The sequence below is a fragment of the Arthrobacter sp. NPDC093125 genome, from assembly GCF_044754225.1.
Classification (GTDB): domain Bacteria; phylum Actinomycetota; class Actinomycetes; order Actinomycetales; family Micrococcaceae; genus Arthrobacter.
The window spans coordinates 1-113,028 of the sequence record NZ_JBIVOQ010000010.1; the positions used below are offsets into that span (position 1 = coordinate 1).

At 65.1% G+C, this 113,028-nt stretch carries 107 protein-coding genes and 2 pseudogenes (1 of these 109 only partly in view); 40 read left to right on the forward strand and 69 right to left on the reverse strand.

Annotation, left to right across the window (positions count from 1 at the left end):
• Positions 1 to 829 (reverse strand): alcohol dehydrogenase catalytic domain-containing protein (locus ACIP9X_RS16285; protein ID WP_400480796.1); only part of this gene is annotated, 829 nt, incomplete at its 3' end.
• A gap of 372 nt (positions 830 to 1,201) precedes the next feature.
• Between ACIP9X_RS16285 and ACIP9X_RS16290 the strand changes: the two genes are divergently transcribed.
• Positions 1,202 to 1,513, forward strand: coding sequence for a DUF6457 domain-containing protein (locus ACIP9X_RS16290; protein ID WP_400480797.1), 312 nt, complete (start codon positions 1,202 to 1,204; stop codon positions 1,511 to 1,513).
• Positions 1,514 to 1,592: 79 nt separating this feature from the next.
• Here ACIP9X_RS16290 and ACIP9X_RS16295 read toward each other — a convergent pair whose 3' ends face one another.
• The 4 genes from ACIP9X_RS16295 to ACIP9X_RS16310 form a co-directional block, all read right to left on the reverse strand.
• A complete protein-coding gene (locus ACIP9X_RS16295) occupies positions 1,593 to 1,859 on the reverse strand; it encodes a MoaD/ThiS family protein (RefSeq protein ID WP_400480798.1) in 267 nt (88 codons plus the stop codon).
• 5 nt (positions 1,860 to 1,864) lie between these two features.
• On the reverse strand, positions 1,865 to 2,986 hold the full coding sequence (moaA, locus tag ACIP9X_RS16300; RefSeq protein WP_400480799.1) for a GTP 3',8-cyclase MoaA: 1,122 nt from the start codon (positions 2,984 to 2,986) through the stop codon (positions 1,865 to 1,867).
• Between the two features lie 120 nt (positions 2,987 to 3,106).
• A complete protein-coding gene (locus tag ACIP9X_RS16305; protein WP_400480800.1) occupies positions 3,107 to 5,065 on the reverse strand; it encodes a BCCT family transporter in 1,959 nt (652 codons plus the stop codon).
• 37 nt (positions 5,066 to 5,102) lie between these two features.
• Positions 5,103 to 5,453 carry a bifunctional 3-phenylpropionate/cinnamic acid dioxygenase ferredoxin subunit gene (locus ACIP9X_RS16310; protein ID WP_400480801.1) on the reverse strand — a complete coding sequence of 117 codons (351 nt, stop codon included), beginning with the start codon at positions 5,451 to 5,453 and terminating at the stop codon, positions 5,103 to 5,105.
• A gap of 275 nt (positions 5,454 to 5,728) precedes the next feature.
• On the opposite strand from ACIP9X_RS16310, the gene ACIP9X_RS16315 reads away from it, so the two are divergent.
• Positions 5,729 to 6,931, forward strand: coding sequence for an NAD(P)/FAD-dependent oxidoreductase (locus ACIP9X_RS16315; RefSeq protein ID WP_400480802.1), 1,203 nt, complete (start codon positions 5,729 to 5,731; stop codon positions 6,929 to 6,931).
• Between the two features lie 80 nt (positions 6,932 to 7,011).
• Entirely contained in the window at positions 7,012 to 8,238 is a 1,227-nt protein-coding gene (locus ACIP9X_RS16320) for an aromatic ring-hydroxylating dioxygenase subunit alpha (protein WP_400480803.1), read from the forward strand.
• 62 nt (positions 8,239 to 8,300) lie between these two features.
• On the opposite strand, the gene ACIP9X_RS16325 is transcribed toward ACIP9X_RS16320, so the two are convergent.
• The 3 genes from ACIP9X_RS16325 to ACIP9X_RS16335 form a co-directional block, all read right to left on the reverse strand.
• On the reverse strand, positions 8,301 to 9,110 hold the full coding sequence (locus ACIP9X_RS16325) for an IclR family transcriptional regulator (RefSeq protein ID WP_400480804.1): 810 nt from the start codon (positions 9,108 to 9,110) through the stop codon (positions 8,301 to 8,303).
• A gap of 151 nt (positions 9,111 to 9,261) precedes the next feature.
• Positions 9,262 to 9,834 (reverse strand): GNAT family N-acetyltransferase, encoded by a 573-nt coding sequence (locus ACIP9X_RS16330; RefSeq protein WP_400480805.1) that lies wholly within the window; start codon positions 9,832 to 9,834, stop codon positions 9,262 to 9,264.
• A gap of 42 nt (positions 9,835 to 9,876) precedes the next feature.
• Entirely contained in the window at positions 9,877 to 11,214 is a 1,338-nt protein-coding gene (locus ACIP9X_RS16335; RefSeq protein WP_400480915.1) for a LuxR C-terminal-related transcriptional regulator, read from the reverse strand.
• 201 nt (positions 11,215 to 11,415) lie between these two features.
• Here ACIP9X_RS16335 and hxlB point away from each other — a divergent pair, with 201 nt between their 5' ends.
• Positions 11,416 to 12,018: a 6-phospho-3-hexuloisomerase gene (gene hxlB, locus ACIP9X_RS16340; RefSeq protein ID WP_400480806.1), complete on the forward strand. Its 603-nt coding sequence runs from the start codon at positions 11,416 to 11,418 to the stop codon at positions 12,016 to 12,018.
• A 73-nt stretch (positions 12,019 to 12,091) separates the two neighbouring features.
• Entirely contained in the window at positions 12,092 to 12,715 is a 624-nt protein-coding gene (hxlA, locus tag ACIP9X_RS16345) for a 3-hexulose-6-phosphate synthase (RefSeq protein WP_400480807.1), read from the forward strand.
• A gap of 98 nt (positions 12,716 to 12,813) precedes the next feature.
• Here hxlA and ACIP9X_RS16350 read toward each other — a convergent pair whose 3' ends face one another.
• Positions 12,814 to 14,070: a D-arabinono-1,4-lactone oxidase gene (locus ACIP9X_RS16350; protein ID WP_400480808.1), complete on the reverse strand. Its 1,257-nt coding sequence runs from the start codon at positions 14,068 to 14,070 to the stop codon at positions 12,814 to 12,816.
• Between the two features lie 180 nt (positions 14,071 to 14,250).
• Here ACIP9X_RS16350 and ACIP9X_RS16355 point away from each other — a divergent pair, with 180 nt between their 5' ends.
• From ACIP9X_RS16355 to ACIP9X_RS16395, 9 genes and pseudogenes are all read left to right on the forward strand, one after another.
• Positions 14,251 to 15,252 (forward strand): LacI family DNA-binding transcriptional regulator, encoded by a 1,002-nt coding sequence (locus ACIP9X_RS16355; protein ID WP_400480809.1) that lies wholly within the window; start codon positions 14,251 to 14,253, stop codon positions 15,250 to 15,252.
• 181 nt (positions 15,253 to 15,433) lie between these two features.
• Entirely contained in the window at positions 15,434 to 16,765 is a 1,332-nt protein-coding gene (locus ACIP9X_RS16360; RefSeq protein WP_400480810.1) for an extracellular solute-binding protein, read from the forward strand.
• A gap of 28 nt (positions 16,766 to 16,793) precedes the next feature.
• Positions 16,794 to 17,771: a carbohydrate ABC transporter permease gene (locus ACIP9X_RS16365; protein ID WP_400480811.1), complete on the forward strand. Its 978-nt coding sequence runs from the start codon at positions 16,794 to 16,796 to the stop codon at positions 17,769 to 17,771.
• Positions 17,772 to 17,773: 2 nt separating this feature from the next.
• Entirely contained in the window at positions 17,774 to 18,670 is an 897-nt protein-coding gene (locus ACIP9X_RS16370; protein ID WP_400480812.1) for a carbohydrate ABC transporter permease, read from the forward strand.
• 55 nt (positions 18,671 to 18,725) lie between these two features.
• Complete coding sequence (locus ACIP9X_RS16375) at positions 18,726 to 20,264, forward strand: alpha-N-arabinofuranosidase (RefSeq protein ID WP_400480813.1); 1,539 nt, start codon at positions 18,726 to 18,728, stop codon at positions 20,262 to 20,264.
• 124 nt (positions 20,265 to 20,388) lie between these two features.
• Positions 20,389 to 21,048 carry a cyclodeaminase/cyclohydrolase family protein gene (locus ACIP9X_RS16380; protein ID WP_400480814.1) on the forward strand — a complete coding sequence of 220 codons (660 nt, stop codon included), beginning with the start codon at positions 20,389 to 20,391 and terminating at the stop codon, positions 21,046 to 21,048.
• A gap of 129 nt (positions 21,049 to 21,177) precedes the next feature.
• Positions 21,178 to 21,357, forward strand: a pseudogene (locus ACIP9X_RS16385) (hypothetical protein); the annotation flags it as partial.
• A gap of 250 nt (positions 21,358 to 21,607) precedes the next feature.
• Positions 21,608 to 22,687 (forward strand): MBL fold metallo-hydrolase, encoded by a 1,080-nt coding sequence (locus tag ACIP9X_RS16390; RefSeq protein ID WP_400480815.1) that lies wholly within the window; start codon positions 21,608 to 21,610, stop codon positions 22,685 to 22,687.
• Entirely contained in the window at positions 22,684 to 24,039 is a 1,356-nt protein-coding gene (locus ACIP9X_RS16395) for an MFS transporter (protein ID WP_400480816.1), read from the forward strand. The genes ACIP9X_RS16390 and ACIP9X_RS16395 overlap by 4 nt, the downstream gene beginning before the upstream one ends.
• Here ACIP9X_RS16395 and ACIP9X_RS16400 read toward each other — a convergent pair.
• Entirely contained in the window at positions 24,036 to 24,998 is a 963-nt protein-coding gene (locus tag ACIP9X_RS16400) for a LysR substrate-binding domain-containing protein (protein WP_400480817.1), read from the reverse strand. The two genes, ACIP9X_RS16395 and ACIP9X_RS16400, sit on opposite strands and share 4 nt — an antisense overlap.
• Before the next feature lie 173 nt (positions 24,999 to 25,171).
• Positions 25,172 to 25,843, reverse strand: a complete 672-nt coding sequence (locus tag ACIP9X_RS16405) for a GntR family transcriptional regulator (RefSeq protein WP_400480818.1) — start codon at positions 25,841 to 25,843, stop codon at positions 25,172 to 25,174.
• Positions 25,844 to 25,985: 142 nt separating this feature from the next.
• On the opposite strand from ACIP9X_RS16405, the gene glyA reads away from it, so the two are divergent.
• The 7 genes from glyA to purU are packed head-to-tail and all read left to right on the forward strand — an operon-like array spanning position 25,986 to position 34,848.
• Positions 25,986 to 27,341: a serine hydroxymethyltransferase gene (gene glyA / locus ACIP9X_RS16410; protein ID WP_400480819.1), complete on the forward strand. Its 1,356-nt coding sequence runs from the start codon at positions 25,986 to 25,988 to the stop codon at positions 27,339 to 27,341.
• A complete protein-coding gene (locus ACIP9X_RS16415) occupies positions 27,338 to 28,558 on the forward strand; it encodes a sarcosine oxidase subunit beta family protein (protein ID WP_400480820.1) in 1,221 nt (406 codons plus the stop codon). Before glyA ends, ACIP9X_RS16415 begins: the two co-directional genes overlap by 4 nt.
• A 27-nt stretch (positions 28,559 to 28,585) precedes the next feature.
• Complete coding sequence (locus tag ACIP9X_RS16420; RefSeq protein WP_400480821.1) at positions 28,586 to 29,008, forward strand: sarcosine oxidase subunit delta; 423 nt, start codon at positions 28,586 to 28,588, stop codon at positions 29,006 to 29,008.
• Complete coding sequence (locus ACIP9X_RS16425) at positions 29,005 to 31,947, forward strand: sarcosine oxidase subunit alpha family protein (RefSeq protein WP_400480822.1); 2,943 nt, start codon at positions 29,005 to 29,007, stop codon at positions 31,945 to 31,947. The genes ACIP9X_RS16420 and ACIP9X_RS16425 overlap by 4 nt, the downstream gene beginning before the upstream one ends.
• Entirely contained in the window at positions 31,940 to 32,575 is a 636-nt protein-coding gene (locus ACIP9X_RS16430) for a sarcosine oxidase subunit gamma (RefSeq protein WP_400480823.1), read from the forward strand. The genes ACIP9X_RS16425 and ACIP9X_RS16430 overlap by 8 nt, the downstream gene beginning before the upstream one ends.
• Complete coding sequence (locus ACIP9X_RS16435; RefSeq protein ID WP_400480824.1) at positions 32,575 to 33,948, forward strand: L-serine ammonia-lyase; 1,374 nt, start codon at positions 32,575 to 32,577, stop codon at positions 33,946 to 33,948. Before ACIP9X_RS16430 ends, ACIP9X_RS16435 begins: the two co-directional genes overlap by 1 nt.
• Before the next feature lie 3 nt (positions 33,949 to 33,951).
• On the forward strand, positions 33,952 to 34,848 hold the full coding sequence (gene purU, locus ACIP9X_RS16440) for a formyltetrahydrofolate deformylase (protein ID WP_400480825.1): 897 nt from the start codon (positions 33,952 to 33,954) through the stop codon (positions 34,846 to 34,848).
• Between the two features lie 199 nt (positions 34,849 to 35,047).
• Here the strand turns inward: purU and ACIP9X_RS16445 are convergent, their stop codons facing one another.
• Complete coding sequence (locus ACIP9X_RS16445) at positions 35,048 to 36,625, reverse strand: PucR family transcriptional regulator (RefSeq protein WP_400480826.1); 1,578 nt, start codon at positions 36,623 to 36,625, stop codon at positions 35,048 to 35,050.
• Between the two features lie 107 nt (positions 36,626 to 36,732).
• Here ACIP9X_RS16445 and ACIP9X_RS16450 point away from each other — a divergent pair, with 107 nt between their 5' ends.
• Positions 36,733 to 38,316 carry a purine-cytosine permease family protein gene (locus tag ACIP9X_RS16450; protein WP_400480827.1) on the forward strand — a complete coding sequence of 528 codons (1,584 nt, stop codon included), beginning with the start codon at positions 36,733 to 36,735 and terminating at the stop codon, positions 38,314 to 38,316.
• A gap of 40 nt (positions 38,317 to 38,356) precedes the next feature.
• Complete coding sequence (locus ACIP9X_RS16455; protein ID WP_400480828.1) at positions 38,357 to 39,322, forward strand: polysaccharide deacetylase; 966 nt, start codon at positions 38,357 to 38,359, stop codon at positions 39,320 to 39,322.
• Positions 39,323 to 39,424: 102 nt separating this feature from the next.
• On the opposite strand, the gene bcp is transcribed toward ACIP9X_RS16455, so the two are convergent.
• The 11 genes from bcp to ACIP9X_RS16510 form a co-directional block, all read right to left on the reverse strand.
• Positions 39,425 to 39,904 carry a thioredoxin-dependent thiol peroxidase gene (gene bcp, locus ACIP9X_RS16460; protein WP_400480829.1) on the reverse strand — a complete coding sequence of 160 codons (480 nt, stop codon included), beginning with the start codon at positions 39,902 to 39,904 and terminating at the stop codon, positions 39,425 to 39,427.
• Positions 39,905 to 40,030: 126 nt separating this feature from the next.
• Positions 40,031 to 40,717 (reverse strand): winged helix-turn-helix domain-containing protein, encoded by a 687-nt coding sequence (locus ACIP9X_RS16465; protein WP_400480830.1) that lies wholly within the window; start codon positions 40,715 to 40,717, stop codon positions 40,031 to 40,033.
• A 9-nt stretch (positions 40,718 to 40,726) separates the two neighbouring features.
• On the reverse strand, positions 40,727 to 42,070 hold the full coding sequence (allB, locus tag ACIP9X_RS16470; protein WP_400480831.1) for an allantoinase AllB: 1,344 nt from the start codon (positions 42,068 to 42,070) through the stop codon (positions 40,727 to 40,729).
• Positions 42,063 to 43,274, reverse strand: a complete 1,212-nt coding sequence (locus ACIP9X_RS16475; protein ID WP_400480832.1) for a glycerate kinase — start codon at positions 43,272 to 43,274, stop codon at positions 42,063 to 42,065. Before ACIP9X_RS16475 ends, allB begins: the two co-directional genes overlap by 8 nt.
• Before the next feature lie 28 nt (positions 43,275 to 43,302).
• Positions 43,303 to 45,081, reverse strand: a complete 1,779-nt coding sequence (gcl, locus tag ACIP9X_RS16480) for a glyoxylate carboligase (protein WP_400480833.1) — start codon at positions 45,079 to 45,081, stop codon at positions 43,303 to 43,305.
• A 188-nt stretch (positions 45,082 to 45,269) separates the two neighbouring features.
• Positions 45,270 to 46,148: a 2-hydroxy-3-oxopropionate reductase gene (locus tag ACIP9X_RS16485; protein ID WP_400480834.1), complete on the reverse strand. Its 879-nt coding sequence runs from the start codon at positions 46,146 to 46,148 to the stop codon at positions 45,270 to 45,272.
• A gap of 96 nt (positions 46,149 to 46,244) precedes the next feature.
• On the reverse strand, positions 46,245 to 47,045 hold the full coding sequence (locus ACIP9X_RS16490) for a hydroxypyruvate isomerase family protein (RefSeq protein WP_400480835.1): 801 nt from the start codon (positions 47,043 to 47,045) through the stop codon (positions 46,245 to 46,247).
• Between the two features lie 901 nt (positions 47,046 to 47,946).
• Positions 47,947 to 49,218 (reverse strand): aminoglycoside phosphotransferase family protein, encoded by a 1,272-nt coding sequence (locus ACIP9X_RS16495; RefSeq protein ID WP_400480836.1) that lies wholly within the window; start codon positions 49,216 to 49,218, stop codon positions 47,947 to 47,949.
• A gap of 145 nt (positions 49,219 to 49,363) precedes the next feature.
• The gene (locus ACIP9X_RS16500; RefSeq protein ID WP_400480837.1) at positions 49,364 to 50,338 is read right to left on the reverse strand and encodes an SRPBCC family protein; all 975 of its coding nucleotides are present in this window, start codon (positions 50,336 to 50,338) and stop codon (positions 49,364 to 49,366) included.
• Positions 50,339 to 50,614: 276 nt separating this feature from the next.
• Positions 50,615 to 51,217, reverse strand: coding sequence for a thymidylate kinase (locus ACIP9X_RS16505; RefSeq protein WP_400480838.1), 603 nt, complete (start codon positions 51,215 to 51,217; stop codon positions 50,615 to 50,617).
• 179 nt (positions 51,218 to 51,396) lie between these two features.
• Complete coding sequence (locus tag ACIP9X_RS16510) at positions 51,397 to 51,642, reverse strand: hypothetical protein (protein WP_400480839.1); 246 nt, start codon at positions 51,640 to 51,642, stop codon at positions 51,397 to 51,399.
• Positions 51,643 to 52,045: 403 nt separating this feature from the next.
• On the opposite strand from ACIP9X_RS16510, the gene ACIP9X_RS16515 reads away from it, so the two are divergent.
• Positions 52,046 to 52,966, forward strand: coding sequence for a 2-hydroxyacid dehydrogenase (locus ACIP9X_RS16515; protein ID WP_400480840.1), 921 nt, complete (start codon positions 52,046 to 52,048; stop codon positions 52,964 to 52,966).
• 36 nt (positions 52,967 to 53,002) lie between these two features.
• On the opposite strand, the gene ACIP9X_RS16520 is transcribed toward ACIP9X_RS16515, so the two are convergent.
• From ACIP9X_RS16520 to ACIP9X_RS16540, 5 genes are all read right to left on the reverse strand, one after another.
• On the reverse strand, positions 53,003 to 53,851 hold the full coding sequence (locus ACIP9X_RS16520; protein WP_400480841.1) for a PhzF family phenazine biosynthesis protein: 849 nt from the start codon (positions 53,849 to 53,851) through the stop codon (positions 53,003 to 53,005).
• 30 nt (positions 53,852 to 53,881) lie between these two features.
• Positions 53,882 to 54,400: a YbaK/EbsC family protein gene (locus ACIP9X_RS16525; protein ID WP_400480842.1), complete on the reverse strand. Its 519-nt coding sequence runs from the start codon at positions 54,398 to 54,400 to the stop codon at positions 53,882 to 53,884.
• A gap of 82 nt (positions 54,401 to 54,482) precedes the next feature.
• Positions 54,483 to 54,857 (reverse strand): alpha/beta hydrolase, encoded by a 375-nt coding sequence (locus tag ACIP9X_RS16530; RefSeq protein WP_400480843.1) that lies wholly within the window; start codon positions 54,855 to 54,857, stop codon positions 54,483 to 54,485.
• Positions 54,858 to 55,212: 355 nt separating this feature from the next.
• Complete coding sequence (locus ACIP9X_RS16535; RefSeq protein ID WP_400480844.1) at positions 55,213 to 56,562, reverse strand: permease prefix domain 1-containing protein; 1,350 nt, start codon at positions 56,560 to 56,562, stop codon at positions 55,213 to 55,215.
• Positions 56,562 to 56,924 carry a PadR family transcriptional regulator gene (locus ACIP9X_RS16540; RefSeq protein ID WP_400480845.1) on the reverse strand — a complete coding sequence of 121 codons (363 nt, stop codon included), beginning with the start codon at positions 56,922 to 56,924 and terminating at the stop codon, positions 56,562 to 56,564. The genes ACIP9X_RS16535 and ACIP9X_RS16540 overlap by 1 nt, the downstream gene beginning before the upstream one ends.
• Positions 56,925 to 57,057: 133 nt before the next feature.
• Between ACIP9X_RS16540 and ACIP9X_RS16545 the strand changes: the two genes are divergently transcribed.
• A complete protein-coding gene (locus tag ACIP9X_RS16545) occupies positions 57,058 to 57,282 on the forward strand; it encodes a hypothetical protein (RefSeq protein WP_400480846.1) in 225 nt (74 codons plus the stop codon).
• Positions 57,283 to 57,291: 9 nt separating this feature from the next.
• On the opposite strand, the gene ACIP9X_RS16550 is transcribed toward ACIP9X_RS16545, so the two are convergent.
• The 6 genes from ACIP9X_RS16550 to ACIP9X_RS16575 all read right to left on the reverse strand — a co-directional run bounded on the left by ACIP9X_RS16550 (position 57,292) and on the right by ACIP9X_RS16575 (position 61,160).
• Positions 57,292 to 58,131: an alpha/beta fold hydrolase gene (locus ACIP9X_RS16550; protein ID WP_400480847.1), complete on the reverse strand. Its 840-nt coding sequence runs from the start codon at positions 58,129 to 58,131 to the stop codon at positions 57,292 to 57,294.
• 58 nt (positions 58,132 to 58,189) lie between these two features.
• Entirely contained in the window at positions 58,190 to 58,420 is a 231-nt protein-coding gene (locus ACIP9X_RS16555; RefSeq protein ID WP_400480848.1) for a zinc-ribbon domain-containing protein, read from the reverse strand.
• A 172-nt stretch (positions 58,421 to 58,592) separates the two neighbouring features.
• A complete protein-coding gene (locus ACIP9X_RS16560) occupies positions 58,593 to 59,057 on the reverse strand; it encodes a DUF4383 domain-containing protein (protein WP_400480849.1) in 465 nt (154 codons plus the stop codon).
• Positions 59,058 to 59,199: 142 nt separating this feature from the next.
• Positions 59,200 to 59,901, reverse strand: coding sequence for a DUF3618 domain-containing protein (locus tag ACIP9X_RS16565; RefSeq protein ID WP_400478324.1), 702 nt, complete (start codon positions 59,899 to 59,901; stop codon positions 59,200 to 59,202).
• Positions 59,902 to 60,330 (reverse strand): phage holin family protein, encoded by a 429-nt coding sequence (locus ACIP9X_RS16570; protein ID WP_400480850.1) that lies wholly within the window; start codon positions 60,328 to 60,330, stop codon positions 59,902 to 59,904. It abuts the gene before it with no gap.
• Positions 60,327 to 61,160, reverse strand: coding sequence for a hypothetical protein (locus ACIP9X_RS16575; protein WP_400480851.1), 834 nt, complete (start codon positions 61,158 to 61,160; stop codon positions 60,327 to 60,329). Before ACIP9X_RS16575 ends, ACIP9X_RS16570 begins: the two co-directional genes overlap by 4 nt.
• Positions 61,161 to 61,464: 304 nt before the next feature.
• Here ACIP9X_RS16575 and ACIP9X_RS16580 point away from each other — a divergent pair, with 304 nt between their 5' ends.
• The gene (locus ACIP9X_RS16580; protein ID WP_400480852.1) at positions 61,465 to 61,719 is read left to right on the forward strand and encodes a hypothetical protein; all 255 of its coding nucleotides are present in this window, start codon (positions 61,465 to 61,467) and stop codon (positions 61,717 to 61,719) included.
• A 109-nt stretch (positions 61,720 to 61,828) separates the two neighbouring features.
• Positions 61,829 to 62,209: a VOC family protein gene (locus ACIP9X_RS16585; protein WP_400480853.1), complete on the forward strand. Its 381-nt coding sequence runs from the start codon at positions 61,829 to 61,831 to the stop codon at positions 62,207 to 62,209.
• Positions 62,210 to 62,218: 9 nt separating this feature from the next.
• Here the strand turns inward: ACIP9X_RS16585 and ACIP9X_RS16590 are convergent, their stop codons facing one another.
• A complete protein-coding gene (locus tag ACIP9X_RS16590) occupies positions 62,219 to 62,632 on the reverse strand; it encodes a hypothetical protein (RefSeq protein WP_400480854.1) in 414 nt (137 codons plus the stop codon).
• A gap of 147 nt (positions 62,633 to 62,779) precedes the next feature.
• Between ACIP9X_RS16590 and ACIP9X_RS16595 the strand changes: the two genes are divergently transcribed.
• Together ACIP9X_RS16595 and ACIP9X_RS16600 are read left to right on the forward strand one after the other, a co-directional pair.
• Positions 62,780 to 64,531 (forward strand): ABC transporter ATP-binding protein, encoded by a 1,752-nt coding sequence (locus ACIP9X_RS16595; protein WP_400480855.1) that lies wholly within the window; start codon positions 62,780 to 62,782, stop codon positions 64,529 to 64,531.
• A complete protein-coding gene (locus ACIP9X_RS16600; protein ID WP_400480856.1) occupies positions 64,528 to 66,576 on the forward strand; it encodes an ABC transporter ATP-binding protein in 2,049 nt (682 codons plus the stop codon). The genes ACIP9X_RS16595 and ACIP9X_RS16600 overlap by 4 nt, the downstream gene beginning before the upstream one ends.
• 42 nt (positions 66,577 to 66,618) lie before the next feature.
• On the opposite strand, the gene ACIP9X_RS16605 is transcribed toward ACIP9X_RS16600, so the two are convergent.
• The 3 genes from ACIP9X_RS16605 to ACIP9X_RS16615 all read right to left on the reverse strand — a co-directional run bounded on the left by ACIP9X_RS16605 (position 66,619) and on the right by ACIP9X_RS16615 (position 69,612).
• Positions 66,619 to 67,014 carry a VOC family protein gene (locus tag ACIP9X_RS16605; protein WP_400480857.1) on the reverse strand — a complete coding sequence of 132 codons (396 nt, stop codon included), beginning with the start codon at positions 67,012 to 67,014 and terminating at the stop codon, positions 66,619 to 66,621.
• Positions 67,015 to 67,096: 82 nt separating this feature from the next.
• The gene (locus ACIP9X_RS16610) at positions 67,097 to 68,332 is read right to left on the reverse strand and encodes an NYN domain-containing protein (RefSeq protein ID WP_400480858.1); all 1,236 of its coding nucleotides are present in this window, start codon (positions 68,330 to 68,332) and stop codon (positions 67,097 to 67,099) included.
• Between the two features lie 113 nt (positions 68,333 to 68,445).
• On the reverse strand, positions 68,446 to 69,612 hold the full coding sequence (locus ACIP9X_RS16615; protein WP_400480859.1) for a cytochrome P450: 1,167 nt from the start codon (positions 69,610 to 69,612) through the stop codon (positions 68,446 to 68,448).
• A gap of 187 nt (positions 69,613 to 69,799) precedes the next feature.
• Between ACIP9X_RS16615 and ACIP9X_RS16620 the strand changes: the two genes are divergently transcribed.
• Positions 69,800 to 70,654, forward strand: a complete 855-nt coding sequence (locus ACIP9X_RS16620) for an HAD-IIB family hydrolase (protein ID WP_400480860.1) — start codon at positions 69,800 to 69,802, stop codon at positions 70,652 to 70,654.
• A 109-nt stretch (positions 70,655 to 70,763) separates the two neighbouring features.
• Here ACIP9X_RS16620 and ACIP9X_RS16625 read toward each other — a convergent pair whose 3' ends face one another.
• Positions 70,764 to 71,714 (reverse strand): manganese catalase family protein, encoded by a 951-nt coding sequence (locus tag ACIP9X_RS16625; protein WP_400480861.1) that lies wholly within the window; start codon positions 71,712 to 71,714, stop codon positions 70,764 to 70,766.
• A gap of 386 nt (positions 71,715 to 72,100) precedes the next feature.
• Between ACIP9X_RS16625 and ACIP9X_RS16630 the strand changes: the two genes are divergently transcribed.
• Positions 72,101 to 74,725: an ABC transporter gene (locus tag ACIP9X_RS16630; protein ID WP_400480862.1), complete on the forward strand. Its 2,625-nt coding sequence runs from the start codon at positions 72,101 to 72,103 to the stop codon at positions 74,723 to 74,725.
• A 361-nt stretch (positions 74,726 to 75,086) separates the two neighbouring features.
• Here the strand turns inward: ACIP9X_RS16630 and ACIP9X_RS16635 are convergent.
• Together ACIP9X_RS16635 and ACIP9X_RS16640 are read right to left on the reverse strand one after the other, a co-directional pair.
• A pseudogene (locus tag ACIP9X_RS16635) lies at positions 75,087 to 75,289 on the reverse strand (recombinase family protein); the annotation flags it as partial.
• A 232-nt stretch (positions 75,290 to 75,521) separates the two neighbouring features.
• The gene (locus ACIP9X_RS16640) at positions 75,522 to 75,725 is read right to left on the reverse strand and encodes a cold-shock protein (protein WP_400480863.1); all 204 of its coding nucleotides are present in this window, start codon (positions 75,723 to 75,725) and stop codon (positions 75,522 to 75,524) included.
• Between the two features lie 762 nt (positions 75,726 to 76,487).
• Here ACIP9X_RS16640 and ACIP9X_RS16645 point away from each other — a divergent pair.
• A complete protein-coding gene (locus ACIP9X_RS16645; RefSeq protein ID WP_400480864.1) occupies positions 76,488 to 76,934 on the forward strand; it encodes a hypothetical protein in 447 nt (148 codons plus the stop codon).
• A gap of 460 nt (positions 76,935 to 77,394) precedes the next feature.
• Here ACIP9X_RS16645 and ACIP9X_RS16650 read toward each other — a convergent pair whose 3' ends face one another.
• Together ACIP9X_RS16650 and ACIP9X_RS16655 are read right to left on the reverse strand one after the other, a co-directional pair.
• Positions 77,395 to 77,874: a carboxymuconolactone decarboxylase family protein gene (locus tag ACIP9X_RS16650; protein ID WP_400480865.1), complete on the reverse strand. Its 480-nt coding sequence runs from the start codon at positions 77,872 to 77,874 to the stop codon at positions 77,395 to 77,397.
• Between the two features lie 127 nt (positions 77,875 to 78,001).
• Positions 78,002 to 78,694 (reverse strand): TetR/AcrR family transcriptional regulator, encoded by a 693-nt coding sequence (locus ACIP9X_RS16655; protein ID WP_400480866.1) that lies wholly within the window; start codon positions 78,692 to 78,694, stop codon positions 78,002 to 78,004.
• Positions 78,695 to 78,974: 280 nt separating this feature from the next.
• Between ACIP9X_RS16655 and ACIP9X_RS16660 the strand changes: the two genes are divergently transcribed.
• Positions 78,975 to 79,484: a DUF664 domain-containing protein gene (locus tag ACIP9X_RS16660; RefSeq protein ID WP_400480867.1), complete on the forward strand. Its 510-nt coding sequence runs from the start codon at positions 78,975 to 78,977 to the stop codon at positions 79,482 to 79,484.
• 10 nt (positions 79,485 to 79,494) lie between these two features.
• Here the strand turns inward: ACIP9X_RS16660 and ACIP9X_RS16665 are convergent, their stop codons facing one another.
• Together ACIP9X_RS16665 and ACIP9X_RS16670 are read right to left on the reverse strand one after the other, a co-directional pair.
• Positions 79,495 to 80,172, reverse strand: coding sequence for a DUF6766 family protein (locus ACIP9X_RS16665; protein ID WP_400480868.1), 678 nt, complete (start codon positions 80,170 to 80,172; stop codon positions 79,495 to 79,497).
• An 81-nt stretch (positions 80,173 to 80,253) separates the two neighbouring features.
• Positions 80,254 to 80,709 carry a hypothetical protein gene (locus ACIP9X_RS16670; RefSeq protein ID WP_400480869.1) on the reverse strand — a complete coding sequence of 152 codons (456 nt, stop codon included), beginning with the start codon at positions 80,707 to 80,709 and terminating at the stop codon, positions 80,254 to 80,256.
• Positions 80,710 to 80,762: 53 nt separating this feature from the next.
• Here ACIP9X_RS16670 and ACIP9X_RS16675 point away from each other — a divergent pair, with 53 nt between their 5' ends.
• On the forward strand, positions 80,763 to 81,494 hold the full coding sequence (locus ACIP9X_RS16675; protein ID WP_400480870.1) for a GAF and ANTAR domain-containing protein: 732 nt from the start codon (positions 80,763 to 80,765) through the stop codon (positions 81,492 to 81,494).
• Positions 81,495 to 81,582: 88 nt separating this feature from the next.
• On the opposite strand, the gene ACIP9X_RS16680 is transcribed toward ACIP9X_RS16675, so the two are convergent.
• The 7 genes from ACIP9X_RS16680 to ACIP9X_RS16710 form a co-directional block, all read right to left on the reverse strand.
• Positions 81,583 to 81,789 (reverse strand): hypothetical protein, encoded by a 207-nt coding sequence (locus tag ACIP9X_RS16680; protein WP_400480871.1) that lies wholly within the window; start codon positions 81,787 to 81,789, stop codon positions 81,583 to 81,585.
• A 105-nt stretch (positions 81,790 to 81,894) separates the two neighbouring features.
• Positions 81,895 to 82,275, reverse strand: a complete 381-nt coding sequence (locus tag ACIP9X_RS16685; RefSeq protein WP_400480872.1) for a VOC family protein — start codon at positions 82,273 to 82,275, stop codon at positions 81,895 to 81,897.
• Between the two features lie 22 nt (positions 82,276 to 82,297).
• Complete coding sequence (locus tag ACIP9X_RS16690) at positions 82,298 to 83,671, reverse strand: DUF3100 domain-containing protein (protein WP_400480873.1); 1,374 nt, start codon at positions 83,669 to 83,671, stop codon at positions 82,298 to 82,300.
• Entirely contained in the window at positions 83,668 to 84,894 is a 1,227-nt protein-coding gene (locus ACIP9X_RS16695) for an amidohydrolase (protein ID WP_400480874.1), read from the reverse strand. Before ACIP9X_RS16695 ends, ACIP9X_RS16690 begins: the two co-directional genes overlap by 4 nt.
• Before the next feature lie 17 nt (positions 84,895 to 84,911).
• Positions 84,912 to 86,459 (reverse strand): aldehyde dehydrogenase family protein, encoded by a 1,548-nt coding sequence (locus ACIP9X_RS16700; protein ID WP_400480875.1) that lies wholly within the window; start codon positions 86,457 to 86,459, stop codon positions 84,912 to 84,914.
• A gap of 64 nt (positions 86,460 to 86,523) precedes the next feature.
• Positions 86,524 to 87,450, reverse strand: a complete 927-nt coding sequence (locus tag ACIP9X_RS16705) for an NAD(P)-dependent oxidoreductase (RefSeq protein ID WP_400480876.1) — start codon at positions 87,448 to 87,450, stop codon at positions 86,524 to 86,526.
• 66 nt (positions 87,451 to 87,516) lie between these two features.
• On the reverse strand, positions 87,517 to 88,404 hold the full coding sequence (locus tag ACIP9X_RS16710) for a MurR/RpiR family transcriptional regulator (RefSeq protein ID WP_400480916.1): 888 nt from the start codon (positions 88,402 to 88,404) through the stop codon (positions 87,517 to 87,519).
• Between the two features lie 231 nt (positions 88,405 to 88,635).
• Here ACIP9X_RS16710 and ACIP9X_RS16715 point away from each other — a divergent pair, with 231 nt between their 5' ends.
• The 4 genes from ACIP9X_RS16715 to ACIP9X_RS16730 all read left to right on the forward strand — a co-directional run bounded on the left by ACIP9X_RS16715 (position 88,636) and on the right by ACIP9X_RS16730 (position 94,268).
• Complete coding sequence (locus ACIP9X_RS16715) at positions 88,636 to 89,274, forward strand: GPP34 family phosphoprotein (RefSeq protein ID WP_400480877.1); 639 nt, start codon at positions 88,636 to 88,638, stop codon at positions 89,272 to 89,274.
• Between the two features lie 127 nt (positions 89,275 to 89,401).
• Positions 89,402 to 91,900, forward strand: coding sequence for an EAL domain-containing protein (locus tag ACIP9X_RS16720; protein WP_400480878.1), 2,499 nt, complete (start codon positions 89,402 to 89,404; stop codon positions 91,898 to 91,900).
• A 248-nt stretch (positions 91,901 to 92,148) separates the two neighbouring features.
• Positions 92,149 to 93,606, forward strand: a complete 1,458-nt coding sequence (locus tag ACIP9X_RS16725) for a DUF222 domain-containing protein (protein ID WP_400480879.1) — start codon at positions 92,149 to 92,151, stop codon at positions 93,604 to 93,606.
• A gap of 74 nt (positions 93,607 to 93,680) precedes the next feature.
• Positions 93,681 to 94,268, forward strand: a complete 588-nt coding sequence (locus ACIP9X_RS16730) for a DM13 domain-containing protein (RefSeq protein WP_400480880.1) — start codon at positions 93,681 to 93,683, stop codon at positions 94,266 to 94,268.
• A 3-nt stretch (positions 94,269 to 94,271) separates the two neighbouring features.
• Here ACIP9X_RS16730 and ACIP9X_RS16735 read toward each other — a convergent pair whose 3' ends face one another.
• Genes ACIP9X_RS16735 through ACIP9X_RS16780 form a run of 10 tightly spaced genes read right to left on the reverse strand, consistent with a single transcriptional unit; the run spans position 94,272 to position 103,445 of the window.
• A complete protein-coding gene (locus ACIP9X_RS16735) occupies positions 94,272 to 94,523 on the reverse strand; it encodes a hypothetical protein (RefSeq protein ID WP_400480881.1) in 252 nt (83 codons plus the stop codon).
• Between the two features lie 48 nt (positions 94,524 to 94,571).
• Complete coding sequence (locus ACIP9X_RS16740) at positions 94,572 to 95,342, reverse strand: SDR family NAD(P)-dependent oxidoreductase (RefSeq protein ID WP_400480882.1); 771 nt, start codon at positions 95,340 to 95,342, stop codon at positions 94,572 to 94,574.
• Positions 95,339 to 96,127 (reverse strand): SDR family NAD(P)-dependent oxidoreductase, encoded by a 789-nt coding sequence (locus ACIP9X_RS16745; RefSeq protein ID WP_400480883.1) that lies wholly within the window; start codon positions 96,125 to 96,127, stop codon positions 95,339 to 95,341. The genes ACIP9X_RS16740 and ACIP9X_RS16745 overlap by 4 nt, the downstream gene beginning before the upstream one ends.
• A gap of 3 nt (positions 96,128 to 96,130) precedes the next feature.
• Positions 96,131 to 97,606 (reverse strand): gamma-aminobutyraldehyde dehydrogenase, encoded by a 1,476-nt coding sequence (locus tag ACIP9X_RS16750; RefSeq protein WP_400480884.1) that lies wholly within the window; start codon positions 97,604 to 97,606, stop codon positions 96,131 to 96,133.
• Positions 97,607 to 97,643: 37 nt separating this feature from the next.
• A complete protein-coding gene (locus tag ACIP9X_RS16755; protein ID WP_400480885.1) occupies positions 97,644 to 98,708 on the reverse strand; it encodes a proline racemase family protein in 1,065 nt (354 codons plus the stop codon).
• Positions 98,705 to 99,619, reverse strand: coding sequence for a dihydrodipicolinate synthase family protein (locus tag ACIP9X_RS16760; protein WP_400480886.1), 915 nt, complete (start codon positions 99,617 to 99,619; stop codon positions 98,705 to 98,707). Before ACIP9X_RS16760 ends, ACIP9X_RS16755 begins: the two co-directional genes overlap by 4 nt.
• 37 nt (positions 99,620 to 99,656) lie before the next feature.
• On the reverse strand, positions 99,657 to 100,922 hold the full coding sequence (locus ACIP9X_RS16765) for an NAD(P)/FAD-dependent oxidoreductase (protein ID WP_400480887.1): 1,266 nt from the start codon (positions 100,920 to 100,922) through the stop codon (positions 99,657 to 99,659).
• A 42-nt stretch (positions 100,923 to 100,964) separates the two neighbouring features.
• Positions 100,965 to 101,813 (reverse strand): amino acid ABC transporter ATP-binding protein, encoded by an 849-nt coding sequence (locus ACIP9X_RS16770; RefSeq protein ID WP_400480888.1) that lies wholly within the window; start codon positions 101,811 to 101,813, stop codon positions 100,965 to 100,967.
• Entirely contained in the window at positions 101,810 to 102,577 is a 768-nt protein-coding gene (locus ACIP9X_RS16775) for an amino acid ABC transporter permease (protein WP_400480889.1), read from the reverse strand. Before ACIP9X_RS16775 ends, ACIP9X_RS16770 begins: the two co-directional genes overlap by 4 nt.
• A gap of 19 nt (positions 102,578 to 102,596) precedes the next feature.
• Positions 102,597 to 103,445 carry a substrate-binding periplasmic protein gene (locus ACIP9X_RS16780; RefSeq protein WP_400480890.1) on the reverse strand — a complete coding sequence of 283 codons (849 nt, stop codon included), beginning with the start codon at positions 103,443 to 103,445 and terminating at the stop codon, positions 102,597 to 102,599.
• 665 nt (positions 103,446 to 104,110) lie between these two features.
• On the opposite strand from ACIP9X_RS16780, the gene ACIP9X_RS16785 reads away from it, so the two are divergent.
• Positions 104,111 to 105,655 carry a CoA-acylating methylmalonate-semialdehyde dehydrogenase gene (locus ACIP9X_RS16785; RefSeq protein WP_400480891.1) on the forward strand — a complete coding sequence of 515 codons (1,545 nt, stop codon included), beginning with the start codon at positions 104,111 to 104,113 and terminating at the stop codon, positions 105,653 to 105,655.
• 83 nt (positions 105,656 to 105,738) lie between these two features.
• Here ACIP9X_RS16785 and ACIP9X_RS16790 read toward each other — a convergent pair whose 3' ends face one another.
• Complete coding sequence (locus ACIP9X_RS16790) at positions 105,739 to 107,295, reverse strand: PucR family transcriptional regulator (RefSeq protein ID WP_400480892.1); 1,557 nt, start codon at positions 107,293 to 107,295, stop codon at positions 105,739 to 105,741.
• Positions 107,296 to 107,421: 126 nt separating this feature from the next.
• Between ACIP9X_RS16790 and ACIP9X_RS16795 the strand changes: the two genes are divergently transcribed.
• On the forward strand, positions 107,422 to 108,750 hold the full coding sequence (locus ACIP9X_RS16795; protein WP_400480893.1) for an aspartate aminotransferase family protein: 1,329 nt from the start codon (positions 107,422 to 107,424) through the stop codon (positions 108,748 to 108,750).
• A 117-nt stretch (positions 108,751 to 108,867) separates the two neighbouring features.
• Here ACIP9X_RS16795 and ACIP9X_RS16800 read toward each other — a convergent pair whose 3' ends face one another.
• The 6 genes from ACIP9X_RS16800 to ACIP9X_RS16825 all read right to left on the reverse strand — a co-directional run.
• Entirely contained in the window at positions 108,868 to 109,461 is a 594-nt protein-coding gene (locus tag ACIP9X_RS16800; RefSeq protein ID WP_400480894.1) for a short chain dehydrogenase, read from the reverse strand.
• Positions 109,458 to 110,189: a GntR family transcriptional regulator gene (locus tag ACIP9X_RS16805; protein ID WP_400480895.1), complete on the reverse strand. Its 732-nt coding sequence runs from the start codon at positions 110,187 to 110,189 to the stop codon at positions 109,458 to 109,460. Before ACIP9X_RS16805 ends, ACIP9X_RS16800 begins: the two co-directional genes overlap by 4 nt.
• 242 nt (positions 110,190 to 110,431) lie before the next feature.
• A complete protein-coding gene (locus ACIP9X_RS16810) occupies positions 110,432 to 110,917 on the reverse strand; it encodes an NUDIX domain-containing protein (RefSeq protein WP_400480896.1) in 486 nt (161 codons plus the stop codon).
• Between the two features lie 12 nt (positions 110,918 to 110,929).
• Positions 110,930 to 111,472, reverse strand: coding sequence for a TspO/MBR family protein (locus ACIP9X_RS16815; RefSeq protein ID WP_400480897.1), 543 nt, complete (start codon positions 111,470 to 111,472; stop codon positions 110,930 to 110,932).
• A 90-nt stretch (positions 111,473 to 111,562) separates the two neighbouring features.
• Positions 111,563 to 112,132, reverse strand: coding sequence for a hypothetical protein (locus tag ACIP9X_RS16820; RefSeq protein WP_400480898.1), 570 nt, complete (start codon positions 112,130 to 112,132; stop codon positions 111,563 to 111,565).
• Positions 112,133 to 112,162: 30 nt separating this feature from the next.
• Positions 112,163 to 113,028, reverse strand: the 3' portion of a protein-coding gene (locus tag ACIP9X_RS16825) for a zinc-dependent alcohol dehydrogenase (RefSeq protein WP_400480899.1). Its footprint extends 283 nt past the window's final position; the window shows 866 of its 1,149 coding nt (coding positions 284-1,149); its start codon lies beyond the right edge, outside the window; it ends in the stop codon at positions 112,163 to 112,165.

Genomic DNA, 113,028 nt, shown 5'->3' on the forward strand with positions numbered 1-113,028 from the left:
GGACCACCCGTCCGGCGAGGTCGCGGGCGTAGAAGGCCTGCTTGTACGTCTCCGGGCGCCCGACGGCCTCGATCACGACGTCGGCGCCGTTGCCGTTCGTCAGTGCCCGGATCGCCTCCACCGGGTCAGCTTCGCGGGAGTTCACGCCGTGGGTGGCGCCCAGGTTTTTGGCCATCTGGATCTTGTTCTCGTCGATGTCCACGGCAATGATCGTGGTCGCCCCGGCCAGCTTCGCGCCGGCGACCGCGGCGATGCCGACACCGCCGCAGCCGATCACGGCCACGGACTCCCCGCGCTTGACCTCACCGGTGTTGATCGCCGCGCCGATGCCGGCCATCACACCGCATCCCAGCAAACCCACCGCGGCGGGGTCAGCGTCCTCATCGACCTTCGTGCACTGCCCCGCCGCGACCAGGGTCTTCTCCGCGAACGCCCCGATCCCCAAAGCCGGGGACAGCACGGTGCCGTCCTCCAAAGTCATCTTCTGCGTGGCGTTGGCGGTATTGAAGCAGTACTGCGGCTGGCCCTTCGCACACGCCCGGCACTGCCCGCACACCGCACGCCAGTTCAGGATCACCCGGTCACCGACAGCGACCTCCGTGACACCGTCACCGACAGCGGAGACCACACCGGTGGCCTCATGGCCCAGCAGGTACGGGAAATCATCACCGATACCGCCCTGCTTGTAATGCAGATCCGTGTGGCACACCCCGCACGTCAGGATATCCACCAAAGCCTCACCCGGACCCGGATCCGGCACCAAAATCGTCTCCAACGACACCGGAGCGTCCTTCTCCAGCGCAACCACTGCCTTGACTTTATGAACCATAACTTTCGCGTTCCTTTCACGCTGTATGCCAGAGTGGCCGTGCCCTCCGGCATTTCCCTACAAGGGCTGTTTTTTTGCGGCTGACAAGCATTGCACGGTCATCCTTGGGTGCAACTGTCGGTCGGGGCTTAGTGGTGTGGAGTAGGCCACAGCCGGAGCACCTCCGCAAGGAGGATAGCCTGACATGACACTGGTATAAGACTGATATATGAACGATGGTAATTCGGGGGTTACAAGGGTGTCAACGAGCAGCCGCCACCCCCTGCCCCAAGGCGACCCAGGAGTCTCAAGTAGCCGGTGACTTGTCAGGGGAAGCCTTGTAGTGTCGAGCCACCAGTCACTCATGACAAGACACCGTAGCTAGGAGACATCATGGCAGCCAACAATGAAGAGGAAGTTCTGGCCCAGTGGAGCGAGCAGCTGGCGCAAGCACTTCAGATCCCGGATCTGGAGGTGGATCAGGAGCTACTTCTTGAACTGGCGAGGAGGTCTGCAGACTCAGTGATACACGCTTCTGCGCCAGTGACGGCCTTCATGGTGGGTTATGCGGCCGGCCAGGAAGCCGGTAAAGGAACTGCGGGTTCCGGAGCGACTTCGAGCGAGGCGACTGTCAGGGCCGCCGACATCGCATTCACGCTGTGCGAGAGGCGGGCCGCCGGCAGGGGAGGCAACACGGCCGGGTGAGGCAGGCCGTCCGCGCGTCAGGCACCGCCCTTTCGGCCACCGCAGATGGGCGGCAACTCCTAATACATTCAGGTAGCGTTCATCCACCGGCGAAAGGCGGGAGGACGTCGATGACGTCCTCCCTGCCAAGGCCCAGGCCCAGGTCCCGTACAGCAACTTCATTGCGGAGAAAACTGCTTCGGGCGATGATCCCGGCCAGCGGAGGCGTTCCCGCCGGAGGCTCGCGCCGCTCAACCGCAAGTATGGCCGTCAGGAGTTCATTGAGCGTCACACCGTCTGCAAGGTCATGACGTTCCTCTTCCACACCGGCGGCGGAACATGCGGCGGCAAAGTATCGTACCAACATAATATTCAGCCTCCGATGGCGCTCATGCTGCGGCCCGACTGCTTGAAATCCGGTGAATCGAGGCCAGAGTGGTCCTTGCCGTGTGCCCGCGGTTTAATCCACATTGCGTCTTGCCAGCATCGTGCCAGCTCTTCGTCATCAGCCCCAGAGCGCATGAGGCCCAGCAGGTCGAATTCCTCGCTGGAGAACAGGCAGCTCATGAGCTTGCCTTCCGCCGTGATGCGTGTGCGCCGGCAGTCCCCGCAGAACGGTTCGGTGACAGAAGCGATGATGCCCACCGTGCCCAGTACCGGCCCCTCGGTGCCGGCTCCACCAGCGTTTCGCCTCCTGATCTGGAAACGTTCTGCCGGGGCACCTGCCCGTTCCCGAAGGTCCGGGGTCAGGATGAAATCCTGGGAGAGCAGTTCACGGATCTCGGCAGCAGTGATCATGTCCTGCCGAGTCCAGCCGTGATCGGCGTCCAGCGGCATTTGCTCAATGAACCGGAGCTCGTATTTGTGCTCAAGGGCCCAGTTGAGAAGCCCGGACGCTTCGGCATCGTTAATGCCCCGCATCAGGACGGCGTTGATCTTGACCGGACCCAACCCTGCAGCGCTTGCCGCTTCGATTCCGGCAAGCACCCTGTTGAGGAACGGACGCCGGGTGAGTGACTCGAACGTCTCTTGGTGAAGGGAGTCGAGGGAGACATTGATGCGCGTAAGCCCGGCGTCCTTCAGTGCCTGGGCTTTCTTGTCCAGTCCGACGCCGTTCGTTGTCATGGATATAGGCAGGTCAGGGTGCTGTCTCCGGAGGGAGAGGACAATATCCACCAGGTCAGGGCGGACCAGGGGCTCGCCGCCTGTAAGCCGGAGTTCCCGGATGGCCAGTTTGGTGACACTGATACCGACAACCCTCACGATTTCGTCTGCTGTCATAACCGCTTGTTTGGACAGCCATTCCAGGCCCTGGGCGGGCATGCAGTATGTGCACCGCAGGTTGCATTTGTCGGTGAGGGACAGGCGGAGATCTGTTGCCTGGCGCCCGAACCGATCCAGAAGGCCGGCAGGAACTCCGGAAGGACGGGGGGGAAGTACGGGCAGACCCCCGCTTCTGCCGGGGAGCCGGGGAATTCCCAGCTGAATAGTCATAATTTTCTATACCTGTTTCTTCACCTCAGTGAAGAGTCTTTCGGGTTAGGCGGTTATTGATCGACCACTGTCCGTGCCGCGGCCGTGCAGAAGCCGGCCACGGCACGGACAGTTGCAGGCTTAGACGTGCTTGTCTCCGCCAGGGTTTGGAGAGCCGTCGGCGCCTTGTCCATCACCTTCGTGAGTGGTCACGAGGTCGAACTGAACGCCGCCGTGTTGTTCTACGCCGGTACGGATGGCCCGTTCCATGACGGTTGTGGCGAGCCGGCGCCGCAGGGAAAGCGGGTCGCGGCGGAGGTCACGGGTTAAAGCGAAGCAGAGCAGGAGCATGACCAACACGAACGGCAGGGCGGCGACGATGGTGATCCGTTGCAAGCCGGACAAGGCTTCCGAGGGTTCATTGCCGCCGGCCAGGAGCATGACGGCGGCAACGGCTCCGGTCAGCGTGCCCCAGAAGACGATCACTCCGCGGCGGGGTTCCTCGGCGCCACTGGAGCTGAGCGACCCCATCACAATGGAGGCCGCGTCTGCGCCCGTGACGAAGAAGATGGCGACCAGGACCATCGCCAGGACGATGACTGCGGCGGTGGCCCAGACGGGCATGCCAAGGTTCTTGACCAGGTCGAAGAGGGCACCGTCAAAGTTGACGGAGGGGATCCCGTCGACCGTGGTGACCAGGCCGGGAGTGTTGGCCTTGTCGGCTTCCTGCTGCACGTGGAAGGCGGCGCCTCCGAAGATGCAGAACCAGATAACACTGACAACACTCGGCACGAGCAGTACGCCTGTGACGAACTGCCGGATGGTGCGGCCGCGGCTGATTCGGGCGATGAACAGTCCCACGAACGGCGTCCAGGAGATCCACCAGGCCCAGTAGAAGATAGTCCAGCCGGACATCCAGGTGCGAAGAGCCTCATCGCCGACTGCCTCGGTTCGTGAAGCCATTTCTGCAAGGTCCCGGGCATAATTGCCGACGGCGGCGGGGAGCAGGTTCAGGATGAAGAGGGTGGGGCCGGCGACGAAGACGGTGAGGGCAAGGATGAGGGCCAGCACCATGTTGATGTTGGAGAGCCACTGGATGCCGCGGCTGATGCCCGACACAGCGGAGGCGACGAAACAGGTTGTCAGGATGGCGACGATCACCACGAGGAATGGCGTACCGATTTCTCCTACCCAGCCGTTGGAGGTCATGCCGCTGCCGATCTGGAGGGTGCCTAAGCCCAGGGATGCGGCGGTGCCGAACAGGGTGGCGAAGATGGCCAGGATGTTGATGAACTTCCCCACCGGCCCTTCGACCATCTTGACGCCGAACAGCGAGGTGAAGGCGGTGGAAATCAGCTGCCTGCGGCCCAGCCGGTAGCTGCCGTAGGCCATGGCGATGCCCACCACGGCGTACATTGCCCAAGGGTGCAGGGTCCAGTGGAAGATCGAAGTGGCCATGGCGGTCTGGACGGCTTCGGGCGTTCGTCCGTCCACCGTTCCGGGCGGGGGCGAGACGTAGTGGTAAAGCGGCTCGGCCACACCGTAGAACATGAGCCCGATGCCCATGCCGGCCGCGAACATCATGGCCACCCAGGACACGGTCCGGAACTCGGGCTTTTCGCCGTCCTTCCCCAGCGGAATGGTGCCGAATTTGCCCAGGGCAAGCCACAGGACAAAGATCACGAAGAGCGAGGCCAGTCCCATAAACAGCCAGCCGGTGTACTGCATGACCCAGTCGAGTGCGTTTTGAGATGTTGTTGCCAGGCTGTCCCTTCCGGCAAAACCCCAGATGACGAAGGCGAGGGCCAGGACACCGGTGATGCCGAAGGTAGTTTTATCAAGGGGGAGAGAGCGGCGCCTGCCAAGTGCGGCCGCCTGCTCAGCTTCGGTCTGCCGCAGCTCTTGGAGGATCTGTTCGGTCTCTTCCGTATCCTGCAGGCTGAGTGCTGCGGATCCCGGATTGAGGGTGGCCACTTCCGGGTCATCCACAGTAGCCACGGTTAATGCTTCGTTGGTCTCTTTGCTGCTGGGGGCCGTGTTTGTGTTGCCTGCCGGATTTTCGTCGCCGGGCAGTTGTTCAGGTGTCGTTTTTACAGCCATGAGCGGGTCCTTTGCTCGGCGAAAGTCATGAGTTGGCCTAGACATGGCCTTCGGGTGTCAACCCGGGAGGAAGGTTGGGCGCCTCGTCCGATTCGTTGACCATAATGTCGCCGTCAACAACCTTGACTTCATGGTGGCGGACTGGGAGTTTGGCCGGTGGCGCGTCAACTGAACCGGTGCGCAGATTGAACTTGGAAGCGTGCAGCGGGCATTCGACCCAGCAGTCCTCAACGTAGCCGTCGGCAAGGGAAGCATCCTGATGAGTACACGTGTCGTCGATGGCGAAAAGCTCGCCTTCTTCAGTATGGAAGACAGCGATGGGTGGTGCCGTGTTAAGCCGTAGCGCCTCCCCGGGCGCGAGTTCACTTAGCGGGCAGGCCTTGTGCATAAAGCACCTCTATTTCGTACGGGGATAAGAAATTTATTTTTCATGCTGTTGTGAACTCGCGGTCATAGACTCCGCTTCTTTGTTCCGGAAGGATCAACACAGTTCGCCTTATGCAACAGCGTGCGCTCCGTCACAGGGGATGTCAAGGATTTTTTCTGCCGTTACGGACCCATTTTCCTCTGCGTCGGGGCAGGTTGACAGCTTCATGTGGCATCCCTCACCCTGTTGCATATCGTGATTCATGTTGCGTATAGAGCAATTAGAAGTGGGGAATTATGCAGACGCTTGCGATCGTCGGAGCCTCCCTGGCAGGCCTCTCTGCCGCCAGGGCCGCTCGCGCTCAAGGCTTCGCTGGACGGCTTGTCATCATCGGCGATGAGCATCACCGTCCCTATGACAGGCCACCGCTGTCCAAAGACTTTCTGCTCGGTACCATCACGTCGGAAGACCTCCTCTTGGAAACCGATGATGACGGCTTGCAGGCGGAGTGGCTCCTAGGGGGTGGAGCTATTGGTTTGGATGCAGCTTCACGAACCATTCGGCTGCACGACGGAAGCTCCGTCAGCGCCGACGGCATTGTGATAGCTACGGGCGCGCGCGCCCGGAAACTGCCGGCCCTGGACGGGCTTGAGAATGTTTTTTACCTTCGGACCATCGCAGATGCCCAGGGGCTGGCGTCAAGGCTGGTGCCGGGGGCCCGCATGACTGTCATCGGTGCTGGTTTCATTGGCGCTGAAGTCGCCTCCGCCGCTGCCTCTCGGGGCATGGAGGTGACCATGATCAACAACGCACCGGTTCCGTTTACAGCACAGCTCGGTCAGGACATGGGCGACGTCGTCGCCAGGCTACACCTGGCCAAAGGCGTCAGGCTGATCTGCGGTGCCGTCATCGAAGAGTTCAATACAGGCGGACGCGCCGTCACCGGGCTCACGTTGGCTGATGGCCGTCACATGGAAACGGACGTTGTCGTCGTTGGCATTGGCGCCGAGCCGAACACGGAATGGCTGGAAGGATCCGGCGTCGAACTCGGTCCGGGCGTACTGTGCGACGCCATGGGCCGCACCAACGTTCCCGGGATTGTCGCCGTGGGTGACTGCGCTGCCTGGTTCGATCCTGCGGCGGGGATCCACCGCCGGGTTGAGCACTGGACCGGTGCACTCGAGCGCGCAGCCCTGGCTGTTCAGGCACTCTTGGACAGCAATGCCCCGGAACAGCCGTTGAAGCCGCCTTACTTCTGGTCTGATCAGCACGGGGTCAAGATTCAGTTCGCCGGGCACTCGGCCGGCTACGACCGGGTCGAAATAGAGACAGGTGATCCCCAGGAGCACAGCTTCGTTGCCGTGTACTACCGCGGCGACGATGCCGTGGCGGTCCTGGGCATGAACCAGCCGCGGCTTTTCACCAAATGGCGCCGAAGCCTGGCAGCTTCGGCACCGAAGCCGGCGGTCAAGCCCGGCTTGGTTGCTGCTGCGCCTTAAGCCCCATCCGTCGTACTAAACCCAATCTTTATTGCACCAGTTTTCACGCACTTAGTTAGTGCCGTCTTGAGGAGTACACATTGTCTGTTGAGGTAACTACGCCGAGCCTGATCCCGACGCTGGGCGGTCATTTGTATACGGATCCGGCTATTTTCCGGGCTGAGCAGGAGCGTATTTTCGAGCAGATGTGGTTCTGTGCGATCCGGTCTGCTGATCTGGACAAGCCCGGGTCGTGGCAGACGGTGCAGGTGGGTCGGGAGAGCGTGTTGATCTCGCGGACCCGCAAGGGGCAGATCCGGGCCTTTTACAACGTTTGCCGGCACCGTGGTGTGAAGCTGTGCATGGAGGAAAAGGGCGAAGCGGCCCGTAACTTCCAGTGCCCGTACCACGCCTGGACCTATGACTTCGAGGGCAAGCTGATCGCTGCGCCGAACCTGACGAAGATGCCTGACATTGACCGGGACGAGTACGGCCTGTCCAAGGTCCACATCCGTGAATACCTGGGCTATGTGTGGGTGTGCCTGGCCGAGGAGCCGCCGTCCTTCGAAGAGGAGGTCATGGGCGCGATCGAGGAACGTCTGGGCGACGTGCATGCCATTGACGGGTACGATGTGGCGAATCTGTCCCTGGGCCGCCGGATCCGTTATGACGTGAAGGCGAACTGGAAGCTCATCATTGAGAACTTCATGGAGTGTTACCACTGCGCCACGATCCACCCGGAGCTGACCGAGGTGCTGCCGGAGTTCGCTGACGGGCTGGCCGCGCAGTACTTCGTCGGTCACGGCGCGGAGTTTGGTGAGGACATCAAGGGCTTCACCGTGGACGGCTCCGAGGGCCTGGATGTCATCCCGGGCGTGGGTGAGGACCAGGACCGGCGCTACTACGCGATCACGATCAAGCCGACCGTGTTCGTGAACCTGGTTCCGGACCACGTGATCATCCACCGCATGTTCCCGATGTCCGCAGACCACACGATCGTTGAATGTGACTGGCTGTACCTGCCCTCCGTGGTGGAGTCCGGCAAGGACGTCAGCGCCTCCGTTGAGCTGTTCCACCGCGTGAACATGCAGGACTTCGATGCCTGCGAGCGTTGCCAGCCGGGCATGGCCTCCAAGTCCTACGCCAAGGGCGGCGTGCTCGTGCCCAGCGAACACCACATCGGCGCTTTCCACGACTGGGTCCAGGAAAAGGTCGGCGACGTCCAGCTCTCCGGAGAAGCACTGCTGGGCCTCACCAAGGACACCCCGCCACTGGAAGAACGCGCCGAAACCCTGCAGCGCAAAGAGACCCCAACCCCAGCCTCCTAAAGGCAGGCGCTCCTAACGGAACACCCAGGCACCGGCGATGACCCCCGACCACCCGCCCGGGGTCATCGCCGCGTGTACCCCATGTTGGCGCTGATCTGCAGCCCCGCCTCCGTCATTGCTTCAAGGAGTCCCGGTGTCTTTTCCGGGTCAAAGCGGAAGGCGGGTCCGGAGATGCTGATGGCACCAATGACTGTTCCCACGTGGTTGTATACCGGGACGGCCATCGAGTTGAGCCCGATTTCGAACTCTTCACGGTTGATGCAGTAGCCGTCATGGGAGATCTTGAGGAGCTCCTTTTCCAGCTTGTCCCTGTTGGTGATAGTCAGGGGTGTGCGTGCAGGGAGCCCCGTCTCTTTGAGGATCCTGTCGCGGTCGTCCACGGGCAGCGCTGCCAGCAGAACCTTCCCGCTGGAGGTGGCATGCAGCGGGGTGAGGCTGCCTACCCAGTCGTACATGGCGAGCGAGGAGGGCCCCATGGCCTGGTCGACGTTCACGGCATAGTTCGAGCGCAGCACGGCCAGGTTCACAGTTTCCTTGAAGGCATCGGCCAGGCTCTCCAGAACGGGCCGGGCTTCACGGACAAGGCTCAACCTGCCGGGGATGGAGCTGGCCAGCCGCAGGATGCCGAAGCCCAGCTGGTACTTGCCCCGTTCGCTGTTCTGGTGGACCATGTCCCTGCTGACGAGGGACCCCAGCAGCCGGGAAACGGTGGACTTGTGAATGCCCATCTCCTCGGCTATTTCGCTCACGCCGGCATGGCCGTCCCGGGCCAGTATCTCCAGGACTGCGAGAGCGCGGTCTACCGACTGGACGCCGCCGTGCTGGCCTGCCTCGCTCTCGATCTCAGTTTCAGGGTTAGTGTTACGTGCCATGCTCCGTACTCTCGAGTAATTTCTGCGGCACGCTTACCCGCCACAAGGCCGCCGCAGCGTCCTCCCGTTTAATTCCACAGTCTGATCCTAGACCGGGATGTGTGACTGATCAGACATTGGGTTAAGCGCTTTAACGCGGCGGGGCCAAAGTTCAGCCCAGGTTAAGGCGCATGAGCACTCGTGGGAAGCCATTGAGAATAGAGTCAGTGTCCGCCGCTTTGCTGAACCCGGCGTGTTCAAAGAGTGTTCGCGTGCCGACATAGGCCATGGTGAGATCAACCTTCTTGCCTTGGTTGTCCACGGGATAGCCTTCCACGGCGGGTGCTCCGTACGAGCGGGCGAATTCGACGGCGCCCGCCAGCAGGTGATGCGAGATGCCCCCGCCCCGATGCCCCGGGCGAACCCGGATGCACCACACGGACCAGACGTCGAGGTCGTCCACATGTGGAATCTTCCGGTTGCGGGCAAAGCTGGTGTCCGCCCGCGGATGGACGGCGGCCCAGCCCACCACGTTGTCGCCGTCGTACGCGAGCACTCCTGGCGGCGGGTCCTCCTTGACCAGCTGCTTCACCAGCTCGCCACGTTCTGTGCCATGCACCTTAAGGTTTTGCTTGGAGGGGATGCGGTAGCTCAGGCACCAGCACACGCTGGCGTCGGGCCGCTTCGGCCCAATCACCGACTGCACGTCCTCGAACCGGGTTGCCGGACGGACCAGGATCGCCATGTGGCTCAGTCCTTTCGTTCGCGGCTCACTCCAAGCCCGGGCTTACCGCAGGCCCTTGCTGTGGGCCATCGCGATGGCTTCGGTGCGGGACGACGCGCCCACCTTGCGGAAGATGTTCCGCAGGTGGAATTTCACCGTGTTTTCGCTGATGTGCAGTTTCGCGGCGATGGCTCGGTTCCGCTGTCCGGCGGCCAGCAGCTGGAGCACCTCCAGCTCGCGGTCGCCGAGCTTCCATTCCGAGACGTCGGCCATCTGGCGGGCCGGCGGATCGAGGGGGATTGCGACGGCGACGTCGGCGCCCCACCCGGGCATCACGTCTACCGACATCCGGCCGTTCAGGGCTTCAACACGGCTACCCAGACGGGCCATGTTTGGTGCCTCTTCGGACAGTTCGCCCGGGCCGTCGTCGCGCACGTTGACCAGCAGGTTCTCGCCGTCGCAGTCCCACTGCGTCCTGATCCGGCGCACTCCGCCCTGGTCTACCATCGCGAGGACGAGACCCCGGACGATCGCGCGGGCCGCATGGGCCACCTCGCCCGGCAGGGCACGGCCGTTGACGGGAGGTTCGATGAACTGGACGTCAATGCCGCTGAAGTGCATCAGCGGTTTCAGGTCGTCGCGGAGGCGCTGGAACGCCGAGGACACCGGCTCTTCCACCAGCTCGGTGGTGCGGTCATTAAGCGTACGCAGTCCCACCAGCGCCTTGGCGGCAGTTTCGGTGGCCGCCTTGCGTGCGGCGTCGTCTGTGAGGGCCGGGGAGCGCAGCGCGGCGAGCAGGGTTTCGAGAGTGGTAGAGTGCCGGTCCACGAGTTCTGCCGTCACACTTACCCGTTCGGCGGAGGCCGCACGGGATTCAATGAGGTACGACGGCGGTGCATCCGCCACCTTCTCCCGGATCCGCTCGGCCGCCAGCGTCCAAAGGTAACGGAGCAGCCGCTCCGCCGGGCCCCGGTCAACAGGATCCGGCAGGGGCCGGGGATCGGCGAGGACCAGCAGCGCATTGCTCGGTGAGGACAGGGCCAGGACCGGGCGTTTCTCGCCGCCGAGGACCGCTTCACCGAGCCAGGGGGAGCCGCCGCCGTTGCCTGCGAGCCCGGCTTCACCTGCGAACCGGGCTTCGTCCCCGGCGCTCCCGTCGCCCGTCACCAACGACCGAAGGTGGTCGAGTTCGGCAACGGATACACGGCTGATGATGGCTTCGTCACCGGCCTTCTTTTGGGGCCGCCCGGTGCAGTCTTCGGTGAAGATGATGAGGGCGCTGCTGCCCACATAGGGAAGCGTCGCCTCCCGCAGCTGCGCGGCGATGGTGGCAAGCGTCGCGGTGGACACTGCGGCGATTGCCTGAAGCAGCGGCTGCGCGTGGAGCACGAGCGTGTTCAGGTCCGGCAGCCCGACGTCCAGCGGGGCAAGGCGGCTGGTTTCGGAAGCTTCGAGGGGAATAACCACCTGCCCAGTTTACGGCGTTTCGCAGATTTGCCTACCCCTTTGGGTGGTTAAGACCGTCCGATCATAGCGTTGGACCCACTCATCAGGCGGGTGAGGATGGACAGGTAACAACTTTCCTGAAGGAGGTACCTGCCAATGAGCGTCGTCTCAGAAACCGATCCCGCCGCCCTGGCCGATGTGTCCCGGTCCTTTGACCGCAACCGGAGCCTTGTCCAGGACGAAATCAGCGGTGTGTTCCAGAACGTCGATCCGGCGCAGGTCGCAGCCCTCGTAACCGAACTGAGGCTGGCTGACAGGATCTTCGTGACCGGAGCGGGGCGAAGCGGCCTCGTCCTGAAAATGGCGGCAATGCGGCTGATGCACCTCGGGCTGACCGTGCACGTCGTCGGGGAGATCACCGCGCCCGCCATCCGTTCCGGCGACCTGCTCCTGGCGGCATCCGGCTCCGGCACCACTGCCGGCGTCGTCAAGGCCGCGGAAACTGCCGCCGCCCAGGGTGCCCGGATCGCCGCCTACACCACGAACGCCGGTAGCCCACTCGCGAAGGCGGCCTCCGCCGTCGTGATTATCCCCGCCGCACAAAAGACGGACCACGGCTCCAGCCTCTCCCGGCAGTACTCGGGAAGCCTCTTCGAGCAGGTGCTGTTTGCCACCACCGAAGCGGTGTTCCAAAGCCTCTGGGACGAGGACGCCGCAACGCCGGAGGAACTCTGGCAGCGCCACGCGAACCTCGAATAAGCGGTTACCCGCTGACCCAAGACCTCACCGACTAAAACCCAGCCTCACCGCAAAAGAGAAAGAGAATCACCTTATGAAACTGCAAGTTGCAATGGATGTCCTGACTGTTGAAGCCGCCCTGGAGCTCGCCGGCCAGGTCGCCGAATATGTGGACATCATCGAGCTCGGCACCCCGCTCGTGAAGAACGCCGGGCTGTCCGCCGTGACCGCTGTGAAGACCGCGCACCCGGACAAGATCGTCTTCGCCGACCTGAAGACCATGGATGCAGGTGAACTGGAAGCTGACATCGCCTTCACCGCCGGCGCTGACCTCGTCTCGGTCCTCGGTGGTGCCGATGACTCCACCATCGCCGGTGCGGTCAAGGCAGCCAAGGCCCACAACAAGGGTGTCGTGGTTGACCTGATTGGCGTCGAGGACAAGGTGACCCGGGCCAAGGAAGCCCGCGCGCTGGGTGCGAAGTTCGTAGAGATGCACGCCGGCCTGGATGAGCAGGCCAAGCCGGGCTACAACCTGGACGTGCTGCTCAGCGCCGGCGAGGAAGCCCGCGTGCCGTTCTCCGTGGCCGGCGGCGTAAACCTCTCCACCATCAACGCGGTGCAGCGCGCAGGCGCTGACGTCGCCGTCGTCGGCGGTTCCATCTACAGCGCTGCGGACCCCGCCGTTGCAGCCAAGGAACTGCGCGCCGCGATCATCTAGTCTCGCTCGGTTCATCCGGCAAACGAACAGCGGATCGGCCGTCGCCCTAGGGCGGCGGTCGATCCGCTGTCGTTTGGGCAGACGAATGCTGCAACGACTTATCGTGCGCTCACCGCGGGCGCCCCGAGGATGCTGTCCAGCAACCCGTTGCGGAACTTGGCCTCGGGATCGTGCGCCGCTGCCAGCAGGCGGAAATCGGCTAAGCGGGGGTAGAGCGTCTCCCAGTCGTGGCCGCCAGGCGTGAAGAGCTTGCCCCAGTGGGGTCTGGCACCGAACGGCCGAAGCAGGTCTTCGAGCTGCGGCAAAACGGCCTCCACTTCAGGCTGCAGCGGCTTCCAGGTGAAGTGCACGGCAACGCTCTGCTGGCGGTAGAAGGGGCTCAGCCAGAATTCGTCCGCGGCGCCGGTTCGGATCTCGGAGACAAAAAGCAGCGGCGCGAGCCTGTCCGCAAGGCTGCGGACCGCCTCGAGCGCGGCAGGAGCGTGCTCAAGCGGCAGGATGAACTCGCTCTGCAGTTCCTCGCCCTTGCTGGGCGTAAACTCGTGCCGGAAGTGCGGCAGCCGGTCCAGCCAGCGCCCGGGCTTATCCATCTGGATTGTGCAGTTCTCGGCTGACATGCCCGGCAGTGGGTGCCGGGGGTGGACGGCAGGCGTGGCGCCAAAGAGGTCATTCACGGCGGGCTCCGAGTCCAGCGCCTTGAGCCAGACCTGGTTGATGGACTCGCCCGCGAAGTCGGTGAAAAGGCTGACGCTGTACGCGCTGGATACCAGCTGCGTGAAGTCCGCCAGCGCCCGCTCCCACGGCAGGTTCTCCAGAACGCGCTGGCGCACGGCGAAGCTTGGCGTGACGGCGAGCTCTAGGCCGGTCACGATGCCCAAGGCGCCCAAACCCACCACGCTTCCCAGAAACTCATCCCCGTCCGCACGGGAGAGCGATACCTGCTCACCGGAGGGCCGGACCATATCAATGCCCACTACCGCTCCGGCCAGGGAGAGGTTGTTCACGCCGGAGCCGTGAGTGCCCGTTTGGACTGCGCCTGCCACGGAAATATGAGGCAGCGACGCCAGATTATGGATGGCGGCGCCGGACTCTTCCAGCGTGCGGCAGAGGGCGCCGTAGCTGACTCCGCCGCTGACATGCACAGTCTGCCGGTCCGGGATGAGTTCGATGCGCTGCGGCAGGGCGTCCAGCAGCACGTGCACGCCGTCGGTGTCCCCCACCTGGTTGAAGGAGTGCCGCGAGCCAAGGGCCTTGACCCGGGTGGCGCCTGCCACCAGCTCGGCAAGTTCAGCCACCGATTCAGGCCGCTCGACGTCCGTTGACGAGTAGTCCAGATTTCCTGCCCAGTTCTTCATTGGGACTTTCCGGTGGGGATGCATGCTTCCACTGTGAGCGCTAACAACCTCCTTGTCAACACCCTTCCGGCGCTGTCCGCGGGCGCGGACGGTAACATCATCAGCAGTAGTCAATGCAGCAGTCGCCTGGGCGACTGGATTCGTCCGGACCCGTGAAACCTGACCCGTGAAAGGGGAGCAGTGCGCGCAACCGTCAAGGACGTCGCGCGTCGCGCCGGCGTTTCCCCCAAGACCGTCTCGAATGTGATGAACGGCGTCGTGCCGGTCAGCGGATCCACCCGGCTTAGGGTGGAGCAGGCCATGCTCGAACTCGACTATGTGCCCAACCTCTCCGCCCGCGGCCTGCGCAACGGCAGGTCGGGCGTCATTGCCCTGGCGCTGCCGGACCTGGCGACCCCCTACTCTGCCGAAATTGCGCACAGCGTGGTGGAAGTTGCCCACGAGCAGGGCTGGAGCGTCCAGATTGAGGAAACGGGATCCGATCCGCAGCGCGAATACGAACTCCTTTCCAAGGCCCGGTCCAATCTCGTCGATGGCCTCATCCTCAATCCAGTGGTGCTGGACGAGAGCGCCGTCAAGGTGGGCGTCTCGCTGCCCCCGGTGGTCCTGCTCGGGGAAGTCTCCCAAAAGCTGGCTGACCGCGTGTGGGTGGACAGCGTTGCTGCTGCCCGCGACATGACGCTGGCACTTGCCCGAACCGGACGGCGTCGCATAGCCGTGCTCGGAACTGCCGAGGGCAGGAGCTCGGCCGCAGCAATCCTGCGCACGCGCGGCTACCAGATGGCGCTTGATGAGCTCGGTATTGACCGGGACGACTCCCTGCTGATCCCCTGCGAGAAGTGGACACCCCAGACGGCTGCCGACGCGCTAGCCTCGTATCTGGATTCGAACCCGCTCCCCGAGGCCCTGTTCTGCTTTACCGACTCCATGGCCATCGGCGCGCTGAGCGTGCTGTGGAAGAGGGGGATCAGGGTCCCGGAAGACGTGGCGGTGGCAGGCTTCGACGACATTGCCGATGGCCAATATGCCGTGCCCTCCCTGACCACCGTGTCCTTCGACAAGCGGCGCATAGCCACCGAGGCGCTGCGGCTGCTGACGGAGCGCATGGCTGACCGTGGCGGGGGGCAAAGGGTGGCCACCGTCGACTACAAGATCGTCGAGCGGGACAGCAGTAGGGGCTAATCGAGACTCCACCATCAAATTGTTGGCGCTAACAATTTTTCCTTGTGGGACCCATTACATCGATGTAATGTGGGATCTGCGTCACACCGGGCCCTGCTTGTCCCACAGGGAACTGGCCGTATTCAGAGGTGGTGTGCCACAAGGACCTAGTTTTCAGCGGACCCATCCAAAGGAGTGACGGGTGAAGCAATTCGATTCTTTTGCCGGGAAACAAGTGACCCGGCGGCAGTTACTGGCAGGCTCGGCTGTCCTGGGCAGCATGTTCGCGGCGGCCGGCCTCACGGGCTGCGGAGGGAGTGCCAACGCAGCAGTGCAGGACATTGACTTCTGGCATCTGCTGTCCGGCGGTGACGGCATCAAGATGCAGGCAATGATCAGCAAGGCGAACGAGGGCAATCCGGGTTTCACCGTTCATCCAACCGTTCTGGCGTGGGGGCCTCCCTACTACACGAAGCTGGCCATGGCCTCCGCCGGGGGCCGTCCGCCGGAGCTGGCCATCATGCACGCCAGCCGGGTTCCGGGCTACGCGCCCGGCGGACTCATCGACCCGTGGGACATGTCCCTGCTGGCAGAACACGGCGTGACGCCGCAGAGCTTCGCTCCCAGGATCTGGGACAAGAGCCAACAGAATGGGCAGGTTTTCTCCGTCGCCCTGGACTCCCATCCATTCGTGATGTTCTACAACACCGACGTTGCCGGCAAAGCCGGAGTCCTCGCCCCCAACGGACAGTTGCAGGCGGCAAATTCGCCGCAGGAGTTCATCGGGATGGCCCGCGAGATGCAGAAAGTGACCACGGCTCACGGCCTGTCCTTCGGCTACCTTGGCAGCGGGTCCCAGATGTGGCGTCTCTTCTACACGCTTTACAAGCAGCACGGCGTGGACATGGAACTCACTCCCGGGCAGCCGATGAAGGCCGACCGGGAGGCAGCGGTCGAGTCCCTCCAGTTCATGGCGTCCCTGTTCGACGACACGGTCGCAGCCAAGAGCGGGGACATCAGTACGGGTATTGCCGAATTTGCCCGCGGCAGTTCAGGAATGCTGTTCAGCGGCGTCTGGGAACTGCCCACACTCCAAAAGGCTGGATTGCCGGTCGATGCGGCAACGATCCCCACGCTCTATGGAACGCCAGCTGCCTATGCCGACTCACATTCCTTTGTCCTGCCGAGGCAAATAAACGACGACGACGAGAAGCGGCGCAACGTGTACAAGTTCGTAAGCGACGTCCTCAAGGGATCGCTGTCCTGGGCCGAGGCCGGACACATTCCCGCTTACCAGCCGGTCGTGCAGTCACGGGCATACCGGGAACTCACCCCTCAGACTCATTACGCCAACGCGGCGGACATCATCACCTACGACCCGGAGTCCTGGTTCAGCGGCTCCGGCTCGGACTGGCAAACATATTTCGCCGAGAACGTACAGAACGTACTCCTCGGCCGCGACAAGGCAGCCGACGGCTGGGATGCCTTCGTGCACCGCACCAACACCCTTCTTTCCCGGCCCAATCCGGTCTGAGGCCACACGAGCGACAAAGGAGTCCCTGATGAGTTCCTTAGCAACATCCCAAAGCGGCGAGCGTGCAGCATCGTCCCGCCTGCGCCAGCCCGGTCAAGACCCGTCCAGCCCGGCATCCTCCCTGGGCCCGCCCCGTGCGCGCAAGACCAGGGACAACCTGACAGGCTGGGGGTTCGCTGCCCCGTTCCTGGCATTCTTCCTGGTCTTTCTCGTCTGGCCCATCCTTTACGGCCTGTTCATGAGCATGACCGGCAAGTCCCTTACCGGTGCCAATGACAGCCTGATCGGTCTGGCCAACTACGCTGAGGCCCTGGCCGACGCGGACATGTGGCGTTCCCTTGGCAACACGCTGTACTTCACGGTGATCAGCACCGTTCCCTTGGTGCTCGTTGCCTTGGTCATGGCAGCACTGCTGAACGTCGGGCTGCCTGCCCAGTGGCTGTGGCGGCTCTCCTACTTTGCTCCGTACCTGCTCGCCTCGACGGTGGTCTCGCTCTTCTTTACCTGGATGTACAACCCGCAGCTGGGGCTGATCAACGACTCACTGTCCAAAATCGGGCTGCCCAAGGTGGCCTGGCTGAATGACCCGAATGTGGCGATGTGGTCAATCGTGATCGCAACGCTGTGGTGGACGGTCGGCTTCAACTTTCTGTTGTACCTGGCGGCCATGCAGAACATCCCCCACCAGCACTACGAGGCGGCATCCCTGGACGGGGCAGGAGCCTGGCGGCAGTTCTTCTCCATCACCCTGCCGCAGTTGGCACCGACCACCGTGATGATCGTTCTTCTCCAGATCCTGGCATCACTGAAAATTTTCGATCAGGTCTACCAGATGACGGCGGGCGGACCCAGCGGCTCCACCCGGCCGGTTGTGCAATACATCTTCGAAACCGGGTTCACCGGCTACCGGCTGGGCTACTCCGCAGCCGTGTCCTACATTTTCTTCGGGCTGATCGTGGTCGTCTCGGTCATGCAGTTCTTCGTCACGCGCCGCAGGAGTGCATAACCATGGCAACCCAGACACTCACCCGCCCCGCTCCGCACACTGCCACCGCACCAGCGACCCGAAAACCCCGCCGGAAGATCACTGCCGGCAGGGCCGCCGTGACTGCGGTCGCCGCACTCCTGGCAGTCCTGTGGCTCGTTCCCTTCGCCTGGGCTACGGTCACGGCCTTCAAGAGCGAGACCGACGCCGCAGCATCGGAAGTGAGCTGGTTCCCGCCGTCGGGCTTTACCGCGGATGCCTTCGTCAGAGTGTTCCAGGACGGCAACATTCCGCTGTGGACGTGGAATTCGCTCTACACGTCGGCGGCCATCACGGTGATCACGCTGGTCACCTCTGCTCTGGTCGCCTATGCCCTGTCCAGGATCGACTTCCGGGGCAAGAGAGTGCTGATGACGGTGATCATCGCCTCAATCATCATCCCGCCGCCGGTGCTGATGATTCCGTTGTTCTATCAAATGGTCGCTATGCGCATGATCGACACGCCGTGGGCGGTCATCCTGCCGCAGGTCATTCATCCCGCCATGGTGTTTGTGCTCAAAAAGTTCTTTGATCAAATCCCGCGTGAACTCGAGGAAGCCGCGGTGATGGACGGTGCCAGCCGGATGAGAATCTTCATACAGATCATCCTGCCGCTCTCACGACCCATCCTCGCCGCCGTCGCCATCTTCGTTTTCATCAGCGCATGGAACAACTTCCTCTGGCCTTTCATCTCCACCAACGACGGGTCCATCCTGACTCTTCCGGTGGGACTGCAGACCATCAAGAGCGCCTACGGAATCCAATATGCCCAGAACATGGCATCCGCGCTGCTTGCAGCTTTGCCGCTCATCCTGGTTTTCCTGTTTTTCCAGCGCCAGATCATCAAGGGCGTTGCGACGACGGGACTGGCCGGCACCTGAACCGGCCTTCTGATTACTTCCAACGAACCTGTTCAACCAAAAGGAGAAACCCCACATGTCCCGCGCACGAATTACCCTGGACCGAGACTTCACCATCGGGGAGGTGCCCCGCCGCCTTTTTGGCTCCTTCGTTGAGCATATGGGCCGCTGCGTCTACACCGGCATCTACGAACCGGGCCACCCGGAGGCCGACGAAAACGGCTTCCGGCAGGACGTGCTCAAGCTCGTCAAGGAACTCGGGGCCACCGTCATCCGCTACCCCGGCGGAAACTTCGTATCCGGCTACAACTGGGAAGACGGGGTCGGTCCCCGGGAAAGCCGCCCACGGCGGCTCGACGGCGCTTGGCACACCCTGGAAACCAACGCCTTCGGGCTCCACGAGTTCGTGGACTGGTCCCGGCAGGCAGGAACCGAAATCATGGAAGCCATCAACCTGGGCACAAGGGGGGTGGATGCGGCACGCGAGGTCGTGGAGTACGCCAATCATCCGGGTGGTACCCATCTATCGGACCTGCGCGCCAAGAACGGGCACAAGGACCCGTTCAACATCAAGCTGTGGTGTCTCGGCAATGAAATGGACGGGCCCTGGCAGATCGGCCACAAAACCGCTGACGAGTACGGCCGGCTGGCCCAGGAGGCCGCCAAGGCCATGCGCTTCGTGGACCCGGACATCGAACTCGTGGCCTGCGGCAGCTCCAACTCGGGCATGCCGACCTTCGGGGCCTGGGAACAGACGGTGCTGACCCACGCGTACGACGAGGTGGATTACGTCTCGCTGCATGCCTACTACCAGGAGCATGAGGGCGACGTCGGCAGCTTCCTTGCCAGCGCCGTGGACACCGACTATTTCATTGAATCAGTCATCGCCACCGCTGATGCCGTCCGCGCTAAGGGAAAGCACAAGAAGCACGTCAACCTGTCCTTCGACGAGTGGAATGTCTGGTACCAGCGCGGCCTGGATACCGAAGACCAGCCGCACCAGGTGGCCAAGGCCGGCTGGCGGGAGCATCCCCGGGTCATCGAGGACAAGTACAACGTGACCGACGCCGTCGTGGTCGGCACCCTGCTCAACTCGCTGCTCCGCCACGGCGACCGGGTCAAGATCGCCAACCAGGCGCAGCTGGTCAACGTCATCGCCCCGATTCTCAGCGAGGAAAACGGCCCGGCGTGGCGCCAGACCATCTTCCACCCCTTTGCCCGCATGGCGGAGCTGGCAAAGGGCCAGATCCTGCGCCTGTCCGTCGACTCGGACAAGTACACCAATGCCCGGTTCGGTGACACCGACCTCGTGGACGTCAGCGCCACATGGAACGAGGAAACGGGCCGGCTGGCGCTGTTCTTCGCGAACCGCGGCCTGGAGGAAGCGGCCGACGTCGAGGTGGCGCTCCGCGGCTTCGATGCCCGCCAGGTTGTCCGTGCCGAGGTCCTGGAGATCCCGGATGGCGGGGACCGCTTCACGATCAACAGCCAGGGCAGCCCGGACCGCGTGGGCCTGAAGCGGCTTGAAGGGGCCAAGGCCAGCGGCTCCGAACTCCGGGCCACCCTGCCGGCGCTGTCCTGGGCCGTGATCGAACTGGACGTGGTCAAGAACTGATCACTCGCCGGCAGAGGCAAGGGGACGACGGCAGGAACCTCCCGCCGTCGTCCCCTCACCTGATTTGTGCGTGGCCCATCCGGTTTTTAGCCATATCTGCACAGTAGGCCCGAGACTTGGTGTCATGAATGATTCTGAGGCAGTGACAACCCAGGGCTCCAGCGTTGAGGATTGGACGCGGGCGTTGGCTGAATCCGTTGGTTCGCCCGGGGGTGGCGCCGGGACCGGAGTCATGCTTGCCATCGCCGCGTCCTTGACGTCGATGGTTGCCGGATACACCGACGCGCAGGGGCAGGAACGCAGCGAAGTCGCCAGCGTGCAATCGCGGGCGCGATCGCTGCGGGAAACCGCTCTGCAACTGGCCGATGACGACGCCGCTGCATCCCAGGCGTTCGGCGCCGCTTTCCGGCTGGAGCCCGGGCCGGAACGGGAGGAGGCGATACATGAGGCTTCCGTTGATGCCGCCAAGGCATCTGCCGTGCTCGGCGAGCGGGCCATTGACGCCATTGGTGATCTGGAGTGGCTGGCTTCCAACGGCAACCCGGCGCTCATTGCCGATATCGTCGTCGCGTTCGGTGCACTGAGGGCAGCGCTGACCGGCGCCCGCACCAACGTGAGCTTCGACCTCGCCTCGCTCAAGTCGGCGGGCGCCACCCTCGAACAGGTTCGGGAACAGCATCCCGAGCTGTGGTCGACGGTTCAGGATCTCACCGTTGCTGTTGAACGGATCGACGAAATAACCTCGCGGATAGATCACCGCGCCGCCCCGACGGATGCCGTCTGACGTCGGGCGTACGACGCCGGCGGTGCGGTTCACAGCCTCCTGACAGTCTCCGAACAGCAGTCACTCATTCAGGTGCCTCATCTTTGAGGAAGGGCGGAAAATAGCCGCCTTTCAGCAAAGGCCGCGTCACACGGCGGAGACCGCGGTCAGGTCGCGGCGGACCTTGCCGCCAATCTGGGTGTCGAGGAAGCCAAAGTCACCGAGGCGCTCCGGGCGTTCCGGGAGGCCAACAGGCCGACCATGCCGCCGGCCGAGGGCACGAAACCGGACCGGGCCGCCACGGACGCGGCAATGGCCAAGTCCCTGGCAGAATGTCCGTTGCCGGACGCTCTCTCACATCCTGCGGTTCGTTAGCTGACGCTCTCTCACATCATGCTGTCCGTTACCGGACGCTCTCTCACATCCTGCCATCGACAAAGCGGCTTTCACTCCCACCAAACATAGGTATAACCAGTTAAGTTGGTCGGTTTAAACAGTTTTACAGAACTTCTGGCGAGGGGGGAGAGTGGGGGCATGAGACCTCCGGCAACGTGGACGGAGGCAGATGTGAAAGGTTATCGTGGCAGCGACTTCCCTGAAACCCTATGTAGTCACCCTCGGCACGGCCGGCGGACCCCGGTGGTGGAGCGGCGCCAATGCGGGTAAGCGTTCCGGCATTGCCACGGCCGTTGTGGTTGGCGAAGCCGTTTACCTGGTAGATGCCGGAAGCGGTGTTGGAAACCAGCTCATGAAGGCCGGCTTCTCCGTGGCCGACCTTCGCGGCATCTTCCTCACCCACCTGCACTCGGACCACTGCATCGACCTGGCCAGCTTGGCCATCTTCGGGCTCTTTACCCTGAGGCCTGGCCAGGAGCCGATCAGGATCATCGGACCCGGCAGCCGCGGCGAGTTGCCGCCTGTCTCGCCCCGGGCCGTCGTCCAGCCCACGCCGATTTTCCCCGAGCAGCCGACGCCGGGCACGAAGGCGATGTTCGAACACCTGATGCGCGCCTACGGCACCGATCTGAACGACAGGATCATCGACGCCTTGCGGCCGTCTCCGTTGGAACACTTCTCCGCCGCGGACATCGAGCTTCCGGCAGACCTCGGGTATGACCCCAACTCAAATCCGACGCCGGCAGGGATGGCTCCTTTCGAAATCTACCGGGATGAGCTGGTGACGGTGACCGCCATCTTGGTGGAGCATCCGCCGGTCGCCCCCGCTTTCGCCTTCCGGTTCGATACCGCCGAGGGATCCGTAACCATCTCCGGGGACACCGCCCCCTGCGAGAATCTGGTCACGCTTGCCCGCGGCACGGATCTGTTGCTCCATGAGGCAATTGACTTCGAGTGGGTATCCCGTGCCTACGGCAATGTGGCAACTGAAGAAGCACAGGCCTCCATGGACCACCACCGCCGGTCGCACACCTCGGTTCAGGATGCGATCGCGCTGGCTGAAAAAGCGGGCGCTGCACGGCTGGCACTCCACCACCTAGTGCCCGGTACCACCCCCAAATCCGTGTGGGTTTCCACGGCCGAAGAATTCTCCGGCGCTTTCCTGGTTCCCGATGACCTGGACGTAATTCCTTTCTCCACTACTGCCCGCAACGACGCGGCCGGCGTCCCCAGCACTGAAATGGAAATGGCAACCTCCCTATGAAAACACGCGCAGAAATGCCCTCACCTACCGGACAGCAAGCTCCGGAGTCCCTTAAAGAGCAGGGCTTCAACACCCCGCAGATGCGGCGGATTCTCGCCTCATCATTCATCGGAAGCGCCATAGAGTTCTACGACTTCATCCTCTATGCCACGGCTGCTTCCTTGGTCTTCAACAAGGTATTCTTCGCCAACCTCGATCCGGCTGTGGCCATTTTCGCCTCGTTTTCCACCTTGGCTGTCGGATACCTCGCCCGTCCCATTGGCGGCGTCGTGTTTGGCCACTTCGGGGACAAACTGGGCCGCAAGGGCGTTCTGATCACCTCCATGCTCATGATGGGCATCGCCACCACGCTGATCGGGCTCCTGCCCACGACCGCGCAGGTGGGCATGCTGGCTCCCATCGCCCTGATCGTGCTGCGTATCGTGCAAGGCCTGGCCGTTGGCGGCGAGTGGGGCGGGGCCATGCTCATGGCATTGGAACATTCCCCCAAGGAGCGCCGCGGCTTCGCAGCGAGCTTCGCGAACATGGGCGGCCCGGCGGGTGCGGTACTGGCTACGCTCGCAGTCTCCGCAGTCTCCGTCCTGCCCAGCGACCAGTTCCTCAGCTGGGGCTGGCGCATACCCTTCCTCATCAGCATCGTCCTGATCGCCATCGGCCTGGTCATCCGGCTCAAGGTTGCCGAGTCCCCGCTGTTCCTGGCACTGGAAAACAAGGCCGAGGAAAAGAAGATCCCGCTCATGGAGGTCCTCACCAAGTACCCGATGAGTGTCATCAAGGGCACCCTCGTAGGCATGAGCTCGTACACCGTGCAGGGCCTTATGACCGTATGGGCCATCTCCTTCGTGGTGGAGAACGTCGGCATGGACCGCACCGGCGTCCTGAACGTCAAGGCCGTCGGCGCGGCCCTGACCGTGGTGGGCATCTGGTTTGCCGCCCGCTACAGCGACAAACTGGGACGCCGGCCCGTGATGTTTGCCGGCATCATTGCAGGTGCCGTCCTGGCGCTGCCGATGATGTGGATGCTGGAACTCGGAGAACTCTGGCTGTTCGCGATCGCACTTTTCGTGGCCAACGGTGTCATCCAGGCAGCAATCTTCGGGCCGTTTGGCGCCTTCTCCGCGGAGCTCTTCCCCACCCGGATCCGGTACACCGGCGCTTCGCTGGTCTACCAGCTCTCATCAACCCTGGGCGCCGGGTTCACACCCATGATCGTCAGCGGACTGGTGCTCGCAACGGGCGGGTCGCTCTGGCTTACGGGCGTTGTCTGGGCGGCCAGCTTCGTGGTCGCCGGCCTGTGCCTGCTGACTGTGAAGGAAGGCAAGAACCAGGACCTGACGGCAGACAATATCTAGACGTCAGCGGCAGGATTCTGCGGGAGTCGGGCAGCCTTTCGGTTGGCCGACTCCCTTTCCTTCTTGGCTCCAGCTTCCACACAGAATTCGATGAAAGCCCGCAACCGGAGACTCAGCCGGTCAGAGGGGATGTAGGCAACGCAGATGTCGCTGTGGCCCACGTTGTCCTCGATCTCAAGTACTGCCAGCGGCAGGCCGTCGTAGCTCAAATCCACCGGCGGCCGCTGAACCAGGACGGTATAGCCGAGGCCCCGCGCGACCATGCCCCTGACGGCTTCAAGGCTGCTGGACTTCCACGCGATTCTTGGCTCCAGACCCGACATGCGCAGATTGACCAGCTGGTTCTCCCGTACCGAGGGAATGTCAAGGGAAACGAAGTCCTCATCAGCCAGTTCCCTGAGGTGCACCGACTTCCGCTCGGCCGCCCAATGGTTTCCTGCTACCAGCACATACGGCCTGCCGGCCATTACTGTGGTTGATCCGACGCCGGGAATCAGGTGCCGGGTGTGCGTCAGCACCGCATCCAGATAGCCGTTGACCATGCGTTCCTGCAGTTCCGCGCCGTCTCCTTCAACCAGAGTCACCTCAAGGCCCGGGTTCGCTTTCACAAATCCATGGCCAATCTCCGGGAGCCAAAACGCCGACAGGCCTGCATAGCATCCGATCACCAAGGGTCCCACCAGCCCTTGCTGCCGTTCAATTACGCGCCCCTGTACCTCTTCCGCGTGTCGCACCAAAGCCTGGGCGTCACGGAGAAAATAGGACCCGACGGCGGTCAGTACGATCCCGCGGGCCCGGTGACGGACCACCAACTGGGAACCCACTACACGTTCCAGCTCTGTTATCGCTTGTGACATGGCGGCCTGGGAAATATGGGAGGCAGCCGCAGCGGCAGAGATCGACCCCTGATTGGCGACGGCGACAAAATACTGCAACTGCTTGAGGGTGTAGTCGAGCACCTACCCAGAGTAGGGGATGGCCTCTCGAGAACGACGGCGGCGCTAGCCGCTCGCTGGAGGTGCGAGAGCGTTGGTGGTTTTTCTGCAGGACGTGAGGGGGCGTTGGTGGTTTTTCTGCAGGAGGTGAGGGGGCGTTGGTGGTTTTTCTGCAGGAGGTGAGGGGGCGTCGGGGGTTAGAGGACCTTGCGGATCGTCTCTTCGAAGCTCGTCACGTGGTGCAGTGCGAGCTCGCCGGCCTTGTCCGCGTCGCCCTCCGCAACAGCCTTCAGCAGGTCCACGTGCTCGGTGATGTGGCCGCTGACCGACGGGACCTTGTCCAGGACCACGCACCAGATGCGGGTTGCCAGGTTGTCGTAACGGATCAGGGTGTCTTCCAGGTGCGGGTTGGCGGCGGCGCGGTAGATCAGGCGGTGCACGGTGACGTCGTACCGCATCAGCTCGCGGGACTCTGTGGGATGCGGTGCCAGCCCCGCAATGGCGTCCGCCACGCCCAGCAACTCCTTGCGCATGGCCGCGCTGGCCCGGGTCGCAGCCCGGCGCGCCGCCAGCGGCTCCAGCAGCTCCCGGATTTCGGAGACGTCGGCCAGTTCGGTGAAGTCCACGGTGGTGGCGAAGGTTCCCCGGCGCGGATAGGAAACGACCAGGTGGTCCACCTCCAGCCGCTTGATGGCCTCGCGCACAGGCGTCCGGCTGAAGCCCAGCTCAGCCGCCAACTGCCCGTCGTTGATGGGTTCGCCCGGCCGGATGTCCAGCATGATCAATTTGTCGCGCAGCTGCCGGTAGGCGGCCTCCGCCTGGGACGGCGCTTCTTCCTCGGCGGGAAGCAGGGCAGCTATGGCGTTCACGGCGGGCTCCAATCCTGTGACCGAACGGAAGGCTGAACTTCACTTTGCTTCCGGCTCTTGACTCTCTTGTGATTCCGATCATACCATTGACCTCACACTGATATATCAGTCAAAGTCAAAAAGGTATTTCAAAGGAGCACCCGTGGTTGAGCAGTTGAACGAGCGACTTTCCGCAGTCGATCCCGAGATCCAGCAGGCCGTTGACCGCGAGCTGGTCCGCCAGCAGTCCACCCTGGAGATGATCGCCTCGGAGAACTTCGCTCCGTCCGCCGTCATGGAGGCGCAGGGCTCGGTCCTCACGAACAAGTACGCCGAGGGTTACCCCGGCAAGCGCTACTACGGCGGCTGCGAACACGTTGATGTGGTCGAGCAGCTCGCCATTGACCGCGTGAAGGCCCTCTTCGGCGCCGAATTCGCCAACGTCCAGCCGCACTCCGGCGCCCAGGCGAACGCTGCCGCAATGTTCGCACTGCTGAACCCGGGCGACACGATCATGGGCTTGGACCTGGCCCACGGCGGCCACCTCACGCACGGCATGCGCATCAACTTCTCCGGGAAGCTCTACAACGTGGTTCCCTACCGCGTCCGTGAATCCGACTTCCGCGTGGACATGGCCGAAGTTGAGGCCCTGGCCCTGGAGCACAAGCCGAAGCTGATCGTCGCCGGCTGGTCCGCCTACTCCCGCCAGCTCGATTTCGCAGAGTTCCGCCGGATCGCGGACCTCGTGGGCGCCTACCTCATGGTGGACATGGCACACTTCGCCGGCCTGGTCGCGGCAGGGCTGCACCCCAACCCGGTGCCGTACGCCGACGTCGTCACCACCACCACCCACAAGACCCTGGGCGGACCGCGCGGCGGAGTCATCCTCGCCAAGGAGCAGTACGCCAAGAAGATCAACAGCGCCGTGTTCCCCGGCCAGCAGGGCGGCCCGCTGGAGCACGTCATCGCCGCCAAGGCCGTGGCCTTCAAGCTCGCCGCCGGCCCCGAATTCAAGGAACGCCAGGAGCGCGTCCTGCAGGGCGCCAAGCTGCTCGCCGACCGGTTCCTGCAGCCCGACCTCGAGGCCGCCGGCATCACCGTGGTCAATGGCGGCACGGACGTGCACCTGGTCCTCGTTGACCTGCGGAACTCCGAGCTGGACGGCCAGCAGGCAGAGGACGCGCTGCACAAGATCGGCATCACGGTCAACCGCAACGCTGTTCCGTTCGATCCGCGCCCGCCGATGGTTTCCTCCGGCCTCCGGATCGGTACCCCGGCCCTTGCCACCCGCGGCTTCGGCGCCACCGAATTCACCGAGGTTGCGGACATCATCGCGACGGCGCTCATCGCCGCCGCCGGGCACGGCACCAACGGCACCGGCACCCTCGATGACGCGACCGCCGTCGAACTCCGTGCACGTGTGACGGCGCTCGCCAACCAGTTCCCCCTCTATCCCCACCTGAACGGCGACGCCGAGATTGCCGCCTTTGAGACAGACATGATTGGAGCAGCCCAGTGAGCACCCACCAGCTTCCGGAACACCCGGACTTCCTGTGGCGCAACCCGGAGCCCAAGTCCTCCTATGACGCAGTGATCGTGGGTGGCGGCGGGCACGGCCTGGCGACGGCCTACTTCCTGGCCAAGAACCACGGCATGACCAACATCGCCGTCCTCGAAAAGGGCTGGCTCGCAGGCGGCAACATGGCCCGCAACACCACCATCATCCGTTCCAACTACCTCTGGGACGAGAGCGCCGCCATCTACGAGCACGCGCTGAAGCTGTGGGAGATCCTCCCCGAGGAGCTGGAGTACGACTTCCTCTTCAGCCAGCGCGGCGTGATGAACCTGGCCCACACCCTCGGCGACGTCCGCGAGAGCATCCGCCGCGTGGGCGCGAACAAGCTCAACGGTGTCGACGCCGAATGGCTGGAACCGGATCAGGTCAAGGAACTCTGCCCCATCCTGAACACCAGCGACAACATCCGCTACCCGGTCATGGGTGCTACTTACCAGCCGCGCGCCGGCATCGCCAAGCACGACCACGTTGCCTGGGCCTTCGCCCGCAAGTGCGACGAAATGGGCGTGGACATCATCCAGAACTGCGAAGTTACCGGCTTCCTCAAGGACGGCGACCGGGTGGTGGGTGTCAAGACCAACCAGGGCACCATCCACACCGAGAAGGTGGGCCTCTGCGCCGCCGGGCACAGCTCCGTCCTGGCCGAGATGGCCGGGTTCCGGCTCCCCATCCAGTCCCACCCGCTGCAGGCACTCGTGTCCGAACTGCACGAACCGGTCCACCCGACCGTCGTGATGTCCAACCACGTGCACGTCTACGTCTCCCAGGCACACAAGGGCGAGCTGGTCATGGGCGCCGGCGTGGACTCCTACAACGGCTACGGCCAGCGCGGGTCCTTCCACGTGATCGAGCACCAGATGGCGGCCGCCGTCGAACTGTTCCCCATCTTCGCCCGGGCACACGTGCTCCGGACCTGGGGCGGCATTGTGGACACCACGCTGGACGCCTCGCCCATTGTTGGCACCACCCCGGTGGAAAACATGTTCGTCAACTGCGGCTGGGGAACCGGCGGCTTCAAGGGCACCCCCGCTGCCGGCCTGACCTTCGCGCACACCATCGCCACGGGAGCACCGCACAAGCTCAACAAGCCGTTTGCGCTGGAGCGCTTCGAAACCGGTGCCCTGATCGACGAGCACGGCGCTGCCGCCGTCGCCCACTAGCCACGGTCCATAAGAAAGAAGACGCACATGCTGCTTATCTCCTGCCCCAACTGCGGCCCGCGGGACGAAACCGAATTCCACTACGGCGGCCAGGCCCACGTGGCCTACCCGGAAAACCCCAACAACCTCAATGACCGGGAATGGGCCGAGTACCTGTTCTACCGCGAGAACACCAAGGGCACCTTCGCCGAGCGTTGGGTGCATAGCACCGGCTGCCGGCAGTGGTTCAACATGCTCCGCGACACCGTCACCTACGACATCCAGGCCATCTATCCCATGGGAGCGTCACGGCCGGATGCAGCCGGCAAGGTAACCGCCGAAACCGGCACTGCCAGCACCGCCGCTGACAGCACCACCACCGGGACCGCCGGGCCCAGCATTGCTGCAACCAGCACTGCCACCAGTACTTCTGCACCCAGCACCACCGCCCCGGAAGGAGCGACCAAGTGACCTCCCAGAACGCGCGCCTCAGCACCGGCGGACGCATCGACCGCAGCATCTCCTGGCGCTTCACCGTGGACGGCGAGGAATTCACCGGACACCCGGGCGACACGCTGGCCTCCGCGCTGCTCGCCAACGGCCGGGTCGCCGCCGGCAACTCGCTGTACGAGGACCGGCCCCGCGGCATCCTCGCCGCCGGGGTGGAAGAACCCAACGCCCTCGTGCGGATCGAGGCCCGGTTCCCCGGCGACGTGGCCGAGTCCATGCTTCCGGCCACCACCGTCTCGCTGGTGGACGGCCTGAAGGCTGACCTGCTGAACGGCCTGGGCCGGCTGGACCCGGCCGATGACAAGGCGGAGTACGACAAGAAGTACGTCCACACCGACGTGCTGGTGATCGGCGGCGGCCCCGCCGGCCTGGCCGCGGCCCGCGAGGCAGTCCGCACCGGCGCCCGCGTCATCCTGATGGACGACCAGCCCGAACTGGGCGGATCGCTGCTGTCCGGATCCACCGTCCCCGAACTGGCTGACACCATCGAGGGCAAGCCGGCCCTGGAATGGGTTGCTGATGTCGAGGCGGAGCTCGTCTCCGCCGCCGAATGCACGGTGCTGAACCGCACCACCGCCTTCGGCGCCTACGACGCCAACTACGTCATCGCGGTCCAGAACCGCACCGACCACCTCTCCAGCCCTGCCGCCCCCGGTGTCTCCCGCCAGCGCATCTGGCACGTTCGGGCCGCACAGGTGGTCCTGGCACCCGGCGCCCACGAGCGTCCCCTGGTGTTCGAGAACAACGACCGCCCCGGCATCATGCTCGCGTCCGCTGTGCGCAGCTACCTGAACCGCTACGCCGTGGCCGCCGGGCAGCGCGTTGTCATCAGCACCACCAATGACAGCGCCTACGCCCTGGCCGCGGACCTCCGCGCCGCCGGCGTCAAGGTCGCCGCCGTCGTCGACGCCCGTCCCGCCCTGACCCCGGTGGCTGCCGCCGCCGTCGAAGCCGGGACCCGTGTACTGATCGGCAGCGCGGTGGCCAACACTGCAGCGGGTTCAGACGGCCGGCTCAACAGCGTCACCGTCCGCAGCATCAATAACGACGGCGAACTCACCTCTGGCGTCGAAGAGATCGCCTGCGACCTGCTGGCTGTGTCCGGCGGCTGGAGCCCGCTGGTCCACCTGCACTCCCAGCGGCAGGGCAAGCTGCGCTGGGACGAGGAGCTGGCAGCCTTTGTGCCGGCCACGGTCGTGCCGAACCAGCAGACAATCGGTTCGGGCCGCGGCAGCTTCGAGCTGGGAGACTGCCTGGCCGAAGGAATCTCGGCCGGTGCGGCGGCGGCAATCGGCGCAGGCTTCACTTCCGCCGTCGAGCCGTCCGCGCTCGGCGAGCCGAAGGCCTCCGGCCCGACCCGCCAGCTGTGGCTGGTCCCCGGCCAGACGGGCACGCCCGACGACTGGCACCACCACTTCGTCGACTTCCAGCGCGACCAGTCCGTGGCCGACGTCCTGCGCTCCACGGGCGCGGGCATGCGTTCGGTGGAGCACGTCAAGCGCTACACCTCCATCAGCACCGCCAACGACCAGGGCAAGACCTCCGGCGTGAACGCCATCGGCGTCATCGCGGCGGCTCTCCGCCAGGCCGGCGAAGCAGCCCGCGGCATCGGCGACATCGGCACCACCACCTACCGTGCACCGTTCGCTCCCGTTGCCTTCGCGGCACTGGCGGGACGCCAGCGCGGCGAACTGTTCGACCCCGCCCGCGTCACCTCGATCCACCCGTGGCACGTTGCCCAGGGCGCACTGTTCGAAGATGTCGGGCAGTGGAAGCGGCCCTGGTACTACCCGCAGAACGGGGAGGACATGGACGAAGCGGTGCTCCGTGAGTGCGCCGCAGTCCGCGAATCCGTCGGCTTCATGGACGCCACCACCCTCGGCAAAATCGAAATCCGCGGCAAGGACGCCGGTGAATTCCTCAACAGGATCTACACCAACGCGTTCAAGAAGCTCGCGCCGGGTGCTGCCCGCTACGGCGTCATGTGCCTTCCGGACGGCATGATCTTCGACGACGGAGTGACCCTGCGTCTCGACGAGGACCGCTACTTCATGACCACCACCACCGGCGGCGCCGCCAAGGTGCTGGACTGGCTGGAGGAATGGCTGCAGACCGAATGGCCGGAACTCGACGTGCACTGCACGTCGGTGACCGAACAGTGGAGCACCATTGCCGTCGTCGGACCCAAATCCCGCGAGGTCATCGCGAAGGTTGCCCCCGAACTCGCCGCCAACGGCGGTCTGGACGCCGAGGCTTTCCCGTTCATGACCTTCCGCGAAACCACGCTCGCCTCCGGCGTGCGGGCGCGCATCTGCCGCATCTCGTTCTCCGGTGAACTGGCCTACGAAATCAACGTGCCGTCCTGGTACGGGCTGAACACCTGGGAAGCCGTGGCCGCGGCAGGAGCAGAATTCAACATCACCCCGTATGGCACTGAAACCATGCACGTGCTCCGCGCCGAAAAGGGCTACCCGATCGTCGGGCAGGACACCGACGGCACGGTCACCCCGCAGGATGCCGGGATGGAGTGGATCGTTTCCAAGGCCAAGGACTTCATCGGCAAGCGCTCCTACTCCCGCGTGGACGGGCAGCGCGAAGACCGCAAGCACCTGGTCAGCGTCCTCCCGGTGGACGGCAGCCTGCGGTTGCCGGAAGGCACCCAGCTGGTGGAAAAGGGCATCCCGGTGAACCCCGCCTACGGCCCCGTGCCCATGCAGGGCTTTGTCACATCGAGCTACCACAGCGCCGCGCTCGGCAGGTCGTTCGGGCTGGCCCTGATCAAGAACGGCCGGAACCGCATCGGGGAGACCCTCGTGGCCGCCGCCGGCGATCAGCTGGTCGACGTCGTCGTCGCAGAAACCGTACTTTTTGACCCCGAAGGGACCCGCAAAGATGGCTAACACCGCAGCTTTCACAGGCATCAATGGACTCCGGGAAATCCGCCGCAGCCCGGCCTCACACCTGGCCGAAGCATTCGAAACCGGCTCCATTCCGGGAACCGTTGAGCTCAAAGAGGGCCAGTTCCAGACCATGGCCGGGGTCCGCGTGGATCCCAGCTCCGAGGCGGGGGCACGGATCGCTTCCGTCGCCGGCGGCCTGCCGGTACGCTGCGGCGAGGTCCGCGGCACCGACGAGGTCAGCGTCCTCTGGCTTGGCCCGCAGGAGTTCCTCATCGTGGCCCCGGAAGAAGCCCACGACTCCCTGGGCGGAGACCTGATCGGCTCCCTCGTGGCTGCCCTGGGCGACGCCCAGGGGCAGGTGGTGGACCTGTCTGCCAACCGCACCACGTTTGAGCTGTCCGGCCCGCGGGCCCGTGCAGTCCTGGAGAAGGGCTGCTCCCTGGACCTGCATCCCCGCAGCTTCACGGCCGGGACTGCCCTGAACACCGAGGTCGGCAACATCCCGGTGGTTCTGTTCAAGGCCGGGGAGGAAAGCTTCCGGCTGTTCCCCCGCGCCTCCTTTGCGGACTACCTGGGCCGCTGGCTCCTGGACGCCATGAGGGAGTTCGCTTCCCCCGAGGTTCCCTGATGGCGCTCAGCGCCCTCGATCTGTTCTCTGTTGGCATCGGGCCGTCGTCGTCACACACGGTCGGCCCGATGCGGGCAGCGAAACAGTTCGCCGACGGGCTGAAGGGGGCCGGACTCCTGAGCTCCACCACCCGGGTCCAGGCAGAGCTGTTCGGCTCACTCGGAGCAACGGGCCGCGGCCACGGCTCGGACAAGGCCGTGGTGCTGGGCCTGCAGGGCCTGGAGCCGGAGACCGTTGACACGTCCACCGCGGATGATCAGGTGGCTGCCGCCGCCTTGGACGCTGAACTCCGGGTCGGCGGGGACCACCGGGTGGACTTCAACTGGGACGAGGACGTGGTGCTGCACCGCCGCAAATCGCTGCCCGCCCACCCGAACGGCATGACCTTCCGGGCGCTGGATCACAGCGGGGCAGTGCTGAGCGAACGGAGCTTCTACTCCATCGGAGGCGGCTTCGTCGTCGACGGCGACGCCGGCGCCGACGCCCAGGTGGTGGCCGATGAAACCCCGTTGCCGTACCCCTTCACCACCGCCAACGAGCTCCTGGAGATCTGCCGGCGTGAAGGCATGTCGATCTCCGACGTGATGCTGGCCAACGAACTCGTGTGGCGCAGCGAAGCGGAGCTCCGCGGGGAACTGCTCAAGCTGTGGGCCGTCATGCGCGAATGCGTGGACAACGGCTGTGCCGCGGAGGGAATCCTTCCCGGCGGCCTGAAGGTGCGGCGGCGTGCACCGCAGCTCTTCCGGACCCTGACGGCGGACACCGGCGTCACCGATCCGCTCCGGGCCATGGAGTGGGTGAACCTCTACGCGCTCGCCGTCAACGAGGAAAACGCGGCCGGCGGCCGCATCGTCACCGCCCCCACCAACGGGGCGGCCGGAATCGTCCCGGCCGTCCTGCACTATTACGCGAAGTTTGTGCCGGGAGCGGACGACGACGGTGTGGTGCGCTTCCTGCTGGCGGCAGCCGCCGTCGGAATTCTGTTCAAAATCAACGCCTCCATCTCCGGTGCCGAGGTGGGCTGCCAGGGCGAAGTGGGCTCGGCCTGCTCCATGGCGGCCGCCGGGCTCTGCGAGGTGCTCGGGGGCACGCCTGAACAGGTTGAGAACGCCGCCGAGGTGGGTATCGAACACAACCTCGGGCTGACCTGCGACCCCGTGGGCGGCCTGGTGCAGATCCCGTGCATCGAGCGGAACGCGATCGCCAGCGTCAAGGCCATCAACGCCGCGCGGCTGGCGCTGCACGGGGACGGCAGCCACAAGGTCTCGCTGGACAAAGCCATCAAAACCATGCGTGAAACAGGAGCTGACATGAAAACCAAGTACAAGGAGACGTCCCGCGGGGGCCTCGCCGTGAATGTGATCGAGTGCTGAGCCATGACTGCCATACAGACTGAATCCTTCGCCGGGCAGCCGGCCACCACCGTGGAGCATGTCCTGACCCTGGACTGCCGGGAGTCGCCGGGCATCGTCCACGCGGTCTCCGGCTTCCTGCTGGAGCACGGCTGCGACATCATCGACAACCAGCAGTTCGGCGAACGCTCCGAAGGCCACTTCTTCATGCGGGTGCACTTTGCGTCCGACGGCGATGCCTCCACCGCGGACACCTTGCGGGCCGCTTTTGCCCCGGTAGCGGAACGCTTCGGGATGAGCTGGCGGCTCGAGCCGAACGGCGCCAAGCGCCGCGTGCTGATCATGGTTTCCAAGTTCGGGCACTGCCTCAACGACCTGCTGTTCCGCGCCCGCATCGGCGAACTGCCGGTGGAGATCGCGGCCGTGGTCTCCAACCACACGGACCACCAGACGCTCGTGGAATGGCACGGCATCCCGTTCTTCCACGTTCCCGTCACCCCGGACACCAAGCCCGAAGCCGAGGCACGGCTGCTGGAACTCGTGGACGAGCTCGACGTTGAGCTCGTGGTGCTGGCCCGCTACATGCAGGTCCTCAGCGACAACCTCACCCGGAAACTCGAGGGGCGGGCCATCAACATCCATCACTCGTTCCTGCCGAGCTTCAAGGGCGCCAAGCCGTACCACCAGGCTTATGCCCGGGGCGTGAAGACCGTGGGCGCCACCGCGCACTACGTCAACGCTGAGCTCGACGAGGGACCCATCATCTCCCAGCAGACGGTGGAGGTGGACCACACCTACGGCCCCGAGGACCTGGTGGCCGCCGGGCGCGACACCGAATGCAAGGCCCTCAGCAACGCCGTCCGCTGGCACTGCGAGGGCCGGGTGATCCTGCGCGGCAACAGGACAGTGGTGCTCCGCTAACCCCGGACCCTCCCTCAGGTCCTGCCGCTTTAGCCCGGACGCTCCCTCAGGTCCTGCCGCTTCAGCCCGGACGCTCCCTCACGACTGAACTGCTCCCCAGGAGTCGGAACTGAATTTGTCAGTCCAGCTTCCGGGGAGCAGTTGAAAACGTGAGGGAGCGTTCGGGTTTTTCTTGCGAAAGGTGAGGGAGCGTTAACGCCTACAGCGCGGCGAGCCGTGTTGCCAGGTGCAGTGCCGCGAGCCTGCCCGTTCCCCGCGGATCGCCGCCGCACAAGTCAAAGATCCGCTGCAGCCGGTGATGCATCGACTGCCGCTCCACGTGCAGTTCCCTGGCTGCCTGCGCGGTATTGCAGCCGGAGTCCAGCCACGTAGCCAGCGTTGCCAGCAGCTGGGAGTTGCGCCGCTCGTCGTGTTCCAGGACCGGGCCAAGCTGCTGGCGAACATAGGCCTGCCGCGCCGAATGGTCCAGGTGCTGCGCCGCCAACCGCTCCACGGCGAGTTCTTCGACGTCGACCACCAGCCCTCCAGCCGGCGGAGCCGCATGCTCCGGCGCGCGGAAGGAATTGTTTCCGGCGAGATCCAGCGCGCATCTGGCCTCAGCGAGCGACCACGGTGCGTTCTTGATCCCGGCTGCCAAAGGGCCCACGGCAGTGACGGTTCCGGTGCCGACGGGAAGTCCGCGCAGGGCGTCCACCAGCTCCGCACGGGCCGCCGCCTCCCGGTCATGCGGTAGAACGGCGAGGGCGAGGAGCTCCGAATTGTCCACATAGCTGGCACTCTGCTGCGCCGACTTTTTCAGGACTTTGTCCATTGCCTCGCGCAACTGTTGCGAGGTGGAGGACCGTACCACCACCGCCACCACCGTTGCTGAAGCTTGGATCCCGGCGGCTGGCGCCAGCTGGTGAAGCCGCCAGGGCTGGCTGCCGGAGCTGACCGCACGCAGCAGGGCGGTGCCGGCCACCTCTTTCAACCCCGGCGGCATCCGCTGCAGCAGCGCCAGCGACAGGATGTCCACACAACGTCCTCCTGCAACGCGCGCCAGATTGACGTCACCGTGCGGAGGGACGATGATGGCCAGCCTCGCCGAGGGCACGCCACGGACGGGAACGTCGATGTTTATCACCGTCCCGTCAGTTGCTGCGCCGTCCGGACCCGCCGCGTTTCCGCGCGTTTCCGCAGTATCGCGGTCAGCCGGAACGGTGTCGCCGCCGGCAGCGGCAGCGCTCCCTAGCGTCACGCCCGACACGGTAGAGAGCTCGAGGCCGGCTTCGACGATGCCGGCGAGTACGGCAAGCATCTGGTCCAGGCTGCTTCCGTGGGCCAGTTCCACAGCCATCGCGTGGCTGGCCTCGTCGGCGCGGCGCAGGTGTGCCACCGATTCGCTGACCAGCATCGAGTTGATGGCCTGCATGATGCCCACGAAGGGCACCACCTTGCGGAACTCAATGAGGGGCAGTCCAGCTTCTTCTGCCGCCCCAATCATCGACGACGGCAGTGAAGGCAGGGTCTGCCCGGTTTCCACAGCCAAAGCGCCCACGCCCCGGGCAGCAAGCTGGCGGACGTACTCCACCCTGCGTCCCTCTGACGCCGCTACCAGGGCGTCGCCGCCGGTGAGCAGGAGTTCTCCGCCGCTGAGCAGCGGCGCTATTTCGAGCACCTCGCTGGAGTGCACCCACCGCAACTGCGTCGCCTCCGCAGCGGCCGCCGCAGCGCGGATCACGGGGTCGGCGGCGGCGAGGGTGGAGTGCTGCAAGACTTCGCTCAGCAGTATTGGCATGACGCTCCGTAACGCAATGGGGTTTTTTGGTGTACACATCGTATCTTGTTGGTTGTGGTCTGGCGCACATAACCTGACGGTGTCCCATTTTCTTACGGAGGACCCTCATGCAAAACAAACCCACTGCAGCGCCGGCTGGCCCGGCGACAGTAGCCGACGAAGATGTCGAAGCCTGGCTGCAGCCCATTCCCGAATCACAGCGAACCCGCAAAGTATCCGGCCAGTTCTGGATCTGGGCCGGAGCCAACCTGGCCCCCATTAACTGGGTCTTGGGCGCTTTGGGCATCCACCTCGGACTCGGCTTTGCCGACACCGTCACCGTGCTGGTTCTGGGGAACCTCATCGGAATGCTGCTCTTCGGCTGCTTTGTCCTGCTCGGCCAGAAGACCGGCGCCACAGGCATGGTCCTGGCCCGGGCAGCCTTCGGCCGGCGCGGAAACTACCTTCCGGCCGCCATCCAGGCACTGCTGGTCATCGGCTGGTGCGCGGTCAACACCTGGATCATCCTGGATCTGGTGATGGCGCTCTTCGGAACCCTCGGATGGGTCGATCCCGCAGCCCACAACTACGGCTGGAAGATTGGCGTCGCCACCGGCATCATGGCTGCACAGGTAGCCATCGCCTGGTTCGGCTACAAAGCCATTGCAGCCTTTGAAAAGTGGACGGTGCCGCCCACCATTCTCATTCTTGCTGTCATGTCCGCAGTGGCCTGGTTCGGCATGAAGATCGACTGGGCCTACGCGGGACCCGCCGGTGAAATCCTGCAGGGGTCCGAACGGATCGCAGCCATGAGCGCCGTGATGACGGCCATCGGCATCGGCTGGGGCATCACCTGGTTCACCTATGCCGCCGATTACTCCCGCTTCGTCAGCACCGAAGTCCCGAAGCGCAAGGTCTACCTGGCCTCGGTCCTGGGCCAGTTCATCCCTGTCGTCTGGCTGGGGATCCTGGGTGCCAGCCTTGCCACCAACAGCGGCGAGATCGACCCGGGAAAGCTCATCGTCCAGAACTTCGGTGTCCTGGCCCTGCCGGTCCTGCTCATGGTTCTGCACGGCCCCATTGCCACGAACATCCTGAACATCTACACCTTCTCCGTCGCCACCCAGGCGCTGGACATCACCATCAGCCGACGCAAACTCAACCTGTTCGTGGGAGTGTTCTCGCTGATCGCCGTCGTCTTCTTCATCTTCCAGGAGGACTTCGCGGCAGTGCTTGACGCCTGGCTGATCGGGCTCGTGGCCTGGGTTGCTGCATGGGGCGGCGTGATGCTGGTGCACTACTTCTGGATCGAGAAGCGCTGGCCGGGCGAGACCGCGCGGCTGTTCGACGCCGTGGGCACCAGGCGCCTGCCGGGCGTCAACTGGGCCGGCGTTGTGTCCCTGCTCGTCGGCATCTTCTCCACCTGGCTGTTCATGTACGGCCTGGTTCCCGCCATGCAGGGACCGGTAGCGGTTGCCCTCGGCGGCTGGGACCTGTCCTGGCTGGCAGGCGGCCTCAGCAGCGCCGCCACGTACGCGGTTTTCGGACCCCGGGTACACCGCAGGTATGTGGTCAACGGAGGCAGACCGGAGCCGGTTTCCGCAGCCGCCCCGGAGTCTGCTCTTCCGGAAGGCGCGGCTACGGCGGCAGCCGATCCGGGGACAACTGTCCCGGAGACAGCAGACCGTCCCTCAACCGCCCCCGCATTCTAAAGCCCCCATTCTTAACCCGCATTTCTTAAGAGGAACCGCCATGGAATTCCCCGCATTCGCAGACTCCGCCCACCCGATCACCTGGCCAGAGGGGTACCGCGCCGCCGCGTCCTTCACGTTCGACGTCGACGCTGAATCCTGCACTATCGCCCACGACCCCAGCAGTACCCGCCGCATGTCCCTCATGACCCACCAGTCCTACGGACCGAAGGTCGCGGTGCCGCGCCTGCTGCAGATCCTGCAGCGCCAGGACATCCAGGCCACCTTCTTCATCCCTGGCTTCACCGCCGAAAGCTACCCCGACGTGGTGCGCCGGATCGTTGACGGCGGCCACGAGATCGCCCACCACGGCTACCTTCACGAACCCATGCAGGGCATCGACGCCGCAACCGAGGCGCGGTACCTGGACCGGGGCCTGGAAGCGCTGGCAAAAGTCGCCGGCGTCCGCCCCACCGGCTACCGCGCCCCCTGGTGGGAGCTGAACTGGCACTCACCGGCGCTGCTGGCGGACCGCGGCTTCCTTTATGACTCCAGCCTGCTCGACGGCGATGCACCGTACCGCTTCAGCGTGGCCGACGGCGATCCCCGGGATCTCGTCGAAGTTCCGGTCGACTGGGCGCTGGACGACTGGGAACAGTACGCCTTCTACCCGGGAGTGACCGGCAGCGGCGTCATAGAAAGTCCTGCAAAAGTCCTGGAGATGTGGGCGCTGGAGGCTGAAGCGCATCATGCTGCAGGGAGCTGCTTCGTGTTGACCAACCATCCGTTCATTTCCGGCAGGCCCTCGAAAGCCGTGGCGCTGGAGCAGCTGATCAGCCGGGTGAAGGCCATGGACGGGATGTGGGTCACGACGCTTGAAAAGATCGCCCAGCACACCCGGGACACTGTCACAGAGGTGCACACCCACGCACGCATCGAGGTTCCCGGTTTCCCCGACGCCGGTGCCCGCTTCACCCCGGCGCAGGTCCGCCAACCGGAGCTGGCCGCCGGCCCGTCGCTCCTCTGACCGCCGGACGCTCTCTCGCTTCCTGTCGCTTAAACCGGAACGCTCTCTCACAGGTGAGAGAGCGTTCCGGCTTTTCTTGCGAAAGGTGAGGGAGCGTTGGGGTTAGAGGCCGAGGGTTTCCTTCAGCGCGGCCACGTGGCCCTGGGCCTTGACTTGGTACTGGGCGAGCTTGACCTTGCCCTCGGGGTCCAGGACAACCGTGGAGCGGACGATGCCTTCGCGGACTTCGCCGTCGACCAGCTTCTCGCCCCAGGCACCGTAGGCCAGAGCGACAGAGTGGTCCTCGTCGGCGAGCAGCGGGAAGGTGAGGCCGAAGTCGCCGGTGAAGTTGGCCAGCTTTTCCGGAGCGTCGGGGGAGACTCCGAGGACCTCGTAGCCGGAGCCCTGCAGGCTGGCCAGGTTGTCGCGGAAGTCGCAGGCTTCGGTGGTGCAGCCGGGGGTGGCGGCCTCGGGGTAGAAGTAGACGATGACGTTCTTGCCGCGGTAGTCGGCCAGCGAAGTCTGCTTGCCCTCGGCGTCCGGCAGAATGAACTCCGGCGCCTGGGTTCCGGGCTGGAGCTTCGTGGTCAGGTAGGTGCTCATGGCAGTTCCTTCGGATGGATCGGGCAATACAAGCAAGGCATAACAAGCCAGGTACTACAAGCAAGTGCAAGCTGTGCAAATAACAAAGCCGGCGGGACAGCAGCGCTGGAGTGGTTAACAGCCCGGTCAGATGGTGTATTCCGCCGGGCCGCGGACAGTTGCGGCGGGACCGGGAACGAAGCGGTAGCCGCCGCCGCGGACGGTGGCGATCGCGTGCCGGCCGCCCAGCAGCTTTCGCCGCACGCGCCCCACATAGACGTCAATCGAGCGGGGTGCAGCGCCGGGATTGTCGAACCGCTCCAGGAACCGCTGCAGTTCCTCCCGGCTGATGGTGCGTGAACAATTCTCCACGAGGTAGCGCAGGAGAGTGAATTCGACGCCGGTAAGTGTCACTGCTTTACCGTCCAGCAGGACCTCGCCTCTGGCGAGGTCCACGGCGACCCGGCTGACGGGGCCCGGGGACGGCGGAAGGTGGGAGGTGCCGCCGTCGTCCGTGTGCGGGGAGTCCTCCGGAGAGGACGACGGCGGCGCGGGAGTGCCGCCGTCGGGCCCGGCCGGTGCCCCCTCCCCAGGGGGCGTACCGGCGGGGGAGGTCCCGACGTCGGACGTTGCGGCTCCGGCGGCAGGCCAGTGGACTTCCGCCTCCGGAGCGATCTTCAGGGCGCGGGCCAGCACGAGTTCGGCGGCGCGGGCCAGTACGGCTTCGTCAATGTCCTGCTCCGCCCCGACCGAGACCCAGACGGCCAGCCCCCGTGCCTTCAGCGCCGGAGCGCACCGCGTCCTCGGCGCGGGCGTATGGGCATGGACAGCCATGGCGGTGGGTTAGATGCCGCCGCGGCGGATCAGTTTGCCGCCGGGGGTCTGGCCGTTCACCACGCTGCCGCGAAGGTAGGTCCGGCGGACGACGCCGGAGAGCGCCTTGCCGTCGTAGGGGGTGATGGGGTTCTTGTGCTTGAGCTTGGAGACGTCCACCACGAAGGCCTCGTCCGGCGCGAAGACGGAGAAGTCGGCGTCGTACCCGAGGGCGAGCTGGCCCTTGTTGGTGAGCCGGGCGAGGGCTGCGGGCTTCTCGGCCATCCATGAGACAACCTGCTCCAGCGGGATGCCGCGGTGCCGGGCTTCGGTCCAGATCAGCGACAGGCCCAGCTGCAGCGAGGAGACACCGCCCCAGGCGACCGCGAAGTCGCCGTTTTCGAGGTCCTTCAGGTCAAGCGTCGAGGGGGAGTGGTCCGAGACGATGCAGTCGATGGTGCCGTCCTGCAGGCCCTGCCACAGCAGCTCCCGGTTGGACGCCTCGCGGATGGGCGGGCAGCACTTGTACGCCGTGGCGCCGTTGGGGATTTCCTCCGCCATCAGCGTGAGGTAGTGCGGGCACGTCTCCACGGTGAGGTGGACGCCGTCGCGCTTGGCGGAGGCGATCATCGGCAGCGCGTCCGAGGAGGACAGGTGGAGGATGTGCGCGCGCGCGCCGGTCCAGCGGGCGCGCTCGATGACCTCGGCGATGGCCTTGTTCTCGGCGCCGCGCGGGCGGGAGGCGAGGAACGTGGCGTACTTGTCTCCGCCGGGGTGGGGTGCGTGGTCGATCGCGTGCGAATCTTCGGCGTGGACGATCATGAGGGAGTCGAAGGACTTCAGCTCGCGCATGTCCTCCTCCATCTCGTCCGCTTCGAGGTGCGGAAATTCGTCCACCCCGGAGTGCAGCAGGAAGCACTTGAAGCCGAACACGCCCTCGTCGTGGAGCGGGCGCAGGTCGGCCTTGTTGCCGGGAACGGCGCCGCCCCAGAATCCGACGTCCACAAACGCCTGGTCCTCGGCCACTTCGCGCTTGAGCTTGAGGCCTTCGACCGTGGTGGTGGGCGGGATCGAGTTCAGCGGCATGTCGATAATGGTGGTGACACCGCCGGCGGCCGCGGCGCGGGTGGCGGAGGCGAAGCCCTCCCATTCGGTGCGGCCGGGCTCGTTGACGTGGACATGGGTGTCCACCAGGCCGGGGATGAGGGTCTCGTCGTCGGCGAGTTCAACAACTTCACGGCCGGAGAGGCCGTTGCCGAGGGGCTCGAGGGCGACGATCTTGCCGCCGCGCACGCCCACTTCACGCGGCGCGATGCCGGCGGTGGTGAGGATGCGCTGGCCCCGGATGACCAGGTCAAACTGTTCTTCAGACATTCAGGGGCTCCTTTGTGCGTGGGCTGGATGCCGGGCCGGTGCCTGCGGTGAGGCCCGCCAGCCCGGCGCCGATGTGCTGTCCCAATTGTTCAAGCAGCGGTCCTGCTTGGGCTATACATACTTCTACCTTGGCCTCCAGCGCGGTCAGGGGGTAGACCTGCCGGAAGCCTGATTGCTGTTGCTGTGCTGCGGTCAGGGTGGTGCGGCCGCAGACGGCGACCACCGGCACGCCGGCAGTCCGGGCCGCACGTGCCACACCCATGGGCGTCTTGCCCAGCAGGCTCTGTTCGTCCAGGCTGCCCTCGCCCGTGATCACCAGATCGGCGCCGGCCAGCCGTTCCGCCAGTTCCGTGAATTCGAGAACGACGTCGATGCCCGGCCTGCGTGTTGCGGCCAGTACCGCGATGGCTGCGTAGCCTACGCCGCCGGCGGCGCCGGCACCGGGAGCGTCCGCGGCCTTCAGTGCCCGGGGCCCGATCTCCTCGGCGAGCACCTGCACGAAAGTGTCCAGTGCACTGTCCAGTGCTGCGACATCCTCTGCCGAAGCGCCCTTCTGCGGGCCGAAGATCGCCGCCGCTCCCTGGTCGCCCAACATTGGGTTGTCCACGTCGCTGGCGAGAAGGAACTCGGCTTCGTCCAGCCGCGTGTCGAAGTTGGCGAGGTCTATCGAGGCCAGGCGGGCGAGGGCCGCGCCGCCCGGAGGCAGGTCGTTGCCTTCGGAGTCGAGCAGCCTGGCGCCGAGTCCCTGCAGGAGCCCGGCGCCGCCGTCGGTGTTGGCGCTTCCGCCGACTCCCAGGACGATCTGGCGGCACCCGGCGTCGAGCGCTGCCCGGATGAGTTCCCCGGTGCCCAGGCTGCTGGAGGTCCGGGCGGTGGCGGAATCCGGCCGCCCGCCGGGCAGGGCCGCCAGGCCGGAGGCGGCCGCCATTTCGATGACCGCCTCCCGCCCGCGGACTGCGAAGTCCGCCGTCAGCGGCTGCCCGGTAGGGCCGCTGACTAGGGCGCTCCGCCTGGTGAAGCCCGAACCGACGGCCGCATCGAGAGTGCCTTCGCCGCCGTCGGCCACGGGAATACGCAGCACCTCCAAAGCAGAGGACGGGGCTGACGCCGTCCACGCTTTTGCAAGCCCTTTCTCCAGGTGCCGGGCCACCTCCGGGGCGGAGAGTGAGCCCTTGAACTTGTCCGGCGCGATCACAATGTGCATCGTGGTGCCTGTTCTTTCTGGCGCGGAATTACGGCTGCAGGGCGAGGATTGCGGTGGGCGCGTCGTCGCTGGTTTCGGCCAGCTCCTCGAACTCGTTGATCGCGTTGATCTCCGTGCCCATGGAGATGTTGGTGACCTTCTCCAGGATCACCTCAACCACCACGGGAACCTGGAATTCGCCGGCCAGGGCCTTGGCCTTGTCGAAGGCGGAGCCCATGTCGTTGGGGTCCTCCACGCGGATGGCCTTGCAGCCCAGGCCTTCGACGACCTTGATGTGGTCCACGCCGTAGCCATTTGTTTCGGGGCTGTTGATGTTTTCGAACGCCAGGGACACGTTCTGTTCCATCTTGAAGCCGCGCTGCGACTGGCGGATCAGGCCCAGGTACGAGTTGTTCACCACCACGTGGATGTAGGGCAGGTTGAACTGCGCACCCACGGCCAGCTCCTCGATCATGAACTGGAAGTCGTAGTCTCCGGACAGGGCCACCACGGTCTCGTCCGGCTTGCCGCGCACCACGCCCAGGGCGGCGGGGGCAGTCCAACCCAGCGGGCCGGCCTGGCCGGCGTTGATCCACTTGCGGGGGCCGAAAACGTGCAGCATCTGGGCGCCCGCGATCTGGGACAGGCCGATCGTGGACACGTAGGTGGTGTCCCTGCCGAAGGCCCGGTTCATCTCCTCGTACACGCGCTGCGGCTTGATGGGGATGTTGTCGAAGTGCGTCTTGCGGTGCAGTGACGCCTTGCGGGCGGCGCACTCGGCCACCCAGGCGGAGTAGTCCGGCAGCGTCCCGGCCTCGCGGCGCTCGCGGGCCAGTTCCAGCAGGCCGTCCAGCGCTGCGCCGGCGTCGGACGCGATGCCCAGGTCCGGTGAGAACACACGGCCGATTTGGGTGGGCTCGATGTCGATATGCACGAATTTGCGACCGGCCGTGTAGGTTTCCAAGCCGCCGGTGTGGCGGTTGGCCCAGCGGTTGCCGATCCCGATCACGAAGTCGCTCTGCAGGTAGTTCTCGTTGCCGTAGCGGTGAGAGGTCTGCAGGCCCACCATGCCGGCCATCAGCGGGTGGTCATCGGCGATGGTGCCCCAGCCCATCAGGGTGGGGATGACCGGGATGTTCAGGGTTTCCGCCAGTTCCACCAGCTGTGCGGACGCGCCGGCGTTGATGATGCCGCCGCCGGCCACGATCAGCGGGTGCGTGGCGGAGGTCAGCATGTCCAGGGCCTTTTCCAGCTGCTTGCGGCTGGCCTTGGGCTTCTCGATGGGCAGCGGCTCGTAGGTGTCGATGTCGAACTCGATCTCGGCCATCTGAACGTCGATGGGCAGGTCCAGCAGCACCGGGCCGGGGCGGCCGGAGCGCATCAGCTGAAAGGCCTTCTGGAACGCGCCGGGAACCTGGCCGGGCTCGAGGATGGTCATGGCCATCTTGGTGACCGGCTTGGCGATGGACTCGATGTCCACAGCCTGGAAGTCTTCCTTGTGCAGCTTGGCCACCGGGGCCTGGCCGGTGATGCAGAGCATGGGGATGGAATCCGCCCACGCGGCGTACAGGCCGGTGATCATGTCGGTACCGGCGGGGCCGGACGTGCCGACGCAGATGCCGATGTTGCCGTCCGCGGCACGGCTGTAGCCGTCGGCCATGTGGCTGGCGCCTTCAACGTGGCGGGCCAGTGTGTGGCGGATGCCGCCGTGGGCCCGCATGGCCGAGTAGAAGGGGTTGATTGCCGCGCCGGGCAGGCCGAACGCCTCCGTGGCGCCCTCCTTTTCCAGGATGGCGACGGCTGCGTCAACGGTGCGCATCTTCGTCATGGTGTGCTCCTAAAAGTCTGTTTTTGGGTGTGCTGAGGGGAGCCGCCGTCGTTTACGTACGACGGCGGTGCTCCAGTCCTGCTGTTGATGGGAGTTTTTGTCCAGATAATGGCCGCTGGAGGGTCTTTAGGGCCGATTATCTGGACAAAAACTCCGGGGGGAGGTGGGCTGCTACTCCTGGCCTTTTCCTACTTTCGGCCGGAGAGCTGCAGGACCTGCTTGAAGAGTCCCGAGTGGTCCAGGCCGCCGTCGCCCTGGTTGACCGTGGCGGCGACGAGCTGGGCGACGACGGCGCCGAGCGGGATGGAGACGCTGGCTTCGCGGGCGGCGGAGGTGACGATGCCGAGGTCCTTGTGGTGCAGGGCGAGGCGGAAGCCGGGGTCGAAGTTGCGGTCGAGCATCTTCTGGCCCTTCTGGTCGAGGACCTTGGAACCGGCCAGGCCGCCGCCGAGGACCTTGAGGGCGGCGTCGGTGTCCACGCCGTAGGCCTCGAGGAAGACCACTGCCTCTGACAGGACTTCTATGTTGACGGCGACGATCAGCTGGTTTGCCGCCTTGACGGTCTGGCCGGAGCCGGAGGGGCCGACGTGGACGATGGTCTTGCCGACGGCGTTCAGGATTTCCTGGGCTGCCTCGAAGTCCGCCGCCTCGCCGCCGACCATGATCGAAAGGACGGCGTCGATAGCGCCCTGTTCGCCGCCGGAGACCGGGGCGTCAAGGGGACGGATGCCGGCGGCCTTGGCGTCGTCGGCCAGGCGCTTGGCGACATCGGGACGGATACTGGACGCATCGATCCAGAGGGTGCTCTTCTTCGCATTGGCGAAGACACCGTCGGGACCGCTGACGACGCCCTCGACGTCGGGGGAGTCCGGCACCATGGTGATGACGACGTCGGCATCCTTGACTGCGTCGGCGATGCTCGTGGCGCCCTGGCCGCCTTCGGAGACGAGCTTGTCGATCTTGTCCTGGCTGCGGTTGAAGCCGGTGACGGTGTGCCCGGCCTTGACGAGGTTGATGGCCATGGGCAGGCCCATAATTCCGAGTCCGATGACTGCAACGTTGCTCATGATGGTTCCTTTACTGAAGTCTTTGGTAGTGCGGCGGTGGGCCCACGCCCGCAGGGGTCCCCGGCCGAGCTTGCGAGGTTGGGGAGCGGGTGGGGACTAGCGGGAGGCGTGTTCCCGGATGGCCCAGCTGAAGGCCGTTTCTGCGGGTTCCTTGTATTCGAGGCCGATGTACCCGTCGTAGCCGAGTTCGCGGCTGCGGGCGATCCATTCGCCGAGGGGAAGCTCTCCGGTTCCGGGAGCCCCGCGGCCGGGGTTGTCGGCGATCTGGATGTGGCCGAAGTCCTTGGCGTGGTTCTCGATGACGGATTCGACGTCGTCTCCGTTGACGGCCAGGTGGTAGAAGTCCGCGAGCAGCTTGATGTTCTTGGCGCCGGACTCCGCCTTGACGCGGGCGATCACCTTGAGTGCGTCTTCGGCCGTGAGGAGCGGGTACTTGGGGGCGCCGCTGACCGGTTCGAGGAGGACCGTTCCGCCGATCCGGGCGACGCCGGCGGCCGCGGCGGCCAGGTTTTCAGCGCCGATGGCATCCTGCTTCTCAGCCGATTCGCCGTCGACCCGGTTTCCGTAGAGGGCGTTGAAGGCCTTGCAGCCGAGGCGCTCGCCGATGCCGGCCACCACGTCGATGTTGTCCTGGAATTCAGTGGAGCGGGCGGGCCAGGAGACCAGGCCGCGGTCGCCGCCGGGCATGTTGCCGGCGTTGAAGTTCAGGCCCGTGAGCTGGACACCGGCGTTCTTGACGGCGTTCTCGAACTCAGTGGTCTCGGTGTCGGAAGGGACGGAGTTCTCGAACGGCCACCAGAATTCGACGGCGTCGAAGCCGGCAGCCTTGGCCGCCGCGGGGCGTTCCAGGAGCGGCAGTTCCGTCAGCAGGATGGAGCAGTTCACTGTGTACGTCATCGTAGGTCCTTCCGGGGAGGGCTTTGATCTATCTTCCCTGCTTCCTCGGCATCTTTACCGTTTCCGCTTTGTGGAATTTAGATTCTGCTTTATGAAAAGTGTAGGTAAAGGGTGGCGCGGGAGTCAAGGGGGAGGGGCCGAAGTGCAGGTCGCGGGCAGGCGGACCGTGCATATTTGCACCCCTTTCACGAACCTTGGCCTCGCATGCCCTTGGTTTTCCGGCGCGTCCTTAAGCCGCAGCTGGCTAAAGTGGTGCAGATTTGGCTGGATCAGCCCAGGATCCCGTGCAGGGCGGGCGTCGGCGGGGGCGGGATACGGAAATCGCACTGTTAGAGAACGCCCCTGGCTCGTAAAATGAACGTGGGGCCGACGGCCGAGCCCCGGAGAGCCGTTATCAGCCCGGGGCGCCTTCCCAAAACGCCGCCGGCCCTTATGAATCCCGCTCAATGCGGCCAAGAATCCCTTTGTCAGTCCGGTTAATGAACCACCGGTGAAGCGTGCCAAGATTCCGATCCGGTCACGCTGCTGCCGCAGCCCTTCCCGCCCCCGATATCTGCGTGTGACGATTGCGGGCATGAGCGAAGAGATGATGGCGGCGACACCCACCGGCGGTGGCGCCACCCGAAGTCGAACGGCCGGAATATTCCATCCCGAAGGCTCCGAGGCTACGCGGAAGTTGCGCGAGCAGGCTCGGCGCCGGCGGGAAGCAGAGGCGAAACTGCAGCTGCACCTCATGCAAACCCAAAACAAGACCTCTGGATCACCCGACCCGGCACTCTAGGGGCCAACAACGCAAGAACTGAAGCAGCGGTCATTCAGGCGCAGCGAAGCACCTGGATGACCGCTGTTGTGTCTGATTGCTGTTGCAGCGACGGAGCCCGTTCCAGCAACCGGTTAGGAGTCAGGAGGAAAGCAGCTCGCCGGCCCTGCGCAGATGCCAGTCCATGCTGGCGGCCCAGTCCGGCGACCGGTCGTAGAAGGGCTCCACGCAGTCCGTGAACAGGTGGAAGGCCGCCCACGCATTCACGGCGGCATGCGTGAAGCGCCCACCGGCTGATGCGTACCCTTCAGACAGGGAAGCGGTGGCCGATCCGCCGGCGCAACCGTCAGGGGACGCGCCGGGGCCGCGGTTCCCTGCTTCCTCCGCTGCAGCAAAGGACCCCAGGTCGGCCTCAGGGTCTCCGGTCCGCGCTTGGTCAAAATCGAGGATCCGCACCTCGGACGCCTTCACGAGCACCTGTTCCGGGGAGAAATTGCCGTGAACCAGCACCTCCCGGGACTTCCGCTCCGCGAGTAGCCGCCTCAGCGCCTTCTCGAGCCGGCGTGCCGGTTTCTCCAGCTCCGGGTGCAGCCAGGCGACCATGGAGCGTGTTTCGGCGAGGCGACCGGCCGGATCAAAAAGCGGAGGGTGCGAGCTTCCGGAACCCGAATAAACGGGAATGCCGTGGACGCGTGCCAGGGCATGGCCGGCCCGCTCCGCCCCACTGCCCTCCTCCAGGCCCGGCCAGTCGCCTCCGCCCCATGCAGCAGAGGCCGTGATTCCATGGCGGCCGCACTCGTCGTCTCCCAATTGGGGCAGGATGGGCACGCCGTTCACCTGCAGGAGTTCGTGGAATTCCTGCCGCGCGGCGTCGTGCGGTTTGGCGGCAGTTTTGACCACAAGCGGCGCCCCGCCGTTCTGCAGGAGAAGGACCAGGCAGCGCCCCGGCTTGTAGCGCAGCACCGCGGTGGAGCCGCCGAGCAGGCCCGCCCCGGCCGGACGGTGCAGGCCTAGCCGCTCAAGGCCATGCTCCCGGAGCCAGGTGAGGTTCTCCTGTAGACCCCAGTCGTCCTCCACTCCGCCCACGGCCACGAGCGTCTCCGGCGACTTGGGGTTCGGATGCAGGATGCGGACGTCCCCGCCGCGCAGCCTGGAGGCCTCCTCGCGCCTGAGGAGTTTGCCGGCCGATGCCTTGGTCATGGCCCAGCCGTAGTCAAAGCTTCCGTTGCGCGTCCGGCGGAAGGCCACCAGCAACGAGGTGCGCGGTTTGTACCGGATCCGCGTGACGTGGACGGGCTCGCCAAGCAGATCGGACAGGCGTTGGTTGTCCAGCAGGTAGGGCAGGCCCGGCAGTGCGGCGTCACGGCTGGCAAGGGACCGGTCGGCGTGCTTGGGCCGGGACGCTGCTGTCATGGGCTTCACGCCTTCCGAGAGGACTGATGGTTGCCAGCGCTCAACGGAAGACCGTCAAGTGAGAACCATTAAGGAGTCCGGGGAGACGGAAAGCAAGAGGACGACGGCGGGAAGTTCCGCCGTCGTCCTCTAGGATTGGGTGCCGCTAGTGCTGACCCAGCGTTCCGCCCGTGGGCGGAAGGGTGCCGGGGCCGCGGTCGGCAGCCTCGTCACGGTCAGCCTCGCTCAGCGTGTCGCTGGCCGCGGTTTCGTCCGAGTCGCCCTCGTCGTCGATCAGGCCGTTGGTCTGGTCGAAGGGGTGGGCGATGGCGTCGTCCGACAGAGCCGAACCGCCGGCAACTGCCCCGGTGGTGCCGGCCGCGCCGGTGGCACCAAGGGTGCCGGTGGTTCCGACAGTGCCGGTGGTGTCCGTCGTGTCCGTGTAGGTCGCGTCCGTGTAAGTCGTGTCTGTATAGGTGGGGGTGACAGCCGGCGTTGCGGTGTCTGCCGCGACCGGCACGGTGGTGTCCGTGTCGGAGCCGCTGCGGCCCGCAGCCATGGCGGCCCCGGCGGCAGCAGCTGCGGCCACCCCGACTCCTGCGGCCAGCTTGCCGGAGACGCCGGCCTTGCCGCTGTCTCCGCGCGACGCCGCCGCTTGTTCTACGCCGGGCGTGCCCACCGCGGCACCTTCGTTGACGGAACCGCGCCACGCGCCGCTGGCGTACCCTGCGTCCTCGATGAATTCTTTGAACTTCTGCAGGTCGGACTCGGCCTGGCGCTCCACGATATTGAGCTTGTCGCCCACCTTCTCCACGATGCCCTCGGGCTCGTAGTCGATGAAGAGCTTGACGGACGTCTGCCCGCCGCCCACATCTTCAAACTCAACCGATCCGGCGTTGGTGGCGCCCTCCGTGGCGGCCCAGGCAACCTTGCGGTCGGGGACCTGCTCCAGGACTTTGGCTTCCCACTTCCGCTTGACGCCGGCGATCTCGGCGACCCATTCCAGGCGGTCGTCGCTGAGCTGCGTCACACTCTTCACTCCGCCCATGAAGTGCGGAAAGTCTTCGAACTGCGTCCACTGGTTGTAGGCCGTGCTTACCGGTACGTTGACCAGAATTCGTTTTTCTACCCTCGTGCTCACAGTGTCTCCTTCGTCGACGTTTGAACAGGCAATGGCGAACTAAAACTCAGTTCGTCAGCATGCTTACCATATCGGGTTGTGCCGTCGAATGGCCAGAGCAAAAACCGCAATCATGGCCGGAGAGCTGAGGGAAGGGAAGTGAATGGAGCCCCCGCGCGAGTCTGAGGCTCAAAGCGCGGGGGCTCCCTGGCGCTCCGCATCTGGGGGAAACCGGAGAGCTCGAATTCAATGTACAGCGGGGCGGAAGCGAAGTAGGACTCCGGCGTGACTTCTTGATTAAACCTTGAGCCTGGCGGCGCTGAGGGAGGCTTCTTCCGCTGCGGCGATGGCCCGTTTCAGCCCCGCGAGGACCTCGTACTCCGGCGCGCCGGCATCGAGAACCGTGAAGCCCGCGAACCTGGGAAGGGAGTAGTACGCATCCCGCAGCGCAGTGAGGTCGGCCAAAGACTCCTCGTCCGTTCCGCGGGCCACGATTCGGTCATGGGCCTGCTGAGGGTCGATGTCGAGGTAGATCATGAGGTCCGGAGCCGGCAGCTTTCGAAGGAGCCAGGGGAGCAGGCGCCCGCGCGGCAGACCCCGGGCTTCCCGCAGCGCCAACTGGCAGTCGAGGTGACGGTCCATCACGGTCAGACCATGGAAGCTGCGGGCGCGGACGTGGGAGATCAGGACGTTGGCAACCCGGAGGGTGGTTTCTACGGCGTCGGCCAGCCGTGCCGGAAGGTGCACGCCGAACCGGGCGGCGAGCAGCGACATCCGGCGCCGGCCGGCGTAATTGCTCAGTAGCAGCGCATTCTTGCCCTCTGCGAGGACCGACGTAACCAGCGCCTTGGCGGCGGTGCTCTTGCCGGAGCCGTCGATGCCTGCCAGCACAATCAGCACGTTGTCCTCCTTCCGTTTCCATTTGCTCTTCCCGCGGGCATCCGGGGATCGTCGGTTTGTGGCGGTGCCATTCGAGCCTACGCGGCCCCGCTGGAGAAAAGCTGGAAATGCGAAAAGGAGGACGACGGCGGCACTTGGGTGCCGCCGTCGTCCCCGGTCAATCCCGCTGGGGACGCGACCTAGCCGCGGCGCGTGTAGCTGCCTTCGGTCTCGTCCAAGGGCGCGGTATGGAGCGTCACGTAACGGCCGCGGACTTTTTCGCCGTTGCCGGAGAGTCCGCCGGGCAGCGAGACATAGGTTCCCTCGGTGCGGGGCGCGTCGTGCCGGTTGCCGGGCACTGTGACGTAGCTGCCGCCGCGCGGTGCCTTGGTCGTGAATGATGTGGTGGCCTCGCGGATGGCGGGGCGTTCGGTCTGCAGGGTCATGGTGTTCTCCTGATGGTTGTTCGCGGGTGGGTGCGGCCGTGCCCGTTTGAGTGCTTGGCGGTTGCCGGCATCTTCCGCTTTACGGCTGCTGGCGGTGGTGAACTGCTGAGATTCCGGTCGTGCGGCATCCCGGTGAGTAAAGGGAGCATGGCTGCTGCCCGGACCGGGGCTGTGACGGTGGGGGCGGTTTTTCGGAAGCGCGTCCACGTCAGAGAGGGACAAAGGGCTTCGATGGCCTGCCATCAATTCTAGCGATTATTTTGAGTGGATCAAAATAAGGTGTGAGACCTCACGTCGGAGGCCGGCAGTCCCTTGATCTGGCGCTAGGCTGGCACCACGAACACAGCGGCGGGCCGCCTCTCGTGTGAAACCCGCCCCGAGCCGACGGAGCTGTTGGAGACCCATGACCCGGAAGATAACCGTGAGCTTGCCGGACGCAGCGTTGCGTGAATACCTGAAGCCGCACGATGACGTCACGGTGCTTGAGTGGGACTTCGCGGGCGAGCCGCCACAGCCGAAACTCGATATCGTGGTTCCGCCCTACATGAGCGGGCCGAAAGTGCTGCGGAAGCTCGATGCCGTCGAAACCGCCCTGGTGCAGAGCCAGTCGATTGGGTACGACGGTGTGGCGGAGTCACTGCCCGCGGGCAGGGTGTTCGCGAATGCGGCGGGCGTGCATGAAACCTCCACAGCCGAACTCGTCCTGGCCATGATGCTGGCGAGCCAGCGGGAGTTCCCGCGCCTCATGCGCAACCAGCAGGAAGGCTTCTGGGAAACGAAGCCTACGGCCAGCCTCGCGGACCGCCGGGTCCTGATTGTGGGCTACGGAGGTGTGGGCAAGGCGATCGAGCAGCGGCTCATCCCGTTCGAAACCAGCGTCGCGAGGGTGGCTAGCCGGGCCCGTTCGGACGCCAGCGGCGCCATCCACGGCATTGACGAGCTGCCCGCGCTGCTGCCGGAGCATGACATCGTGGTGGTGGGCGTTCCGCTCAGCGACGCCACGCGGCACCTCATCGACGACGCTTTCCTTTCGGCCATGCCCGACGGCGCGCTGCTGGTCAATGTGGCCCGCGGGCCGGTGGCGGACACGGAAGCCCTGGTCCGGCACACGGCCTCGGGCAGGATCCGCGCCGCTTTGGACGTGACGGACCCGGAGCCGCTGCCCCGGGACCACCCGCTGTGGTCGGCGCCCGGCGTCATCATTACCCCGCACGTGGGCGGGGCGAGCTCGGCAATGCGCCCGCGGATGGGCCGGCTGCTGCAGCGGCAGATCGATCTCATGCTGGCGGGGGAGCCGCCGGCGAATGTGGTGCTGGGCAGCTGACCTGGGTGGCTGACTTGCCCTCGCAGAGCGGCGGGCTTAGAACGAAACCCGGCCGCGGATGACGGTGCGGGAGGCTCCGCCTACCCAGATAATGTCGCCTTCGCGGGCGATGTTGAGCTGCCCGCCGCGGCCCAGCACCGTTCCTTGCCTGACCGTGTAGCTGCCGTCCACCTGGCCTTGGGCGAACAGCCACTGGGCCAGCCCCGCGTTGACGCTGCCCGTTACCGGATCCTCGGGGACGTCGACGCCGGGAGCGAAGGCGCGCACTTCGAAATCAGCGGGCCCGTCCCCTCCGAAGGGCCCGATCACGCCGACCAGGAGGTCGCCCATGGCGGCGAAGTCCGGTTTGAGGGCCAGCACCTCCTGGGCCGAGGCCATTCGGATGCCAAGCCAGCCGGGGCCGTTGTCCACCCAGTTGCTGCCCAGAACCTGTTCGGGGCCGATGCCCAGGCCCGAGAGGGCCTGGTCCAGCACTGCCTGTTCCACCGGTCCTGACCTGCGCAGGGGCGGCGCCGCGAAGGCGAGGTCCGGCCCGTGCTGCCTGATGCTGACCAGGCCGGCGCCGCATTCCTGGACCAGTTGCCCCTCGTTGTGCGGCCTGCCGGCGTTCTCGAGCCAGGCGTGGGCCGACCCGAGCGTGGGATGGCCCGCGAACGGCAGTTCGGCGCGAGGCGTGAAGATCCGAAGCCTGTAGTCAGCGCCAGGATCGGTGGGTTTGAGCAGGAACGTGGTCTCGGAGAGGTTGGTCCAGTTAGCGAAGCTTTGCATCTGCTCGGTGGACAGGGCGTCCGCGTCGTGCACGACGGCGACCGGGTTGCCAGGCTTGGGGCCCGGGGCAAAGACGTCCACCTGGGTGAAAGGAAGTTCGCTGTCGACGGCGGCCATGGTGGCCTTTCTCTCGAATTTTTCTTGGCTTTAGTCCTGCAGCAGGTCTGCAGGCTCGCGGGGTAAGGCCAGGCGGTCCACCACCTCGACGCCGGGCAGCTTGAGGAGTTCGGCCGGCGCCAGGACGATCTTGCTCGAACGGTTCCCGCCGCCCATGACCACCCTGTTGGCATCCATCACGGCCCGGTCCACGTAAATCGGGAGGCCCCCAATGCCTGCCGCGGTGACCCCGCCCACCAGCATGCCGGTCAGTGCGGCGGTGGTCTCGGCGTCGGCGAAGGAGGCGCGCTTGACGTCCAGCAGGTTGCGGACGGTGCGGTTCACATCGAGGCGGGTGGTGCCGAGAACGACGCAGACCGCGTACTTGGGCGGCTCCACCTTCTTGGAGGAGACGAGGATGGTGTTGGCGGCTTCCTCGAGCGTGAAGCCATAGTGCTCGCAGAACGCCGCGGTGTCAGCCAGGTCAGGAGAGCATTCGAGTACTTCGTAGCGGACGTTGTGGAGCTTCAGGGCGTCAGCCACGTCGTTCAACAGGATCGTGTCGGGCACGGGCATTCCTCTCGTCAGTTCCAAAGTACAACGGGGATGCCGGCTGTGGCTGTCACAGCGGGCAGATGCAAAGGGTGCACTCTCAGCTTTGCCTTCCGCCGAGCCATTGAAAGGCCTCTTGGGCAATGTGGGCCGGTACGGTGTGCAGGCCCTTAAACTCCCGGTAGCAGACATCGAAACCTTCCGCTCTCAAGGCGGGCACCAGTCGCCGGCTCGTCCGATTGATCGGCAGTACAGCATCTGCGTCGCCGTGCGAAACGTAAATGCCAGGCTCACCAACCCGCGGCCCGGATGGAACAAATCCGGGAGAGAAGGCGATGATTTTGGAGAACAGGTCTCCGTTGGCCAGGCCGAGGCCCAAGGCGTACGAGGCCCCATCGGAAAAGCCCCCGACTTCAATACGCCGAGGATCCACGGAGACCAGCTCGAATATCCGCTCCAAGGCGCGGTTGATCACATCAACGTCCGGCCCATATCCTCCCCGGACGCCGTCCCATGTAGACCCGCGGGAGGACGGAGCGGCCAAAATGTGCTTGTGGGTGTCCGCGAGAGGCAGCAGTAAGGATGACGCTCCTGTGGCTTCGCCGCCGGCACCGTGAAGAAACAGGAGGAGTGGAGCCTGCTGTCCCGGCTGAAGGCCCTCGGGAACATAGAGCAACGAGTCGCGTGCCCGCTCCACACCCAATGCCAGCAGCCTGCCTGGATCCGGAAACTGCCCGGATGTTAGGTTGCCAGGCCGGGCGCTCAGAGCTGAGCGTTCCACGACGATCCCCATGAGCAGTCCATGATTCCTCCAGCAGGTCGGCGAAGAGTTAGCTGAAGCCGAATACGGGCGGGAAGACAGCGACAACGATGATTGCCCACGCGCCGTAGACCGGCAGGTACCGGGTTTGCCAGCGCTCCATCACGTTGAACGGCCGCCGGCCGCGAAGGAATTCGATGGTGAGCCACGCCGCCCGGGCCAAATGCACCAGCAGTAGAAGGTTCAGGCCCAGCGCGGCGATCTTGTTGGGGCTGTAGCCGAATTCGGCGATACGGGTCAGCATCGCGGCCAGCATCACGGCGTTCACTGCAAGGGCGGCAATGACGAGGACCAACTGCAGGGCATCGAAGAGCCCGGGAGGTGCGAGCGGGTCACGAGCGGAAATGGAGTAGAGCAGCAGGCACAGGACAAGCACGAGGATTGCGTCCATGAGGATCAGCAGGTTGCGGTCCACGTCGGCAAAGCCACCCGCGGTAGTGAGCCCGGCCAGGAGGACCAGCAGCATAGCCACTGTCAGGGGCGTGAATACGCGGGTGAGGACGGGTGCGATGTTTTCCACGACATGCTGCTTGGCTTCGACGAGCCATGTGGCGACCACCAGCGCTCCAGGTACCGCGAAGGGTAGGATCCAGCCTTCCAGCACTGGCTCGAAATCGGTGCCGACGAGTTGGAGGGTCGCGAGTGTGAGTGCGATCAGGACCGCACCACCCAGCGCCAGCAGCGTGTAGTAGATCGCGAGCTCGCCGGAAAATCTGACGAAATCCATGCGCCGCTTGTCTGACCGCCACCGCCCGCCGACGTACGCTACTCCGGCCAGCAGCCACAGGACCACTGGGGCGTGAAGTGCGGCGAGCATCCCGGTGGAACCGCCTGAGGCGAACGGGTAGAGATTAAGCGCGGCTGCAAGAACGACGAATGGGACCAGGAGTGTCGCCGCCACGGGCCCGGTGATGCGGCGCTTCCACACGAAGTATGCAGCCAGGAACGGGAAGGCGAGCAGGCCCAGGTTGCGCACCAATGCGCCGGTGTCGTCGATCCACGCCAAGCCAGCCTTGACTGCTACACCCGCACCCACGGCGAGTGCCAGGACAACGGCCAGCTCCCGCCACGGCGGCGTGCTGGCGTCCGCTGAAGCCTCGGGCACCAGGACGAGCTGCTTCCACAGCCGCTCGGAGTGTTCGCGGGCAAACTCCTGCGAGACGGCGTCGAGGTTGCCCATGCGCTTGATGGCGACGAGGAAGGCTTCCTCGTCGTCCAGACCGGTCGCCTGCCGGTCGGCGATGTGCTCTCGCAGATGGTCCTCCAGCTCATCCACGTCGGCTGGGGAGATCGCCTGGCTCCGCTGGACGTATCCGCGCCACCGGTCAATCTGGGCCTCCAGCTCAGGGTGCGACTCCATCACGCCCACCCCTCGGCCGCGGCTGGGGGCCGCTGGGCGGTGTGCCACACCTGCCGCAGCGCCTCTGCCACGACAGTCCACTGCTTCTGCCGTTCAGCGAGAGCGTCTCGGCCAGTTGGCGTGATTGCGTAATGCTTCCGCCTGCGCCCGGCATCGGACGTACCCCACGAGGACGATACGTAGCCCAGCCGCTCGAGGCGGTGCAGCAGCGGGTAGAGCATCCCGTCGGTCCACTGCATCCCGCCGCCCGACAGCTCACTCACGCGCTTGAGTATGGCGTAGCCGTACAGGTCGCCGTCCAAGAGGATGCCCAGCACAAGCGGGGTGGCCGAGGCGGCGACCAGGTCTTTATCAATCCGCACAGCGTCTCCCATACCTAGATCTAAAGGGTATAGAAGCATAGTAGCTCTAGGTATGGGAAAAGTCTTCGTCGGGATGCGGCAGATGGCAAAAAAGAACGTTGCGGTCACTCGGGACTGATGGTTCGCTGGAGGCATGACGGATCACGAACCTTCTGGAACCAGTGACCTTCCCGCTGACGAGCACTTGCGGGACGATGTGGCACCCGATTCCGGAGAGGCAGACACAGCTTCCCCCGACAGCCACTTCACACCGGGCCAGACGAACGCCGGCCAGCAAGTGGCGGGACTTGCCTCCGCCACCGGATACGGAGAGAACGAGGACCCGGAGGCGCAGCCCGACGGGAACAACCCGATCTGAACCTGCCTTCTACAGAGCCCGGAGCAGGTGCGCGAGTTCCTTGGGATGTGTGGCCGGCCACCAGTGCCCGCCGTCTGCGCGGACCACGTTCAGGTCGGCCACCCATAGTTCCAGCCCGTCAGTCAGGCGCGGTGACAGGAAGGGATCCTTCAGCGGGACCACCACGTTCACAGGGACGCTGACCTGTGCCGGGGAAGGCCGGCGAACCCGAGGGAAAAGGTTCTGGCGGTACAGGGCCAGCCCGCGGACGGGGTCGTCATTGACCCGGCGTCCGGCTGACCGTTCGTAGAGGCGTGTGAGGACGAGGCGCCATATCGTCTCCGGCAGCACCGGTACCTGAAACCCGGCGACGTAGCTGCTGCGGAGGAGCTGCCCTGCCAACTGTGGCCAGCGCCGGGGGTTGCGGGCGCGAGAGCGCAGCCAGCTGATGAAGTGCCCGAGATCCGGGCCGGAGATGCTGGTGTACCGGGCAATAAGACCTGCAGCGCGGGGATCCTGTACGGCAGCCCAGCCCTGGATCGATCCCCAGTCGTGGCCCACGAGGTGAACGTCCGACACGTCCATGAATGCCAGGACCGCGAACACGTCGTCGACCAGGGCATCCAGCGTGAAATTCCCGGGGGCTTCCGTCACGGAGGACACCCCGGCATTCCGTGTGTCGTAGGCAATCACATGATGGGTGGCGGCAAGTTCCGTGATGAGCGGAAGATATAGCCGGTGATCATCCGGGTAGCCATGCACAAGAAGCAGTGTGGCCACACCCGGCGCGGGGCGGAGGCCGTACTCAAAAACGGCGAGTTCCGCTCCTTCCGTGCGGACGGTGCGGCGCCGTTCGTTCAAGGCAGGCACGCACGCCGCCTGCGACTCACCGGAAGGGTGCTCAAAAGAGACTCAAAAGGCACCGGCATCACCGCATGAGGGCGTGCTTCTGCCGCGAATTGATGCTAAAGCGTTGGCCGCAGTTTGAGCAGGTTATTTGGTAGGACCTGCCGGTGGTGAAGACGGGGATAAAGAACAGGGTGAACCGGGTGGCGCGTTCTTCAAGGTGGTGCTGGCCGAAGACCCCGCAGTGTTGGCAGGTTGCCGGCTGTGAAGGTAACGCCCTGAGCTTGGTGCTGAATCCGAACAGGAAGAACATGAGCTGCCTTTCAGCTTCGTCTTGTTGGTGGTGGTGCACGGATCAAGTTCCCGCGTTTGCACATGCCCGCCCTGCCGAAGGTAGGGCGGGCGGCCGGGGTGCCGACGCGCTTAACTGTGTCTGTCGCCGGCGGCTGCCCCCTGGGGAACGGCCGCCGGCGACAGGGCAGCGGTCAGGCGGAAGCGGACGGCCTCCGGCGGGGTGTGGTGTCCCGGGACAGGAGCACCGCCAGGGCGATCATGCCGAGCCCGAGCAGGAGGTGCAGCCAGTTGTCGGCGCTGTTAAGCGGAACAAAGTTTGCGGGGGTGTCGTGGCCGACGAGCAGCCCGTACAGCCACAGCACCAGGTAAATGATGCCGCCGTAGAGGAGGAAATTCTTGGCCTGCCCGTGCGTGCGGGCCATCAGGATGCCCGCGGCCCCGAACAGCAGGTGGACGATGTTGTGCAGCACGGATACCTGAAAGATGCCGAGCAGGAGGGCGCCGGATCCGTGTCCCGCGAAGCCCAGGGAATCGTAGTTGCTTGTGATTCCGGGGATGAATCCCAGGATGCCGACCAGCAGGAACACTGCTCCCACGGCCTGGGTTGCTTGCTGGAGTTTGGTTTTAGCTCCGGTTGTGCGGTTGGCAGTCACCATGGTTGTGGGTTCCTTTGTTGTTGCGGGATGGTTTGTGCGCTTGCGGTGAGGAGCCGCGGCGTTGGCCAGTCATCCCGGCCGCTGCTGCTCCCCGCGCCGTCCCGCCGACCGGACGGGGCGGCGCGGGAGAGCTTCCAGGGGCTCACGTGTTTTGGACGTGGTCCTTGGCGTCGGTGGCGCTGGTTTTGACGTCGGTGACGGCGGTTTGGCCTTCGTCTTTGACGTGGGCGGCGGCGTCGGTGGCGGTGGCCTTGACGTTTTCCATGGCTTCCTGGGCTTGGTCTTTCAGGTCCTGGCCCATGTCCTTGGCTGCCTCGGTGAGCTGGCTGGTGACCGGTTCCGCGGCGCTCTTGAGGGCTTCGGCTGCTTCGCGTTCCTTCTGGCTTGGCGGGATCAGGGAGGAGACGAGCAGTCCGGCGCCGAAGGCGATCAGGCCCGCGGCCAGGGGGTTGCCCTGGGTTTTCGCGGCGGCCTTGTGCGGGGCGTCAGCGACGGCGGATCCGACGTTCTGGACGGTGGAGCTGACCGTGGAGCTGACGTTGGAGCCGGCGTCCTGGAGGGTGGAGGTGACGTTGGTGCGGGCGTCGTGCAGGGCCGATCCTGCGTTGCCGGTGGCGGAATGGAGGCTGCCGGAGGTGCTGTGGGTGGCGTGGTCGGCTGCTCCCATGACTTTCTCCTTCATTCCGGTCACGGCGTTCCTGACCTTGTCCTTGGCCTTGCCGGTCTGGCGGTGGACGATGTTTGAGGGGGTGACTTTGTCCGCGACGGCGTCCACGTTGGTGCCCAGCCGGGCGCGGGTGGCTTCGATGTCGGCGCGGATGGCGTCCGGGTTCTCGTTGCTCATTTAGTGGCCTCCGTTGGGTTTGAGGGTGGGTGGGATTTCCTGGACGGTTTCGACGGTCTGGGGCATGCCCTTGATCTTCTTGAGTTCCTTCTTGCCGATGGAGGCGAGGACCGCGGCGATGATGCCCCAGATCAGGGCGACGACGACGGCGGACCAGCCCAGGCCCATCAGCTCGCCCAGGGCGTACCAGAGGGCGATGGAGAGGAACAGGAGCACGAAGTGCCCCGCCACGCCGGCGCCGGCGAACATGCCGCCGCCCTTACCGGCCTTCGTGGCGGACTGTTTCGCTTCGGCCTTGGCAAGCTCCAGTTCCTGGCGCATCAGGGTGGACAGGTCCCGGGTGACATCGCCGAGCAGGTCACCCAGGGAGTTTGAGTCCGCCTTCGCGTGCGCGGCGGTGGGAGGCGATTCCGGAACCTGGCTGCTCACAGGGGACGACCTCCGCCCTCGGTATAGGGGTCATTGGAGTCGCGCAGCGGCACGCCTGCCGAGCCGGGGGCCTCAAAGCCGGGGCGTGCGGGCTCGCCATACACTGTCTCCGCGTAGGTGGTCGGAGTTGCCTGGGGCGCGTCATACAGCGGCGCAGCCGGAGCTGCCGTGAGGCTGCTTTCCATGACCGGCGGCTGGGCGGGGTACGGAGGCACGCTGCCCGGGGCAGGTCCCGTTTCCGGGGCTCCGGCCTGGAGGCTGCGGCCGAGGCGTCCGGCGAGCAAGCCTGCGCCGGCTGCGAGGAGCAGGAAGGTGCCGGGGCGCTGGCGGGCGAAGGATTTGACCTCGTTCAGCAGCGAGCCCGGGTCCCGGTTATCCAGCCAGGAAGCGACGGAGTCGGAGCGTTCGGCGGCCTGGCGGATGAGGTCGGAGGCAACGCCCTGCTGCTCCGGGGCGTCGGCCATGTCGCGCAGCTGCGAGGAAATGGTGCGGATGCCCTCCGCGGCCTTCTGCTGCTGGGCCCCTGCCTGGTCGGTCAGGCCGGACTTCGCCTGGCTGAGCAGGTCCTTGGTGTTCGCCTTGACTTCGGACGCCACATTCGCGGCCTCGGCCTTAGCGGTGCCTGCCACGTTCTGGGCCGCACCCTTCGCCTCACCAGCGATGTTGGAAGCTTCTTCCTTCGCGGCTTCCTTCTTGGTGGAGGCGCCGCCCTGCTCGGCGAATGTCCCGGTTGTCCCGGCCGTTCCTCCGGTGCCTGTTGTTCCTGCGGTGCCGTAAGGGTCTGCGGGGTACGGGTCAGCGGCCTGCTGCCATTGGTTTTCGGTCATCATTGCTCTCTTTCCTGTGACGGGTAGCTGCTCTTGATGAACCAGCACGGGACAATAGTAAGCATGTTTAGTAATAGATAGTAAGCAGGCTTGCTAACTTGTTGCGCGAGGTTTCTTCGCCCCTACGGGGGAGCCGGACCGGCGGGCGCGGCCAAAGTCCCGGAAAAAGATCACACCCATCCATCGGGATACCGGCAACGAATGGCTTAGGAGACACACGTTCCCGATGTCCCGCACGCGGCACGGGTGCGTTGCTGCTGTAGCCACACGGCGGCACCAAAAAAGCGCGCAGCGAAAGGCCCGACCAATGGCACATACCCAGTACGACCAGTTCCTCCAGGACGCCACCACGTGCGAACCCGGATCCGAGTTCACGCTCAAGCCCGACGCCCTTTACGGTCTTTATACGAGCTGGTGCCACATCACCCTGCACGAGCCGCGGCCGGAGAGAGCCTTCTGGTCGGCGATGCGGAGGCGGATCGATCCCGGAGCCAACGGACTGCGGATGAAGGGGGCGGCGGCTGCGGATTACATCCTCAGCAGCTACCCCGCACTGGTCTGAACCCAAAAACAGCCCAGACTTACCGCGTCCACTTCACCTCCGCGGCGCCGTTTCACGCGTCCCGATATGGGCTGCATTGGCACCCCGCCGTCTCTGTACCATGAGCTTCATGGCATCCCGTATCAGCGAACTGGTCCTCAGCTGCGCCGACCCTGAACGGCTCGCGCGGTTCTGGAGCGAGGTTCTCGGCTATGTAGAGCTCAACCGGGAGGAGGGTGCGATTGAGATCGGCCCGCCCGATGCCGGGCTCGGCGGCCTGCAGCCCACCATCATCCTGAGCCCCAGCAGCGACCCCCGGGTCGGAAAGCTCCCCCTGCACATCGACATCAACCCCGTCGACCGGGACCAGGACGCCGAGCTGGAACGGTTGCTCGCGCTCGGCGCCCGTCCCGCCGACGTCGGGCAGACCGGCGACGAGCAATGGCACGTCCTTGCCGACCCTGAGGGCAACGAGTTCTGCCTCCTGCGCAAGCGGCTTGAGCCCAGCTAGCCCTGCAACTCAGCCCTGCCGGAGGAACAGGTTCGCGGCCGGCCGCCACATCAGTACTGCACCGGCAATCGTCAGGGCGAGCCCGGCCAGGATGAGGCCGGACAGGTCCAGGGGCGCTCCGAGGACGGAAAGTGCGGCCAGGACGGTCAGCACCGTGCGGGCCCACCCTGCTCCCCGCAGCAGTTCGAGTGCGGCCCACACCTGCAGGGCTGCCCACGGCACGGCCGTCACCACCAGGTACGGCACGGACCACTTCGGCGTGGACTGGCCATAGTCGAATCCGGCCACCTCCAGAATGACCGGCAGGATGCCAGTGACAGCGCTGGCGAGCCAGAACGCCGTCGATGTCCGCAGCACCAGCGGCATGTCCAGCACCGCCGGCGTGTTTCCGGGCGCGCCGGATCCCAAGCTCTGTTCCCCCAATGAAGTCCCCAATCTTCAACGTGCTGTGTCACCGCTACATAGGCGGCTGGTCACAGCTTACAAGCGCCGTCTGGAAGGCGTTCTGAAAGTCCCAAGGCTCCGGACGTACACTGACCTTCACATCACTCTTCGTAGCGTGGAGACCGGATGCTCTGGAAGCTGCTTGTCCAGTACCTGCGGCCGCAACGGCGGCTGCTGGCCGCCGTCGTCGTTTTCCAGCTGGCGCAGTCCGTTGCCTCCCTCTATCTCCCCACCCTGAACGCGGACGTCATCGACCAGGGCGTGGCCACGGGCGACACCGCGTACATCCTGCGCGTGGGCGGCCTGATGATGGTCATCACCCTGCTGCAGGTAGCCTGCGCTGTCACCGCCGTATATTTCGGTGCGAAGGCGGCGATGGGCATGGGGCGGGACCTGCGGGAAGCCGTGTTCACCCGCGTGGGGGAGTTCTCCGAGCAGGAGGTCACGCGGTTCGGCGCGCCAAGCCTGATCACGCGCTCCACGAACGATGTCCAGCAGGTCCAGCAGCTGGTGCTGATGTCGGCGACGCTGATGGTGGCCGCGCCCATGCTCAGCATCGGCGGCGTGGTGATGGCGGTGCGGCAGGATGCCCAGCTGTCCTGGCTGATCGCGGTGAGCGTGCCGGTGCTGCTGGCCGGGATAGCCATGATCATCCGGCGGATGGTGCCGCTGTTCCGGCAGATGCAGGTGCGCGTCGACGCCGTGAACCGGGTGCTCCGCGAGCAGCTTACCGGCATGCGGGTGGTGCGGGCGTTCGTGCGCGAGGAGCTGGAAACCGCCCGCTTCGCGCTGGCGAACGCCGATGTCACGGAGACGGCCCTCCGCGCCGGCCGGCTGATGGCGCTCGCCTTTCCCGTGGTGATGCTGGTGCTCAACGTCTCCAGCGTTGCCGTGATCTGGTTCGGCGCGTTCCGGATCGAGGCCGGCTCCATGCAGGTGGGCACGCTCATCGCGTTCCTTACCTACCTGCTGCAGATCCTGATGGCGGTCATGATGGCCACGTTCATGGCCATCATGATCCCGCGCGCGGCGGTGTCGGCGGACAGGATCGGGGAGGTGCTGGAGACTGAACCATCGGTGCGCCCGCCGGTAACGCCCGTGCGTTTTGCGGCTGATGCTTCCCGGGGCGCCGCACGCGGCGGGCTGGAAATGCGCGACGTCGGATTCGCCTACCCGGGTGCCGAGCGGCCCGTCCTGAGCGGCATCAGCTTCACCGCGCCGGCGGGGCAGACGACGGCGGTCATCGGCAGCACCGGGTCCGGTAAAACCACGCTAGTGAACCTCATGCCGCGGCTCTTCGACGCGACCGAGGGGTCGGTGCTCATGGGCGGCGTGGACGTGCGCGAGCTGCACCCGGACCTGCTGTGGGGCCACTTCGGGCTGGTGCCGCAGCGGCCGTACCTGTTCTCCGGAACGGTGCGCAGCAACCTGCTCTACGGCAAGCCCGATGCCACCGAGGACGAGCTGTGGCGAGCCCTGGCCACCGCGCAGGCGCAGGACTTCGTGCGGGAGATGGAGGGCGGGCTTGACGCGCCCATTTCCCAGGGCGGCACCAACGTTTCCGGCGGGCAGCGGCAGCGGCTGGCGATCGCCCGGGCGCTGGTGAAACAGCCGGAGCTGTACATCTTTGACGACTCCTTCTCCTCCCTGGACACCGCCACGGACGCCTGCCTCCGGCACGCCCTGAAGCAGGACACCTCGGGCGCCACACTGGTGGTTATCGCCCAGCGGGTCTCCAGCATCATGGACGCGGACCAGATCCTGGTGCTCGACGGCGGCCGCATCGTGGGGCGCGGAACGCACAGTGAGTTGCTGAAGAGTTCCGAGACGTACCAGGAGATCGTGTCCTCGCAGCTGGCTGCGGAGGAGGCGGTATGAGCACCCGCGGCCCGGGCCGGAGTGGGGGCGCCGGAGCCCGCGCTGGAGCCGGTGTCTCCGCAGCTGGCGGTGCCCCCGGAACCCGGCAGGCCGACGTCGTACGCATTCCCCGCCCGGCAGCAGGACCGGGGCGCGGTGGACCGTTCGCGGGGATGAACGTCCCGGCGGAAAAGGCGATGAACTTCTGGCCGTCCGCGCGCCGGCTGCTGGGGGAGCTGCGGCCGGAGCGGGCGTGGCTGTGGCTGGTTCTCGCGCTGGCGGCGGCGGGTGTGGCGTTCTCGGTGATCGGGCCGTGGCTGCTGGGGCAGGGGACTAACCTGATCTTCGCCGGCGTCGTGTCACGGGACCTGCCGGCCGGGGCGAGCAAGGATGACGTGATCGCCGGGCTGCGGGCATCGGGGCAGGAGCAGCGGGCGGACATGCTGGGGCCGATGACGCTGACGCCCGGGGCGGGGATCGACTTCGCGGCGCTGGCGTCGGTGCTGACATGGGCGCTGGCGCTGTACGTGCTGGCGTCGGCGTTCGGCTGGGTCCAGGCGTACGTGCTCAACGGCGTGGTGCAGCGGACCGTGTACCGGCTGCGGGAACGGATCGAGGCGAAGATCCACCGGCTGCCGCTGCGGTACTTCGACTCCATCCAGCGCGGGGAGCTGCTCAGCCGGGTGACGAACGACGTCGACAACATTTCGCAGAGCCTGCAGCAGACCATCAGCCAGGCCGTGACGTCGCTGCTGACGGTGCTGGGCGTGCTGGTGATGATGTTCGTGCTCTCGCCCGTCCTGGCGCTGATCGCACTGGTGACAGTTCCGCTGACCCTGGTGATCACTGCCCGGATTGCCAAGCGCTCGCAGAAGTTGTTCGTGGCGCAGTGGCGGAACACGGGGGAGCTGAACGGGCAGATCGAGGAGACGTACACAGGGCACGCCCTGGTGAAGGTGTTCGGCCGGCAACGGGAGGTGGAGGAGCGGTTCCGGCAGAAGAACGCGGAGCTGTTCGAGGCGAGCTTCGGGGCGCAGTTCGTGAGCGGGCTGATCATGCCCTCGCTGTGGTTCATCGGGAACCTGGTGTACGTGGGCATCGCAGTGGTGGGCGGGCTGCAGGTCACCTCCGGGGCGATGCAGTTGGGGGACGTGCAGGCGTTCATTCAGTACTCGCGGCAGTTCACGCAGCCGCTGGCCCAGCTGGGGTCGATGGCCAACCTGCTGCAGTCCGGCGTCGCATCGGCCGAGCGGGTGTTCGAGCTGCTGGACGAGGAGGAGCAGAGTCCGGATCCTGCCGGTGGTGTCGCTCCCGACGGCGGGCGGGGCCGGCTCGTGTTTGAGAACGTCTCGTTCTCCTACTCTCCGGACAAGCCGCTGATTACGGACCTCAGCCTGGTGGCCGAGCCCGGGCAGACGGTGGCGATTGTCGGACCGACCGGGGCCGGCAAAACGACCCTGGTGAACCTGATGATGCGGTTCTATGAGCTGGATGCCGGGCGGATAACGCTCGACGGCGTGGACGTCACCTCGCTGACGCGGCACGAGCTGCGCTCGCGGATGGGCATGGTGCTGCAGGATACGTGGCTGTTTGGCGGAACAGTGCGGGACAACATCGCCTACGGACGGCCCACGGCATCCGAGGCCGACATCGTGGAGGCGGCCCAGGCGACATACGTTGACCGGTTTGTGCGGTCCCTGCCGGAAGGCTACGACACCGTACTCGAGGACGAAGGCTCCAACGTCTCTGCCGGAGAGAAGCAGCTGCTGACGATTGCCCGGGCGTTCCTGTCCCGGCCGTCCGTGCTGATCCTGGACGAGGCCACGAGTTCGGTGGACACCCGGACCGAGGTGCTGGTGCAGCAGGCGATGAGCGCGCTGCGGTCCGACCGGACGAGCTTCGTGATCGCGCACCGCCTCTCCACGATCCGCGACGCCGACCTCATCCTCGTGATGGAGGCCGGGCAAATCGTGGAGCAGGGAACGCACGCTTCGTTACTGGCAGACGGCGGAGCGTACTCAGCTTTGTACGCGGCGCAGTTCGCGGCCCCGGCGGCGGAGGTTTAGGGGCGACGGCGGGAAGGCCGCCGTCGCCCGTTTCATGTGAGGCTACTTTTCGCCGGCGGGTTGGAACAACTCAACGACGTTGCCGGATGGATCTTCCAGCAGGATCTGCTGGCCGCCCGGACCGGTGATGATCTCGTTTCGGAACGTGAGGCCCTCGGCGCGCAGTTTATCCACGTCGGCCGCGATGTCACTCACGATGAGGTGGATCCGGTTCCACCCTCCCGGCGAGGGGACCGTGCCATCCGGCATCGGCCGGCCTGCCGAGCTGGTCGGCCCGCTCAGCAGAAGCCGTAGCTGGCCGCGTGTCACGTCGGCGAACGCCGGTGCGGCGCTCATCCTGAGGGCGAACCCGAGGTGCTTTGTGTAAAAGGCGATCGCCGCTTCGACGTCGTCAACCATGTACCGGACGCTGACCAAGTCCCTAAGGTCGTTGGACATTTCTGGTTCCTCTCCAGACCCCCGTGGGAGTCGTCGATTAGGTAAAGCAGTATCGGGATCCGCGGTCAGTTCCTCACGTTCATCACACAGCCGCGAACCCTCCACTGGCCCAGCGCCGCAGCGCCAATTTCTCTGACTCGTCAAATTCCATCAGCGCCACCCGGCACAGCTCCTCCACGTCTTCCGTCCAGGCCGCTGCCAGATCGGCCGCAGTGGCCGTGTCGGTGAGTTGGAAGTTCATGTAAGCCAGGCCCTGAATGACGAAGTTGACGGCGGCACGGGACACTGGCTGTCCCGCCACGACGCAGTCATCCCGGACAAGTTTTGACAGCTCACTGCGGCTAGCCGGGTTGTCACGCAGTCGTGCTTCCATGGACAGGAACATCTGCCGGAATTGGTCCGCGGAAAGTGCCGGAACGTCTGTAACACGCGCAACCTGCTCCTCGATGCCGGGCTGCACCTCGGCCTCCGACGGCAGGTCGGCGCTCGAAAAACGCTTGGTATCCCACACCCAGCCCCCTCTTGCGGGTGAATATTCGATTCCGTTGCCTATCTGGGCCACCCATGTCCCGAATTTGCCGCAGCCACCCCAGTCCGCCTTTAACGACGGGTCGACCGTCAACGCTCTGTGTGCCACCATTGCCCCGGCCACCGGGCCCGGCGCGTTTCGGACGAACTCACCAACCTCGTTGACGGCCGGGGAAGGAGTTTTGATCGGGGGCTTTCCGGCGAGCAGGGCACGCTTTGCGGCATCCGAATTCACTGCCGGCATTGGCTCCACAGCCGATCCGTGAAGAATCGCAACGAAGTCGTGGGACTCGACAACGCTGTCCGCCATCTCCCGGTACGCGAACGCTACGGCACCGGCTGCGATGACGGTGGTCATGCGGTCCGCGGCCCTGAACCGCTGAATCAAGGATGTGAAGTCAGCGTCGGCGGAGGCGATGAAGAACTCCTCGATGCCGGAGGGTCCCGACAGCGCATCCATGGCATCGAGCACAAGGTTGATGTCGGTGCTGCTTTTGCCCCGCTGCGTCAGGGACGGACAGTCAATCACTCGAAAACCCGCCCGGGTCCAGTATGTCCGGTACTTCGAATACACCACCGGGTTCAGGTAGCAGTTGCGGATCAGGAACCGGCGGGACCCCTCACCAACTCCTCCTGCCGACAACGCATCCGCCCAGTGTTTGGGATCCTCGGCGAACCGCTTGGCCGCCACCGGATCGAGCGCCTGCAGACCTGTATAAACGTTGTCGAAGTCAACGAACATCGCAGCGCGAATACCTGGCCGTCTGGACGGGGAAAATGCCTCGGTCATTGGCTCAGTTTGTCAGCAAGATTGCGCCCCCACCAGACGCGCCGTCCACGACATCCCGGATTTTGCCTGAGCCACCGGCCAGACAATGGCGCGCGGAAATGCATCCGGGCTTATCAGTTTCCTTGCCAGCTGACGGGCAGCTCCTTGAGCCCATAAACGATGGTGCTGTCCATCCGTTGGAGGCGTGATCCGTGAGGGACGGCCAGTCCCGGGAGCCGGGCCAGAATGGCCTGCAGAGCGATCCTGGCTTCTAGCCTCGCCAGCGGGGCGCCGAGGCAGAAGTGGATGCCGTGGCCGAAGGCGAGATGCCGGATGGGTCCGCGGTCGACGTCGAACCGTTCAGCATGCTCGAACTGCCGTTCGTCGCGGTTGGCGGATCCGATCCACGCCACCAGCGGGGCGCCGGCCGGAATCGGGACGCCGCCCAAGGCGGTGTCGGCAGCCGTCACCCTGTACATCGACTGGACCGGCGAGCGATAGCGCAACACTTCTTCGATCGCTTGGGGGAGCAGGGCGGGCTGTACGCGGAGCCGCTCCGTGATTCCCGGCGTTTCAGTGAAGCACAGGACGGCGTTGCCGATGAGGTTGGTGGTCGTTTCATTTCCGGCGACAAGCAGCAGACTGCAGAAGCCCAGCAGTTCGGCCACGCTCAGTTTCTGCCCGTCGATCTCGGCAAGCAGCAGGTTGCTGATCAGGTCATTTCCGGGGCGGCTTCTGCGGTGCTCGATCAGGGCCAGGAAGTACTCAGCCATTTCCCGGTTGGTTGCGCTCTGGTCTGCGTTCGGGGCGCCGGACTGCGTCTGGCTCACAATGACGTCGGACCACTGCTTGAAGCGGCCGCGGTCCTCGGCGGGAATGCCCATGAGCTCCGCTATCACTATCACCGGCAGCGGGTACGCCAGGTCTTCAATAAGGTCGGCGGTTCCTGCGGAAACGATCTTGTCCAGCAGGTCCTCACTCAGCGCCGAGATGCGCGGGGCAAGGCCCTCGACGGCTTTCGGAGTAAATGCCTGGCTCACGAGGGAGCGCAATTGCCGGTGCCGGGGCGGATCAGTGGTGACAAGGCTCGCCGCGAACAGCTGGCCCGCCTCGGACGGATCGTCGCCGCCGAATCTTGAGGAAAATGTCCCATGGTCGGAAAGCACCCGCTCAACGTCGGCGTACCGGAAGACATGCCAGCTCCCGGGTTGCTCGTCCTGGAAGACGGGAGCGGATTCCCGCATCCTTTCGTAATGCGGGAAGGGGTTCAGTGACGGCTCATCTTCTCGTACCAAGTCCATGGCTGGCCTCTCTGCTCGGCCCGGCGTGATCGGCACCACCCTAAGCGCCAGGCAGCTGGGCCAAGAGGCCCGTAGCACCCGAGTCTATTCCGCGAAGCCTGCGGAGTCAGCAGGGAATCAGGGGCAGCTGGCGAGCCAGCCGTTACCCGACTGCGCCGGGCCTGTCCTGCACCGGTAAAATCCGATCATGACTCCGCAGCCAGGCACCACCGCAGGAACCACCCGCGCCGTTTTCCTTGACGTGGACGGAACGTATGCAGATTACGGAGTGGTCCCCGCCGGCCATGTGCGGGCTGTCCGGGCGGCGCGGGAGGCCGGGCATAAGGTATTGCTCTGCACAGGACGGCCGGTGTCGATGCTGCCCCCAACCATCCTCGGGGCCGGCTTCGACGGACTCGTGGCCAGCGCCGGAGCCTATGTCGAAGTGGGCGGCGAGGTGCTGCTGGACCGGCGGTTTCCCACGGACCTGGCCGCCAGCACCGTGGCCGCCCTTGACGAACACGACGCCGTCTACGTCCTCGAATCGCAGGAATCCCTGCACGTGCCACCGGCGGCGGTGGCCCGGCTGCGGACGATCATCGAGGCGCACTTCCGGCGCGGACCGGACGGCCGCGCCACCGGATCCTCGGCCATTCTTGACTCGATGCGGCCCATCACCAACCCCAAAGCCGTGTCCTTTGCCAAGATCTCCGTGTTCGACGCCCCGATCCCGATGGAGCTGCTGGCCAGGCAAATCGGCGAGGCAATCGCCGTCGTCGAAAATTCCATTGCCGACGAGGGCCGGCACGCCGGGGAGCTGTACCAGCGGGGGATCAGCAAGGCGGATGGCGTCGCCGCCGTCATTGCCCACCTGGGCATGGAGCGGGAGGACACCATCGCGATCGGCGACGGGCAAAATGACCTCGAGATGATCGCCTATGCGGGTGTCGGAATTGCCATCGAGGGGTCCTCTCCGGAGCTCTTGGCGCTGGCGGACCGGACCGCTGCCCCGCCGCACCGCGAAGGCCTCGTCGCCGCGTTCGCCGAGCTCGGCCTCTGCTGAGAACCGTCCCGGGGACGCGTCCGGCCCCGTGCCCGTGCCAATCCGGCCCGGCCCCTTGAGGGGCGGACCGGCTGGGCGTGCATGGGAAGGTGCCTTTCAGGCGGCTGGTCTAGCTCTGGCTGACCTTGGGATTCGCCGCGTCTTGGAGCTCTGCTTCGGCGGTGGCCTGAATCAGGGCCAGGAGTTCGGGGTCCAGCCCCGGCGAGAATTCTTCCCGGCGTTCCGGCGAGATTGTCATCGGGAAGCCTTCTGGCATGACTTCCATACGCAGCTCCGTGCCGTCGTTGGACGGCGAAGCGCCCCTGAACAGCTTGCCCGCCTGACTGAGGTCATCCGCCCCAAAAGTGTACTGGACGCTTTGGAGTCCCTGGTCCAGCAGCTTCTTCACCTCAGGGAACTGCTCAGCGTTGGTCTTCGGAATCGGGAGAACCTTGCCCCAATTCACGCCAAGGCTTTCGAGGGCCTTGGCGAAGGCGTTCTCGTGGGCCTGGTCCCGGACGATGAGGTAGGAAATTGTAGAGCGGGCGGTCTTGTTGTCCGTCATCTCGTAGATGCGGCATTTCTGCAGCCGGCCGGTGGATTCAAGCATGAGGTTGTACAGCAGGTCCAGGACAAGGTTGCCGCTGTTGTACACGTAGGACCCGCTCCACGGGTTGCCGGCAGCATCCACGGGCAGCGCACCCTGTGCGCCCACCAGGTAGTGGTGGATGTTGCTGGTATCCAGGGCGATCTTCAGCGGAGTCGCTCCCTTTGCGCCCGGCTCGTCCACCGGGTCGGTCTTCTTTCCCTGGTACCGCGGGGAGCCGTCGAGGAGTTGGGAGATCGTGGTTCCGATGAGTTCCACATGGCTGATTTCCTCGGTCCCGACGCCCTGCAGAAGGTCCTTATACGGTTTGGCGGTCGCGTCCCCACGGAAGTTCATGCTTTGAAACAGGTACTGCATCATGGTGCGCATCTCTCCGAACTGCCCGCCAAGCCCTTCTTGAAGGGCGTTCGCAGCGGCGGGATCGGGCTCATCGGCGGCGATTTCGTTAATCAGGAGCTGGGTGTGCAGGTACATCGGCTGGTTCCTCACTGTTGGTCTGCTGCTGATTCTGCTGTTCAACTCAGCGATCCGGGGTGGACCCGCCCCGTCCCGTTCCTCGCCTGACCAGGCCCCGGACAACCATGGGTTGAGTCCCCGGATTGGAGTAGGTGCCCGCGCCTGCGACCACAACTTCTCCTGCTCAGTCAGCACGACCGCCAATCGTTGGACCGGCAATCAGTCCCCACACCATAAGCATGCTTAGCATCGTTTTGGAAGGTTGTTTATATGCGATAAGCGGCGTATGGCGTCGCCATCGTCGAGCAGCGCCTGGTTCGTTGGACCAACGGTTGAGTCGCCGGGTGTCTCTCCTGCCCCGCGCAGATAGGGCCATCAACAGGATCGCCGATAGAGTCGGTGCGATGCAGACTGATGAGATTGTTTCCGACCTGCCTGCGCTGGCCCTGCCCACGCTGGCCTCCGACGACATCACCGACGGCTTTGTCCGCGTCCGCGGCGCCCGCGAGAACAACCTGCGCAACGTGGACGTCGAAGTCCCGCGCGACGCGATCGTCGCCTTCACCGGCGTCTCGGGCTCGGGCAAATCTTCCCTGGCGTTCGGCACGATCTATGCCGAAGCCCAGCGCCGGTATCTGGAATCCGTCGCGCCCTACGCCCGCCGCCTCATCCAGCAGGGCCACAATCCCAAGGTGGAAATGATCACGGGGCTGCCGCCCGCCGTCGCGCTTCAACAGCGCCGGGGCACGCCGAGCAGCCGGTCCACGGTGGGGACGGTGACCACGCTGTCCAACTCCCTCCGCATGCTTTTCTCGCGCTCAGGCAGCTACCCGGCCGGTGCCAGCCCGCTGGACTCGGACGCATTCTCGCCCAACACGGCCGCCGGGGCATGCCCGGAGTGCCACGGCCTCGGCGTTTCGCACACAGTCAGCGAGGCCTCCATGGTTCCCGACCCTTCCCTGAGTATCCGCGAGGGAGCAATCGCCGCCTGGCCAACTGCGTGGCAGGGTAAGAACCTGCGGGACATCCTCACGCACCTCGGATACGACGTCGACACCCCCTGGCGGGAGCTGTCCCGGAAGGACCGCGACTGGATCCTTTTCACCGAGGAACAGCCGGTCGTGGAAATCACCCCTCAGCGCGACCGCGTGGCCAAGCCGTACAAGGGCAGGTTCTGGAGCGCCAGGGGCTACGTGCTCCACACCCTGACTGACTCCAAGAGCAGCACGATGCGTGACCGGGTGCTCCGGTTCATGGAGACCGGCCCCTGCCGGCGATGCGGGGGCAGCGGACTTAGGCCCGAGGCTCTCGCCGTGACATTTGCCGGCAGGACGATCGCGGAGCTCAACGCAGTCCCCCTGGCGGAACTGGCGGACGTCATCCGCCCGACGACGGAGTTGCAGGAGGCCGGAACCGCTTCGCGCCGGCAGTCTTCGGGTGAAAGCAACGAGGTGGCTGTCACCATCACGCGGGACCTCCTGCAGCGGGTCACGGTCCTGCTGGAGCTGGGGCTCGGCTATCTGGCCCTGGGCCGGCCGACCCCCACGCTTTCGCCCGGTGAGATGCAGCGCCTCCGGATTGCCACGCAGCTCCGCTCGGGGCTGTTCGGCGTGGTGTACGTGCTGGACGAGCCTTCTGCCGGGCTGCACCCTGCCGACGCCGAGCCCCTCCAGACGGTGCTCGAGCAGCTGAAGTCTTCCGGCAACTCCGTGTTCGTGGTGGAGCACAACATGGACGTGGTCCGCCGCGCGGACTGGCTCGTCGATGTGGGGCCGCGGGCGGGGGAGGGCGGCGGTGAAGTGCTCTACAGCGGCCCCGTTGCCGGCCTGGCCGCCGTGGAGGCCTCCGTTACCCGCCCGTTCCTCGTGCGGGACGGTTCCAGCGGCGGTGCCGGTACCGGCGGCGTGGACGACGGCGGCGGTACCGGCGGCGGTCACCGCGACGGAGGTGGGCGGGACAGCCGCCGTCGGGAACCGAATGAGTGGCTGGAGCTGGAGGACATCACTCTCCATAACCTCCGGGGCCTCGACGCCTCCTTCCCGCTGCAGGTCCTGGCCGCGGTTACCGGAGTGTCCGGTTCGGGCAAGTCGACGCTGGTCAGCCACGTGCTGGCCGAGGTGGTTGGATCGGAGCTGCACGGTGATGGCGCTTCGGCGGACGCCGACGAGGAGCGGGCTGTTGACGCCGGTGACGCCGCATCGCCGCTGAGCGTCGGAAGCGTGTCAGGCCTGCATCACGTGGACCGGCTGGTGAAGGTGGACCAGAAGCCCATCGGCCGCACACCCCGGTCCAACCTCGCGACCTATACGGGACTCTTTGACGCGGTCCGGAAGGAGTTCGCTGCGACGGACGAGGCACGGGCGCGGGGATTCGGGGCCGGGCGCTTCTCCTTCAACGTGGCCGGCGGGCGCTGTGAAACCTGCCAGGGTGAGGGATTTGTGGCCGTGGAGCTGCTGTTCCTTCCGGGCAGCTACGGCCCCTGTCCGGAGTGCGGCGGTTCACGCTACAACCCGGAAACCCTCGAAGTCACCTACCGCGGCAAGAACGTGGCCGAGGTCCTGGGCATGACGGTGGATGCAGCCGCGGAATTCCTGTCCGGCGTCCCCGCGGCCGCCCGCAGTCTGCAGACGCTGCGGGACGTCGGGCTCGGATACCTGCGGCTCGGGCAGCCCGCCACGGAACTGTCCGGCGGGGAGGCCCAGCGCATCAAACTCGCCACGGAACTGCAGCGGGCGCGCCGCGGCCACACGCTATACCTGTTGGATGAGCCCACCACAGGGCTTCACCCGGCCGACGTCCAGCTCCTTATGGCGCAGTTGCACCGACTCGTCGACGCCGGGAACACCGTCGTCGTGGTCGAGCACGAGATGGATGTGGTGGCCGAAGCAGACTGGGTGATCGATCTGGGGCCGGGCGGCGGGGACTCCGGCGGCACAATCATCGCCGCCGGCACACCGGAAATGGTCGCCGGGTCAAAGACGGGCCGGACAGCGCCGTATCTCCGCGCCGCACTGCGAACAGGGGAGTGACCGCCAGCAGGGGCCTACGCCTTTTCGCAAGACGTGCGTTCCGGGACACCCTGTGACGCGCTGCAACAACTACGAGAGTCGCTGCACCCCTAGCGACTGACCGAGGTGGCGGAGGCAGCAAAAGACTCACTCCCATCGCCTCCAACATTTCTCCTGCTGGACCAAACCCTTGAATGCCGCGGCGCAAGGAGCATTGCAAGCATGGCCGGTGTTGGCACCTTGGGCGGGAATTCCACGAAATAGTGGCAGGAAAGAGCCCCTTCTCCAGCCTCTCCACAGTCTTTTTCAAACGCCGATAATGGCGATTCTGTAAAGCGGTTGCCTCGGCCTACAAGCCCTGCAGGCAGGGTCGATACACTCCAGCGAGCCGGTCCATGGTGTGCACAACCACGGGGTCCCCGTCTCCGGCGGACACCAGCAGCTCGGCGAGTTGAGATCCGGGGGTGTCCCTGCCGGAGGCCTTGTCCGAAAACACCCCCGATCATGAATCTGGCCTTCGAGCTGGCGTTTCTCGTTCTGGTTCAGCGTGCTGACCCGCGCGTACCCGGTCCGCCGTCCGCTCACCGTAGCCTCCAACCCTCTGCCTGTGAGGTTGACTTCCGGGCTTGTCCAACGTCTCCTCGCCGGCGAACTGGACGGGCGCTTCCTCGCGGCCGTTTTCGGTGAATCGCAAGCCGGAGCTGACGCCTAAGGCTGGCGGGCCTTCATCGTGGTCATGCTGAGCATCTTTACGGCAAGGGGCACTGTGGGAACAAAAAAGCTGACCGGCTTGTGCCGGTTAGCTTTTGAGAACAGCTTAGAGCGGCTGGATGTTCTCCGCCTGCGGACCCTTAGGGCCCTGGGTGACGTCGAACTGAACCTTCTGGTTCTCGTCGAGGGAGCGGTAACCGCTGGATGCGATTGTCGAAAAGTGTGCGAACACGTCAGCGCTTCCGTCGTCGGGGGCGATGAAACCGAAGCCCTTTTCGGCGTTGAACCACTTGACTGTACCTGTTGCCATGCTTGTTTCCTTCACGGGTCGCGGGCCGGATCCGCTTGTCGGATTGCCGTCCCCGCCACTCACACCATGAGCCTATGTGGCAGCAGTGGGCCGGGCAAGAGATTGGTCAAAGGCTGGACTCCCGGAAGACGGCCACCCGAGGTTGCGGCAGTCTGACTTCGAGTAGCTGACAGGCGCGCAGTGCCCCCTTCGGGAGACGTCTTGACTGGCCTGTTGCCTCATTGAAAACCCCCGGCAAAGGGGCTCGCGCACCGCGCCCTGATGAAAGTCTCGCCTGCCTTGGCAGCCGTTCATCCATTCGGGCCCCGCCGGGGGGAACAAGGGCGTGTCACAGTACTTTGCAGGTCTGGTCAGAAAGAACATCAGACAAAACGTAAGAAATGAGAAGCACCCAAAGCCCCACTCCACTCGCAGGACTTCTTCATGTCACCGCACCACGCCGATCATCACCAACGTCCGTGGTTGATGCAGCTAGCTAAACAAATATCACCGAGCACGTGGAGCGACGACTGTCGTTTTGAAGGCCACCCGCGGCGCTGTTCTGCCTTCCAAGCAGCGGCATCGCCAGTGCCGGACACGTGATTATTTAGCGGGCGGAGCACTGCCTTGTCTGCATATTTTGCTCTGTCCCTCTGGCAAGATGTCTCTGGCCACACGGGTATAAAGCAGCCACGAGGGACTAGTGTTGGGTGGGTTGGCAATCGCCACAATTACCCTCAGGGAGGGTGCATGAACTTTAGACAGTCAAGCTCAGAGCAATTTATGCAGTACTTGAAAAGCGTCGGGGGTTCAGAAGCTGATATCAGCGGCGCTGCCTACGTGGTCAATGATGACGATACGGTGGAGAGCGTCGTCTCAAGCCTGCGCATGGAACAGCAACGGCGCGGCGGCGTGGCCAGCGATCCGTCCGTCCTGCATGCCTGGGCGCAGGTGATGATCAGTAGGCGCGACGAGGGTGACCCGAACCACCACCATGGGGCTTCCCAAGTGGGGGAGTATCAGCTGGACATCCATCACAGTGCAGAAAGCACTACCCGGGAACGCATCCCGGCGAAGGATTTAGAGGACGCCAAGATCTGGGCACAGGCAAGAATCGAAGCCCAGGGCGCGGAGTTCGGAGCAGTGTACTTCCCGGCCGGTGGGGACGGCTTACCCGGAACGGGGGCGCTGGTGTCCAGCTTTGACCGTTCGGTGGGATGGTACCGATAGCAGGAGCAGCTATCCCGGTCTCGAGCTGTGACCGGCAGGGCCGCTTCTAGGGACTCGGCTTTCTGCCGCTCCCAAAGGCTTCAAGGTTTTGAGGGAAGCAGCCATATCTCAACCGAGACTAGGGCCGAGAAGCCAGCAACAAGGGGAAGAGCGAACCATCAGAAACGGGGAACATCCGACAAATGTCCGGGCCATGCGCCGCGGAGCAAACTCAAACTCATCGACCAGTTTCCGGCGCAACCGCTCCTCCCCACCACCACGCAGCCCATCCCGGCCGTGAACAGGGCGCTGGCTGAACAATTAGGAGCCTCTGGAGAGAGGAAAAGCCTCGGCTTGATGTCACGCGCGCCCCTCGGGGGCCTCTCCCCCAGCCTATTTCGGTGGGCGGATAACGGACGTTTCGTCAACCTCTTGAGGGGATGAAGCATTTTCGGCGCACACAAATTTATGCGCTCGCTGCTTATCGCGGTGTCGCTGGAGCGACCTTGTAGGAGCTGCTGATGGCGATGCGGTTGAAGGTGTTGATCGCCATGGCAACCCACATGACGGCTGACAGTTGGCCTGGCGTCAGGTGTTCTGCAGCCAACTCGTACAAGTCCAGATTCGCGTGGGCGTCCTTGATTGTGGTGAGGTATTCCGCCAAGGCCAGGGCGGAGCGTTCCTGCTCGTCAAAGTACCGAGTCTCCCTCCACGCGGGCAGTACGCTGAGCCGTTCCTGGCTCTCCCCCTTGGCGAGGGAGTCGGCGGTGTGAATGCGCAGGCAGTAGGCGCAGCCGTTGATCTGGGAGACCCGGATCTTGATCAGTTCGATCAAAAGCGGGGAGAGGCCCTCGCCGAGGGCGGCCTTCTCCGCCAAGGTGGCCGTGGTCGCGACGCTTGCATATAGCTCGGGGTGCCGGATGCCGACGTTGGTCCGTGGGGCCGTTGCGGTCGTGGTCATGGTTTCAATCCTTTTCCTGGTTTCTGTGCGCTCGTTCCGGCGCTGGTTCAACTATCGAGCCGGCACGAGGCCTGGGAGTAAGAAATGGAACGAAGTGGCACCAAACGTTCCACCGGTCTGGGTGGTGTCAGGAGGTCCTCCCTTGCGGCTCCAGATAGGCAGGAGTTGCACAGCCGAGCATGACGAACCCGTTTAGTTGGCGCAGGAACGGGGCGTCGATGGCTTCCCCCGTCGCGACTAGGCGGTGATAAATTGCCCCGTACGTCGCGTCGACCACAACCTCCAGGTCCGCATCGTTGCGGATCTGCCCGCGGCGCTGCCCCTGCTGAAGGATGACCAGAAAGCCCTGGCGGCGCTCCCGGAGGAGAGTCTGCCGGTACAGGCGGGAAAACCCGGCGCTGCGGATGGCTTCGGCCAGAAGGTTCGAGACGGTCGAAGCAGTTTGACCCTCGTCGAGGCATCTTGTCAGCGCCACAAGATAGGAGTGCAGGTCACGCCGGACGTCCCCGGTATCTTCGACGTGCGTCAGCAGATTGGTTTTGTAGGTGAATGCCTCCAGTACCAGGATCTGCCGCGAGGGCCAGTGACGGTACAGGGTTGACTTGCTCACCCCCGATGCCCTGGCCACGGCATCAATGGTGACCTCGTCGTAGCTGAGCCGGTCAACCAGCTTGCTCGCAGCCTCGAGCACTCTCAGGCGGATCTCGGATTCACGGGAGGCGGCTGCCGGGTGAGCCGGATCAGCAGCCCTTCGCCGCACAGAGGTATGTGCCTGCCCCGCACGTCTCGGGCTATCAGCGGCGTTGTCTGCAGTGCGCATAAAAGCTCCTCGCGTCGTTTTATTATGCGCCTGCTCCAGCCTGAAGCGACCCGGTCCTCAGGTGGTTTTACGAGCTTCTTTGCTGGCAATACGGCGTGTGTCATGGTTCCTTATTTCCGCCGTCGCGCTTCTTCGAATGCGTTCGGCCGGGATGACAGCCGTGACAGTCACTAGTCCTGGAAGCACCAAGCTCGTCATGCCAGACGAGTCGAGCACTATCCGTCGTGCAGCCCCCGTGCAAGCATTAGGGGCTCAGCGAAGATGCAAAGTGAGGGGTTCAATGAAATCCAATGAACTGCTGCTGGACGCCTTCGGCCGTATTCGTGAAACTGTAGCCGCGACCCTTAGAGGGCTCGACGACGAAGCCCTGTCCCGTCGTCCGGCGGGCCAGGGGAACTCGATTGCGTGGCTGATCTGGCACCTCAGCCGGATCGAAGACGTGCAGGTGTCAGCTCCGGCCGGGCTGGAGGAAGTCTGGACGTCGCACGGATTTGCTGGCCGTTTCAAGCTGCCGCTTCCCCAGGACGACAGCGGCTATGGCCACACAAGCCGGCAGGTCGATCTGGTGCGGGCCCCACGGGAGCTGCTGCTGGACTACCACGACGCCGTTCACCGGCAGACAGTCAAGTTTCTGCATGGTCTCAGCGACGAGGACCTTGACCGTGTCATCGACACCAGCTGGAACCCGCCCGTCACTCTCGGGGTGCGACTGGTAAGCACTCTCGCCGATTGCCTCCAGCACGTGGGGCAGGCCGCGTACGTCCGGGGTCTGAACGTCGCTCAGGGTTAGCGGCGTTGCTCTAGTTGCTGGCCCCGGTGGCGTCGTGCGCTTCGCCGACCGGCTTCGATTCGGGAGAACTGCGCTGCCGCAGGTACACCGAGAGAATCACCATGGACCAGACTGCCAGGAATTCGGACTGCCAGTTCTGAAGCGTACGGTTCCAGAATTCGGGCGAGACCAGGTACTCCTGCCAGGTTCCCGGGTCCTGAAGGCTGGCCAGTTGTTGTTCGGCGTGGGCGCTATAGCCGGTGACGGACTGGGCCAGCCACGAGAGCACGAAGACGGTTCCCATGACCAGGCCCAGTGACGTGGAGAAAAGCGCTGTTCGGAATCCGCCCACTTTGGCCCATTTAGGGGATTCTTCCTTGGAAAACTGGCCGATAAATTCTTCCTCATCGGACTGGACGCCACGCTTTTCTATTTTTTTGGATTCCGGTGAACCCTTCTGCACCAGCCAGACGGTCAGCACGATGAAGAGCAGGAACTGCAGATATTCAGACTGCCAGTTTTCGGAGACGTCGACAGCGAAACTGGAGGAGGTGACGTACTGCCAGAAACTGATTTCCACCAGCCCGGAAGCAATCTGTTCCTCATTGAAGTAGGCGACGCCAGAGAAAGCCTGTCCGGCCAGCGAGAGCAGGAACAGCAGCCCGAACGCAATGCTCAGGCCGTTGGTAAGCAGAGGATTGTGTTTCACCGGGCCATCACCCCGATAGCGAACATATAAGCAAGACCGACGGCGATAACCCCGAGACAGATCCAAAAGGCCCAGCGCATATCAGTCTCCCTCCACTTCACAGTCATAAGGCCGTTCGCCGCGCGAAGTGCAGCCAGCCGCCGTGATCTTCCAACTGTCACCGGAACGGGCCAGGAACAGCGTGTCCTGATCCATGACCACCTGTGCGTTCCTGCCGTAAGAGGCGCTGTCCTGGACCGAGGCGGCTACGGGAACATCCAGTTGAGAAAGCTTTTCCGCGCAGGTTCCGGGTGCACCGGCCTCCAGCTTCTCAACCGCCGCCGGGATCAGGAGCCCACAAGCGCGGGGGTAATCACCGGAACCCAGGGCACCGTGGAAGTCCAGAGCGGTAGTGGCAGCCTCGGACGTTCCCGGATTTGCACCCGCGCACCCTGAAACCGAGGCGAGGAGGACAGCGGTCAACACGGCGGCTCCGAGAGCCGTCCTTGGCCCTGGACCCCGGCGCCCCAAGGGCCAGACTCCGTAAGTAACTGTCATGGCCTCACCCTATCTCCGTCCCCATCGGATATTCAGGCGTCTAGCATTAGGACATGGCGCAGTCACATGAAAGCACACCGGTTGTGGAATTGCAGGACATCCTTATAGGTGCCGAGTCGGTCGACAGCTTTTTGGCAGGTCTGAGCAGCTTCGCCGCCTCAACCCTCAGCCAGTCCTTGGGGACGGACATCGAATGCGCCGTTACCCTCAAGCGGCGGCGGTCCACCGCCACGGTGGCCGGAAGCAGTCCCAGGGCAGTGGAACTTGACCACATCGAGCAGAGCGTCGGCGACGGCCCCTGCATCCGGGCACTGCAGACCATGGCGCCGGAGCAGATCGAGGACGTTGCCACCGACCCCCGCTGGCCGGAATACCAGCGGCGGCTGGGGGAGGCCGGCATCCACAGTACCGTTGGTGTTCCTTTGGCTATCGGCAGCGATGCCAGTGCCGCGCTGAACTTCTTTGCCTCCAAGCCAAGGGCATTTACGGCAGAGGCGTATGCCAAAGCCGTGGGATTCGGGGCGGCTGCTGCGGGCGCACTGCACTTGGCAGTGCGGATCGGAGCAGCCCAGAACAGGGCAAAAGACCTGGAAGCTGCGATGAAAAGCCGGACGGTGATCGACCTGGCCTGCGGCGTGATCATGGGCCAGAACAGGTGCTCGCAGGACGAGGCGATGGCCATTCTGGCCAAGGTCTCGAGCAACCGCAACCAGAAACTCCGCGACGTCGCCGCAGAAGTGCTGATGAAGGTTTCCGGCAGCGAGATCCGCACTCACTTCGAATAGCCAGCGCTCGGTTTCTAATGCCTCGGACCCAAAAACAGCCAGCCCCGGTCTCACCGGGGCCGGCTGTTAGGTACATTGTCGCGGCTGGCTAGAGTCCGAACCCTCCGAGTTTGTCGCCAAGTCCGCCGGGAAGCTTGCCCAGCAGGTCTGCAGGGTTGATGCCCAGGCTGGACAGCAGTCCGGCGTGCTGTTCGGTGTCGACCTGGTCCGGCAGTTCGGAGTCGGCTTGTGCGGCTTTGTCGTTGTCGCCTTGGGACCTGAGGAGTTCGAGGATCTGGGACTTGTCGATCTGCATGGTGTTCTCCTTTGCTGGTTTCCACAACTGGTAACTGCGCGCACTACCTTTCCCGAAAAGGGCCTGCGGAACAAGGGCTTTACGCCGGGAGCGCACCCGCTGCGATTACGACGGCGGCGTCGCCTCTCCCTGCCAGAAGTTCCACTGGTAGCCCCACGGGTCCACGATCGTGAATGTGCGCGGGCCATAGGGCTTGTCCATAGGCGGCTCGAGCTCAACATCGGTAGCGGCCGTGACGCTCGCGTAGTGCGCGTCGACGTCATCCACGTGGACGATCACCAGCAGCCCTCCTCCGTTGCCCGGGTCGGCAGGGTTGCCGGAGACGGCGATCCGGCTGCGTCCGGCCACGATTTCAGCTTCCTCGGTCACGCCGTCGGCATTGCGCCAGCGCGTGGAGGGACCGAACCCCAGCACCTTCTCCATCCAGTCCAGCGCGGCGTCCGCTCCTTCGTAGTACAGGTACGGAATGACTTCGGTGACTGCCATGACCGGTTCCTTGGCTCGTTTCCTACTGCCAGAGCCCCAGGGCGAACTCGGCAATGACGGTGGACAGCAGGAACGATGCCGTGATGGCGACCAGCCCCACGGGGATGATCTTCCACCCGATGTTTTTCAGCAGCGGGATATCCTTGCCCAGCGACAGGCCCGCGAGCGTCAGCATGACGGTAGCGATGGACAGGAAGTCCACAGTCTTGACTGCCGCGTTCAACGCCTCCGCACCAAAGAACCACGGGCTGGAAATGTAGGCGCCGATGGTCGTGACGAAGACGATGGCCGAGATTTTCTTGGTGACTTTCGCCAGGCCAAGGCTGACCAGAACGAGAGCGAGCATGATCCCGTACCCGGCGACGATCGACAGGTTGAATCCCTTCGCCGCCACAGCAGCAGTGCCGAGGCCGAGGATTGTGAGAACCGACAGCGACAGCCACAGCGGGAGGTGGATGGCCGCCGAGGACGCCGCAACCTGTTCGCGGAACCGGCGGTTTTCCTCCGCTTGGGCGTGTTCCCGCTCCACGTCCGCCGGGCCGCGCTCGCCGGCCGCTCCTGCCGTCACGGCAGCAGCCTCCCGCGTCTGCCTGCGGGTGAGCGCCCTGTAGAAGCGGTCCGCCAGCGGCAGCGCGAGGTAGATTCCGACATACACCCCGAGGATAGTGGTGATCAGGTTGGAGATCGCCGCCATGCCGAGGATGGCCTCCTGGTCACCCGGGTAGGCCTCGATGATGCTCGCCGAGGATGCCGCCATCATGGAGCCCGATCCCACACCCGCGCCCATGGCCAGGGCCAGGGGGTCGAAGATCTTCCAGTTGGCCACCAGGGAAGTCAGGAGGGTGATGTACACGGCGCCGAAAAGGGTTCCGAAGACGTACATCGCCAGGACGCCCCTGTACTGGTCCGAGTCGGGACCGTATTTTTCCGAGACCATGGCAAAGGACGGCTCCCGGTCAAGGGAGAACGTGGCGCCCACCGTCGCCTTTCCCATCCGGAGCAGCACCGCGAGGGGGAGTGCCAGTGCAATCGTGCCGAGCAGGTGGCCCACTTCCTGCAGCAGCAGCGCCGGGCCCGCCGTGATGAGGGTGGGAAGGCTGGGGCCGATGTTGAACGCCAGCCGGGCCACCAGGAGCAGGACGGCTACGCCGACAAGGGCGGCCGCGACCCTCTGCAGGTCCAGGCCCAGCGGCTTGTACTTCTGGACTGAAACCAGGAGGCCTAGGATGAGGCCCCAGACCATGGGGAAGATGACGATCGAGCCGATGCCAACATCAATTTTGGCCTGCCCAATCAGCTGGACTGCGACGGCAATGACGAAGGCCAACACGGCGATCGGCAGCGTCAGGCGCGTACCAGCCTTGTCGACCCGCGCCGCTTTGGTGCTGGTACTCATGATGTGCCTTCCTGTGTAAAAGTACGACGGCGGTATGCCGCTCGGAGGAAACGCTCCCGTTCGCCGGGGCTGCTGGCAGCGGCGGCGACCGTCCAGGCCAGCGCGGTGGCGGCCTCGAACATCACGCCGTACGCCTCCGGGGAATCTGCCAGGGCGGCGAACGCGTGTGAATGGATGGGAACGTCCGCGCCCGGAATGCTGAGCCAGGGGTGCAGGCTCGGGATGACCTGGGAAATGTTGCCCATGTCCGTTGAGCCGCCGCTGATGCCGGCCGAGGGCGAGGTGTCCTTGCCGAACTCATCCATCGCGTCCGTCCAGTGCGCCGCCAGTGCGTCGTCCTGGAGCAGGGGTTCGTAGAGCGGTTCCGTTGACTCGACGGTCAGCGTTGTTCCGGTGGCCAGGGCTGCTCCTTCGAAGCAGCGCCGGACGCGTTCCAGCAGGGCCTCATACTCCCTGAGCGAGAACGCCCGGCACTCGAACTCCACCACCGCCCGCTCCGGAATGATGTTGGTGACGTGTCCGGCCTCGGCGACGTAAAGGGCTATCCGGTGGTCGCCCGGTATCTGCTGGCGCAGCAGACCGACGGCGACCTGGCTCAGCACGGCGGCGTCGGCTGCGTTCACGCCGAGGTGCGGGGCTGCCGCCGCATGTGCCGCCTTTCCCGTGAACGTTGCCTTGTACCGGCCCACGGCCTGGGCGCTGGTGCCTGCCGGGTTGTAGGTGACACCGTCCTGGACGGGATGAACCATGAGGGCGAGGCTGACGCCGTCGAACGCTCCCCGTTCCAGCATGAGCGCCTTGCCGCCGCCGTGTTCCTCGGCAGGCGTTCCGATCGCCTTCAGTGTGATGCCCAGCTCGTCCACGTGGGGCCGCAGGGCCAGGGCCGCAGCGACAGAGGCGCCGGCGATCAGGTTGTGCCCGCACGCGTGCCCGATGTCGGGGAGCGCGTCGTATTCCACGCACAGGGCCACGGTCAGTTCGCCGCTGCCGGCGGTGGCGGTGAAGGCCGTGGGCAAACCGCCGGTGCCGCGTTCGACGTCGAAGCCGCCGTCAGCCAAGAGGCCTGCGATTGCTTCGGCCGAACGGACCTCTTCGAACGCCAATTCCTTGTAGCCGTGGATTTCATGGGCCAGGGCATGGACCCGCCGTTTCCAGTCCTCGACTCCCTCGGCAAGGGCAGCGCGGAGAGCGGGTGTGGCCGATGGTGTCTCTGTCAGTTCCATAAATGCTGCTGCCTGCCTTAGTAGGAGAGGGACGGGAAAGGCGCGCCGGCCGCGCGGGTGGGCACCCAGACCGCCTTCGTCTGCGTGTACTCGTCAAGGACGCCGGGGCCGGAGGACCGGCCGTGGCCGGAGTCTCCAAAACCGCCGAACGGAACGGCCACGTGGATTGTCTTGTAGGAGTTGATCCAGAACGTTCCGGCCTTCACCTGGCGCGCCACGTGGTGGGCCCGGGAAACATCGGACGTCCACACCGCGCCGGCCAGACCGAAGGTGGTGTTGTTGGCCCTGGCGACCGCCTCCTCCTCCGTGTCGAAGGCGTCGGCCCCGACGACGGGCCCAAAGACTTCCGTGGTCTCGAGGCGGTTCTGGGGCGTCACCCCGTCGAGCAGGGTGGGCATGACCCAGTGGCCTCCGGCCAGCGGCGACCCGGCCAGAGCGTCCGGAAGCGTTCCGCCCGTGACCCGGCGGCCGCCGTCGTGCATTCCTGCCTCAATGAGTGAGGTGACGGTGGCGAACTGCTGGGCGGTGATGATCGGGCCAACTTCGGTGTCAGTGTTCAGCGGGTCGCCGACGCGCAGCCGCGCAGCGCGGTCCGCGACAAGCTCAACGAACTGGGCATGCACGCTGCGCTCCACCAGCAGCCGGGAGCCGGCCACGCATGACTGCCCCGCGCCGGAGAAAATAGCCGCGATGGCGCCGTCCGCGGCGCGTTCCAGGTCGGCGTCCGCGAAGACGATGTTTGCGCTCTTGCCGCCCAGTTCCAGCAGGGCGGGTATCCCCGTCTGCGCTGCTGCGACTGCCACCCTGCGGCCGGTGGGGACAGAGCCGATGAAGCTGACCTTGCCGACGCGCCGGTCGGTGGTGAGGGCCGCGCCCACCGTCTGGCCCAGCCCGGCCGCCACGTTGAACACCCCTGCCGGCAGGCCTGCCTCGTGGGCGAGCTGGGCGAGACGGACGCTTGAGGCCGGCGTGAACTCGCTGGGCTTGATGATCACGGCATTGCCCGCCGCGAGCGGCGCGGCGGAGTTCCAGCCAGCGGTGAACAGGGGAGCGTTCCACGGGGTGATGGCGACGACGACGCCCCAGGGAACGCGCTCCGTGTAGGTGTGCCACGGGCCGGGGACGGGAATGGTCTGCCCGGTCAGCTTGTCGGCCCAGCCTGCGTAGTAGCCAAACATCTCGGCTACCTTGGCGGCCTCGACGCGGGCGTCACGGATGGGCTTTCCTGTGGTCGCGGACTCGAGGATTGCCAGTTCCTCTGCGTGGGCTTCCACCACGCGGCTGACGTTGCGCAGGATGGCAGCCCGTTCGAACCCGTTCAGTCCACCCCAGATGGCCGCGCCGGCGGCTGAGCTTTCCAGAATGGCGTTGGCGCCTTCTGCCCCGGGGTCGGAATATGTGGAGAAAGCTTCGCCGGTGGCCGCTGCGGTGAGTGTGATGCTCTCCCCGCCGCCGGAAACTGTCGTGCCGTCGAGAAAAGCTCCGAGGGCCGCAGGAAAAGCTGCGTCCAGGACTGCCCGGGCGGTGGCCGCCGAGGACGATGTAGGTGCTGTTGTGATCGTCAACTGGTGTTCCCTCTTATCCACGTGTTCGAGATGCTTAGGTTCGAAATGCCCAGGTTCGAAATGCTCAGGCGACGGCGGTGGTGCCGGCCGCGTTTGTGTTGGGGGCGCCCGCAGGCGTCACCGCCGGAGCGACGGTCCTTGCTATTTCAGTGAAGTCCGCCTGCGGCCCGAGGACGGCGAGAGCCTCCTGCCATTGACCGGCGACGGCCGCCAGCAGCGCCGGGGTTTCGCCGATCTGGGCGGCGACCTCGACGGCGAGGGCCGCGTCCCGTGCCATCAGCCCCAGCGAGAAGCCGGAGTCGTGGGTTCCGGAAAGCACCCAGTTGGGGTACATGGTCGCGGAGACTTTGCTGCCGCCGGAGGCTTCGCTGATGCTTGCCGCCGCCGTGGCGGGGTCGATGCCGTAGGCCCTGGCGACACCGAGGGCTTCACCCACCGAGACCAGGTTGGCCGCAGCGAGGACGTTGTTGAGCAGCTTGACGACGTTGCCGCTGCCGGGAGCGCCGATGTGACTGTACTTGCCGCCCGTGAGGGCGAGCAGGACGGGCTCGGCGGCGGCAAGCGCGGCGTCGGTTGCGCCGACGAAGGCGCTCAGCGTTCCGGTCGCCGCGCCGTCCCGGCCGCCGGAAACCGGAGCATCGAGAAAGGCTGCGCCCTGTTCCTCAGCCAGGGCGGCCATGCGCTTGCTGGTGCCCGGCTCCGAGGTGGTGGTATCCACGATCGCCACGGTTCCTGGCACCGCCAAAAGCTGGGGCACGGTGGATTCGACGATGCTGGCTGCGGGCAAAGAGAGGACCGCGTAAGGGGTGCCTGCGAGATCGGCGAGGTCGGCGGTGGTGGCGATTCCGGCATCCGACGAGGTCGCCCTTGCCGCCTCGGACGGGTCGAAGCCGGTGACCTGCCAGCCGGCGCGGTGCAGCGTGGCCGCCATCGCTCCGCCCATGGCGCCGAGGCCAACGACGGCGATGCGGCGGTCGGGATTGGTGTTCATGGACAAACTCCTTGAAAGGTAGTTGGACCCTCCATGGGCCCGCGGAGGGCTTAGGTGCTGGGTAGGTCAGTCGAGGTAGATGTCGAGGTCTTTCCACAGCTGCTGGGTGCGGCGGATTGCGGCGCGGCTGCGTTGGGGGTGTGCCGCCTCCATCCCTGCGAGCAGCCCATAGACGAGTGAGTTGGCGGCGGTGACGGACTGGAAGAACGAGATTCCTTCTGAGGCCACCACCAGGAGGTGGTCGGCGGCGGCTGCAAGGCGGCCGCGCCGCATATCGGTGATGGCAATGACCTTCGCGCCAGCCTGCTTGGCGGCTTCCGCGGTGACGATGATCTGACGGACCGAGCGCCACATGTTGACGACCACCAGGACGTCACCTTCCCCGAGGGAGTTAGCGCTGGAGGCGAGATGCACGCCGCCGCGGTTCTCCAGCGCGATGGGGTAGCCCATGGTCGAACCCAGGTGCGCCATCACGCTCGCGGGGCCTGCGAATGAACCGAGGCCTACAACGGTGATGGACTTGGCCCCGGCCATGGCAGCGATGGCGGCCTCGGCGTCGTCGGCCGTGTTGGAGTCCAGTGTCAGGCGCAGGTTCTCGATATCGTGATTTAGCGCGTCATGGAGGGGGCTGCGGTGTTCTCCGTGCTCCGTCAGCGTGTCCTCGGTCGAGATCATCACCAGGTAGCGGGAGCGCAGTTCGCGCTGGAGATCGGGCCAGCCCCGGTAGCCCAGATGCTGGGCTGCACGGACGACAGTCGAATTGTTGACGTCTGCCCGCTGGGCAATTTCTGCGATGTCCGCGTAGGAGGAGAGCTGCGGATTGCGGGCGATGACGTCAACCACCCGGGTCTGCGCCTTGGTCAGCGAAACGTCCGGAAGCGCGTCGCCGAGCCAGGCACGTGAGCCGGTGCCAGCTGAATCGCTTCCGGCTGCATCGCTTCCTGCACCGTTCAAACCTGTGGTGTCGGCAGCAAGGCCTGCCGTGGTGGCATCCAAACCGGACCCTCCCTGTAACGTGGATCACTTTGCAAAGCCAATTGCAGCAAATGTACTACGCAATTGGGTTTGCGAAAAGGGGTTGGCGCTTCCGACGGGTAACCCACCAAAATCCTGCTGCCCCAAAGCGGGTTCAGATCCGCCCGGAAGCCCGTTGCAGCGGCTGTCTAACGGGGTCACTATGAAGATATGACCGCCGAAACTCCGAACGCAGACAAGCTGAATCTTCCGCAGGCTTTCCTGCTTTTGGCCACCAACGACAAGGACGGTGAGCCGGAAGTTCCGCAGAGCGTCCTCAGGGCCGCTTTGGCAGGGGCGATCCTGGCTGAACTGGACCTGCTCGGTGCCATCCAGTTGCAGGGGAAGTATGTCAGGGCTACCGGTGCCCCTCCGGAGACCGACTTCCGGCACCAATGGGAGGCCATCCACGACAAATCACGGCCGCACAGCCCCAGGCGGTGGGTCTCCATGCTGGAAAGCCGCGCGGAACTGCACCGTATCTATGAGGAGACGGCCGCCCTCGGCATCGTGAACCATGTGGGCGAGAGGCACCTCGGTCTGTTCCGGACGACCCGTTACCCCGAGAAGGACCATGCTCCGGAGGGGGCACTCATCAAGAGGATCGAAGCGGCACTCAACGGTGCGCCGTCGGACGCCAAAACTACTGCGCTGATAGGCCTGCTGCAGGCCGCAGGGCTGCTCGAAAAGCACTTCCCCACGGCGGATCCAAGCCGTGTCCGGGAATTGACCTACGGCCACTGGCCTTCGCGCGCTGTGGTGGACGAACTCCGCATGATCCGGCTCGCCGAGTCGGAGGCCGCCACCTAGTCAATGGTTGCACTAACCACAATCAGTTGATTTACTTCCTGACACGGTTCCTTAAGCAAACGGGATCCGAGTGCTTGGCGCGCAGCTGGTCTGCGCTGCTACCGGGGGAGCACCCGTCGGAGGGGACATGGCTGGGGAACACCGCGACGATTTAGTGATGCAGTCGCTGCTGCTGGACGAGATCGGACAATCTGTCATCGGCATGGACGGCGACTGGCGGATCACATACTGGAACCGCGCATCTGAGCGCCTGTACGGGTTCCGCCCGGACCAGGTTCTGGGACTGAAGATCACGGAACTGGGAATCTCAGGCGGCGCCGCGGCGCGCGGCGGAGGCGCCACGGACCTCGAAATAGCGCACCGGGTTGCCGGCGGCGGGGACTGGGCAGGCGAACTGTGGGTCCGCCACAGCACGGGCCGGGAGTTCCCGGTCCACGCGACAGTCAGCCGGATCAGGGGCCGGCACACAGTACCGGTCGCGGTGGTGGCGATCTCGAAGGACATCACCGACCGGAAGCACAGTGAAGCCATCCTGCGCAGGCTCTCGGCCATGGTCGAGTCCTCCGGCGATGCGATCATCGGGGCGGATCTCACAGGGAAGATCACCAGTTGGAATGCGGGGGCATCGAGGATGCTCGGCTGGAGTTCCCGGGAGGCGGTGGGACAGAGCTACCGGCTCTTGACGGCCGACGGCGGCGCCTACTTTGGCGCTGAGGTCACCGCCCGTGCGGGGAGCGACGCCTTCGTCACCGGTGTGGAGGCGCGGTGGCAGTGCAAGGACGGAGCGGTGATCGACGTCGAACTGACCGTCTCTCCTGTCTACGACCAGGACGGTGTCCAGGTGGGGGCGTCCGCCATCGCCAGGGACATCACTGAGATACAGCGGCTGAAAGCCGCAGCAGAGGCGGAGCGCGAGCGGCTGTTGGCCGCCCAGGAGATGGCCCACGTTGGAAGCGTCGAGCACACTGTCGCGACCGGGGAGACGTGGCACTCGGAGGAATTCGACCGGATCCTGGGGCTGTCCGCGGGCGACCGAAAGGACCGGGAATCCATCCTGGCGCTGACGCACCCGGAGGACCGGGGCCTCGTCCGCCGGGTCTGGAAGAGCCTGGAGGGCGGGCTCGGCTTTGCGGACTTTGAATACCGGATCATCAGGCCGAGCGGCGAACAGCGCTGGCTGCACTCGCGCATCCGCAGCATCAACAGTGCGGACGGCAGGCCGCTCCGGTTCCTTGACACCGTCCTGGACATCACGGACCGGAAGAATGCTGAGCAGATCCTGGAGTGGCAGGCCCGCCACGATGCCCTGACTGGTTTGCCGAACAGGTACCTCGTCACTGAAGTCCTACAGGGCTTCCTCGACCGGGACGACCGGCCCGGGGTGATGTTCGTCGACGTCGACCGCTTCAAACTTATCAATGACGGCATCGGCCACAGCGCCGGGGACACGATTCTGGTGCAGCTGGGTGAGCGGCTGAAGGCCGCTGTCAGGCACGGTGACACAGTGGGCAGGTTCGGCGGCGACGAATTCGTAGTGATCTGCGAGAACCTCCAGAAGTGCGGGGCCCAGGCCCTTGCCGAACGGATCAGGGACGCGACCCGCCACGCTTTCGACGTGGACGGCAGGCAGATTTACCTCAATGTCAGCGTCGGAATCGCCCTTGCTGACGCGGAGGACACCGCGGAGTCGATGCTCCAGGGCGCGGACGCGGCCATGTACCGGGCGAAATCAGCTGGCGGGGATTCGTCCGCGCTTTACGACGTGCGCATGACCGGCAGGGCGTCAGGGCGTCTGGACCTGGAGTCGGACCTGCGGCTTGCGCTGGAGCGCGGGGAGCTTTCCCTCAACTACCAGCCGATCCTCGACGTCGCCACCGAGGAAACCATCGGCTTCGAGGCGCTGCTGCGGTGGCACCACCGGGAGCACGGGCCGATTATGCCGGACGCTTTCATCCCCATAGCTGAGGAGACTGGGCTGATCCTGCCGATCGGCACGTGGGTGCTTCGTGAAGCGCTGCGCCAGGTGCAGGAATGGCGCACACACTTGCCGGGGGCGGAAAACTTTACCGCGGCCGTCAACATATCTGGCCGCCAGCTTGTGGTCAACGACTTTCCCGACGTTGTAGAGACCGCCATCCTCGATGCGGGCATCGACCCGGCCGCCGTCCACCTGGAAATCACAGAGACCGTGCTCATGGACCAGCCGGACCTGCCCAAGGAAACGCTGCAGCGGCTTGCCCGCCTGGGCGTTGGCCTGTCCATCGACGACTTCGGCACAGGTTACTCATCCCTGAGCTACCTCAAGTGGCTCTCGGCCCGCACGCTGAAGATCGACCGCACCTTCGTTGAAGAGCTGGGTACTGACCCCCACGGGGCGACGATTATCGAACTGGTCCTGGGCATGGCGGAGAGCCTGCGGCTTGATGTCGTGGCCGAAGGCGTGGAAACGGCCGTCCAGCTCGACGAGCTTCGTCGGCTGGGCGTGCGCCTCGCCCAGGGATACCTGTGGAGCAGGCCGCTGCCTGCAGAACGGATCCCCGCATGGCTCCAGGCCCATCCCGCTGGGGTTCCTGCCGAGGTGCCCGCCGGGATTCCCGCACGGGTGCCGCTGCCGCGGGTTGGGTAGTTCTGGAGCACGTCCCGGCATCGAATCCGATTTGTTGCGGCCGTTGATCAACCGGCGTTTTTTGTCAGTGCCTACTGTCATGCTGTGGGTATGGATGACACGGCGGTTGTGGCGACATTGGAGGGCATAGAGTCCTCTGTTGCTGCGTTGGGAGTTGTCATCGGGGCGCCGGTGACGCGAGCGGGGACGCGATCACGGCGGGTGCTGTCCCCCTGACCAGCGCGGACTCTTTTTCGGACCAGGATCCTTTGCGGGATCAGGCGGACGCGTATCTGGATGGCCTGGCCGGGGTGGCCGGGATGGAAGCCCGGCTGGCCGCCCTGAAGGTTCACTTGGCCGCCGGGTATGCCGCCGTTTCCGAGGCTCTGGCGGCGCAGGCTCGTTCTGCGCAGGAGCGCACCGCCCGGCAGATGGCCGTGACCGCCGAAGTCGCCGGCGTGCTGACGGTGAGTGAACGCACCGCCGGGGCGCTGCTGTCCGACGCCCGCACCCTGACCACCGGGCGGCCGCTGGCGCTGGCCGCGCTGGGATCCGGGACTATTTCCTGGCAGCACGTACGGATCCTGTGCGATGAAACAGCCAACCTGGAACCGGCCGCCGCGGCGGCCCTGGAAGCCCACTTCATGGATCCGGACGCGCCCGGTGCCGCCCGGGGCTGCCCGGCGGGGGAGCTGGTGCCGGGCAGGTTCCGCGCCAAGGTACGCGCCTGGCGGGAGCGGCACCATCCGGTGAGCATCGAAACCCGGCACCGCAGGAGCGCCGCGGACCGGCGGGTGGAGTACACCCCGGACCGGGACGGGATGGCCTGGTTCTCGGCGTACCTGCCCGCGGACACCGCGGCCGCCATCTGGAACCGGGTTACCGACGCGGCCCGGGCCCTGCAGGGTCCGGGCGAATCGAGGACGTTGACGCAGCTGCGCGCGGACGTCACCGAAGGCTGGCTGCTGGGCGGCGTGGCCGAGGGAATCCCGTCACCGAAGGCGCAGGTGCTGGTCACCGTGCCGGTGTTCTCGCTGATCGGTGTTGGGGAGGAACCGGCCACCCTCGACGGGTACGGCCCGATCCCGGCATCGATGGCACGAAAGCTCGTCGCGGACGGGGCGACATCGTTTCTGCGGGTGCTGGTCGATCCGCGGGACGGCGCGCCGCTGGAGATCGGCCGCACCAGTTACCGGCTGACCACCCCGATGCGCCAATGGCTCCGGCTCCGCGACGCGCGCTGCACGTTCCCCTGCTGCAACAACCCGTCCCTCGACAACGACGCCGACCACATCCTGGCCTGGTCCGACGGCGGGACCACCGGAATCAGCAACCTCGGCCAGGCATGCCCCAAACATCACCGCCTCAAACACAGCAGTCGCTGGAGGCCGGTCGGCGCAAACCATGACAGGCCACCCGGGTGGATTTCACCGGCGGGGCGCTACTACCCCAGCGAACAACAGGACTGGGAACCACCCCACTGGCCAGAGAATCTCGAGCCAGACAACCTCGAGGAGCCGGACAGTCCAGGCTGGCCGGACAGGATTGAGGAACCGGACAGTCCAGACTGGCCGGACAGGATCAAGGAACCGGATAGTCCAGGCTGGCCGGATAGCCTCGGGGGCATTGATCCGCCGCCGCCGCCAGATCCACTGACCTTGGATGCCTTGTCATTAGATCCACTGCCCGTGGATCCCTTTCCCGACTGGCTCTTCGTGGCTGCCTAATGCGCGGGGCGGGTTCATCCTGCTTCGGCGGTCGATCTCTGCCATGCGGGAAAAGGCAGGTGTAGATTTGCAGCATGCAGGTCAGTGGGCGCAAACGCGGCTGGATCATCGCGGCATCGGTGATTGCCGCCGTCGTGCTGGCTGCAGGGCTCGCACTGTTCAAGCCCTGGCTGCTGTTTGTCGACGTGCGGGTGGACGAGCAGTTGCCAACAGTTGCTGCCTCGGCGGAGCCGTCACAGCAGACTGCCTCTAAAGATTCGTCTCCCTCCACGGCCCCCACGGACGGAGCGCCTACCGAGGCGCCGGCACGGCCCGTGCAGCTTGCCCAAGGGACCCTGATCAGCCATGAACACGCCGCAACCGGAACGGTACGTATTATCCGGCAGCCGGACGGGACGCGGCTCCTGACATTGGAGAACCTCGACACGTCCAACGGGCCGGATGTGCACGTTTGGCTCAGTGCTGCGGACGTGGTGGAGGGGACTGCCGGGTGGTTCACGGCCGGTTCCGCCGACTACTTCGACCTGGGACTGATCAAGGGGAACCAAGGCAACCAGATCTACGCGATCCCCGCTGACGTTGACTTGTCCAAATACAAGTCAGTCGATTTATGGTGCGTCCAGTTCAGCATCTCGTTCGGAGCCGCCCAGCTGACCACCTGAGGCTCAGCAGGCGGCAGAGCTGAGATTCTTCGTGACGCAGTAATGGAAACCTGTGCGGTCCTCCGTCGCCCAGGCCTCGTAAAACTCGGCCTTTTCAAACAGTCTTCGGTTTTCGGCGTCGGGCTGGAGCCAGAGGATGGAGCCGTCGTCAGTAACGGCGTCCACGTGGCCGCTGCAGACGGAATGCCCCTGCTGCCGGATCTCGATGCTGGCCCCGACCAGGAGGGTCCAGTCGGTGACGCGCCTGAGTTTCATGGATTCAAGCTCCTTTGGCGGTAGGTGGATCGGAGCCAGCTCCGGTTGTCAGCGCACGTAGTCGGCGCCCGTGATGTCGATGGTGGCTCCGGTGGTGTGCCGGGTCCGGCCGGATGCCAGGAACGTGATCATCTCGGCGACGTCCTCCGGCGGTGTGACTTCACCCAGCGGCAGGCCGCTGAGCATTGGGTCTTCGGGGGAGATGTGGGCCGAGATGTCGGTGGCGACCCAGCCGGGCGCGACGGCGTAGGCGAGGATGTTGTCCTTGCCGTAGCCGCGGGCTATCCCTTTTGTGAGGGCAAGCAGCCCGCCTTTGGCAGCGCCGTAGGCGATGTGTTCGGCGTCGTCGCCCCGGTGGGCCGAACGGCTGGTGACATTCACGATGATGCCGCCGCCCCGCTTCCGGAACCCGAGGATGGCTTCCCGGCAGAGGTCGGCAGGGGCGAGGAGGTTGAGTTCGTAGTTGGCCTCCCAGCCCTGCTGCCATGCATCGGCGTCGTCAATGTCCGACGGAAGCCAGGCACCGGCGTTGTTGACGAGCACGTCGACGCCGCCACGCCAGTCAGCGGCTTCGGCCCAGGCCCGGCGCCGCTCGTCCGGGTTCCGCAGGTCGCCCTGCACAAGCCTGATGCGGTCGCCGAGCCGGTCCGCTGTGGCCTGGGCGGAGTCATTGTCGTTCCCGTAGTGCAGGACCACGTGGGCACCCTCGCGGTGGAGGGCCACCACCGTCGCCCGGCCGATGCCCCGGGAGGCGCCGGTGACCAGGACCGTCTTGCCATCCAGCATTCCCGCTGTACTGTTCGTGGATTCGGCGCTCATGCCACCGCCTGCGCGCCGGTGATTTCGACGACGGACCCGCAGATGTACGGCGCCTCATCCGAGGCGAGGAACGCCACGAGCGCGGCGACTTCCTCGGGCTTGCCGATGCGCCCTAATGGCACGAGCGCGTCGAGGTCGGCCACGGTGCGGCCGCTGCGCGCCAGGCCGGATTCGAGCATCGGCGTCTGGATCTCTCCCGGCGCGACGGCATTGACACGGATGTTATTCGGGGCGTAGTCGCGGGCCAGGTTCTTGGTGAAGGCGACGACGGCGGCCTTGGACACGTTGTAGGCCAGGTGGCCCGGCGCGGGGTAGAGGCCCCACTGGGATGCCGTGTTCACGATGGCGCCGCCGCCCGCCCCGATCATGTGGGGAAGGACCGCCCGGCACAGGTGGAACAGCGAGTCCACGTTGACGGCGAAGGACAGGTCCCAGTCGTTCTCTGTCAGGGTGAGGAGATTCCCGCGGCGGTTCACCCCGGCGTTGTTGACCAGGACGTCGAGCCGGCCCCAGGCGTCAATGATCTGCTGCACCGCAGCTGCCGAGGCTTCCGGGTCAAGGAGGTCAAAGACCAGCGGCTCCGCTGAGCAGCCTTCGCCCACGCGGGCGTCGGCGACCTCCTTCGCCGCGGCCTCGTTGACATCGCAGATAAACACATGGGCGCCCTCAGCGCCGAGGCGGCGGCTGATGGCTGAGCCGATGCCTCCGCCTGCCCCGGTAACCAGTGCCGTCTTGCCGTCAAAACGCTTGCCGTCAAAGCGTCCGGTGAGTCCCGCCGTCGTCAATTTTTAGTCTCCCAGGGTGAAGATGGTGCGGTGCCAGGCCTTGGCCTTCTCGCCGGTGAGGTCGAACATGACGTGCTTGACCACGGTGTATTCGTCGAAGGAGTAGGTGGACATGTCCTTGCCGAAGCCGGACTGCTTCATGCCGCCGTGGGGCATTTCGCTGATGATCGGGATGTGGTCGTTGACCCAGACGCAGCCGGAGCGGATTTCGCGGGTGGCGCGCAGGGCGCGGTAGACGTCCTTGGTCCAGGCGGAGGCGGCGAGGCCGTAGGGGGTGTCGTTGGCCAGGGTGATGGCTTCGTCGTCGGTGTCGAAAGGGGTGACCGCGAGGACGGGGCCGAAGACTTCGTCCCGGAAGATTTCACTGTCCGGGGTGGCGTCGGCGACGAGGGTCGGGCGGTAGTAGGAGCCGTTGGCGAGCTCACCTTCGGGAATACCGCCGCCGAAGACCCGGGCGTAACCGCGGGCACGGTCTACCATCTCAGCGACCTTGTCCCGGTGGACTTCGGAGACGAGCGGGCCGAGGTCGGTGGCGGAGTCCGAGGTGGGGCCGAGTTTGACCTTGGCGTAGAGCTCGGAGACGCCTGTGATGAAGTCCTCGTAGAGGGAGCGGTGCACGATGGCGCGGGTTGCAGCGGTGCAGTCCTGGCCGGTGTTGATCAGGGACCCGGCGACGGCGCCGTGGATGGCGGCTTCGAGGTCGGCGTCGTCGAACACGACGAAGGGGGCCTTGCCGCCGAGTTCGAGGTGCACGCGCTTGGCGGTAGTCGCGGCTGCGTCCAGGACAGTGCGGCCAACCACGGTGGAGCCGGTGAAGGAGAGCATGTCCACGTCCGGGTGGCGCAGCAGTTCGGCGCCGACGGTGGAGCCGCGGCCGGTGAGGACGTTGATGACGCCGTCGGGGAGGCCCGCCTCACTGGCGACCTGCGCGAACAGCAGCGTGGTGAGCGGGGTGATTTCGGCGGGCTTGAGGACGATGGTGTTGCCTGCCGCGATGGCGGGCAGGATCTTCCAAGCGGCCATCTGCAGCGGGTAGTTCCACGGCGAGATGGAGCCGATCACGCCGATGGCTTCGCGGCGGATGGAGGAGGTGTGGTCCGCGGAGTACTCGCCGGTGGCCTTACCCTCCAGGTTGCGGGCGGCGCCGGCGAAGAAGGCGATGTTGTCGATGGTGCCCGGGACATCGAATTCGCGGGTGAGACGGATCGGCTTGCCGGCCTGGCGGGACTCCAGCTGGGCGAATTCCTCGGCACGCTCTTCCATGAGCGCAGCGAACTTGGTCAGTACGGCCGAGCGCTCTGCCGGGGTGGCCCGGGACCAGGCCGGGAAAGCGTCCCGTGCTGCCCGGACGGCGAGTTTGACGTCGTCGCTGCCTGCCAGGCTGATGGTGTCGACGGTGGTTCCGTTGGACGGGTCGATGACGTCCACGGTTTCCCCCGAGGTGCCTTCGAGGATCTTGCCGTTGATGAACTGGCTCACAACTCCTGCTTTCAAGTGTTAGGGAAATTTCGGAGGGTCAGGACTGGGGTGCCCAGATGTCGCCGAGGGTGTATCCGGTCTGGAACGGGTCGTTCTCGTCCAGGACCCACTGGGTGTGCCCGGTAATCCAGGCACGGCCCGTGATGGTTGGCAGTACGGCGGCGTGTTCGGCCACTGTGGTGGTGCCGGTGAGGCGGCCGACGAATTCGCTGCCGATGATGCTGCGGTGCACGAAGTCCTCGTTCAGGCCGAGCTGCCCGCGGGCGTGCAGCGCGGCCATGCGTGCGCTTGTTCCGGTGCCGCACGGCGACCGGTCCAGCGCCCCGGTCCACGTTGACGGATCCTCCGGCACGAGCCGGCCGTTGTTCAGCACAACGGTGTTGCGGTCCTGCCGTCCGGGGACGCGGTCGCCGGTGTGCAGCATGACGAGGTTGATGCCGTTGATGTCGGAGTTCAGCGGATGTTCCACCTTGATCTGCTCAAGCGCGGCCATCTTGATCAGTGCCCCCGCCCGGGCGAGCTCGCGTCCCTTGTCCGGGTCCAGTTCAAGGCCGCAGTCGGCGACCTTCGCCTGCGCGAAGAACTGGCCGCCGAAGACGACGTCCACCGGAATGGTGCCGAGCTCGGGGACCTCCAAGGGGAAGTCGAGCTCCACAACATAGGCGGGCACGTTGACCACCGTAACGGAGAGGACCTTGCTGCCCTCGACTTTGGCCACCGCCTTGACAGTGCCGACGGCCGTGTCGATGGTGACCTCCGTGGTCGGCTCCGACATCTTGACCAGCCCGGTTTCCAGGGCGGCCGTGACGGCGCAAATGGTGTTCGAGCCGGACATCGGGGTGAACCCGCCCTGTTCCAGGACGACGATCCCGAAGTCGGAACCGGCGTTGACCGGCGGCAGGATGATCACGGAGCACAACCCGGGGTAGCCGCGCGGCTCGTGCAGCATCAGGCGCCGCAGCCAGTCGAGGTTGTCCTTGCAGTAGGCCAGCCGCTCGGCCATGGTGTCGCCCAGGACGAGCCCGGCGGCGGATGTCAGGATCCGTCCGGGCTCGCCCTCGGCGTGTACCTCAATGGCGTCAAGCCAAAGTTTGTTGGTCATGCTGCTGCCGGGATCACTCCGGCTTCACGCAGGATCTGGGCGAAGCGCTCGCGTTCTGCCTGGGGCAGCGGCTGGATGGGGAAGCGGGCAGGACCGACGGGGTGGCCAATGATCTCCAGGCCGGCCTTGATGCCTGCGACGTAGTTCACGGACTCCAGGAAGTCGCTGATGGCCCAGAGATGCTTCCACTGTTCGCGGGCCCGGGCCAGGTCGCCCTTTTCGGCGAGGGTTTCCCAGAACTCGACGGCGAGTTCGGGGACCACACCGGCGGTTCCCCAGACCGAGGCCTCGGCGCCGGAAGCGATGCCGAAGAAGGTCAGGGTGTCCCAGCCGTTGAACGCTTTGATGCTGTCCGTGCGGGCGGCAAGCAGCTCCGCCAGGCCGATGGCGTCATCGGAGGTGTTCTTGATGTAGTTGATGCCCTCGATTTCGCCCAGTTCTGCCAGTTCGGCAGCGGTGAGCCTGATGCCGGTGGCGCCGGGGACGTTGTAGTAAACAACGGGGATGGAGATGGCACCGGCAACGGCGCTCAGGAACGCCTTCAGCGTGGCGAAGTCCAGCGGGTCGTAGAACGGCGGCACCAGCATGATGGCGTCGGCGCCGACCTTTTCGGCGTGCTGGGCCAAGTCGATCGCGCCCTGGGTGGACAGTGCGCCGATCCCTGCGATGACCGGCACCCGGCCTGCGGCGCTCTCGACGTAGAGCTCGATGACCCGGCGGTACTCCTCCGGGGAGAGGGTGGTGAATTCACCGGTGGTGCCGGTGGGTACGAGGCCGTGGATGCCGGCTGCGACCAGCCGGTCGACCTGGGCGCGCAGGGTCGGTTCATCGATCGCGGATGCGTCGCTGGTGAAGGGGGTGGTGACGGCGGCGAGGATTCCGCGGAGCTCGACTTTGGTGCGTGTTGACATGGTGTTTCCTTTCGGGAATGTGTTGATGACTGTGGGGTCAGGCGACGGGCTGCGGCGTGGACCGCGCTCCGCTCCTGAACCGGGCTGAAGTGAAGGGGGCCAGGGCCGGGGCCTGCTTGCCACGCAGGACCAGGTCTGTCAGGGCGGCAGCGGTGCCGGGCGCGAGGGTGATGCCCATCATTCCGTGGCCGGTGGAAACGTAAGTGTTCTGCAGGTGTCCGAGGTGGCCGATGACAGGCAAGCCGTCCGGAGTCATGGGCCGCATGCCGGCCATCGGCGTCGGCTTTGTGGCGGGCGGTTCCCAGCCGCGGAAGTATTTGCCGGGGGCGCGCATGATGGCATCGACCCGGACCTGGTTGACCTTCTCGTCCAGTCCGCCGAACTCCATCGTGCCGGCGAGGCGGAGGCGGTCGTTGAAGGGGGTGACTGCAACTTTAGCGTCCCAGAGATTGACCGCGCTGCGCAGGCCGAGCGCGGGAACTTCAACGCTGTAGCCCTTGCCGGGGCGTACGGGAAGGGGCACGCCGAACTGCTTCGAGAGGTTCCCGCTCCAGGCGCCGGCAGCAAGGATGAAGCTGTCAGCGGTGTAGCGGTTGCCGTCGCTGTGCACGGAGGTTACCCGGTCGCCGTTCCGCTCAACCGCGTCGATCGGCGAGTTCTCGACGATCCGGACGCCCATCGCGACCAGCCTGCGGTGCAGTGCCGCTGTCATTGCTCCCGGATCGACGTGCCGCTCTTGCGGGAAGTAGATTCCGCCAAGGACTCCGTCGGTGAGCAGTGGCTCCTGCTCGTGCACAGCATCCCGGTTGAGCACGCGCGGCTGGCGTCCGTACTGCGACGCCAGGTCCAGGTTGTCGATGTGGTGGTCGAAGTTGTCCTGCTCCATGAACGCCATCAGCAGACCATCCGTGTGCATCTCGAAGTCCATGCCGTCTGCCCGGTACTCATCGAAGATCTGGAGCGTGTCGGCGGCGAGGCGGAGATGGCCCTCGAATCCTGCGCGCTGGTCACGGGCGTTGGACTTGCGCCACATACCGAGCATGAACCGCACGAAGGACGGATCGAGGGAGGGGCGGATGTAGAGCGGGCTATCCGGCCGGAGCATCCACTTCATGGATTTGAGTACGACGCCGGGTCCCGGCACGGGTGCCGATTCCGCTGGACAAATCCATCCTGCGTTGACCTTCGAGGCGCCCAGACCTGTTCCCCTGGCATCAACGACTGTCACCTCCGCGCCCTCCCGGGCGAGGTGGTATGCCTGGGTTAGCCCGATTACCCCGCCTCCGATTACTACGGTGTGCACAATTGATCCTTTCTAGGTAGTTCTTTGGCCGGTGGTGCCGGCTCAGAATCGGACGGCGTCAACAAACTTCTGCAGATCCGGATTGTCGCAGTTTTCGAAGGCCATTTCTGGGGTTGTGTTGACGGCGATTTCACCATTGTGGAAGAAAACGACGCGGTCGGCTGCCTTGGAGGCGAAGGCCATGTCATGGGTAACAAGGGCCACGGCGATGCCGTCTTCTTCCTTGAGGCGGCGCAGCACATCGAGCACTTCTGCTGCGACGGGCGGGTCGAGGGCGGAGGTGATCTCGTCACACAGGATCAGCTTCGGCTTCATCATCAGGGCCCGTGCGATGGCGACGCGCTGCCGCTCACCGCCGGAGAGCTGGGTGGAGCGGCTGAGGATGTGGTGCTTCATGCCCACTTCATCCAGAGCCGCTTCTGCCCGGTCGCGTGCCTCTGATGCAGCCATGCCCCTTGTCTTGCGCGGAGCCAGCGTCATGTTGTCGAGGACGTTCATGTGCGGCCACAGGGTGTAAGCCTGGAACACCATACCGACCTCGGAGCTTACGGCTCCCCAGTCCTTGGTGCGCTTCTTTTCAGCGAATACCGTCTTACCGTCGAAGGTGATCTCGCCGTCGTCGGGATCTGTGAGCCCGGCCAAGGCACGCAGCAAGGTGGACTTTCCCGACCCGCTCTTGCCGATGATGACAGTGATGTCCCCAATGCGCATGTCGAAATCGACATTCTTTAGGATGGCGCGGTCGTGGAAACTCTTTTGCAGGCCGCGTGCGGACACGAGGATCTGGCCGGTGCCGGTCGTTGCCGGGGCGGGGGCCGGTGTTGTCACCTGTGTTCCTTTCTGCTGGAGATCGGTTGAGCTGGCGGGGGTGATGGTGCTGTGGCGGCTCATGATGCGGGCACCTTGGCGGCAGCCACTTTGGTGCCAGTCACTTTGCTACCGGGCATCATGCGGGCGAGCAGGCTCGGGCCGGGCTTGAAACCGGGGCCGGACGTGTTCTGCATGCGCCGTTCAATCGCGCTGGTGATCAGGGAGACCGGGAAGGCGATGGCGAAGTAGATGAACGCGGCCAGGGTGAAGATTTCCAGAGCGCGGTAGTTCTGGGCTGAGATGGTGTTCGAGATGAACATCAGGTCGGCGACGGCGATCGTGGAGACCAGAGCGGTGTCCTTGAACAGGGAGATGTTCAGGGACAGGATGACGGGCAGCTGCTGGCGCATGGCCTGGGGGACGATGATGTATCGCAGTTGCTGGAATCGGCTGAGCTGCAGCATGCGGCCAGCTTCCACCTGCTCAACCGGCACGGATTGGAAACCGCTGCGGTAGGTCTCTGCCATGAAGGCAGTGAGGTTCGCCGTCAAAGCGATCACAGCTGAAGCGTAGCCGGGCAGGGTCACTCCTGTCAGGGCGGGCAGAGCGTAAAAGATCCAGAACAGCTGTACCAGCAGCGGGGTGCACCGGAAGATCTCGATGTAGCCCTGGGCCGTCCAACGGATGACCTCGATCTTTGACATGCGGCCAACTGCGACGGGGATGGCCAGGATCATGCTGATCACGATGGTGATGACGGTGATCTGGAGGGTGATCCCCAAACCCTGGAGCATGCTGGGCAAGGCGCGGGCGACTACGTCCCAATCAAAGATGTATCCATTCATGGCATTCTCCTAAAGGAGGCTACTTCTTGCGAAGGTCGCCGAGGTTGTCGATTTCGACGTAGTTGACCTTCTCGTAGGCCTGCGTGAGCTCGCCGCTCTTCTGTGCGCGCTCAATCGCGATGTTCACGATCTGCAGCGAGCGGGGGTCGATTGTTGCCGGCACTCCGTAGGCGGCGGAAGCGGAGTAGATGTCAGGGGTGGGCACCACGATCTTCAGGGACTTGTCCGCCTGGGCCTGCGACTCAGCAGTGGGCAGATCAGTGAATTCAGCGATGGCACGGCCGGCGTTGACAGACGAGATGGCGTTCGCGTAGTTGTCCACGGACATGATCTTCGAGGTGTGTCCCTGGAGCGCCTTCTCCGGGGCTGAGCCCTGGGCTGCGGTGATCTGGCCGCCGTTCTTGATGATCTCCTCCGCCGTCGTGAACGGCGAGTTGGCCTTCACCACGAACACGCCCTGGTACTGGTAGACCGGGTCGGTGAAGCCGATGGCCAGGGAGCGTTCCACGGTGTAGTCCAGGTTCGCGGCGAAATCATAGCGGTTGGCCTGCAGGCCGGCGACGATGTTCTTCCACTCGGCGGGGACCGGAGTGAGCTTGACGCCCAGCTGCTTGGCCAGCTCGCGAAGCGGAATGAGGTTCGGGCCGCCCAGCGTGCCGTCTGCCTCCTGCACGGTCATCGGCGGGGCGATGGCGACACCCACGCGAAGCTCACCGCGCTTTTTGATTTCATCAATGAACGTGCCCTGCGCCGCGCTTGTAGAAGCGCTGGCGGTGTTTCCACGGAAGCCCGAGCCAATGTATCCGCCGGCAATGGAAACAAGAATCACGGCGAGGATCGCTAGGACTACTTTGCTTGTCTTGGTCATGATGCGCTCTCTTTGAGTTGCGGTTCCCGGGCTGTTCGGCGCTTACGCCGGGGGATGGTCCGGAAGAACTGGCTAGTGGTTCTGGGAATCTTGCGATTCGTAAGGCTCGGGGCTGACGCCCCTGGCGGTGCGATTGCCTGACGTGAACCTCGTTGTTTTATTGTCAGGCAATTTGGCTATAAAGCAACGCTACTACTGTGAGCTGTCCCACGTCTAGTCCCCATAGATTCTTGGGCGTAATAAAGCTCCCGCCGGCCTCCGCTCAGGCGGGGGAGGGGCTTTTGGCGGGCGCTTGGGTTGACGACTGTGCGGGTATTTTGTCGGTGGCCGCGCAGTGCCACACTGTCGGCTCACCGTTGAGTGCCGGCATGACACTTCCCTCGCTGAAGTACCGCCAGGGCTCCGTGCTGCCTCGGGGACTCCACCACCCCGTCGCGGGGCAATGTTCCCCGGTGCTGGCGGCGGCTGAAGCGGTGCGGTGGATGGAGCGGGGCAGCGGCGTTCTGCGTTTCATGGGTCTCCTTGGGAAGTGTGCGGTGTTCGCGGTAGCTCACGCTAGGACCGGAGGCGTGGCCTACATCATGGACATTTGTTGGACGCAGGGGCCGATAACCGACATATGTAGAGCGCCAAAGGTCGCCGTTCCCGCCGTACCGTTGCTTCAGATGATTTCCATCGCCCTAGCACCCAAGAAAGAGAAGACTGTGTCTGATAACACCGAACTGCAGGTTGTCCCGCACTGGATCGGCGGCCAGGAAGTCCCTTCCTCCGGCGACCGCACCGCGCCGGTCTTTGACCCGGCCCTTGGAAAGGAAACCAAGCTCGTCAACCTGGGCTCCGCCGAGGACATCGAGACGGCGATCTCCTCCGCCTCCAAGGCCTTCCCGGCCTGGCGGGACCTGTCGATCACCAAGCGCCAGCAGATCATTTTCCGTTTCCGGGAACTGCTCAATGAGCGCAAGGGCGAACTGGCCGAAATCATCACCTCCGAGCACGGCAAGGTGCTCTCCGACGCGTTGGGTGAAATCACCCGCGGCCAGGAGGTGGTGGAACTCGCCACCGGCTTCCCGCACCTGATCAAGGGCGAGCACTCCGAAAACGTCTCCAGCGGCGTGGACGTGTACTCCACCAAGTCCCCGCTCGGCGTCGTCGGCATCATCAGCCCCTTCAATTTCCCCGCGATGGTTCCCTTGTGGTTCCTTCCGATCGCCATCGCCGCAGGCAACACCGTGGTCCTCAAGCCCAGTGAAAAAGACCCGACGGCGGCCAACTGGCTCGCAGCGCTGTTCAGCGAGGCCGGCCTGCCGGACGGCGTCTTCAACGTCCTCCACGGCGACAAGGAAGCCGTCGACGGCCTGCTCGAACACCCCGACGTGAAGGCCATCTCCTTCGTCGGCTCCACCCCGATTGCCCAGTACATCTACGAAACCGCGGCACGGAACGGAAAGCGCGTCCAGGCCCTGGGCGGCGCCAAGAACCACATGCTGGTCCTGCCCGACGCCGACCTGGACCTGACTGCCGACGCCGCCATCAACGCCGGCTTCGGTTCCGCCGGTGAGCGCTGCATGGCCATCAGCGTCGTCGTCGCCGTCGAACCCGTCGCCGACGAGCTCATCGAAAAAATCACCTCCCGCATGTCGACCCTGCGCATCGGCGACGGCCGCCGCAACTGCGACATGGGCCCGCTGGTCACCAAGCAGCACCGGGACAAAGTGGCCTCCTACATCGAGCTCGCCGAGACCGACGGCGCCAAGGTCGTCGTCGATGGCCGGAACATCAATGTGGACGGCGACGAGAACGGCTTCTGGCTTGGCCCGACCCTGATCGACGACGTCCCCGTCACCTCACGCGTGTACCAGGAAGAGATCTTCGGCCCGGTCCTGGCCGTGGTCCGCGTCCGCAGCTACGAAGAAGGCCTGCACCTGATCAACTCCGGTGCCTTCGGCAACGGCACCGCGATTTTCACCAACGACGGCGGCGCGGCCCGCCGCTTCCAGAACGAGGTGGAGGTGGGCATGGTCGGGATCAACGTGCCGATCCCGGTCCCCGTGGCCTACTACTCCTTCGGCGGCTTCAAGGACTCCATCTTCGGCAGCTCCAAGGCCTACGGCCTGCAGGGCTTCCAGTTCTTCACCCGCGAAAAGGCCATCACCTCCCGCTGGCTCGACCCGAGCCACGGCGGCATCAACCTGGGCTTCCCCCAGAACTAACCGCACGCTGTCAGAGGGCGGCCGGAGCGTTCAGCGCTCCGGCCGCCCTTGTCATGTCCCGGTACTGTCATGTCCCGGTACTGTCATGCCCGGGAACTGTCGTGTCCAGGATCCGTCATGTCCAGGAACTGCAGTGCGGCGAACAGTTCAAGCCGGTCCCGCAGCCCGTCCAGGTTCAGTCCGAGGATGCTGCCGGCAGAATCGATCCGGTTCCGCAGCGTATGCCGGTGCACTCCCAGCTGCCGGGCCGTGCGGTCCCATACGCAGTTGTTCGTCAGCCAGGCCGCGACGGTCGGCAGCAGCTGGGTCTGTTCCGCTTCGTCGTGCCTGGCCAGCGGCTCTATCAGCCGCCGCGCCACGGACTCCGCTTCCTGCCGCCGCAGCAAACCGAGCATCCCGCCGTCGGCCACCTCCGAAAAGTCCAGCAGCGGCCGGGAGAGTTCGCCGGCCCTCTGCAGGGCGCGCTCGCCCTCTTTCAATGCCTTCGCCAGCCCGGGAAAGTCCGTGGGCGCTGAGGTTCCGGCCGTGGCCCCGTACCGTCCCAGGAGGGCGGCGACCTTCTGCTGATGGGCCGGATTGGCCAGGATCACGACGTTCTCATTCCGCTGCGCATAAAAGACTGCGCCGCGGTGGTCATCGGAGAGCAACTCAAGGGCTTCCAGTAGATTCTGCCCCTGGTGGGGAGGGCGGGCTGCTGTAACAATCACGGGTTCGCCGGGCAGGCGTCCCCAGACCTGCCGTGCCGTCCGGGCAGCCACATCCATGCTTCCCGAGAGCAGCTGCTCAAACACCCCTGAACGAAGGTGCCGGCGTGCGGTGTCGAGTGTCCTGGTCTGTTCCAGTGCCAGGCTGGCCAGGGCGATCACGCTGTTGATGATGTCCGTTCGGGCAGGATCGAGCGGCTCGATTGCCCCAAGGACCAGCACTCCGCGGAGGTTGTGGCGCCGCCCCAACGTCTGCAGGGTGATCTGCTGGCCCTCGACGGTCAGCTGCGCCACGGAGCGGGCACCTTGGTCCAAGGCGCGCCGGACCGCCCCTTCCACAGACGGCATCAGGCCAGAGGGCACCGGGCGGTTATTTGGCATGAGGATGTGGTTGCCCGCTGCGTCGAAGAGCGCGACCCAGCCGTGCAGCTGGCGCTCCAGTTCCGCAAGAATCGAACGGAGCCCGTCGGGGCGCAGGGCGGCCCGGGCTATCGACCGTTGCGCCTGCAGCGACCACTCCGCCCTGGCGTTTTGTTCCCTGGCCAGCCAGTCGGCCACGAACCGGATGACCGCGATGAACGGGGTCCTGTCGGGCACTTCGAGGAGCGGCAGGCCCTGTTCCCTGCAGGCGGATTCAAGGCCTTCGGGCAGGGCTCCGTGGATGACCTGGGTGGCGAAGCCAAGACCGGAAATTCCGTGGTCTACCAGCCGGCGCACGTAGTCCCGGTAAACATCGCCGCCCGCGTCGCTGACAGGAAACTGCGTGCCGTCAGTGAGCAGCAGCTGCCCCGGATCCAGAAACGGAGTGGGGTCGTCGAGGTCCGAGCTGTGCACCCAGGAAACAGTCGTATCGAGCGCTTTGCTGTCCCGTTCGGGGACAACGAGCCGCAGGTTCAGCCCGGTGTTGTGCAGCAGAGTGTTGATGGTCGGTGGCACGTTACCCGGCCTCTGACAAACGGTCGATTCCCATAAAGCCGAGTATACAAATGTCTAGGGACTTACAAGGGGCGCGGGACCGATCATGAAAGGGATCCACAACCCTTCCCCTGAGAGGAACTTCTCATGACCCACACCCAGACCGCCGTGGCTCCAGCAGTTACCAACGCGGACGTGGTCGCCCTGGACCGGGCGAACGTCTTCCACTCCTGGTCGGCGCAGAAAACCCTGAACCCGCTGGTCATCGCCGGCGGTTCAGGCAGCACCGTATGGGACCACGACGGCCGCACTTACCTGGACTTCTCCAGCCAGCTGGTCAACACGAACATCGGGCACCAGCACCCGCGGGTCATCGAGGCGATCAAGCAGCAGGCCGAATCCCTGGTCACCGTGGCCCCGGCGCATGCCAACCACACCCGTGGTCTTGCCGCCGAAAAGATCCTCGCCCACGCCCCGGACAACATGGACAAGGTCTTCTTCACCAACGGTGGAGCCGACGCCAACGAAAACGCCATCCGCATGGCACGGCTGCACACGGGCCGGGACAAGGTCATTTCACGCTACCGGTCCTACCACGGCAACACGGGCGCGGCGATCGTGGCGACGGGCGACTGGCGCCGGATCCCGAACGAGTATTCCCGCGGCCACGTCCATGTTTTCGGGCCATACCTGTACCGCTCGGAGTTCTGGGCTGAAACGCCCGAGCAGGAGTCGGAGCGCGCCCTGCAGCATCTGCGGCGCACCATCGAGGCGGAAGGGCCGCAGTCCGTCGCGGCAGTGCTCCTGGAAACCGTTCCCGGCACCGCCGGCATCCTGCTCCCGCCGCCCGGATACCTCGAGGGCGTCCGTGCCCTGTGTGATCAGCACGGAATCATCATGATCCTCGACGAGGTCATGTGCGGCTTCGGGCGCACGGGCAACTGGTTCGCGCTGGACGCGTACAACGTCAAGCCCGACCTCATCACCTTCGCCAAGGGCGTCAACTCGGGCTATGTCCCCGTCGGCGGCGTCATCATCTCCGAGGAGATCGCGGCTACCTTCGACGAGCGCGTGTTCCCCGGCGGCCTCACCTACTCCGGGCACCCGCTGGCCGCGGCCTCCATCGTCGCCTCCATCGAGGCCTTCGAAGAAGACAACATCGTCGAGAACGCCGAGCGCATCGGCCGTGACCACCTCGCGCCCGGCCTGGCCGCACTCGCCGCCCGGCACCCGGTCATCGGCGAAGTCCGGGGCCGTGGCGTTTTCTGGGCCCTGGAACTCGTGCATGACCAGGAAACCCGCCAGCCCGTCACACCGGCCTTCATGGGCCGGATCAAGGCGGAGCTCCTGAACCGCGGGCTGCTGCCGTTCATCGCGGACAACCGCATCCACGTCGTCCCCCCGGCCGTGGTCACCCCCGAGGAAATTCGCAGGGCACTGGAGATCTACGACGAGGCCCTCGCCGCCGTGAACTGACCAGCAGCGCTGCCCTCAGGGGATGGAAGTACGACGCCGGCCGGTCACCTTGTGAGGTGACCGGCCGGCGTCGTGGTTATTGCTTTGGTGATTATTGCTTGGGTCGGTTTAAGGGATCTAGCCCAGCGAAAATACCCGCCCGGTCTGGATCCCTTCAACCGACTTCAGGTAGGCCTGTCCCACAGCCTCGGCGGGCACCTTGGTGAATCCCGGAAAGTAGTCGTGGTAGTTGGTCGCTTCTTCCAGGACCGAAGGGCTGACGGCGTTGATGCGCAGGCCCCGGGGAAGCTCGGCGGCAGCAGCCATGACGAATGATTCGAGGGCGCCGTTGGCCAGGGATGCCACGACGCCGGTGTTGATCGGTTCGCGGGCAAGGACGCCGGTGGTCAGGGTGAAGGAGCCGCCGTCGTTCAGGTACGGGGTGGCAAGGCGCACGAGGTTGACCTGGCCCAGGACCTTGTCCATGAAACCAGCCTTGAAGTCCTCCTCCGACAGATCAGCCAGAGGCTTGAACGGCACGGCGCCGGTGCAGGCGACAACTGCGTCCAGCTTTCCTACCTGCTGGAGCAGGTCTTCCACCGAGCCGGCATCCGTCAGATCAACCGTGAGCTCTCCGGAACGGGAGGCCTCGAGGACCTCATGCCGGTCCGCCAGCGCTTCCGCCGCTGCGGCTCCCAGGCGGCCGCTCGCACCGATAACCAAAACTTTCATGCAGTCTGCTCCTCGCTGTTCAGCAGCGCGATAAATTCCTTGGCGCTGTCAATGGTGTGGACAGTGAACGCGGCTTCGATCGCATCCATGTCCCCGGTTCTCATCGTCCTGACAAGTTGTTCGTGCACCTCGTGGGCCCGGACCGGATCGGCGCGGGTGGCCTGGTCCTGTGCCAGCGCGATGGTGAGATGCGCCTCCGTGACCGGCCACAGCCGCAGCAGCAGGGCGTTCTCGGAGGCGGCCCAGATGCTGCGGTGGAACGCGATGTGGGCTTCGTGCAGCACCACGGGGTCCGGGTGGAATGCGATTTTGTCGTACGCCTCCCAGCTGGCCTCCACATACTGCATGCGCCGGCCGGAAGTGTCTTCGAGGATGGACGCCACTGCGAGCATGTCGAGTGCCTGCCTGGTCCTGGCGATATCCATGATCTCGTTGGCATGCAGCGTTGCCACCCGCAGTCCGCGGTACGGCTCCTGCACCAGGAGGCCCTCCTGGGCCAGCTGCGTCAGGGCTTCGCGGATGGTTGGGCGGCTGACGTTCAACATGGCCGAGAGTTTCACTTCTGTCAGCTTGTCGCCCGGCTTGATCGAGCCCGAAACGATGCCCCGGCGAATCTCGTTCATGACGGCATCCCGCCGGGAGACAGACGCAACGGGAGACAGTCCTCCCACGCCGCCGGACAGGGGCGCCAAGCCGTTCAGGCCTTCCGATGAAGTAGCGTCCTTCATGATGCTCCGCCTTACACCTAGTTCACCTCAACGTCTGCGCTGATTGTCAGACGAAGTTACATTAAGAGTACCCGGTGGGGTCACCAAGGTCACCACTCTTCAGGGCCGAGTTCCGCTCGCGGAACTGCGCACGGTGTCACGAGCCCGTCCACGTCCAGCCCGCTGGCGTCATGAGGGGCCGGCCGCCTCGAAACGGTCATCACAATGGCCGCCACCCAGCGGCCGCCGACGCAAGAAGGCGGCTACTGTTGCCCTGAGTCGAGCTTTGCGAGGTACTCAGCGAGGGCATCGAGGATCGGTAACTGCCCCTTCACCAGTTTGAGGCGCGCATCGGACTCACTGAACCACCTGGCATCATCGATTTCCGGATACTCCCGCACCACACCGGAGCCCTTGGGCCACTCCAGCGGAAACGTGTTGCTGGTGATTTGCTCTGGCCGGAAGTCCGACTCGGCGGCGAAGGCGGTAATGACCTTGCCCGAGGGTTGCTTGAAGGCGCCCAGCTCCAGATAGTCGGCCTGCGGCGCCGGCGTCCCCATTTCCTCGGCAAACTCCCGCAGCGCGGCCACCAACGGATCCTCGCTGTCGAGATAGATTCCCTTCGGGATCGACCAGGCGCGGGCGTCCTTGCCCGCCCAGAAGGGCCCGCCCATGTGGGCGATCCATACCTCCAGCTCTGCCTCCGGGTTCCGCCGGTACAGCAGAATGCCTGCGCTGCGAACTGTCATATGCCCTCCACGTTAGTTATTCAGCGCCGCATAAAGGTTGAGGCTTCCCGAGAATACAATCCATGAAACGTTCGGCAGCATCAGGACCCCGGCCACAGTGCTGATAGGCCCGAAACGCAATACCGTGAGCATTGCCGTGAGTGCGAGCGCCGTGAGAACCAGGAGCGCCAGCCAGAGGGCCGCAACCCCCAGCATGGGGTACAGGCCGAAAAACACCGGCGGCCATGCCAGGTTCAACGCCAGTTGGAGCGCATAGATCCGCAGCGCGCTGCGGCGGGGAGACCTCCGCTGCCGCCACACGAGCCAGGCCGCCACAGCCATCGCAGCGTACAGCGTCAGCCAGACAGCGGCAAACATCCATCCCGGCGGGGTCCACGGCGCCTTCTCGGCGGCCGCGTACCAGCCTCCGCCGTGCAGCCTGATCGGCAGGGAACCCAGCAGCGACACGATCCACGACACCGCCAGAAATCCGGCCAGCGCCGCGGCCTGCCGTGCCCAGCCCCGTCCGCGCGGCGGCGGGGAGGCCGGGGGACTGTCTTCAAGGTTGGACCGCACTGCTTCACTGTGAACAGTCGGGGGTGTCGCCGTCAAGCCGAGGCTGTTGTTCCCGGCACGAAGCACCAACCAGCCAACAGCAAGCAGCGGTCAGCGGCGGCGCCTCTGCCTGAGGGCCCGCAGGGCGGCCACCGTTCCGGCGCCGGCAAGAATCCACGGGGCGCCAACAACCACCGGGTCGAGCCACTGGTGGCTCAGGTCCGCGCGTTTCCGGCCGAACCTGGAGCCGACGCCGTGACTGGAGAACTCGCTGAGCACGCCGGTTTCCGTGAGCGGGTTGTCCGGCCGGAGGGTGGCGAAGGACCGGAGATGGCTTTCCCAGGCGTTCACGCGGTCCGCGGCCAGCAGGATCAGCCAGTGCGCCGCGCGTCCTTCGCTGTACTTGTAGGCGTACTTCCGCATCACGCCGGAGAACCCCGAGGGCGGCGTGGATGTGCCGAACACGGGAGTGAGGAACTTGTGCTCGATGGACAGCTCACGCGGCCAGCTCTCCGGTTGGCGCTCCGGAAAGTCCCAGTGGGCGCCCGTTTCAATCCCGGGCTGCTCCCGGGGATACGATGGGCGGTCCTTCGGGTCCAGGTCCGCACCCCATCCCGGGATCCGGGCCCGCAGCTGCTCCCTGGACTCCTTGGGCTGCGGCTTGTCTGCTGTGTAGGGCATGTCAGGTAGCTCCTTCTTGACGGGGCAGCGTCAGCCGGCGTTGGGCACGATGAGCGGTTTGATGATGTTGTCCAGCTTGGCGGAAAACATGTGGTAACCCTCGGCGATGTGCTCCAGCGGGATGCGGTGGGTCACGATATCGCTGGGCTTGAGGTAGCCGTTGCGGATGTGCTCGAACAGCCGTGGCCACTGGCGCTTGACCGGGCACTGGTTCATCCGCAGGGTCAGTCCCTTGTTTACGGCGTCGCCGAATTTCACCGCGCTGAACATCGGACCGTACGCGCCCACAACGGATACAGTTCCGCCCTTGCGGACGGAATCGATGGCCCAGTTCAGTGCCACGGGCGACCCGCCCTGCAGCTTCAGCTGCGAGGAACTGACGTGCTGCACGAAGCTGCCGTCCGCTTCGGCCCCCACCGCGTCGATCACCACGTCGGCCCCAAAGTAGTCCGTGGCTTTCTTCAGCTGCACCACGATGTCGTCGTACTCCCGGAAGTTGTACGTCTCCGCGTGGGCGAACGTGCGGGCCTTCTCCAGCCGGTACTCCAGGTGGTCGATCACGATGACCCGGCCGGCGCCCATCAGCCATGCAGACTTCGCGGCGAACAGGCCCACCGGACCGGCGCCGAACACTGCCACGGTATCGCCTTCGGTGATGTCGCCGAGCTGCGCGCCGAAGTAGCCGGTGGCAAGCGCGTCGGTGAGCAGCACAGCGTCCTCCTCATCCATCCATTCCGGAATGAGGGACGGCCCCACGTCGGCGAAGGGGACGCGCACAAACTCGGACTGGCCGCCGTCGTACCCGCCGCAGGTGTGGGAGAACCCGTAAATGCCGCCCACCGCCGTCGCATTCGCGTTCACATTGTGGCAGTTCGAATACAAGCCCCGCGAACAGA

Coding starts and splice junctions, on each gene's coding strand:
- ACIP9X_RS16290 (WP_400480797.1), top strand. CDS start 1,202: ATGGCAGCCAACAATGAAGAGGAAGTTCTGGCCCAGTGGAGCGAGCAG.
- ACIP9X_RS16295 (WP_400480798.1), bottom strand. CDS start 1,859: ATGTTGGTACGATACTTTGCCGCCGCATGTTCCGCCGCCGGTGTGGAA.
- moaA (WP_400480799.1), bottom strand. CDS start 2,986: ATGACTATTCAGCTGGGAATTCCCCGGCTCCCCGGCAGAAGCGGGGGT.
- ACIP9X_RS16305 (WP_400480800.1), bottom strand. CDS start 5,065: ATGGCTGTAAAAACGACACCTGAACAACTGCCCGGCGACGAAAATCCG.
- ACIP9X_RS16310 (WP_400480801.1), bottom strand. CDS start 5,453: ATGCACAAGGCCTGCCCGCTAAGTGAACTCGCGCCCGGGGAGGCGCTA.
- ACIP9X_RS16315 (WP_400480802.1), top strand. CDS start 5,729: ATGCAGACGCTTGCGATCGTCGGAGCCTCCCTGGCAGGCCTCTCTGCC.
- ACIP9X_RS16325 (WP_400480804.1), bottom strand. CDS start 9,110: ATGGCACGTAACACTAACCCTGAAACTGAGATCGAGAGCGAGGCAGGC.
- ACIP9X_RS16330 (WP_400480805.1), bottom strand. CDS start 9,834: ATGGCGATCCTGGTCCGTCCGGCAACCCGGTTCGAGGACGTGCAGTCG.
- hxlB (WP_400480806.1), top strand. CDS start 11,416: ATGAGCGTCGTCTCAGAAACCGATCCCGCCGCCCTGGCCGATGTGTCC.
- hxlA (WP_400480807.1), top strand. CDS start 12,092: ATGAAACTGCAAGTTGCAATGGATGTCCTGACTGTTGAAGCCGCCCTG.
- ACIP9X_RS16350 (WP_400480808.1), bottom strand. CDS start 14,070: ATGAAGAACTGGGCAGGAAATCTGGACTACTCGTCAACGGACGTCGAG.
- ACIP9X_RS16365 (WP_400480811.1), top strand. CDS start 16,794: ATGAGTTCCTTAGCAACATCCCAAAGCGGCGAGCGTGCAGCATCGTCC.
- ACIP9X_RS16370 (WP_400480812.1), top strand. CDS start 17,774: ATGGCAACCCAGACACTCACCCGCCCCGCTCCGCACACTGCCACCGCA.
- ACIP9X_RS16375 (WP_400480813.1), top strand. CDS start 18,726: ATGTCCCGCGCACGAATTACCCTGGACCGAGACTTCACCATCGGGGAG.
- ACIP9X_RS16380 (WP_400480814.1), top strand. CDS start 20,389: ATGAATGATTCTGAGGCAGTGACAACCCAGGGCTCCAGCGTTGAGGAT.
- ACIP9X_RS16395 (WP_400480816.1), top strand. CDS start 22,684: ATGAAAACACGCGCAGAAATGCCCTCACCTACCGGACAGCAAGCTCCG.
- ACIP9X_RS16420 (WP_400480821.1), top strand. CDS start 28,586: ATGCTGCTTATCTCCTGCCCCAACTGCGGCCCGCGGGACGAAACCGAA.
- ACIP9X_RS16430 (WP_400480823.1), top strand. CDS start 31,940: ATGGCTAACACCGCAGCTTTCACAGGCATCAATGGACTCCGGGAAATC.
- ACIP9X_RS16435 (WP_400480824.1), top strand. CDS start 32,575: ATGGCGCTCAGCGCCCTCGATCTGTTCTCTGTTGGCATCGGGCCGTCG.
- purU (WP_400480825.1), top strand. CDS start 33,952: ATGACTGCCATACAGACTGAATCCTTCGCCGGGCAGCCGGCCACCACC.
- ACIP9X_RS16445 (WP_400480826.1), bottom strand. CDS start 36,625: ATGCCAATACTGCTGAGCGAAGTCTTGCAGCACTCCACCCTCGCCGCC.
- ACIP9X_RS16450 (WP_400480827.1), top strand. CDS start 36,733: ATGCAAAACAAACCCACTGCAGCGCCGGCTGGCCCGGCGACAGTAGCC.
- ACIP9X_RS16455 (WP_400480828.1), top strand. CDS start 38,357: ATGGAATTCCCCGCATTCGCAGACTCCGCCCACCCGATCACCTGGCCA.
- bcp (WP_400480829.1), bottom strand. CDS start 39,904: ATGAGCACCTACCTGACCACGAAGCTCCAGCCCGGAACCCAGGCGCCG.
- ACIP9X_RS16465 (WP_400480830.1), bottom strand. CDS start 40,717: ATGGCTGTCCATGCCCATACGCCCGCGCCGAGGACGCGGTGCGCTCCG.
- allB (WP_400480831.1), bottom strand. CDS start 42,070: ATGTCTGAAGAACAGTTTGACCTGGTCATCCGGGGCCAGCGCATCCTC.
- ACIP9X_RS16475 (WP_400480832.1), bottom strand. CDS start 43,274: ATGCACATTGTGATCGCGCCGGACAAGTTCAAGGGCTCACTCTCCGCC.
- gcl (WP_400480833.1), bottom strand. CDS start 45,081: ATGACGAAGATGCGCACCGTTGACGCAGCCGTCGCCATCCTGGAAAAG.
- ACIP9X_RS16485 (WP_400480834.1), bottom strand. CDS start 46,148: ATGAGCAACGTTGCAGTCATCGGACTCGGAATTATGGGCCTGCCCATG.
- ACIP9X_RS16490 (WP_400480835.1), bottom strand. CDS start 47,045: ATGACGTACACAGTGAACTGCTCCATCCTGCTGACGGAACTGCCGCTC.
- ACIP9X_RS16495 (WP_400480836.1), bottom strand. CDS start 49,218: ATGACAGCAGCGTCCCGGCCCAAGCACGCCGACCGGTCCCTTGCCAGC.
- ACIP9X_RS16510 (WP_400480839.1), bottom strand. CDS start 51,642: ATGACCCTGCAGACCGAACGCCCCGCCATCCGCGAGGCCACCACATCA.
- ACIP9X_RS16515 (WP_400480840.1), top strand. CDS start 52,046: ATGACCCGGAAGATAACCGTGAGCTTGCCGGACGCAGCGTTGCGTGAA.
- ACIP9X_RS16520 (WP_400480841.1), bottom strand. CDS start 53,851: ATGGCCGCCGTCGACAGCGAACTTCCTTTCACCCAGGTGGACGTCTTT.
- ACIP9X_RS16535 (WP_400480844.1), bottom strand. CDS start 56,562: ATGGAGTCGCACCCTGAGCTGGAGGCCCAGATTGACCGGTGGCGCGGA.
- ACIP9X_RS16545 (WP_400480846.1), top strand. CDS start 57,058: ATGACGGATCACGAACCTTCTGGAACCAGTGACCTTCCCGCTGACGAG.
- ACIP9X_RS16555 (WP_400480848.1), bottom strand. CDS start 58,420: ATGTTCTTCCTGTTCGGATTCAGCACCAAGCTCAGGGCGTTACCTTCA.
- ACIP9X_RS16560 (WP_400480849.1), bottom strand. CDS start 59,057: ATGGTGACTGCCAACCGCACAACCGGAGCTAAAACCAAACTCCAGCAA.
- ACIP9X_RS16565 (WP_400478324.1), bottom strand. CDS start 59,901: ATGAGCAACGAGAACCCGGACGCCATCCGCGCCGACATCGAAGCCACC.
- ACIP9X_RS16575 (WP_400480851.1), bottom strand. CDS start 61,160: ATGATGACCGAAAACCAATGGCAGCAGGCCGCTGACCCGTACCCCGCA.
- ACIP9X_RS16580 (WP_400480852.1), top strand. CDS start 61,465: ATGGCACATACCCAGTACGACCAGTTCCTCCAGGACGCCACCACGTGC.
- ACIP9X_RS16585 (WP_400480853.1), top strand. CDS start 61,829: ATGGCATCCCGTATCAGCGAACTGGTCCTCAGCTGCGCCGACCCTGAA.
- ACIP9X_RS16595 (WP_400480855.1), top strand. CDS start 62,780: ATGCTCTGGAAGCTGCTTGTCCAGTACCTGCGGCCGCAACGGCGGCTG.
- ACIP9X_RS16600 (WP_400480856.1), top strand. CDS start 64,528: ATGAGCACCCGCGGCCCGGGCCGGAGTGGGGGCGCCGGAGCCCGCGCT.
- ACIP9X_RS16605 (WP_400480857.1), bottom strand. CDS start 67,014: ATGTCCAACGACCTTAGGGACTTGGTCAGCGTCCGGTACATGGTTGAC.
- ACIP9X_RS16610 (WP_400480858.1), bottom strand. CDS start 68,332: ATGACCGAGGCATTTTCCCCGTCCAGACGGCCAGGTATTCGCGCTGCG.
- ACIP9X_RS16615 (WP_400480859.1), bottom strand. CDS start 69,612: ATGGACTTGGTACGAGAAGATGAGCCGTCACTGAACCCCTTCCCGCAT.
- ACIP9X_RS16620 (WP_400480860.1), top strand. CDS start 69,800: ATGACTCCGCAGCCAGGCACCACCGCAGGAACCACCCGCGCCGTTTTC.
- ACIP9X_RS16625 (WP_400480861.1), bottom strand. CDS start 71,714: ATGTACCTGCACACCCAGCTCCTGATTAACGAAATCGCCGCCGATGAG.
- ACIP9X_RS16630 (WP_400480862.1), top strand. CDS start 72,101: ATGCAGACTGATGAGATTGTTTCCGACCTGCCTGCGCTGGCCCTGCCC.
- ACIP9X_RS16640 (WP_400480863.1), bottom strand. CDS start 75,725: ATGGCAACAGGTACAGTCAAGTGGTTCAACGCCGAAAAGGGCTTCGGT.
- ACIP9X_RS16645 (WP_400480864.1), top strand. CDS start 76,488: ATGCAGTACTTGAAAAGCGTCGGGGGTTCAGAAGCTGATATCAGCGGC.
- ACIP9X_RS16650 (WP_400480865.1), bottom strand. CDS start 77,874: ATGACCACGACCGCAACGGCCCCACGGACCAACGTCGGCATCCGGCAC.
- ACIP9X_RS16655 (WP_400480866.1), bottom strand. CDS start 78,694: ATGCGCACTGCAGACAACGCCGCTGATAGCCCGAGACGTGCGGGGCAG.
- ACIP9X_RS16660 (WP_400480867.1), top strand. CDS start 78,975: ATGAAATCCAATGAACTGCTGCTGGACGCCTTCGGCCGTATTCGTGAA.
- ACIP9X_RS16670 (WP_400480869.1), bottom strand. CDS start 80,709: ATGACAGTTACTTACGGAGTCTGGCCCTTGGGGCGCCGGGGTCCAGGG.
- ACIP9X_RS16675 (WP_400480870.1), top strand. CDS start 80,763: ATGGCGCAGTCACATGAAAGCACACCGGTTGTGGAATTGCAGGACATC.
- ACIP9X_RS16680 (WP_400480871.1), bottom strand. CDS start 81,789: ATGCAGATCGACAAGTCCCAGATCCTCGAACTCCTCAGGTCCCAAGGC.
- ACIP9X_RS16685 (WP_400480872.1), bottom strand. CDS start 82,275: ATGGCAGTCACCGAAGTCATTCCGTACCTGTACTACGAAGGAGCGGAC.
- ACIP9X_RS16690 (WP_400480873.1), bottom strand. CDS start 83,671: ATGAGTACCAGCACCAAAGCGGCGCGGGTCGACAAGGCTGGTACGCGC.
- ACIP9X_RS16695 (WP_400480874.1), bottom strand. CDS start 84,894: ATGGAACTGACAGAGACACCATCGGCCACACCCGCTCTCCGCGCTGCC.
- ACIP9X_RS16705 (WP_400480876.1), bottom strand. CDS start 87,450: ATGAACACCAATCCCGACCGCCGCATCGCCGTCGTTGGCCTCGGCGCC.
- ACIP9X_RS16715 (WP_400480877.1), top strand. CDS start 88,636: ATGACCGCCGAAACTCCGAACGCAGACAAGCTGAATCTTCCGCAGGCT.
- ACIP9X_RS16720 (WP_400480878.1), top strand. CDS start 89,402: ATGGCTGGGGAACACCGCGACGATTTAGTGATGCAGTCGCTGCTGCTG.
- ACIP9X_RS16730 (WP_400480880.1), top strand. CDS start 93,681: ATGCAGGTCAGTGGGCGCAAACGCGGCTGGATCATCGCGGCATCGGTG.
- ACIP9X_RS16735 (WP_400480881.1), bottom strand. CDS start 94,523: ATGAAACTCAGGCGCGTCACCGACTGGACCCTCCTGGTCGGGGCCAGC.
- ACIP9X_RS16740 (WP_400480882.1), bottom strand. CDS start 95,342: ATGAGCGCCGAATCCACGAACAGTACAGCGGGAATGCTGGATGGCAAG.
- ACIP9X_RS16755 (WP_400480885.1), bottom strand. CDS start 98,708: ATGACCAACAAACTTTGGCTTGACGCCATTGAGGTACACGCCGAGGGC.
- ACIP9X_RS16760 (WP_400480886.1), bottom strand. CDS start 99,619: ATGTCAACACGCACCAAAGTCGAGCTCCGCGGAATCCTCGCCGCCGTC.
- ACIP9X_RS16770 (WP_400480888.1), bottom strand. CDS start 101,813: ATGAGCCGCCACAGCACCATCACCCCCGCCAGCTCAACCGATCTCCAG.
- ACIP9X_RS16775 (WP_400480889.1), bottom strand. CDS start 102,577: ATGAATGGATACATCTTTGATTGGGACGTAGTCGCCCGCGCCTTGCCC.
- ACIP9X_RS16780 (WP_400480890.1), bottom strand. CDS start 103,445: ATGACCAAGACAAGCAAAGTAGTCCTAGCGATCCTCGCCGTGATTCTT.
- ACIP9X_RS16785 (WP_400480891.1), top strand. CDS start 104,111: ATGATTTCCATCGCCCTAGCACCCAAGAAAGAGAAGACTGTGTCTGAT.
- ACIP9X_RS16795 (WP_400480893.1), top strand. CDS start 107,422: ATGACCCACACCCAGACCGCCGTGGCTCCAGCAGTTACCAACGCGGAC.
- ACIP9X_RS16800 (WP_400480894.1), bottom strand. CDS start 109,461: ATGAAAGTTTTGGTTATCGGTGCGAGCGGCCGCCTGGGAGCCGCAGCG.
- ACIP9X_RS16805 (WP_400480895.1), bottom strand. CDS start 110,189: ATGAAGGACGCTACTTCATCGGAAGGCCTGAACGGCTTGGCGCCCCTG.
- ACIP9X_RS16810 (WP_400480896.1), bottom strand. CDS start 110,917: ATGACAGTTCGCAGCGCAGGCATTCTGCTGTACCGGCGGAACCCGGAG.
- ACIP9X_RS16820 (WP_400480898.1), bottom strand. CDS start 112,132: ATGCCCTACACAGCAGACAAGCCGCAGCCCAAGGAGTCCAGGGAGCAG.